We start from the raw sequence: 115,343 nt of genomic DNA, 5'->3' as shown, positions 1-115,343 counted from the left end.
TTCGAGGTCACGGCGACCGAGGGAACCGAGGGGGAGGCCGAGGACGCGCTGCCCGGTGGATCCGAGCCGCTGCCCGGGGAGTTCGCCCAGATACCGGTGCTGCCCAAGTGGCTGCTGATCGTGCTGGCGGCGTTGCTGGCCCTGCTGCTCGCGTGGTTCGCGCTGGTGCGGCCCGCGGTGCAGAGCACGGCCAAGCAGGCCGGGACCAAGGCCGCGCAGGAGGAGACCGAGCGCGGTAAGGAACAGGGGTCGACCCCGCCGGGCGGTGCGGACAACCCGGCCGGTGGTCAGGGCCAGGGCACCGGTCCGGACGGAACGGGCCCCGGTACGGGCGGCACCGGACCGGGCGGCTCCGGCGGAGGTGGCGGCAACGGCGGTGGCGGGGTCGGCGGCGGTCAGCAGGCCTCCGAGACCATCGACGTGCAGACGCGGGCGGGAGCCACGGAGGAGCGGGCCTACAAGGTTCCGGCCGGGAAGGTGTTCGGCGTCACCGACATCGTGGTGGCGAACTTCCAGGGTGACGAAGGCGTCGTGACGATCTCCTTCGGAGAGCGCAAGATCACGACCATCGCACTGGAAACCTTCCGCAACCAGGACTATCACTGGGTCACCCCCATTCAGGTTCCGGAGAACGCCACCGTCACCGCTTCCGTCACCTGTGCCAAGCCCGGCACCCCGGCTACCGGAACACAAGCTTCCGGATGCCATCAGGTTCTGAATGTCAGTGGCGTGCTGAGCGATCTCGCACGATAGAAACAGCGACGCCGAGCGCTCTGCTTCGCCTGTCAACGAGACAACAGCAGAAACCCGGCCGAGAGGAAACCCGGCGTGCCGGGCGATGGCGGATTCGCCCTCCCGGATACGCCAAAGGCCTCTACCAGTTCGGTCGCCCGCGGCGGCGACAGCACCGGAAGAATATCCGCTTCCGATGGACGGGCGCCCGAACGGGCCTGCTCAGGACCGGTCCTGACGGCTCGGGGGCGGAAGCGGGGTGCCCGTTCGGAGTGTCTCGGCGCCCGCTTCCGCCCTCCGCACCCGGCCGGATTCCCCCGCCTTCCCGGCGCATTCTGGCCGAATCGCGTCACCTCGGCGCGTCTCCCCGGCAGCCCCGGACGTCTGTCGGCCTTCCGGCGTTTACCGAGAAAAAGAGATACCAAACACATAGGCTCCCCGGCGCGCCGTCCTCCCTTTCGCCCAATCCCCCGACAGGGGCGGCCGCTTCGGGCGGTTCCGTAACGCGTTGTTCTCCTTCTCTTCACACGGCCGGCGGAATACGCGTCGGCGTCCGCGAATAGGCGGACCGTTCCGGCCGGCCCGCCAAGGGCAGTTTTCCCGTGGATACGAGGGCCCGGAAAGGCAGCCTCATTGCCCCGCGTCCAGGACTCTGGGGCCTACTCTCCGCCCGGGCGGCCGGTCGAGACTGGACAGTGATCGAGTGACCGTCCAGAAGGAGCGAGCATGCCGTCGTACCTCACCCCCGGTGTTTACGTGGAGGAGGTGCAGTCCGGAGCACGGCCCATCGAAGGAGTCGGCACCGCGGTCGCAGCCTTCGTCGGCTTCGCCGAAGCGGGCCCCTTCCACCAGCCGACGCTGGTGACCAACTGGGACCAGTACGTCCAGACGTTCGGCACCTTCACCGCCGACACCTATCTCACGCACGCCGTGTACGGCTTCTTCGCCAACGGCGGCGGCGCGGCCTACATCGTGCGCATCGGCGGCCCCGCGCAGGGCTCGGAGGGTACGGCGCAGGGCGCGGTCGCCCCGGCCCCCGCAGCCGTCGCGCTCGGCGGCTTCCTGGTCGAGGCCAAGCCCGGCACGGGCGACGGCCTCTCCGTGGAGATCGCCGACGCCGAGGGGGAGAATCCGCCGGAGGACCGCTTCCGGCTGCTGGTGCGCCAGGGCGGCAAGACGGTGGAGACGTACGACGTGTCCACCCGCAAGAACGTCAAGGGCTATCTGGTCACCCAGACCCGCGACTCCAAGTTCGTCCAGGTCACCGAGCAGCCCGGCACGGCCCAGAGCCGCCCCGAGAAGCAGACCGTCGCCCTCGCCGCCGCGGGCGCCCCCGGCACCGGCTCCGGTGTGGCCCGGATCGACGCCTCCGAGTACGTGGGCGACGCCTCCGCGCGGACCGGGTTCGCCGGTCTCGAAGCGATCGACGAGATCACGATGGTCGCCGTCCCGGACCTGATGAGCGCCTTCCAGCGCGGCGACATCGACGCCGAGGGCGTCAAGACCGTGCAGCTCGCGGTCATCTCGCACTGCGAGCAGATGGGCGACCGGGTCGCCGTCCTGGACACCCCGCCGGGCATGAACGCCCAGCGCGTCCGCACCTGGCGCAACGAGGACGCCGGCTACGACTCGCGCTACGCGACCCTCTACTACCCGTGGGTCAAGGTCTTCGACCCGGCGAGCGGCCGCAACTCCCTGGTCCCGCCGAGCGGTCACGTGGCCGGCGTCTGGGCGCGCAGCGACGGCGAGCGCGGAGTGCACAAGGCCCCGGCCAACGAGGTCATCCGCGGCGCGGTGGACCTGGAGATCCGCCTCAGCAAGGGCGAGCAGGACCTCCTCAACCCGATCGGCGTGAACTGTGTCCGCGCCTTCCCCGGCCGCGGCATCCGCATCTGGGGCGCGCGCACCCTCTCCTCCGACCCGGCCTGGCGCTACCTGAACGTGCGCCGCCTCTTCAACTACCTGGAGGAGTCCATCCTCCTGGGCACCCAGTGGGTGGTGTTCGAGCCGAACGACGACCGCCTCTGGTCGAGCATCCGGCGCAATGTCACCGCCTTCCTCACCGAGGAGTGGCGCCGCGGCGCACTGTTCGGCCGTACGGCCGAGGAGGCGTTCTACGTCCGGTGCGACCGGAGCAACAACCCGCAGGAGTCGATCGACCTCGGTCAGGTCGTCTGCGAGATCGGGGTGGCGCCGGTGAAGCCCGCGGAGTTCGTGATCTTCCGTCTCTCGCAGTTCTCGGACAGCACCAGCCTCGTCGACGAGTGACCTTCGCGGTCCTCCCGCACCCCTTCACTTCCCTTCCCGATCAGAACAGGTGACACACAGTCATGGCAGAGGGCGACGCTCTTTCCACCCACGTCTTCGGCGTTCAGCTCGGCGGCTATCTCGTGGAGTCCATCCAGGAGATCAGCGGCATGACCGTCGAGGAAGAAGTCGTCGAGGTCCGTCAGGTGACCGCCGAGGGCAAGCAGATCATCCGCAAGCAGCCGGGCGCCCGCCAGGCGGGCGAGGTGACGATCACCCGCGGCCTCGACAAGAGCAGCGAGTTCACCACCTGGATCAAGGAGACCCTGAACAACGGGGCCGTGGACACCGCGCGGCAGAACCTCACGATCGAGATCAAGGACTCGACCGGAGAGACCGTCCGCCGCATCCAGCTGATGCAGGGCTGGGCCTCCAAGTGGGAGGGCCCCTCCCTCAAGGCCGGCGAGTCCAGCGCGGCGACCGAGACGGTGACCATCACCTTCGAGGAGATCGTGGTCGAATGAGGCGCCGGACCGTTACGCCGGGCGCGGGCCTCGAAGAGGTCCTCGACACCCTCGCCGCCGCGCCCGCCGCACGCGAGGAGGCCGCCGCTCCCGCGCCCGCCCGCCCCCGGGAACGGGAGACGCTGCAGACGGAGTTCGCCTTCGAGCTGCCGCGCGGGTACGTCGACGACGAGGGCCAGGTGCACCGGAACGGCACCATGCGGCTGGCGACGGCCCGGGACGAACTGCGCCCGCAGATCGACCTGCGGGTGAAGGAGAACCCGGCGTATCTGTCCGTGGTGCTGCTCAGCCAGGTGATCACCCAGCTCGGCCCGGTCACCGATGTGCACGCCGGGATCGTCGAGCGGATGTACGCGACCGACGTGGCGTTCCTCCAGGACTTCTACCGGCGGATCAACAGCGAGGGCCACACGCATGCCGCGGTGACCTGCCCGCTGTGCCACGGGTCGTTCGAGGTGGACCTCTCGGGTGGGCGCCTGGGGGAATCGTGACGTACGCGCTTCCCCGGCTGCGGGAGGAGATCGCGTACGTCGCCTACCACTTCCATTGGCAGCGTGAGGACATTCTCGACCTCACCCACGGCGAACGTCAGCAGTGGGTACGGGAGATAGCGCGGATCAACACCCGCGTCAACGAAGGCGGGTGATCGTGTGGGGCTCGGCGACTGGCTGCGCCGGACGGACCGACGGCGGTCCGGCGCACCCGTGCGGGAGAACGGCGAGGGCACGGGCCGGGACGCGGGCGGCACCGCCGTACCCGCTTCCGCCACCGCCCCTGCCTCCGGCGCTGCTTCGGTGTCCACCGCTCCGGCCTCCGGCGAGGGCGACGGCGGTGGCTGGGACGGCGGCTGGCGGCGGGTGGCCCCGCCGTCGGTGACCGTCGCCCGGTCCTCGATCGGCGTGAGCGACGGGCTGCGGTTCCGGTCCCGGCTCGCCTCCTGGCAGAACCCGGCCCTCGGCGGCGAACTCGGCCACTCCGTCCTGCCGTCGGCCCCGGTCGGCCTCATCCACGGCGTCGCCCGCCCGGGCAGCGCCCGGACCGCCTCCCCCGGCGGACCGCTGCTGCTGCGCGCGGTCCGGCCCCAGGAAGCCGACGAGCCCGCCGAGCCCACGCCGAACCTGCCGTCCGCCTCGGTGAACCGGGCTGCGGGCCGGGACAGCCGGGCCGGCGGCCGTACGGGGTCGGGTACGGGTTCGGCTTCTGGTACGGGGGCCGGGAAGCCGGGTCCTGGAGCGCCGTCGGTCCAGCGGTCGGCCGGGGCTGCCCCGTCCGCCGCGCGCGGGTCGTCGTCGGGGCCGGCCGGCCGGTCGGGGGCTTCCGGTTCGTCGAAGTCCTCGGGTCCGTCCGGGGATTCAGGAACTTCGGGGGCTTCAGGGGCTTCAGGGCCGTCGCGTTCTTCCGGTCCGTCCGGCTCATCCGGCTCCGGGGCCTCCTCGCGTGCGGCTCGCGTGAGCGACCCGCACACCACCACGGGCCACGCCCACGGCGACGGACCGGACTCCGGGTACCGGGCCCGGCCCGCGGCCGTGCGTCCGCAGCGGATCGCCCCGCCGCTGATCGTCGCCCGGCGTCCGGTGATGCCGCTGCGGCAGATCGCCGGGCTCCCGCCCGCCGCACCCGTCACGCCCGTCACACCTTCCGGTCCTGCCGCCCCTTCGGCCGCTCCTTCCGCTCCGGCTGCGGCTGCTCCGGCCACCGCCGTCCAGCGGGCCGTGTCCGAGAGGCGGAGCGGTCCGGACCGTACGGCTCCGGAACCCCCGTCCCCCGACCGCGCCTCCGGCCCGCCCGCCGCCGAGGTGGTGCGCCCGGCCCTGGGCAAGCCTCTGCGCGCCCTGCCCGACGGAGCGAGGCCGGCCGGCGACGGCGGTCCGGCGGGCGTCGGCGTCGTACCGTCCGCGCCCGCGTCGCCCCCCCCGGCCGCCGAGCTGCCGGTGCTCCAGCGCCGGGCGACGGACCCGCCGAGCCCTCCGGCCACGCCGCACGCGACGCCCCGGGTGCCCGCACCCGGTTCGGCGCAGGCCCAGGCGAAGGCGTCGGCTCGGCAACAGCCGACGCCCGACTCCCGGCCCCGGACGTCTCAGCCGTCCCAGCAGACCCAGTCGTCCCAGCAGACGCAGTCGTCGCGGTCGGCCCAGCCGTCCCAGTCCGCCCGGACGTCCGGGCCGTCCACGCCTTCGGGACCCGCCCCCTCCGTGCAGCGAGCTCCGGCCCCGGGCGGCGCGACGCCCACCGCCTCCTCCCCGGCATCCCGGCCCGACGCCTCCGGCGGTTCCCGGGCCCGGGTGCGGGGCGGGATCGGCACACCGCTTCCCTCACTGCCGCCGACCGCCCGGCTCGGCGGCGACGCTCCGCTGCTCGGCGACCGTACGTCTCCGGGGACGGGGACACGGCCGGACCCGCTCCGCGCCCCGGGCCACGGACCGGCGACGACCCCGGGTTCCGGGCCCGTCGTTCCGGCGCACGCATCCGCGCCGCAGGGCCCGCCCGCCGCGATGCCGGTGCGATCGGCTTCCGCCGCACCCGCCACTTCCGCCGTGCCCGCCCCGCCCTCTCCCGGAACCGCCGCCGTCCAGCGCGCGGCGGCCCCGGGCCCCGCCCGTACCTCCTCCGACGCTCCCCCGCCCCCGGCACGCATCCGGCCCGTCGCCCGGGACCGGGCGACGCCGCGGGGCTCCGGCGGTACGGCACCGTCACTGTCGCTCTCGCCCACCGTCCAGCGGTCACGGGCCCTGCTCACCGAACGCCGCCTGACGGTGAACACCGGTTCCGCCGAAGGGTTTTCGGCGCCGCCGGCGGCACCTGCGGCAGGCGGCGGCACCGCCCGCCCGGTCGTCGCGGCCACCTGGCGGCGTGACGTACCGCAGCCGGGCCCCGCCGACGCCCGGACCGGGGACCTGCCGAGCGCCCGGCGGGCGACGCCTTCCGGTGCGGTGCCGAGTGACCCGGTCCAGCGTTCCGCGACCACGAACCCCGTTCACCGGGACGGCGGCGGCCCGGTCGCCCCCGGCCACGCCCCGCACCCCACGGCCGACGCCACCACCGACGCTGCCGCCCCGACCCCGCCCGGCGGCGTGCTCCAGCGACTCGTACGACGGCCGGGGCGGGCCACGAACGCCTCGCCCGCATCCCCGAGCGGTCCGCAGCCGGGCCCCGCACACCGCACCGCACCGGCGGCCCCCGTCGTCCAACGCGCCGCCGCCTCTCCGTCCGCTGCATCGGCCCCGTCCGCACCCGCCGCGCCGCTCCCGTACGCCCGGTCCGCCCGGCCGGGCACGCCCTCAGCACCGCCAACGCCTTCCGGGGCATCGGCATCCGCGACCGCCGCCGGTCCGCGCCGCGTTCCGGTCGTACGGCCGCATCCGCCCGGGGCCGCGCGGCCGGGAGCCGACGCCGTACCCGTACAGCGGCTGGCGATGCCGGTGGTGCCCGACGGCGCCGGTCCGCCGGCCGCCGGACCGGCCCCCGTGGACGGTGCCGCGCCCGCCGGGCCGCCGGGTCTCTCCGTACGGGTGCCGCCCCGCACACCGGCACAGACCGCCGGTGCGGGTCGCCCGGAGAGCAGGGCGCAGGCGGTCCAGCGTGCGGCGGCGAACGCCGGGATCACCGGGGTGCCCGTGCAGGCCGCCCCGGCGAAGCCCGCCGTGCAGCGGGCGGGCCCCGCGGCCGGGGCCGAGGACGGGCCCGACGCCTCTCCGGCGAACCGGCTGAGCGGTACGGAGATCGAGGAGCTGGCCCGCCGGCTCCTCGACCCGGTGAGCCGGCTCATCCGCGCGGATCTGCGGCGGGGCCGGGAACGCAGCGGGCGGCTGCACGACGGCCGCCGCTGACGCCACGACGAGCCCGGCGCCGGACCCGCACCCGTAACCGCCCGCCCCCGCACGACCCGTACGACCGACAGCAGAGAAGAAGACGAGAGACGCATGACGGACAACATCTTCGCGACGAGCGTGTTCTTCAAGCTCGCGATCGGCGGCAGCGACCTGGGCGCGTTCCACACCTGCTCCGGTCTGGGCGCCGAGGTGGAGATGGAGACGTACGCCGAGGGCGGCAACAACGGGTTCACCTGGCAGCTGCCGGGGCGGATCACCTGGACGAACATCACGCTGACCCGCCCGGTGACCGCCGACACGATGAAGATCGCGCGCTGGCTGAACGAGACGATCCAGCGGGTCGAGCCCAAGGACGGCGAGATCGTGGCGCTTCGCCCCGATCTCAGCCGGATCATCAGCTGGCAGGTCCACGGCATCGTGCCGGTGCGCTGGCAGGGGCCGTCCTTCGATCCGGCCAACTCCCAGGCGGCGATCGAGACGTTGGAGATCGCGCACGAGGGGCTGGAGCCGTCCTGACCGCCCCCGGCGGGACCGCGACCGAGGCGAAGACCAGGACGAAGGAAGGAGGAACGCCATGTCACCCGCTCTCCGTGCGAGCCGCGCTCGTGCCCAGCTGACCATCATGGAGCCGCCGTCGACCGTCGGCGCCAAGCCGGGCGGCACGCTCGCCCGGCTCACGTTGCAGTTCAACCCGGCGAAGCTGTCGCTGAGCAAGAGCACCGAGTGGCGGCGCACTCCGTCCCGGATGGCCGGGCAGTCCGCGCTGCCCGAGTTCGTCGGCAGCGGGCCCCGGGCCCTGTCGCTGGAGGTCTTCCTCGACGCGACCGCCACCCACGACAACTCCGTGGAGAAGGCGGTGGAGCAGCTGATGACCGCCTGTGTCCCCACGCCCAGCAGTCTGGCCCGCAAGACGCCCGCCAGCCCCTGGGTGCGGTTCGACTGGGGGACGTCGAAGACGACCTCGTTCGACGGGGTGCTCTCCAACCTCTCCGTGTCGTACACGCTGTTCGACGTGGACGGGAAGCCGCTGCGCGCCACCTGCTCCCTGTCGATCGAGGAGGCGAGCGTCGACCCGGCCGGCCAGAACCCCACCTCGGGTTCGAAGGAGGCGCGGCGCACCCACCGGGTCGTGGCCGGGGACAGCCTGCCTCTGCTGGCCTGGCGGGAGTACGGCGACGCCACCGCCTGGCGGACCATCGCGTACGCCAACGACATCGACGACCCGATGCAGTTGACGCCCGGCCGGGAACTCCTGGTGCCCGGGCGGGAGGACCACCTGGCGGAGGAGAGCCGATGAGTGGAAAGGACGCCCCCGGCCGTTCCTTCGCCGCCGACCCGATCGTCGAGGCGCCGGCCGAGCTGCCCGCCGTCTGGGCCACCCAGCTGGTGAGCTGTGTGGTCGACGAGAACGTGGGCCTGCCGGACACCGCCGTCCTGACGTACCGGGACCCCGACCACACCTTCCTCGCCAAGACCGGCATCGGCATGGGCACCCCGCTGAAGATCTCGGTGGTCACCGTGCAGGACCGGGCGCGCGAGCGGCTGTTCACCGGTGAGGTCACCGCGATCGAGCTGGACACCGACACCACCGGCTCGTTCACCGTCGTGCGGGCGTTCTCCAAGGCGCACCGGCTCCAGCGCGGCCGGAAGGTCGTGGCGTACCGGAACATGAAGACGGCGGACATCGTCCGCAAGGTCGCCACCGGAGCCGGTCTGGCCTGCGGGCGGATCGAGGCCGCGTCGATCACGTACAAGCAGCTGACCCAGCCGAACGTGTCGGACTGGGAGTTCCTCCAGCATCTGGCGGCCGAGAGCGGCGCGACCGTACGGGTCGACGACAAGGGCCTGTTGCAGTTCACCAAGCCGGACCCGGCCTCCTCGGCCCCCGCGCCCTCGACGTCCGCCACGCGCAACCCGATGGTTCTGGAGTACGGGAACAATCTGCTGGCCCTGCGTGCGGTGCTGACGGGTGCGGACGGGGCGGACAGTGTCGAGGTGCGCGGCTGGAACGTCGACACCAAGACCCGGCTGGTGGCCCGGCAGCAGTCCATCCGCAGCGACACCGTCGTGCCGGGGATGAGCCCGTCGACGGCGGCGCGGATCTTCGGCTCCGGCGGCTCCCGTACGACGATCGCCGACACTCCGTACCGCACCCAGGCGGAGACCCGGGCCGTGGCGGGTGCGCTCGCGGCCTCGGTCAGCTCCGGCTTCGGTGAGGTCGAGGCCGTCGCGTACGGGAACCCCCAGCTGCGGGCGGGTCTGCCGGTGGCCCTCGGCAACGTGGGGCCCGCGTTCTCCGGCCGCTACACCGCCACCGCCGCCCACCACGTCCTCGAACCGGACACCGGCTACCGCACGACGGTGATCGTCAGCGCCTCGCCGGACCGTTCGCTGTCCGGGCTGACCGCCGGCGGCAACGCCCCCTCGCGCGGACCGCGGATGCCCGGTCTGGCGATCGGGGTGGTCACCGACATCCGCGAGGAGGGCAAGGGCCAACGCGGCTGGGTGCGGCTGAAGTTCCCGTGGCTCGACGACACGTACGTCACCGACTGGGTCCGCACCGTGCAGTGGGGCGGCCAGGGCGGCGGCGGGGTGTTCAGCCCCGAGGTCAACGACGAGGTGCTGGTCGGGTTCGAGCAGGGGCTGCTGGACAGCCCGTATGTGCTCGGCGGCCTCTACAACGGGGTCGACAAGCCGTCGCCGCACGACGTCCCGCTGGTCGACCCGACGAGCGGCAAGGTCAACCGCCGCTCCCTGGTGTCCCGTTCGGGCAACCGGCTGGAGCTGCTGGACGCCCCGCGCGGGCCGTCGGGCGTACGGATCGCCACCGGCGACAAGCGGCTCGACGTCGTCCTCGACGAGAAGAAGGGCGAGATCACCCTGACCGTGAAAGCCCGTGGCGGAACGCGGGAGTTGAGCTCGGTGACGCTGTCCGCCTCGGGCATCACGCTCGACGCGGGCGCCACCGGCGACGTGAACATCAAGGGCCGCTCGGTGACCGTCAACGGCAAGACGGGGGTCACGGTCGACGGCGGACTGCTCGCGGTCCTCAAGGCCAAACTCATCAGGATCAACTGACCGACCACCGACCCGCTTTCCCCCGAAGCCCCCGTCCACCACTCACTCGCACCCCTGAAATCCCTTTCGCAGCAAGGAGAACCCCGGCCATGCCCCCCGCAGCCCGCACGGGCGACAGCACCGCCCACGGCGGTCTCATCGCCACCCCGCCCCCGGGTGCGGTGGCCGTGGCCACCGTGCTCATCGGCGGCCGGCCCGCAGCCGTCACCGGGAGCCTGCACGGGTGCGTCATCCCCCCGCACGCGGCGCTCGGGCCCGGCAACGTGATCATGCCCAACCCCGCCGCCGCGATCGGCGGGGCGGTGCTCATCGGCGGACTGCCCGCGGCCCGGATGGGCGACAAGACCACCTGCGGCGCGCCCATCATCAGCGGTGCGTTCAACGTCCTGATCGGGGGCCCGATGTGAGCGGCGGCGGATTCATCGGACGCGGCTGGGGCTTCCCGCTGCGGGTCGGGCCGACGGGCGGGATCGCGCTGGTCGAGCGGGACCGGGAGATCGAGGAGGCGATCGGGCTGATCCTCGGCACCGCGCCGGGCGAGCGGCCGATGCGACCGGAGTTCGGCTGCGGTATCCACGAGTACGTCTTCGCGCCCGGCGACGGGGCGACGGCCGGGCGGATCGCGCAGGAGGTGCGCACCTCGCTGGAGCGGTGGGAGCCGCGCATCGAGGTGACGGACGTGGTGATCGCGTTCGACGCCATCGAGGAGGGCACGCTCTACATCGACGTGCACTACACCGTGCGGGCCACCAACGACCTGCGCAACCTGGTCTTTCCCTTCTACACGATCCCGTCGTCTCAGGGTCCGGCCGCGGAGACCTCTCAGGAAGCGGGGATGCGCTGATGGCCCTGCCTTCGCCCAATCTGGACGACCGGCGCTTCCAGCAGCTCGTCGACGAGGCCAAGCGGTACGTCCAGCAGCGCTCTCCCGAGTGGACCGACCACAATGTGTCGGACCCCGGGGTCACGCTGATCGAGACGTTCGCGTACCTGGTCGACCAGTTGCTGTACCGGCTCAACCGGGTGCCGGACAAGAACTACGCGGCCTTCCTCGACCTGCTCGGCGTGACGCTGTTCCCGCCGACCGTGGCCCGGGCCGAGATCGACTTCTGGCTGTCCGCGCCGCAGCCGGAAACCGTGCATCTGCCCGCCGGTACGGAGGTGGCGACGGCGCGCGGGGAGGCCGAGGAGCCGGTGGTGTTCTCCACCGCCGACGACCTGCCGATCGTGCCGAGTTCGCTGGTCCGGCTCGTCACCGCGCCGGTGTCGGGCGAGCAGACGGACCGGACCGCGCCGCTCGGCGCGGGCAAGGACATCCCGTGCTTCCAGAGCCGTCCCGAGCCCGGTGACGCCCTGCTGTTCGGGCTGCCGACGGCCGTGCCGCGCTGCATCGTCGCCGTCCGCCTGGACAGCCGGGTGGAGGGCGTGGGCGTCGACCCGCGTCAGCCGCCGCTGGTGTGGGAGGCGTGGGACGGGGCGCGCTGGGTGATGTGCGCGACCGGCACCGACAGCACCGGCGGGCTCAACAGGCCCGGCGAGGTCGTCGTGTTCGTCCCGGCCGGGCACACCGCGTCCGTGGTGGCGGGCACCCGCGCGGGGTGGCTGCGCTGCCGGGTCACCGCCCCGGAGCCGGGCCAGCCGTTCTACTCGGAGTCGCCGACGATCCGGGAGGCCGAGGTGTTCACGGTCGGCGGCACGACGGCGGCCGAGCACGCGGAGACCGTCATCGACGTGCCGCTCGGGGTGTCGGAGGGCGTCGCCGGGCAGCGGTTCACGGTGAGCCGGGCGCCGCTGCTGCTGGACGGGGAGCCGCCGGTCGTCCAGGTGTCGGCGGACGAGGGCTGGCAGATCTGGACGCCGGTCGAGCACTTCGGCGCGTCCGGGCCCGGTGACCGGCATGTGCGGATCGACGCGGTCTCCGGGGAGTTCGCGTTCCCGCCGGAGGTGCGCGAGCCGGACGGCACGATGCGCGCGTACGGTGCGGTGCCGGAGAAGGGCGCCCAGCTCCGCGTTCCGCGCTACCGCACGGGCGGCGGGGCGGCGGGGAACGTCGCCCGGGGCGCGATCTCCGTGCTGCGCAGCTCGGTGCCGTACGTCGCGGACGTGAACAACCGCGAGGCGGCGACCGGCGGGGTCGACGGCGAGACCGTGGAGAACGCGAAGGTGCGCGCGCCCAACATCCTGCGGGTGCAGGAGCGGGCGGTGACGGCCGAGGACTACGAGCTCATCGCCCGGGAGGCCGCGCCGTCGCTGCGCCGGGTGCGCTGTGTGCCGGCGGTGGCGGGCGAGGCCGGCGCGGTACGGGTGCTGGTGGTGCCCGACGCGGTCGCCGACGAGGACGGCCATCTCCGCTTCGAGCAGCTGATCCCCTCCGACCAGGTGCTGGCCGCGGTCACCGAACGGCTCGACGAACGGCGTCTGGTGGGCACCCGGCTGATCGTGGAGCCGCCCGCCTACCAGGGCGTCACGGTCGTCGCCCGGCTGGTGGCCGCGCCGGGCGACGTGGACCGGGTGCGGGCGCAGGCGCTGGAGGCGCTGTTCCGGCACATCGACCCGTTGCGCGGCGGGGCGGACGGCCGGGGGTGGCCGTTCGGGAGGCCCGTGCAGTACGGAGAGGTCTTCGCCGTGCTCCAGAGTGTGGAGGGGGCCGGTCTGGTGGAGGACGTCCGGCTGTTCCCGGCGGACCCGATCACCGGCCGGCGCGGGGCGGCGGTGGACCGGGTCGACGTCGCGCCGGGCGCCCTGGTCTTCTCGCACCAGCACCAGGTGGTGGTCACCGCGAGCGGGGCCGGTGAGGACGTATGACACGGGCCGCGATACCCGGTCTGCCGAGCCGCTACCCGATCGGCGAACTGCTGCCCGCCCTGTACGCGGACGACGACCTGGCCCAGCGGTTCACGGCGGGCCTGGACACGGTGCTGGCGCCGGTCCTGTCCACACTGGACAACCTGCCCGCCTACGTCGACCCGGCGCTGGCCCCGGCCGACTTCCTGCCCTGGCTGGCCTCGTGGGTGGGCGTCGAGACCGATCCGGCGTGGCCGGTCGAGCTGCGCCGGGCGGTCGTCGCGCGCGCCGTCGAGCTGCACCGGTGGCGCGGCACCCGGCGGGGTCTCGTCGAGCGGCTGCGGCTGGTCTGCGGGGTGCACGCGGACGTCCGGGACGGCGGGGGCGCCACCTGGTCGGCCGAGCCCGGCGGGGCGCTCCCGCCGCCGCCGACCGGTGAACTGCTCGTCCGGGTCTGGCCGGTGCGCGCGGACGTCCCGGTGGACGCCCACCGCGTCCTGGACGTCGCCACGGCCTCGTGCCCCGTCCACCTCACCTGCCGGGTGGAGGTCCTGCCGGGCCCGCCCGAAGAGCCCGAACAGACAGGAGGCTGACGCGATGCGTTCGTGCCCGGCGTGCGGTACGGCCAACGGCGAGACCGACGACTTCTGCGGCAACTGCGGCAGCTACCTGGGCTGGTCCTCCCAGCCGGTACGGCGGACGCAGGCTGCGGCTCCGGAGCCCGAGCCGGAGCCTTCTGTAACGGAGCCGGAACTCGGGCCGGAGCCGGAGCCTTCCGTGGCGCGGCCGCCCCTGACGGAGCCGGAGACGCCGGTGGCGCAGCCGCGCGCCGTGGCGGCGGAGCCGGAGCGCCCGGTGGCGCAGCCGCGCTCGGCGGAGCCGCAGGGTTCGGACGCGGTGCCGCCCGTCCCGGTGGCGCAGCGGGAAACCCCGGAGGCGCAGGCGCCCTTGGCCGAGCCGGACGCCTCGGTCCCGGTGCCGCCTTCGGCCGAGGTGCGTGCCCCGGAGCCGGAGGCCGCGCCCACGCCGGAGCCGGCACCGGAACCTGCCGGTCCGCCGACGCCCACGCCCGCGCCCGGGTCGGCGCCCGCATCCGCACCTCCGCCCACGCCCACACCTGCTCCCACGCCCGCGACGCCGACCGCGCCGGACGCCGACCGGCCCCCGCGCCCGGCCCCGCCCGCCCCCGCGCAGCCCGCACCGCCCGCACCGCCCGCACCGGCGGCACCCTCCGAGCGCCCCGAGCCGCCCGCGCGCCCCGAGTCACCGCCACGCACCGCGCCCGCGCGCCCCGAACCGCCGCCGGAGCCGCCCCGGACGGCGGCCCCCGCACGGCCCGCCGCACCCACCCCCGTACCACCGCAGCCGACCGCGCCCCCGGCGGCGTCGGCACCCGTACCGGCGAGGCCGTCCACACCGCCTGTGCCACCCGTGCGGCCCGCGCAGCCCGCTCCCGTACGCCCCGGAATCCCGGCGTCCGCGCCGGTGCCCAGGCCGACCGCGCCCGGGTCCGCGTCCGGAGCTGCCTCGGACGCGGACGAGCCGATCGGCGCGGTGCAGCCGGCCAGGCCCGTGACCCGGCGGCCCGTCGTGCGGCCGGTGGCGGAGGAGGAGACTCCGGACGGCCCGCCCTGCCCGGCCTGCGGTACGCCGAACCTGCCGGGGCGGAAGTTCTGCCGCCGGTGCGCCGCGCCCCTGGAGGCCAAGGAGGCACCGGCCGCCCTGCCGTGGTGGCGCACGGTGTGGCCGTTCCGCCGCCGGGTGCGCGGCGGTTCGGGCCGGGCGCTGCGGCGGACGCTGCTGGTCCTGGCCGTGGCCGGGCTGCTGGTCGCGGGCTTCCTGTTCTTCCCGCTGGGCCGCTACGTCTACGAGGACGTCCGGGACAAGCTCGGCGGCACGGCGGAGATCAGTCCCACCGGGGTGACCGCGAGCGCGGCGGCTCCCGGGCACCCGGCGAGCGCGGCGATCGACGGCCTGACGAACAAGTACTGGGGCGCGCCCGAGCTGGGCGCGTCGCTGACCTGTTCGTTCGGGACGCCGTTCCGGCTGGTCGGCGTCGTGGTGCACACCGGTGTGTCGAAGGAGCCGCAGGAGTTCCGGCAGGGCGCGCGGCCCACCCGGGCGGATCTGATCGTGGAGACGAAGGACGGCACGGTCCACGAGAAGGCGGTGACCTTCAACGACAAGCCCGGCAAGCAGACCGTACGGACGGGCATCAGCGATGTCGTCTCCGTCCGGCTGGTGCTGCGGGAGGCGGCCGGACAGGGCGGGGGGCGGCCGATCGCGCTCGGCGAGGTCGAGTTCTTCCGGCGCACATGAGCCACTGCCGTCGCGAGGAGCCCCACGACTTCACCAACTACCCAGTAGTGGTCAGAGAGTTCCTGCCGATCAGACAATTTCGGTCACAAATGGCTTCCCTCGGCACCCCCACAGGGGGTTGACTGGGCATTACACATGGTGACGCGCCCGCCCACCGGCTCACCGACCCTGCCCCGGCCGCCCCGGCACCCGGCGGAGGAAGGAGGACAGCTGTGGCCCTCCCACCTCGCACGGTCGCCCCGTCGCCCGCCCCCCGGGCTCCCGGCCGCCGCTTTCCGGTGGGCCTGTCCTTTTGCTCGATCACCCGGAATGCGTCGTTCACATCGTCCGCCCGTATTCATCAGACGAGGGGCAGCAATGAGCCAGATCACGTTACCGGCGTTTCACATGCCGTTCCAGAGCACCGGGTGTAATCCAGGCCTCGCGGAAACTCGTGGGGCCGCCTGGGAATGGGCCGAATCCGAAGGTCTCGATCTTTCCGTACCGGCCCGGAAGAAGATGATCCGGACCCGTCCGGAACTGTGGATATCCCTCATCTTCCCGAAGGCCACCCAGGAGCATCTCGACCTGTTCTGTCAATGGCTCTTCTGGGCCTTCCTGGTCGACGACGAGTTCGACGACGGCCCGGCCGGACGTGATCCGCTGATGTGCGAGCGGGCGATCACCCGTCTGGTGGACGTCTTCGACGGGGCCGCGCCGAACGGACCGATGGAGCGGGCGCTCGCCGGGCTGCGGGAGCGGACCTGCCACGGGCGGTCGCCGCAGTGGAACCGGCAGTTCCGACGGGACACCGCCGCCTGGCTGTGGACGTACTACGCCGAGGCCGTCGAACGGGCCGCCGGACAGGTGCCGAGCCGGGCCGAATTCGCCAAGCACCGGCGGGATTCGGTCGCCATGCAGCCCTTTCTCTGTCTGCATGAGATCACCGCCGGAATCGATCTCCCGGATTCCGCCCGGAGCCTGCCCGCGTATATCGCCCTGCGGAACGCGGTCACCGATCATTCGGGGCTCTGCAACGACATCTGCTCCTTCGAGAAGGAAGCCGCTCTCGGCTACGAGCACAACGCCGTACGGCTGATTCAGCGCGACCGGGGTTCGACTCTCCAGGAAGCCGTCGACGAGGCCGGAATCCAGCTGGCCCGGATAGCGGAACGGGTGGTGCGGGCGGAAAAGGAACTGATCGAGGAGATCGAGGCGGCGGGCATCACCGGGCCGACCCGCGCGGCCCTGGAGCGCTGCGTCCAGGACTACCGGGGACTGGTCCGGGGCGACTTCGACTACCACGCGCGCGCCGAGCGCTACACCCGTCCGGACCTGGTGGAGCTGGACGAACGGGACTCGCTGTCCCAGTACTTCGCCGCCTGAGACGCGGCGCACCCCTGCGGCAGGGCCCGGAATCACTCCCCGGGCCCTGCCGGACGCCGCTCCGGGCGCCGGCCGGTCCACCCCGTCCGGGTGGTGTCAGGGACCGCCCCTCACGGGCAGGGATGGCTCTGCCCGGGTCACCGCACCGCGAGAGGGGTTGGCACGCACCATGTCCGACATCGTGGCGGGCGCCGCCCCGCGGGTGACGACCGTGCACGGCACCGTGCGCGGTGCGGTGGAGCGGGGCGTCGCGGTCTTTCGCGGTGTCCCGTACGCGGCCGCGCCGGTGGGCGTACGGAGGTTCCGCGCGCCCGGACCGCCGGAGCCGTGGACCGGCGTGCGCGAGGCCGTGACGTACGGGCCCACCGCCCCCAAGCGGCCCTACGCCCCGCCGCTGGACCGGCTGCTGCCGGATCCGGCGGTGGCGGGCGACGACTGGCTGAACCTCAATGTGTGGACGCCCGCGCCGGGTGCCGCCGGGCTGCCCGTCCTGGTGTGGATCCACGGCGGTTCGCTGGTGCACGGCTCATCGGCGGTGCCGGTGTACGACGGGGCCGCGTTCGCCCGGGACGGGGTGGTCCTCGTCTCCGTCAACTACCGCCTGGGCGTCGAGGGCTTCGGCGTCCTCCCGGACGCGCCCGCCAACCGGGGGCTGCTGGACCAGCTGGCCGCCCTGGAGTGGGTGCGCGACAACATCGCGGCGTTCGGCGGCGACCCGGACCGGGTGACGGTGGCCGGGGAGTCGGCGGGGGCGGTCTCCGTCGCCGCCCTGCTGGCCGCACCCCGGTCGGCGGGGCTGCTGCGGCGGGCGGTGCTCCAGAGCGGGGTGCCCACCGCCCTTCCCCCGGACGCCGCGCGCGGGACGACCGAGCTGATCGCGAAGCGGCTCGGGGTGCCCGCGACGGCGGCCGCGCTGGCCGCCGTGGACCCGGAGGCCCTGCTGACCGCGCAGACCGGGGTGACCAGCGGCGGAAACCCGCTGACCGGCCGCAACTCCTTCCAGCTGGTCGTGGACGGCGAACTGCTGCCCCAGGACCCCGTGGCGGCGCTGCACGCGGGCGCGGCCGCCGGGGTCGATCTGCTGATGGGGACGAACAGCGAGGAGTACCGGCTCTGGTTCGTGCCCGGCGGCCTGACCGAGCGGATCGGCCGGCTGCGGCTCCGGCTGGCGCTGCTGAAGTTCGGGGTGCCGAACGCCACCGCCCGGGTCTACCGGGCCAACCGGCCGGACGCCACCCCCGGCGAACTGCTCGGCACGCTCGCGACGGACCTGCTGCTGCGGGTCCCGCTCAACCGGCTGGCGGACGCCCGGACGGACGCGCCCGGCTCCACGTACGTGTACGAGTTCGGCTGGCCCACCCCCGTACAGCGGCTCGGCGCCTGTCACGCGCTGGAGCTGGGCTTCGTCTTCGACACGCTCGCCCACCCCGACACGCAGGCCCTGACCGGCCCCGACGCCCCGCAGGATCTGGCGGACGCGATGCACCGGGCGTGGGTGGACTTCGCGACGGGCGGGGACCCGGGGTGGCCGTCCTGGGACGCGCGGCGCCCCGTGACGGTCTTCGGACCGGGCGCCCCGGAGCTGGTCCTGGCCCCGCGCGAGGACGAGTTGCGCGGCTGGAAGCCGTACAGGCACCCGGGCACACCCTGAGAAGTCATCTCCGTCGGCTCGGCACGCTCCACACCGACAAGGGCTACGAATACCGGTGCCGGCGCATCATGAGCACACGACGGCTCGGCTCGCCGGATGCCGTCGCCTCCACCGAGATGGATGGCCGATGCCGTATGGCGATCTGTGGAAAGTTCATGCCCCCTATACAGTGCCGAGATGGTTTCGGAGCTGCAGCGACTTGTCGACGCGTTCGGTGCCCGCCTTGGCCGGTCGATCGCCGTCGACGACGCGCGGCTCAGGCTGCTCGCGTACAACGCGCACACCGGCGACGTGGACGATGCCCGGATCGAATCGGTCATGCACCGTGGTGTGTCGACCGCGCTGGTCGCGCACGTCAGCGAGCAGGGCGCTGCCCAGGCTTCCGATGTCTTCACTCTTCCGCCGTGCCCCCGGCTCGGCATCACGATGGAACGGGTCGGTATACCGATCCGCTACGACGATGCCCTGCTCGGCTACGTATGGCTGATCGGCTCCGATGGCCCGGTCGGCGACCGGGACGTCGAGTTGCTGCGCGAGGCGGCTGCGCAAGCCGCCGTGGTCCTGCACCGCGGCCACCTCGGCGTCGACGTGACTCGCAGCCATGCCAGGGAGCTGGTCCGCGACCTGATCGCCCCGGACCAGGCGCTCCGGACGGAGGCGGGTGTCGCGCTCGTCGAGGAGGAACACGCCGTGGCCGGCCCGGTCGCCGTCCTGGTAGCCATGATGGGGGGCGAAGAGGGCGAGCCCCTGGCTGAAGAACGCCGTCTGGCCCTGGAGCTCGTGGTCGACCGCTGTCGACGGCGGCTTCCTCCCTCGCGCGGATTGGCCCTGACGCGTCCGGATCACGCGCTTCTGCTGACGATCTGGCCCGGGGCACGTTCCCAGGTCATCGAGCGCAATGCCGCCGAGCTTGCCGAGGTACTGCGCGAAAAGCTGGAAGCGGAACTCGGCTTGGGACGGGCCGCCTGCTGGGTGGGCGTAGGCGGGCCACGCCCACGCCTCACGGAGGCCCTCTCTTCCTACGAGGAAGCTCGCCGCGCTGCCGAGGTCGCCCGCATCACGGGCACCCTGGGTCACGTGGTGGCTCATAAACAGCTGGGGGTGTACGCGCTCTTGGGCAAACTCACCCCCGACCAGCTTGCCGAGGGCATCCACCCGGGGCTGCGACCCCTGCTTGCGAACCCCGCGCACCGTGGGCTGGTGGAAACTCTGCGGGTGTATCTCGATCACGCCGGCGATGCCCAGCGTGCCGCCACCGCCCTACATGTCCACCGCTCCACACTCTACAAACGGCTGCATCGCGTTGAGCAGCTCACCGGACTGCGACTGGACGTCGGCGATGACCGGCTGGCCGTGCATCTCGGCCTGAAGACGGCAGAGCTGCACCCTCGCTCGCCGGCATCGACGCATGCGCCGGACGTGGTGTTCTGACTCGCCCGTCAGGCGGCCGATGCGCTTCCGGACGGCGCGAGCGCGCCTGCCCCCCGGGGGCAGGCGACACCCCGCGTCAACCGAGCACTGTGCCCGTGGACGGGGCCGGCCGACGTCGGCGTGAGAACGCACCGAGGTCGATGGTTCGGCCGGTGTGTTCGCAGGTGTGCGTGAGCGCACTCCGGTCGTGGTCGTGCCCGCCTTCGACACCATGGATCAGGGTGGTCATGAGGCGGCCTACCAGAGGGGCGTTCTTGAACTGATTACCGCTGGTGCCTATGGCCACGTAGAAGCCGGCAAGCTCGGTTCGGTCGTACACGGGGGTCCAGTCGTCGGTCACGTCGTATACGCCTGCCACACCACGGGGCTTGTTGGGAACGCGCAGGCCGGGCAGTCGGCGGGCCGCCCGCGTCACCTGCGTCCTGAACTGCGACACGGTCGGGGTGGGACTCCCGTCGTCCGGATCGTCGAGCCATTCCAGCGGGTCGCACTCGGGTTCCGTGCCGCCGACGAGCAGGAACTCCCTGCCATCGGGCCGTATGTACGTGCCGAGGTCCATATCGGCCAGCACCGGTGCGTGCCCGTCGTCGGCGGCCTCGTGGTAGCCGGCGGGCGCCGCTACGTGGTGTACCTCCTGGCGCAGCGGCCGCAGACCGACGGTGAAGTCGCCGCCCACTTCGGCGAGCCGGTTGAGCTGCCCCGACCATGGGCCGGCCGCGTTGACGACCACCCCGGCGGACAGTTCGGTTCCATCCTGGAGGCGCACCCCGCGCACACGTCCTCCGCGCCGCGTCACCGCGGTGACGGGGGTCTTCCACCGAAAGACGGCGCCGTGCCGTCGGGCCGCCGTGGCAAGGTTGTGAGCGGCGAGTTGCGGGTCGTCGATGAAGCCCCCGTCAGGCGTGTGGAGAGCACCGAGCCGGGCGGACGCGTCGGCGAAGAACTCGTCGTCATCCACGAGGCGGGGCGGGAAGTACCGGCCGGTGTCCACGGCGGGCAACCGCTCGGACAGCTCTCGCGCATCCCATTTCTCGTACGGGACACCGACCGTGTCGAAGTGTCGCGTGAACATGCCGCAGGGCGCGAAGTCCACGTCCAGCAGGGTGACACCGCAGCGGTTGAACGCTGCGAGGGGTTCACTGGCGGGTGCCTGGAGATGGTCGCGCCACGCTTCCCAGCAGTGACGGGACTCCCAAGCCGCATTGACGCCCGCGATCGTGGGATAGGTGAAGCGGACCACGGCGCTCGATGCGCTGGTGGAGCCGTTGCCTGCACCGCCGAACTTGTCGACCACGACGACCCGCAGCCCGCTCCGCACCAGTTCGAGGGCGATGGAGGACCCGATCACCCCGGCCCCGACGACGACTGCGTCTGTGCTCTCAGCCATGTTCCAACCCACCTTCTCGTTGCCGGACCAGACAGTTGCTCTGGCGGCGCGGGGGGGCGCCGCTCTGCCCGTTGTCGGCACATTACGCAGGTCAGAGACCATGTTGCGGCGACGGTTGTCGCCACTTGCCGTGCTCCTACCCGACAGTTGTCGCGCGCGCGTGCGCCGACGCTCAGCTGTCAGGACCCACTCATGCGCAGGATCAAGGCGACCGCGTCCTCGGGCCGGGTTCCGGGAGCCAGGACTTCCTGCAGGAGGAGGCCGCGAATCGCGGCAACGGTGACGGCGGCCGTATCCCGCGCCTCCGTCGCGTCGAGCCCTTCGCGTTCCGCGAGTGAGGACAGCATCTCGGTCAGGTCGCCGATCGACTCCACGAACGCACGGAAGTCCTCGGGGCCGTACGCGGCCAGTCCGGCGACGTAGAAGAAGCCGCGGGCGCGCGACAGCTGCTCCGGCCGGGTGTAAGTACGCCAGATCGCCACGACGAAGTCGTCGAAGGTGCCCTGCTGGGCGGCCTCCAACAGCGCCTCGTTGTCACGGGATCGCTGCGCCGTGAGCATGGCGGCCAAGACACCCGGGAGTGACCCGAAGTGGTAGCGCAACAGGGCGTGGCTGGTCTCGATCCGGGCGGCGACCTCGCGGAGCGACATCTCCGGCGGGGGAAGGGCCTCGCCGAAGGCGTCGAGAAGCCGTGCCAGGAGTCGCTCGCGCGCGCTGCCCTTACGTTCCGAGGTTGACAGGATCACTCCCACAGTTTATCCATTGGAAAAGACAGTTCGGCGGTTCCGTGTTGCTTCGCACATGGTCGCAGCCGGCTCGCAACGACGATCGGCCATCGACGGATCGGGGCGGCGACGGATGCGAGAACCTCGACTCGGCGACGGTGAGCGGCGCCGACTGACGATGACTGATCGACGACGTCCACCTGGGCCTGGGCCCGTCAGCCGCGCAGCGCCGCCGAGATAGCGGCGGACATCTTCGCCACGGCCGGCGCGACGCTCGACGCCGGCTTCACCACCGTTCGCGACACCGGCGGGATCGACGGCGGTGTCGTCAACGCGATCGCGAAAGGCAAGGTCAGAGGGCCACGCACCCTGTCGTGCGGACCGGTTCAATGCCAGATCGGCGGGCATGGCTACTACGGAGCCGAATGGGAACCCACCGAGCTGTGGAGCAGCCACCACATCCCGGGCCTGTGCGCCCTCTCCATGATGGCGGGCAACGCGGACGAACTGCGACACAACGTCCGCGAAGCCTTCCGTCGCGGAGCCTCCTTCCTGAAGCTCTGCGTCACCGGCGGAGTGGTGGGCGCACATGATCGACTGTCCGACACCCAGTTCACCGCGGAAGAGATCGCTGTCGCGGTTCAAGAAGCTGCGGCACGGAACACCTATGTGACCGTTCACGCCCACAACAACGAGGGCATACGCAATGCGGTCGAGGCCGGCGTGCGCTGTGTCGAGCACGGCACCAGCCTCGACGAATCCACAGCGGCCCTGATGGCCGCTCGCGAGGTCGCCCTCGTGCCCACGTTCGCTGTCGTCGAGCAACTGCTGAACGACACCGCCGGAGCCGGTCTCGCCGAGTCGACCCGCGACCGGGTCGAGGGCGTACGCGAGCAGATGACGAAGGCGCTCGCTGTCGCCAAGCACGCAGGAGTACTGATCGGGCTGGGTTCCGACCTCATCGGTCCGGCCCAGGGCCGTCGCGGCAAAGAACTCAGCCTGCGCGCAGCCCTCGAGACGCCGATGGAAGCGATCGTGGCGGCGACCCGGACCAACGCGGAGATCCTCGGCCTGTCCGGCCAGGTGGGGGTCATCGCTCCCGGCGCGCAGGCAGACCTCGTGCTGTGGAACGGCAACCCGCTCGAAGACCCGGAACTGCTCTCCGACCCCAACAACGCCGTCCTCGTCATCCAGGCCGGCCACATCGTGAAGGACCTCAGATGAGCACCATATGGCAGGGCTGCCTCGCCCACACCGACTACTTCGAGATGCGCTCCAGCGGTGGACACGACTACGGCATCTGGGTCACCACGCCACCGAACTACGACCCTGCCGTGGCGCAAGCACCTGTCGTGTACGTGCTCGACGGCAACTGGGCCGTGGGCATGACGGCTCCACTCATCGTCACGCAACTGGACCCCATGCAGTCCATTCAGCCCTACGTCCAGGTCAGCGTGGGCTACGCAGGCGAGGAAGCAGAGCAGTGGGAGCGGCTGCGCAACCGCGACCTCGTGCCCCCCGGCGAACCCATCGCGAAGGAGTACGTCGATGCGGTGGAGATGGGGATCGAAGCGGGCACGATGACGCGCGAGCAGGCCGACGCCTACCTCGCTGAATTGAGCGACTCCCGCGGGGACATGTTCCTGAACTTCCTCACCGACGACCTGCACCCGCGGATCGAACGCGACTACGGCACGGCCCCGAGCGGTCACGGCCTCTTCGGCTACTCCTACGGCGGACTCTTCAGCCTCTACGCCTGGCTCACCAACAGCACCTTCTTCGAGAGCATCGGCGCGGGCAGCCCCGGCATCATCAACGGGGACAGCCAGGCCTTCGCCCTTCTACAAGCCATGGGTGACACCCTGCCCGAAACCAAGCTCCACGTGACCTTCAACGACCGGGAGATCCTCGGAAACATTGCGGTCTACCAGAACCTCGCGAAGAACGCGGCCACGTTCCTCCACCACCTCACCGCACGCAACGGCTCCGTCACCAGCGCACTCATGCACGAAACGCACGTGACCGGGTTGCAGGCGTCATTCCTCAGCTACCTCAGGACCTGCCGCGCCCAGTAGGCCTGGACCCGGCGGCACTGCCTGACCGCCGTGCGGGCCTGTCGCGCCGGGAAGCGCGCCACCCGGGGGAGGACCGAACGGAGCAAGGGGCGCGCCAAGGCTTCCACCGGTCTTTCGCGCACGTCGTCCACGAACCGGCTGCCCGGCAGCGCGGGTGCCATCCATGGTGCAGTCATAGGTGAGACAACTTCTCTGGAGGTGTGCGGGTGTCCGAGCGGGACCTCGTCAGCACGACGACCCCTGCCGTGGGTATCGCCGAAGTACTCGGGCGACGGCTGCCCGCCGGCCGGGTGGTGACTGATCCGGACATCGTCGCCGGTCTCTCCCACGACCAGGCGATATGGGCGCCTGTTGGCCGAGCGGTGGCCGTCGTACGCGCCAAGAGCACCGCCGAGGTCCGGACCGTGGTTCGTGTGTGCCTGGAGCAAGGAGTCCCGTTGGTCGCACGCGGCGCCGGTACTGGATTGTCGGGGGGCGCCAATGCCGTCGAAGGATGCGTGATCCTCGCGCTGGACGGCATGGATCGGGTGCTGGAGGTCGATGAGTTGGAGCGCCTCGCCGTCGTGCAGCCCGGCGTGGTCAACGACGACCTGCGCGCCCATGTAGCGACGCTCGGCCTGTGGTACCCGCCTGACCCCGCCAGTTCGCCCTGGTCGACCCTAGGAGGAAATGTCGCGACGAACGCCGGCGGAGTGTGCTGCCTCAAGTACGGCGTCACCCGCGACTATGTCCTCGGTCTGGAGGTCGTGACCGGGACGGGCGAGGTGGTCCGGCTCGGACGCCGTACGTCGAAGGGGGTCGCCGGCTACGACCTCGTGGGCCTCATGGTGGGTGCCGAGGGCACTCTTGGTGTCGTCACCGAGATCACGGTCCGACTGCGACGCCTGCCTCCGGTCGGCGTGACCGCCGTCGGCTACTTCGACAGCATCGGGCAGGCCGGCGCGGCGGTACGGGCGACCGCTGCCGCCGGGCTGCGGCCGGCCGCGCTGGAACTCGTCGACCGGCACTGTCTGCGCGCGGTCGACGCCTGGAAGAACATGGGGCTCTCGGCCGAGGCGGACGTGGTTCTCCTGGCCCGTTTCGACGATGACGGCCGCGCCGCCGAGGACGGCGCCCGCCGGATCGTCGACTGCTTCCGCGGGGCCGGCTCCACCTGGGCGGACCGGTCGGAGACGGACGAAGAGGCCGAGATGCTCTTCGCGGCCCGTCGGCTGGCCTTCCCCGCGCTCGAGCGGCTGGGGCCGGTACTCACGGAGGACGTCTGTGTGCCCATCGGGGCAGTGGCGGAGATGCTGACCCGCATCGACCGGACGGCGGAGAAGCACCGGATCACCATCGCCAACATCGCGCACGTCGGCGACGGCAACCTGCATCCGCTGCTGGTGACGGAACACGGTGACACGGCGGCTCGGATCCGGGCCCGCGCGGCGTTCGACGACATCATCGCGGACGCCCTTGAACTGGGTGGGACGGTGACGGGTGAGCACGGCGTGGGACTGCTCAAGCGGCACGGCCTCACCCGTGAACTCGGCCCGACCGTTCTGGAGATGCATCGGGCGGTGAAGCGTGCTCTCGACCCGGCCGGAATCCTCAACCCCGGCAAAATATTCGGGCCGGCATGACCCCTTGGCCAGCAGGTAGGGCCACAGGCCCCCCGCCAGGGCAAAACGCTCTTCAGGGCCGTAGGGAGATCCAGTGCGGGTCGGGGACCACGGTGAGGATCGCCGAGACCACCACGACCAGACCCAGCACGACCTGTTCGCGGCGGGCCAGCAGATGCGCGACCGACGGATCGGCGTCCCGGAGCATCCGCCGCCGGGCCGCCACCGCCAGCGCGCTGACCAGGGCCATCAGCGCCAGCTTGACCAGCAGGGTGCGCCCGTAGGCGGAGGTGAACACCACGTCCAGCGGCAGCCGGCGCAGGGCCGAGACCGTACCGGTGGCGGCGAGGGCGACGTACAGCCAGATCGCCAGACGCGCGTACCGGCCGAGGAGCGCGCGGGCCGCGACGGGTGAGCCGCGCCAGAGCCGCATGGTGCGCAGGACGTACAGCAGGCCGCCGGTCCACAGCGAAGCGGCGGTCAGATGGACGACGGTGAGCGCGGCACCGAACTCGGGGCTGTACGCCTCCGGGTGGGCGCGCAGGGCCTCCGCGCCGATGACGACGGCGAGCGGGGCGAGGGCGAGTGCCGGGCGTTTGCTCGCGGCGCAGAGGGCGGCGAGGACCAGGCCGTTGGCGATGAGGAGGAGCAGGCCGCCTTCGCGGGTGCCGTACGTCTCGGTGATCCCGAGGTCGCTGACGGCGGCGAGCCGGACGATCTGCCCGGCCGCGGCGGCCGCCCCGGCGAGCGAGGCGAGCACCGCCCAGCTCCGTACGGCGGTACGGGGGCGGCCCCGGACGGGCCGGACGAGCTGCGGGCCGAGGAGTTCGCCCAGGTGGAGGGCGAGCGCGGTGAACAGGACGGTGCGGAGCACGGTGGTGAGCCCCGCGCCGGGTATCCGGAGCTCCCCGGTGCCACGGGCCGCGATGCCGGGGCCGAGCAGGGCCACGAGGAGCGCGAGGGCGCCCGCGGCGCAGAGCAGGAGCGGGGTCGTCCAGGAACGCCCGGCGGGACGGACGGTCGGCCCGTCGGATATCTCGCCGCTGAACGACGCGTCGGATATCCGGTCGGCGAACGGCGCGTCGGCCGCCGGCGCCGGTGCGGCCACGGCGGGAGGCGAGCCGGGCGGCGCGGTCGGCCCGGGAGCCGTGCCGGGCGCGGCCGGGTCGGCAGGGGGTCCGGAGTACATCACGGCCCGATCCTCGCCGGTGGACAAAGACACAGCAAGCCGCGCACGGCGGGCGCGGGGGCCCGAAGGCACCCGGATGGGGCCCTTGGGACACCGGGCCGTGCGGTGGCCGGCACCCGACGGCGCGGGGCCGGCCGCCGCACGGAGGCTCAGGCCTTGTTCTGCGCGGCCCAGAACTCGTCGAAGGTGAGCAGTCCGTCACCGTTGGCGTCGTGGGCGTTGATGATCGCCTGCGCCACCGTCTCGGTGACGAAGGGGTCGCCCAGCTGGGCCATGGCGCTCTTGTACTCGTTGGCCGTGATGAGGCCGTCGCCGTTCTGGTCGAACCGCTCGAATGCCGTCCGCGCCGACTCGATGTCCGCCACTGTTCCGCCCCTTCGTGATGCCGAATGTCAGGGGTCAGATTATCGGGCCGTCCGGGTGACGCCGGTGGCCGGTCGGCCCATCAACTCCGTGGCCGTCACCGCACGCAGTCCGCGCCGGCCGATCTCGGCGAGGAGCAGCGGCAGCGCGTCGACGGTGACCGGGCGGCCGAGGCTCAGCTCCACCACCGATCCGTTGCGGAGCTCCCCGGCGACCTTCCGGGTGACGGTGGCGACGCGGGTGGCCGCGTGGTCGAGCGATTCCACGTCGCAGCCGAGGACATGGGGGTAGCCGGCCCGCTGGGCGAGGCGCTGGACGAGCGGGGAGGCGTACGCGGTGGGCGAGGGGCGGAACCAGGCGCCGATGGACCCGGTGAGCCGCCGCAGCCGCCGGGCACAGGCGTCGATCTCCTCGTACGCCGCGCGCTCGTCCAGGGCCGCGAGGTCGAGGTGGTGCTCGGTGTGGTTGCCGATCTCATGACCCCCGTCGAGGATCCGGCGGGCCAGGCCGGGGTGTTCGGCGAGCCAGGCGCCGACCGCGAACACCGTGACGCGCGCCCCGGCCTGTTCGCACCGGGCGAGTGCGGTACGGGCGAGGCCGGGGTCGCCCCGCCCGTCGAAGGTGAGGGCGACACGGGGCAGGTCGCGGGGGCCGTGGGCGATGCGGAAGGGCAGACCGGGGAAGCGGCGCGGGGCGGGGGCCGCGGCCGGACCCGCTTCCGACACGGCGGGTCCACCAGGTCCACCGGGTCCGCCCGCCGCCCGGTCGCTCCGGGCGCATCCGACGGCGAGGGCGGCGGCCAGCACCCCGGCCCCCGCGCCCAGTGCGTCACGGCGGCCCATCGGAGCCCTGCGTCCGTCCATGCCCGACCACCTCACGTTCCACGGGTTCCACCGATTCCCGGGGACACAGTAGGGGCGCATTGGGCGAAATGAGCTGATTGTGCAGTTCAGCAGATGATCAATGAATCATTCAAGCGCTGCCATAAAAATGCATGGAAAACCAGGCAAGTGACCGAGCACACCTGCGATTCAACCAGGAGCTGCCCGTTTGTTCCTTAAATATTCCGACAAGTCGCTTTGGCACCAGGGTCGCCCATCTGCCATAGTCGGATCCACGACCCCCATTGACCCGGGCAAGGTCGTCATGAGCGGCCGTGAACACACCCCCCATGTCACGGCCCCCGCCAGAAACCCCCGCAGCGCCGCACCACGGCCGACCGGGGGTTTCTGCCTGACCGGGGGTTTCCGCCGGTCAGCGCGACGCGCGCGTATCAGCGGTCGGAGATCCGCATCTCGAACCAGGTGGTCTTGCCGCGCGGCAGCAGATCCACACCCCAGCGGTCGGAGAGCTTGTCGACGAGGAAGAGCCCCCGGCCACTGATGTCCATCTCGCGCACCGGCATCAGACACGGCAGTCCACGCGAGGGATCACGCACCTCGATGCGGATCCACCCCCGCCGGCGCACCATGCGTAACCCGAACACCCGGGCCCCGGTGTGGCGCACCGCGTTGCCGACCAGCTCGGAGACGAGGAGCACCGCGTACTCGGCGGTCTGCGGCGAAAGGGCCCACTGCCGGAGCACGACACAGGAGGTGAGCCGACGGGCCGTCGCCGCCGACTCCGGACGGGACGGCAGCCGGACTTCCCCCTCGGTCGGATTTCCGAACAACTCCAGCGCCTTGAACGCCTGTTCGTCATCCATGATCGACGAACTGCGTGCCGCCGTCGCGCTGCTGCGCGGTCGCGGCTGATCCACACCCTCCAGGCCCGCCATGCCCACCATCATGGCCGCACGCATCGGCCTCCGGGGCCGTTCCGCAGGAATCCGTACCCCGGAACGACTCATTCCGCAGAAGGCTATAGGCATATGCCAATGACAAAAGAGAACCCCGAAGGGCCCCGCTGACCTGCGGCGATACACCACCCCACGAGGGTTGCCCGGCAGGCGAGGGCACCGGGCCTTAAGGTTGCCTTAAGGCCCGGATAATCCGCCCTGACGGATGAACTCCCGAAACGGGGCCGTCCGACCCGACTACCGGCCGCCCCGATCCGACTATGGACAGTCGGCCATCTGACTACGGATCAGATGGAACCGGCTCAGAGGAACGTGGCCTTCCCCGGCCCCTCCTCCACGAAGCTGCGCATCCCCCGCTCGCGGTCCTCCGTGGCGAAGAGTCCGGAGAACCAGTTCCGCTCGATGGTGAGCCCGGTGTCGAGGTCCGTCTCCAGTCCGGCGTCGATCGACTCCTTGGCCGCGCGCAGCGCCAGCGCGGGGCCCTTGGCCAGCTTGGCGGCCCAGGCGTGTGCCTGGTCGTAGACCTCGGCGGCCGGGACCACCCGGTCGACCAGGCCCAGCGTCAGGGCCTCCTCCGCCTTGACCATGCGGCCGGTGAAGATGAGGTCCTTGGCGCGGGAGGGGCCGATCAGGCGGGCCAGGCGCTGGGTGCCGCCCGCGCCGGGGATCAGGCCGAGGAGGATCTCCGGCTGGCCGAGCCTGGCGTTGTCCGCGGCGATCCGGTAGTCGGCGCAGAGCGTCAGTTCGCAGCCGCCGCCGAGCGCGTAACCGGTGACGGCGGCGACGACCGGCTTGGGGATGCGGGCGACGGCGGTGAAGGCGTCCTGGAGGCCCTTGGACCGGAGCACCATCGCCGTGTGGTCCATCGCCTGCATCTCCTTGATGTCCGCGCCCGCCGCGAACACCTTCTCGCCGCCGTAGAGGATCACGGCGCGCACGTCCTCGCGCCGGGTCGCCTCCTCGGCCAGCTCCCGCAGCCGGTCCTGGATCGCGACGTCCAGGGCGTTCATGGGCGGCCGGTCGAGCTGGATGGTGCCGACGCCGTCGCGTACTTCGAGAGTCACAGTCATGCCAAGAGGTTAACCACCGCTAACGCGGGCGGGCCCGGTGCCGTTGGTCACAGCACCGGGCCCGCCCGGGTCGTTCAGGAGAGGAAGAGGGTTACTTCTTCCACTCCTCCCAGTCCATGTTCCAGCCGTTGAGGCCGTTGTCCGGGGCGATCTGCTTGTCCTTCGAGTTCTTCACGATGACCACGTCGCCGATCATCGACTTGTTGTAGAACCACGCCGCCGGCGTCTGGTTGTCGTAGCCGCCGCGCACATCGCGCAGACCGACACAGCCGTGGCTGGTGTTGGTGTTGCCGAAGATGGAGGACGCGCCCCAGTAGTTGCCGTGCAGGAAGGTGCCCGAGGTGGACAGCCGCATGGCGTGCGGCACGTCCTTGATGTCGTACTCGCCGCCGAAGCCGACGGTGTCGCCGTTCATCCGGGTCACCTTGAGCTTCTCGCTGATGACCATCTGACCGTTGTACGTGGTCGTCGCCGGGGCGCCCGCGGAGATCGGGATGTCCTTGATCTGCTTGCCGTCGCGGACCACCTTCATCCGCTTGGCGTCCGCGTCGACGGTGGAGACCTGGCTGCGGCCGATGGTGAACTTCACCGTCTTGGCCTGCTTGCCGTAGACGCCCGGCCGGCCCTCGACGCCGTCGAGGTTGAGCTCGACGGTCACCTTGGTGCCCGCGGCCCAGTAGTTCTCCGGGCGGAAGTCGAGGCGGTCGTTGCCGAACCAGTGACCCTCGATCTCGACGGCCGGCTCGGCCGTCACCTTGATCGCCCGCTCCACCGCGTCCGGGTCGGTGATGCCCCGGGTGAAGTTGATGGAGACCGGCATGCCGACGCCGACGGTCGAGCCGTCCTCCGGGGTGTACTGCCCGATGAAGGTGTTCGCCGGGACGAGTGTGGTGAAGGTGGTGTCCTTCGCCGACTCACGGCCCTCGGCGTCCTTGGCGACCGCGTGCACCGTGTACTTGGTGGCGGCGGCGAGGTGCCGCTCCGGCGCCCAGCTCGCGCCGTCGGCCGCGATCTCGCCCGCGACCTCGTTGCCCTTGGGGTCGGCGACCTTCACCGTGGTCAGCTTGCCCTGCGTGGCGCCGATCTTCAGCGCGCCGCTGGTCGCCACGGACTCCGCGCCGTCCTTCGGCGCGATGGTCACGACCGCCTGCGAGGCGGTCGTGTCCTCCTTCTTCGTACCGCCCGCAGGGCTCTTCTTGTCCCCCGCGTCGGCACTGCCGCCGCACGCCGTCACCAGCAACAGCAGTGCGCCCAGAACCAGGGCCAGAAGCCCCGGCCCGCCGCGCCGCTTCCCGCTCGCCCCGGCCGATGCCCCCGATATCGGCTGCCCGTTCACTGTGGTCGTCTCCCCTCGCACGGCCTGGCCCCGCCATGGCCCGCACCCCCGCGCGCAGAAAAAGCGCGCCGCCGCAAGATAATCACATCGCGACCGGGATGAACTCCCTCCGGAATGTCACCGTTCCGTCCCAACTGCTCGGGGAGCTGCGCAGGTGGCGCGGGGTGCCGGGGCCGACCGGAGGGGGCGGCCGGAGGAGTCGGCCGGAGGAGTCGGCCGGAGGAGCTGCCCCGGACGCCCGGATGCCCGGGCGCGGGGAGCGGTCGCGGGCTCGGCGGGGCCTCAGCGCAGGGCGGAACCGGCCTTCCACTTCTTCCAGCCGAGGTTCCAGCCGCTGAGCCCGTTGTCGGGTGCGACCTTCTTGTCCTTGGAGTTGACCACCTCGACCACGTCGCCGATCAGGGTCCGGTCGAAGAACCAGCCGCCGGGGGCGGAGCCGCTGCCGCCCTTGGCGTCGCGCAGCCCGATGCAGCCGTGGCTGACGTTCTCCTCGCCGAAGACGGACTCGTCGGCCCAGTAGTTGCCGTGCAGGAAGGTGCCGGACTCGGTGAGCCGGATCGCGTGCGGTACGTCCTTGATGTCGTACTCGCCCTTGCCCTTCTTGTCCGTGAAGCCGACGGTCGCCCCGTTCATCCGGGTCACCTCGTGCATCTCGGTGACCACCATCTTCCCGTTGTACGTGGTCGTCTTCGGGGCCCCCGCGGTGATCGGGACCGTCTCCACGAGCTCTCCGTCGCGGCGCACCTCCATCGTCTTCTCCTCCGCGTCGACCCGGGAGATCTGGGAGCGGCCGACGGTGAAGACGACGGTCTTGTCCTGGCTGCCGTAGACCCCTGGGGCGCCCTCGACGTCCCGCAGCCCGATGTCGACGGTGACCTCGGTGCCGGGTTTCCAGTACGTCTTCGGGCGGAAGTCGAGCCGGTCCTTGCCGAACCAGTGGCCGGCGACCTCCACCACCGGATCGGACGTCACCCGGATGGCCTTCTCGACCGCCGCCCGGTCGGCGACGGGCCGGTTGAAGGAGAAGGAGACGATCATGCCGGTGCCGACGGTGGACCGGTTCTCCGGCTTGAAGTAGCCGATGAAGCGGTGCTCGGGCACGAGCGTGGTGAAGGTGGCGTGCCGGGCGGAGCGCCGGCCCTGTCCGTCCACGGCCACCGCGTCGATGCTGTACTTCGCGGCCAGGGCGAGACGGGCCACCCTGGGCTCCGGGGCCCAGGAGCGCCCGTCCTCGGCGATGCGCCCGGCCACCGTCTGCTGCTGCGCGTCCTCGATCCGCATGACCTTCACGCTCTCCAGCCGCCCGTCGGGGACCTTCACCGCGATCCGGGTCTCCTCGTCGACGTCCTCGGCGCCGTTCTCGGGGAAGACGCTGATCGCGTCGCCGGAGGATCGCGCCTTGCCGTTGAGCAGGGCCTCCCGGGTGTCGGTGCAGCCGGTCAGAAGGGCCAGCACGGTCAGCAGTCCTGCCCATGTCAGCACGGCGGCCGAGCCGGCCCGTGCGCTCTTCGCTGTGTGGTTCACGCTCCCCCAACGACCAGGGCCGGTCGGGGGAAACGTGAGTGCGGGCCGCCCGGTGGGCAGAACAGAGGGGAGGACTACCGAGAAGGGGCCGCGGCCGGGACGCCGCGCGCCCCCTCGCAGGTGCCCGTCCCACGAGCCGCGGGAGGCCGCACGGTGTCGAGCGCAGCCGAGCAGGAGGCAGTACAGGACCAGGAGCCGGTGCGGGGTCAGGAGCCGGTGCCGGTGCCGGTGGCTGATCCGGACGCGGTGGCCGCCGTGCGGGCGGAGGTCGCCCAGGCGCAGCGCGCCGACGCCGTACGGTCGGGGGCGGCCGCGCCCGCCGTGTGGCCCGGGGCCCCGATGCCGCTGGGGGCCCGCTTCCGGGTCGGTCCGGACGGGGTGGCGGGGACGAACTTCGCGCTGTGGGCGGGCGGGGCCGAGGCGGTCGAGCTGTGCCTGTTCGACGAGCGGGGCGTTGAGACGCGGTGCCCGCTGAGCGAGCTGACGCATGAGATCTGGCACGGCTTCGTCCCCGGCGTACGGCCCGGTCAGCGGTACGGCTACCGGGTGCACGGCCGCTGGGACCCGTGGACAGGGGCCCGCTGGAACGCGGCGAAGCTGCTGCTCGACCCGTACGCCCGTGCCGTCGACGGGACCTTCGCCCTGCCGCCCGAGGTGTACGGGCACGTCCGGGACTGGCCGGACCAGCATGTCGCCGACACCGTGCGCGACGACCGGGACTCGGCCCCGTACGTCCCCAAGGGGGTGGTCGTCCACGATGACGACGACTGGGTGGAGGACCGCCGGCCCAAAACGCCGTGGGCCGACTCCGTCATCTACGAGCTGCACGTACGCGGCTTCACCAAGCTCCACCCGGACATCCCGCCCGAGCTGCGCGGCACCTACGCCGGCCTCGCGCACCCGGCCGCGATCGAGCACCTCACCCGGCTCGGGGTGACCGCCGTCGAACTGCTGCCGGTGCACCAGTTCGCCCACGAGGACCACCTGCTGCGGCGCGGGCTGCACAACCACTGGGGCTACAACTCCATCGGCTACTTCGCCCCGCACGCCGACTACTCCGCCTCCGGCACCGCGGGACAGCAGGTCGGCGAGTTCAAGCGGATGGTGCGCGCGCTGCACGACGCCGGGATCGAGGTGATCCTCGACGTCGTCTACAACCACACCGCGGAGGCGGGCGAGCTGGGCCCGATGCTGTCGCTGCGCGGCATCGACAACCGCGGCTACTACCGTCTGGAGGGCGATCCGCGCCGCTACGCCGACTACACCGGCTGCGGCAACACCCTGCACGTGGTGCAGCCCCAGGTGCTGCGGCTCATCACCGACTCGCTGCGCTACTGGGTCACCGAGATGGGCGTCGACGGCTTCCGTTTCGACCTGGCGGCGGCGCTGGCCCGCTCGATGCACGACGTCGACATGCTCTCGCCGTTCCTCGCGGTGATCGCCCAGGACCCGGTGCTGCGCCGGGTCAAGCTGATCGCCGAACCGTGGGACGTCGGCAACGGCGGCTACCAGGTCGGGGCCTTCCCACCGCTGTGGACCGAGTGGAACGACCGCTACCGCGACGCCGTACGGGACTTCTGGCGCGGCGCGCTCCCCGACGTACGGGATCTCGGCTACCGGCTGACCGGCTCCAGCGACCTGTACGCCTGGGGCGGCCGCCGCCCGTACGCCTCGGTCAACTTCGTCACCGCGCACGACGGCTTCACCCTGCGCGACCTGGTCTCCTACGAGCAGAAGCACAACGAGGAGAACGGCGAGGGCAACCGGGACGGGACGAACGACAACCGGGCGTGGAACTGCGGGGCCGAGGGCGAGAGCGACGATCCGGAGATCAACGCGCTGCGCCGCCGCCAGCTCCGTAACCTGCTGACCACGCTGCTGCTCTCCACCGGGGTGCCGATGCTGGTGGCGGGCGACGAGATGGGCCGGACGCAGGGCGGCAACAACAACGCCTACTGCCAGGACAACGCGACCGGCTGGGTCGACTGGTCGCTGCTGGACCAGCCGCACTGGCGGGAGCTGACCGCACTGACGGCCCGGGTGCTGACGCTGCGCCGGACCCATCCGGTGCTGCGGCGCCGCGCGTTCTTCTCCGGCCGGGCGCAGGCCCCGGACGGGCTGCGGGATCTGGCGTGGTTCGCCCGGGACGGCCGGGAGATGACGGAGGGCGACTGGTACGCACCGGCGGCCACGCTCGGGCTGTATCTCTCGGGCCGGGACATTCCGGGGCGGGACGCGCGGGGCGAACCGGTGAGCGACGACAGTTTCCTGGCGGTGCTGCACGCGGGCGCGGAGCCGGTCACCTTCGAACTGCCGGGCGCGCCGTGGGCGGACGCCTACGAACTGGTCCTGGACACCTCGCGGGAGGACCAGGCGGAGGCCCCGGGCACGGTCATCGACGGCGGTACGGAGGTGACGGTGCCGGCCCGTTCGGTGCTGCTGCTGCGCGTGGCGGAGTAGCCGGGGCCTCAGCCGAGGATGCCCCGGTCGTAGCCGACGGCGACGGCCGCGGCCCGGTCCTTGGCGCCCAGCTTGGCGAAGACGTGGGTGAGGTGGGTCTTCACGGTCGCCTCGCTGATGAACAGCTCGGCGGCGATCTCCCGGTTCGTCGTGCCCCGCGCCACCAGGACCAGCACCTCGCGCTCGCGGGCCGACAGCGCGGTTTCGGCGGGACCGGCGGCGGGGGTGCGGACGCGGGTCATCAGCCGGGAGGCGACGGCGGGCGACAGGACGCTGCGCCCGTCGGCGGCGGCCCGGACGGCGGCGAACAGCTCCTCGCGCGGGGCGTCCTTGAGGAGGTAGCCGGTCGCGCCCGCCTCGATCGCGGGCAGGGTGTCGGAGTCGGTGTCGTACGTCGTCAGCACCAGGACCTTCGAGCGCGCGCCCCGCCGGGTCAGCTCCGCGATGGCCGCCACTCCCCCGCCGCCGGGCATCCGCAGGTCCATCAGGACGACGTCCGGGTCGAGGCGCTCGGTGACCGCGAGGGCGTCCACGCCGTCCGCCGCCTCGCCGAGCACCTCGAAGCCGGGGGCCGCGGCGAACATGCCGCGCAGTCCGTCGCGGACGACCGGGTGGTCGTCGACGACGACGAGGCTGATGGTGCGGGCGGGGGTCTCGGTCATGACGGCACCGTACGGGGGCTCACGCCTGTCTGACCAGCGGCACCCGGGCGGACACCGCTGTGCCGCCGCCCGGTTCCGACTCCACCTCGACCGCTCCCGCGATGCGTTCCGCGCGGGCCCGCATGCCGCCGAGGCCGAAGCCTCCGGTGCGGCTCGCCGGGGCGGCCGCCGCCGGGTCGAAGCCGCGGCCGTCGTCCCGTACGTCCAGGGTCAGTTCGTCGTCCATGAAGGACAGCGTCACCCCGACCCGCGAGGCCCCGGCGTACCGCCCGGCGTTGGCCAGGGCCTCGCCCGCGATGCGCAGCAGGGTGGCGGCGATCTCGTCGTGGACCGGTTCGACGGTGCCGGTGACGGTGAAGTCGGCGCGGACGCGGTGCTGTTCGGCCCAGTCGGCGACGGTCTTCTCCAACGCCCCGGCCAGCTCGTCGTGTTCCAGGGCGACGGGCGCCAGATTGTGCACGGAGCGGCGGGCCTCGCCGAGGCTGTGGCGGGCGAGCGCGGCGGCCCGTTCCAGGTGGAGGCGGGCGGTGGCCGGATCGCGCTCCGTGACGGAGGTGACGACCTGGAGCTGGGCGATGATCCCGGTGAGGCCCTGGGCGAGGGTGTCGTGGATCTCGGCGGCGAGCCGGCGCCGCTCGTCGTCGACCCCGGCCTCCCGGGCCTGGACGAGGAGCTGGGCGTGCAGGGCCGCGTTCTCCGCCATGGCCTCCTCCAGCCGGAGGTTGGTGCGCTCCAGCTCGGCGATGGTCTCGACCTGGATCCGGGCCTTCTCCTCCTCCCGCATCCCGATGTGCCAGAAGAAGAGGGCGAGGGCGGAGTTGATGAGGTAGAGCGCGCCGAAGGCGACCCAGTTCATCAGGGTGGCGGGCGGCAGTCCGCCGCTCTGCGAACCGGCCAGGGTGACGGCGGTGGCGAGCAGCCCGCCGCGCACGGCCCGCTGGGGCAGCAGGGGTTCGACGTCGAAGTAGCCGAGGGCCGCGTAGATCGCGAAGAACGGGTTGAGCCAGGACAGGGCGAAGGCGAGGACGGTCCGGGCGGCGTAGTAGAACACCCCGGCCGCGGCGCGCGGCGCGGTACGCGGTCGGGTCCGGCCCCACCAGACCTGGAGCCCCAGCGCCGCCGCGACCAGGACCCCGGCGGCGTACATCTCGGTACGGGTCATGATCAGGTCGGCGGCGACGCCCCCGACGAGGGCGGACAGGGCGAGGACGGCGTAGGGCCCGTACCGGTGGAACTGCTCCCAGCGGTCCTCGATCGTGCGGGGCCCGGTCGCGCCGGACGGGTACGCGGAGCAGGGCGGCTGCGTCATGCGGGCAGTCTCCGTCACTGCCACCGGAAGAGTCGACCGGCCGCGATGCCCAGGATCACGGTCCACAGCGCGACGACACCGAGGTACGCCCAGCTCGGCCAGTGGCCGGATGCGGCCTGGTCCAGGGCCTGCGACGCGGCGCCGAACGGGGTCAGCTGCACGACGCGGCGCAGGGTGTCGGGCATCGCCTGGACGGGCACCCAGACCCCGGCGGTGAACATCATCGCGAGGTAGGCGACCGAGCCGACCGCGGTGGCCGCCTTCGTCGTACGGGACAGGGCGCAGATCGTCGCGCCCAGGGCGAGCACTGCGGCGACCGCGAGCAGCAGCGCCAGCGCGTAGCCGAGGAGCTGTCCGGGCAGCGCGACCCCGTAGCCGACGCGGCCGACGGCGACGACCAGCAGCGCCGAGCCGAGGGCGGCCGCGCCGTGCAGGGTGATCTGGGCGGTGAGAAGGGCCGAGGGCCGCACCGGGGTGGTGGACATCCGGCGCAGGATGCCGCGTTCGCGGTACGCGGTGAGGACCGGCGGCATCGCCTGGAGTCCGGCCATGATCATGGCGAGCAGGACGGAGACGGGGACGTAGAGGTCGATGACCCGGCGTCCGCCGAGATTCTCGTCGGCCTCCTTGAAGGCCGGGACGAAGCCGAGGATCACCAGGAGGACGGTCGGGAAGGCGAGGATCCAGAAGAGGCTGCCCGGTTCGCGCAGGAAGAGCCGGGTCTCGGTGAGCAGCACGGCCGCCATGGGGCCGCGCCGTCGGACGGGCGCGGCGCTCTGCGGCGTACGGGGCGGGGTCGGGACCGGGGTCTGGGTTGAGGTCGGGGTTGGGGTCGGGGTCGATGCGGGGTTCATGTCAGGCGTCCTGTCCGGTGAGGTCATGTCCCGTGAGGTCGTGCTCGGCGAGGTCGTGCTCGGTGAGGTCGAGGAAGGCGTCGTCGAGGCTGGTCTCGGTGATCCGCAGCCGCTGGGCGGTGACGCCGAGTTCGGCGAGCAGGGCGATGAGCGGGGTGACGGTGTCGTCGGTGGCGTGCAGAACGAGCACGCCGGCGGCGTCGGGCGGGGTCACCGAGGCGACGCCGGGCAGCGCGGCGAGCCGGTCCAGTTCGGGTCCGGCCGGGGTGCGGGAGGGGACGAAGGAGACAACGGTGGAGCCGGTGGCCCGCCGGATCAGCCCGGAAGGGGTGTCCAGGGCGACGACCCGGCCCCGGTCGATGACGGCGATCCGGTCGCAGAGGCGCTGGGCCTCCTCCATGAAGTGGGTGACGAGCAGCACGGTCACCCCGCTGTCGCGGACCTCCTCGATGAGCTTCCAGGTGTCGCGGCGGGCGCGCGGGTCCAGGCCGGTGGTCAGCTCGTCGAGCACGACGACCTTCGGGTCGCCGATCAGGGCGAGGGCGATGAACAGCCGCTGTTTCTGGCCACCGGAGAGCTTCGCGAACCGGGTGGAGAGCCGGTCGGTCAGGCCGAGCCGGTCGGCGAGCGGCCGCCAGTCGACGGGGGCCGGGTAGAGGGCGGCGTAAAGCTCCAGCGCCTCCCGTACGGTCAGCTTGGCCTGGAGCTCGCTCTCCTGGAGCTGGGCGCCGAGCAGGTGCGTCACCCGGTCGTGGTCGGCGACGGGGTCGAGCCCGGCGACCCTGACCGTGCCCGCGTCGGGGATGCGCAGGCCCTCCACGCACTCGACGGTGGTGGTCTTGCCCGCCCCGTTGGAACCGAGGATGCCGAAGATCTCGCCCTCCTCGACGGAGAAGGAGACGCCGTCGACCACGGCACGGCCCGCGTAGGTCTTGCGTACCTCGTTGACTTCGATGATGGCCATGTCCACCAGGGTTCCGGCGGACGGTCCCGGGCGGTATCCGCCGTCACGCTCGACGGCGCATCGGCCGATCGGTTGATCGAGGGGTACGACCCGGGGTGCGGCCCGAGGTGCGTTCCGGTGTGCGGTCGGGGGTGCGTTCCGCCGGACCGGGCGGGGAGGAGGGCTCGGTCCGGCCGAAATTGGGAGGACCGATGTCAGTGGTGAAACGTATGGTCGGCCCTGATGCCCGAAAAGCCTGCAGAGCGCACGGACCGGTCCGCCGTGCGCTCCCTCCTGCGCCTGTGGCCCTATGTCCGCCCCGTGCGGGTCCGCCTGTTCACGGCCGCCTTCGTGGCGATCGTGGCGTCCTCTCTGGGGCTGGTGATCCCCCTGGTCCTGAAGTGGATGGTGGACGGTCCCGTCGCCGACCGCGATCCGGGCGGGGTGTGGCTGGGGGCGCTGTATCTGCTGTTGCTGGGCATCGCGGAGGCGCTGCTGTTCGGGTTCCGGCGATGGCTGGTGGCACGTCCGCTGGCCGGGGTCGAGGCGTCGATGCGGGCGGACCTCTTCCGCCATCTGCAACGGCTTCCGGTCGCCTTCCACGACCGCTGGGCCTCGGGTCAGCTGCTGTCGCGCGGGACGACGGACCTGATGCTGCTGCGGATGTTCCTGGCGTTCCCGCTGACCTTCCTGATCGTCAACACGACGACGATCCTCCTCGGGTTCGTTCTTCTGTTCGCCCAGGACTGGACGCTCGGTCTGGTGCTGCTGGCGCCCGCGGTGCCGCTGATGATCCTGTGCTCGCTGTTCGAGACGAAGTACTCGGTGGTCGCGCGCCGGGCCCAGGACCAGGTCGGCGACCTCACCACGGTGGTCGAGGAGAGCGTGCTGGGCATCCGCATCGTCAAGGGCTTCGGCCGGCACCGCAGCCAGGCGCAGGCCTTCCGGGCGCTGTCGCACCGGCTGCGCACCACGGAGCTGGGCAAGGCCCGGCTGCTCGCCGGGATCTGGGCGCTGATCACCGCCATCCCGGAGCTGGCGATCGGCGCCGCGCTGGTCCTCGGCACGATCCAGGTGGCGGACGGATCGCTGTCGGCCGGCACGCTGGTGGCCTTCCTCTCCACCGCGCTCGCGCTGCGCTGGCCGGTGGAGTCGATCGGCTTCCTGCTGGCGATGAGCCAGGAGTCGGCGACCGCCACCGACCGGTACTTCGAGGTGATGGACGTCCCGGAGGAGCCCGGGGCCGTCGCCGTGCGCGAGGACGCGCCGGCCACCGCCGCCGGGATGGTGTTCGAGGGCGTCGAGTTCCGCTACCCGGACGCGGATCCGGGCTCGCCGCCGGTCCTCGCCGGGATCGATCTGCACATCCGGCCGGGCGAGACGCTGGCCCTCGTCGGGGGTACGGGGTCGGGCAAGACGACGCTGACCGCTCTGGTGCCCCGGCTGCACGAGGCGACCGGCGGGCGGATCACGCTGGACGGCGAGGACATCGCCACGATGGAGCGCTCGCGGCTGCGGGAGCTGGTGTCGGTGGCGTTCGAGGAGCCGACGCTGTTCTCCGCGACGGTCGGCGAGAACGTGACGATGGGCGCGGCGGGCGCGGACGAGGCGCAGGTGCGCCGGGCGCTGTCGGTGGCCCAGGCCGACTTCGTGCACGAGCTGCCGCACGGGCTGGACACCGAGGTCGGCGAGCAGGGCCTGAGCCTGTCCGGCGGCCAGCGCCAGCGTCTGGCGCTGGCCCGCGCCGTGGTCGGTGAGCCGCGCTTCCTGGTGCTGGACGACCCGCTCTCCGCGCTGGACGTGCACACGGAGACGCTGGTGGAGGCCGCGCTGCGGCAGGTCCTGGAGCGGACGACGGCGGTGGTCGTGGCGCACCGCCCGTCCACCGTGATGCTGGCCGACCGGGTGGCGCTGCTGTCGGGCGGCCGGATCGCCGCGGTCGGCACCCATCAGGAGCTGCTGCGCGACAACGCGGAGTACGCCTGGCTGATGTCGGGCGCCGAGCCCGGCGATCCGGCCCGTCCGCACGAGGGCGCCGGGCCCACCGGCACCGGGCACGAGGACCACCGGGGCACCGGCCACGAGGCCGGGCACGAGGACCGCCGGGGCGCCGGCGACGAGAATCACCGGGCCGCCGTCGGGCAGGTCCCCGCCGAGGAGGGCAGTGCCCGATGACCACGACCACCGACGACGCCTCACGTCCCGCGGCCGAGGACGACGGCCCGCGGAAGAAGAGCCCGCCCGCCCCCGAACGGCCCCTCTCCGACGACCCGTTCGACCAGGACGACCTGCCCGCTCCGCCCGGGGCCACGCGGTCGCTGCTGCTCTCGCTGCTGGCCCCGATGCGCGGCCGGGTCGCCGTGGCGGCCCTGCTCCTGCTGGTTCAGCAGGGTGCGATGCAGGCGGGCCCGCTGCTGGTGGCGTACGCGATCGACAGCGGGGTTCCGGCGTTCCGGGACCACGACTACGGCCCGCTGATCGCGGTCGCCGTCGGCTACGCGCTCTGCTCCGTCGGCGCGGGCGTCCTCCAGTACGGCTTCATCCGGGCCGCCGCACGGATCAACCAGGACGTGCTGCTCGATCTGCGCGGCCGGATCTTCCGGCACGCGCAGGCGCTCAGCGTCGACTTCCACGAGCGCTACACCTCGGGCCGGCTGATCTCGCGCTCCACGACCGATGTGGAGTCGTTGCGGGAGCTGCTGAGCGAGGGGCTCCAGGAACTGATCGGCGTGGTCCTGTCGTTCGTGTCGATCTCGCTGGTGCTGCTCTGGCTGGACCTGGGCATCGGCGCGATCGCCACGCTCTCCTTCGTACCGCTGTATCTGATGGTCCGGATGTACCGGCGGCGGGCGTCCGTCGCGTTCATGGCACGGTCGACGGCGATCGCGGCGGTGATCGTGAAGTTCGCGGAGACGATGAACGGCATCCGCCCGGTCCAGGCGTTCCGCCGGGAGCGGAGCAACGACGCCGCCTTCACCGAGCTGAACACCCGCCACGAGCGGTCGAACGGCGACGCGATCCTGGAGATGGCGCGCTATGTCGTCGGCTCGCGGCTGATCGCGAACACGGCGGTGGCCGGCATGGTGCTGTGGGGCGCCTACCGGGTGGCGGACGGCACGCTGGCGCTCGGTGTGCTGGCGGCGGCGGTGCTGTATCTGCGCCGGCTGTACGACCCGATCGACCGGCTGGGCATGTTCCTCAACTCCTACGAGTCGGCCGCGGCCTCACTGGCGAAGATCGCCGGTCTGCTGGCCCAGACGCCGAACGTCCCGGAGACCGACCACCCCAGGGAACTGCCGCCGCGCTCCGGCGACCTCCCGGGCCGGGAGGTCACGTTCGACGGGGTGCGGTTCGCCTACCGGACGGGCGGCGAGGTGCTGCCCACCTTCGACCTGCACATCCCGGCGGGCCGGACGGTGGCGGTCGTCGGCTCCACGGGCGCGGGCAAGTCGACGCTGGCCAAGCTGCTGGCCCGGTTCTACGACCCGACCGAAGGCCGGGTCCTGCTGGACGGCACGGACCTGCGCGACCTGGACACCGCCGAGCTGCGCCGGGGCGTGGTGATGGTGACGCAGGAGGCGTTCCTGTTCTCCGGAACGGTCGCGGAGAACATCGCGATCGGCCGCCCGGACGCCACCCGCGAGGAGATCGAGCACGCCGCGAAGGCGATCGGCGCGCACAACTTCATCGCCGCCCTGCCGGACGGCTACGACACCGACGTACGCAAGCGGGGCGGCCGGATCTCGGCGGGCCAGCGCCAGTTGGTGGCCTTCGCCCGTGCCCTGCTGGCGAACCCGTCGGTGCTGATCCTGGACGAGGCGACCAGCTCCCTGGACATCCCCGGCGAGCGGGCCGTGCAACGGGCCATGGACACGGTGCTGCACGGCCGCACGGCGGTGGTGATCGCCCACCGGCTCTCCACGGTGGAGATCGCGGACCGGGTGCTGGTGATGGAGCACGGCCGGATCGTGGAGGACGGCGCGCCGTCCGAACTGATCGGCGGTACGGGGCGGTTCGCGGGACTGCACCGGACGTGGAAGGACAGTCTGGCCTGAGCGGACCCGGCTGCGGGTTCGTGCTTCGGTGCGCACCGTTCCGGCGCGGCGAGACGGTCAGGACCTTCGTTTCCCTGGCCCGGAGCATGCCCGGAGGCCCCGTCGACGCCCCCTCTCCCGCCCCACCCGTTCTGGCATGATGCGCGCTGTCAAGTGCCCGGGAGGGCTGCGCCGTTGGCAGAGGAGGGGCCGTGTTCGACGGACTGGAGCCGGAGGACCCGCGACAGGTGGGGCGGTACCGGATCGTGGCGCGGATCGGCGCGGGCGGCATGGGGCAGGTGTACCTGGGACGTTCGCCCGGCGGCCGCCCGGTCGCGCTGAAGGTGGTACGTCCGGAGCTGGCCCGGGACATGGACTTCCGGCGCCGCTTCGTTCGTGAGGTGACGGCGGCCCGCAGGGTGAACGGGGCCTTCACCGCCGGGGTCGTCGACGCCGACCCCGACGGTTCCCCGGCCTGGCTGGCGACCGTCTACGTATCCGGTGTGTCGCTGGGCGAGGCGGTTGCCCAGCACGGGCCGTGGCAGGCCGAGCACGTGCTGGCACTCGGCGCCGGTCTGGCGGAGGCCCTGGAGGCGATCCACGCCGCCGGCGTCGTGCACCGCGATCTGAAACCCTCCAATGTCCTGCTGGCCCCCGACGGCCCCCGAGTGATCGACTTCGGCATTTCGACAGCGAGCGAGGCCAGCGCGCTGACCCACACCGGCACGACGATCGGCACGCCCGGATTCATGTCGCCGGAACAGCTCACCGGCAGGCCCGTCGGGCCCCCCAGCGACGTCTTCGCGCTCGGCGCGGTACTCGCCTACACCGCTGTCGGCGTCGGCCCGTTCGGCACGGGCACTCCTCACGCCCTGCACTTCCGGGCCGTGTACGAGGAGCCCGACCTCGACGCTCTTCCCCCGGAACTGCGCCGGACCGTGGCAGCCTGCTTGGCCAAGGAGCCCGACCAGCGGCCGACCCTGGCCGACCTGCTGCACCGCATGACCACCGCGGGCGAGCGGGCTACGGCCGAAGCGACGACCCTGCTCACGGAGCCCGGCTGGATGCCCGACGAGGTCGACCGGCTGGTCCGGGCGAAGGCCTCCACTCCGCTGCCCCGCAGTCCCGCCTTGCCGACCGCCCCTGCCGCAGCACCGACCCCCACCGCGCCGGATCTGCCCGCCGCACCGCACGGAGCCGCGCCCGAACCGCTGCAGACGCCTGCCGCGCCCGACACCCCTCCGGTCACCGCCCCGGCCCTGCACGACGAGCCCACCCGGACCGCCGGGCAGGCCGTGCACAGCCCCGTGTCCCCGCCGCCTCCCCTCTCCCGGCGCGGCGCCCTGTTCGCCCTGACGGGTACGGCAGCCGCCGCCGGGCTCGCCGTCGCGGTCTGGAAGACCGCCGACGGGCGTTCCGGCTCCGCCGGCTCGCCCTCCACCCTTCAGCCATCCGCACGGAAGCCGACCCGTACCGCCTCTCCGCCGGCCCCCCGCAAGCCCGGCGAGCAGCTCTGGTCCTTTCGGACCGACGCCGAGGTGAAGTCGCAGCCGACCGTCGCGAACGGCGTGGTCTACTTCGGCAGCAACGACAACCACGTGTACGCGCTGGACGCTGCCACGGGCAAGAAGCGCTGGTCCCTCGACACCGGCAATGTGGTCTACTCGGCATCGGTTGTCGTGGGCGGTCTCCTCTACGTGGGCACCTACCTCAACGGCCTGTACGCGGTGGACGCCGCCACCGGCAAGAAGCGCTGGGTCTTCGGCGACGGATCAGTATTCTGGTCGCCGGTCGTGGTCGACAACATCGTCTACGCCGGAAGCGGCGACGGGATCCTCTACGCGGTGGACGCGATAACAGGCAAGAAAAGATGGGACTTTCGCTGCCGCGAGAACGGCGATGTGACAAAGGCGCCGGTCGTGGTGCACGGCGTCGTGTACTTCGCCAGCGACGACAACCATCTCTACGCGCTGGACGCCAGGACGGGAAAACGACGTTGGGCCTTCCCCGTCCTCGACGGCGTGAACTCCGCCCCGGTCGTGGCCGACGGCCTGGTGTACGTCACCAGTGGTCGCTTGTACGCGGTGAATGCCGTGACCGGGAAGCAGCAGTGGTCCCGCACCGGTGCCAGATACAAGAAGGTAGGAGCCGGCAACCGCGCTCTCCTGGCGCCGACCGTGGCCGATGGCGTGGTGTACGTCGGCGACAGCATCGAGTACCTGTTCGCTCTGGACGCCGCGACAGGCAAGCAGCGCTGGGCTTTCGAAACCGAAAGCAGTATCTTCTCCGCCTCGGTCGTGGCGGACGGGGTGGTCTACGTGTGCAGTGAGGACAGTCATCTGTACGCGGTGGACGCGCGAACAGGGAAGAAGCGCTGGGCCTTTCGCACGGGCGCCGGCCTGGAGTCCTCTCCGACGGTGGCAGGCGATGCGATCTACGTGGGCAGCAAGGACCACGCTCTCTACGCCGTCCAGACATGACGCCGCCTCCTGATGCATGACCCGAGGAGCACTGCCCAGGGCCTGTCGTCACACTGCCGTCGTCGCCCGGCAGGCGGCAGGCGGCAGACGGCAGACGGCAGACGGCAGACGGCAGACGGCAGACGGCAGGCGACGACACGCCCTAGGCCGCGAGCAGTTGCGGGGCGAGGTCGCGCCATGCCTGGCGGGCGAAGGCGCCGAAGGTGTCGGTGACCACCTGGACGGCGATGTGATCGGCTCCGGCCCGGTGGTGCTCGGTGAGCCGATCGGCGATCTCGTCCGGTCCGCCCCAGGCGAACAGCTCGTCGATCAGCCGGTCGCTGCCGCCGCCGGACAGGTCCTCGACCGCGAAACCCCCGCGCAGCCACGCCGACCGGTAGTTGCGCAGCCCGAGGTAGGGGGCGAGCATGGTCCGGGCCGTGGCGCGGGCCTTCTCGGCGTCGAGGTGCGGGATGACGGTCTGTTCCAGCGCCGGCAAGGGCCCTTCTCCCAGCATCGACCTGGCCCAGGCGGTATGGGCGGGGCCGACGAGGTAGGGGTGCACTCCCGTGGTCCTGGCTGCTGCCAGCCGGGTCATCTGCGGCCCGTGCGCACCGATGATGCGCGCGGTCGACGGCAGTGGCGGATCCGCCGCGTCCAGTGCCTCCAGGTAGGAGCGCAGCGCGTGGTACGGCTCGTGGTACCGGCCGGCGATCTCGGCATGGCTGACGCCCAGGCCCACCAAGAGCCGGTTCCGTTGCCGTTCCGGCAAGGCGTGGTAGGCGGCGGCGAGTTGGCCGGGGGGCCTGTCCCAGATGGACACGCACCCGGTCGCGACGGTGATCCGGCTCGTCGCCGACAGGACCGCCGAAGCCGTGAGCAGGTCCGCGCGCGGGTTGCCGCCCGGGCTGCCGCCGAGCCAGATGGCGCCGTATCCGAGCTCTTCCAGCTCGGTCGCGGCGTCCCGCGCCTCGGCGCGGTCCCCGTGCGTGAACGCCAGGCTCCAGATACCGATCGTCCCGAGCTGCACGGCGAAGCCTTCCTGAGGGTGGAAGCTCCGTTGTAGCGGTGCGGGCGGGACCTGTCGCCCGGAAGGCTCCGTCCTGTCCGGAAGCCGGTCGTCGGCGTCCGGTCACTCCGCCTTGACAGCCGGGTGCGATGCCGACGGGATTCGAACCCGCGGACGAGACGGGACAGGTCCGCCCCTGCCTCATCGAGTCGCCGCGCGGAGGACCTTCCCCGCGGCGATCGCCTTGGACCGCTCGGCCACGGCACCGCACCCTGCGGGACCGCGCGGTCCCGGTCCGCCGATCGTAGGGTGCGCGCCCGCGCTCGGGCGACCGTATTCGCGCCCGCCTCACCCCGGCAGCAGCCGCACCGCCCCATCGCGCAGCCGGGTGCGTTCCGTGCTCATGAAACGGTGCAGGGTCCGGGAGGCGAAGGCGGTCCGCTGGGCGCTGCGGCGGCGTTCACGGTCGTAGGCGCGCAGGGCTCCGGTGACGCCCGCCGGGCCCGGGGGTGCGGCGGCGAGCGCGCGGGTCAGGGCGTCCGCGTCCAGGATCGCGGTGCAGGCGCCCTGGCCCAGGTTGGGCGTCATGGCGTGGGCCGCGTCGCCGACCAGGGCGACGGGGGCCGCCGATGAGTCGGGCCCGGCGGCGGAGGGCCCGGCGGCGGAGGGCCCGGCGGCGGAGGGCCCGGCGGCGGAGGGCCCGGCGGCGGACGGGGCGTGGCGGGCGTCCACAGATACGAAAGTCGGCAGTGCCGGGTACAGGTGGCGCATCTCGTAGCGGATCCAGGCCGCCGGATCGGTGGCGTCCAGGATGCGCGGGATCGGGTCGTGCCAGCCGGCGAAGAGGCCGCGCAGTTCCTCGGCGGTGGTGGCCTCGGGGGCGGTGGCGTACCAGTTGGTGCGGGCCCTGCGGCGCCGACCGGGTCAGCGCGAAGAAGCGGCTCGCCGCCGGCGCACGGCGTGCTCGCCGCCGCAGCCGGGTCGGTGCCGAAGGTCGCGCGAATGCCGCAGTCCAGCAGGGCGACGGCCCGCCTTGCGTTCGATGCGTTCCAGCGGGAGGCGGGCGATCGGCGTTCCGTCCGGGGTGCGGATGTGCGCGTCGCGGTAGGGGACGGCGTGGTCGCGCAGCGCGTCGCCGACGCCGAGCCGGTCGAGCGCGGACTGTGCGGTGGGGTGGATGCCGAAGGCCGCACCGTACCGCTCCAGTTCGGTGCGCCGCTCCAGCACGGTCACGCTCCAGCCCGCGCGGCGGAGTCCGATCGCGGTCGCCAGTCCGCCGATGCCCGCGCCGACCACGGTCGCCGTTCCCGTCATGTCGCACTCCCGAAGCTCGTCCGGCCGGTGCAGAAAAACCACCACATCCGTGGTACCACGCTTGGGGTAACATCGGCAAGGGCGGAGGCCGGGGGCGACAGCGGTCCGGGAATGACGGCAGCGGTACGGGAGTGAGGGAGCGCGCGTGAATCCGGACCGGCGGGACCGGCTGCGGGACGCGGCGATCGAGGTGCTGGCCCGGGACGGCGGGCGCGGCCTGACCCACCGGGCCGTGGACCGGGCCGCCGAGGTGCCGCCCGGCACCACCAAGAACTACTTCCCGACCCGCGACGCGGTGCTCCGCGCGGTGGCGGAGCGCTGCCTGGAGCAGTACGTCGCACTCACCGCGCAGCTGGCCGCCCACCCGGGGCCGGCGGACCGCGAGGGCCTGACCGCCCTCTTCCGCTCGCTCCTGGAGAACGTCGCGGGGCCCGGCCGCGCCCGTCTCCTCGCGGTGCTGGAGCTCCAGGCCGAGGCGACCCGGCGGCCCTGGCTCTCCGGCATCCTCGACCCGATGGCCACCGGCGACTTCGCGGGCTTCGAGGCGGCCCAGCGCGCCGCCGGGCTGCCCGTCACCCCGCAGCGGGCCGCCGTCGTCACCCTCGCCCTGCACGCGGCGGTCCCGCATCTGCTGACGAACGGCCCCGGCACCCTCGCGGCGGCGGGACTCGACGACCTCGACCGCTTCGTGCGCGACCTCCTGGACGCGGTCTACCCGCCGGACGCGACCGCCTGAGCTCCGCCCCGCGCCGGGCCGCATCCTGACGGACCGGCGCATTCCGGCGTGCGGATCTGGCCAGAATCCGACGTCGTCTCATCAGGCGGTCATCACGCCACTTCCCGCCCGCGCCCGCGCGGTGCCCGTCGCGCGCGAAACCTGTGACCACCCTGTGAATACCGGTCTCCACAACGCCCGGTAACACTGCGGCAATGATCGGCGAAACGTCCGCTTAACGAACATGACCTTTCCGGCAACGAACGAAAACCGGCCAAGTTATTGACGCGCTCCTGACAGACACGGTCATCTGCTGACACTCTTCACCCCGTTCTGCGCACCGCCTGCACCGTCCGGACGGCCCGTCCAGCGCCGCCGGTACCCCCCTCGCAGAAGGAGTCCGCGTGAGATCCACGCCCAGCCGTCGCGCCACCGCGACCGGCGCTCTGATAGCCGCAGCAGCCCTCATAGCCGTCGCCGTTCCGTCCGGCGCCGCCACCGCCACCTCCGCGCCCGCCTCGGCCCCGCTCGGCGGCATCACCGCCGGCACCAAGGCCGACCCGGGCGCCCTGCCCGCCAAGCTCTCGCCCGCCCAGCGCGCCGAGCTGCTCAGCGAGGCGAACGCCACCAAGGCGGCCACCGCCAAGGAACTCGGCCTCGGGTCCACCGAGAAGCTCGTGGTCCGCGATGTCGTCCAGGACCGCGACGGCACGACGCACACCCGCTACGAGCGCACGCTGGACGGCCTCCCCGTCCTCGGCGGCGACCTCGTGGTCAAGGAGTCCGCGGCCGGGCGGACCGAGGGCGTCAGCAAGGCGTCGAAGGCGACCAGCGCGCAGCTGAAGGCCGTCGGCCTCACCGCCGACGTGGCCCCGGCAGCGGCCGAGAAGCAGGCGCTCGGCGCGGCCAAGGCCGAGGGGTCGAAGGCCGAGAAGGCGGAGAACGCCCCGCGCAAGGTGGTGTGGCTGGGCAGCGGCGCGCCGCAGCTCGCGTACGAGACCGTGGTCGGCGGGCTCCAGCACGACGGCACCCCGAACGAGCTGCACGTGCTCACGGACGCCACCACGGGCGAGAAGCTCTACGAGTGGCAGGCCGTCCACAACGGCACCGGCAACACGCAGTACAACGGCCAGGTCACCCTGGGCACCGCGCCCTCGTACACCCTGACCGACACCACGCGCGGCAACCACAAGACGTACAACCTGAACCGGGGCAGCTCGGGCACCGGCACCCTGTTCTCCGGCCCGGACGACATCTGGGGCGACGGCACTCCGCAGAACGCCGAGACGGCCGGCGCGGACGCCCACTACGGCGCCGCCGAGACCTGGGACTACTACAAGAACGTGCACGGCCGCTCCGGCATCCGCGGTGACGGCGTCGGCGCGTACTCCCGCGTCCACTACGGCAACAACTACGTCAACGCGTTCTGGCAGGACAGCTGCTTCTGCATGACGTACGGCGACGGTAGCGGCAACGTCAAGCCGCTGACCTCCCTGGACGTGGCCGCCCACGAGATGACGCACGGTCTGACCTCGGTCACGGCCAAGCTCGTCTACAGCGGCGAGTCCGGCGGTCTCAACGAGGCCACCTCCGACATCTTCGCCGCGGGCGTGGAGTTCTACTCCAACACCAGCGAGGACCCGGGCGACTACCTGGTCGGCGAGAAGATCGACATCAACGGCGACGGCACGCCGCTGCGCTACATGGACAAGCCCTCCAAGGACGGCGCGTCCAAGGACTACTGGTACTCGGGCATCGGCAACGTCGACGTCCACTACTCCTCGGGCCCGGCGAACCACTGGTTCTACCTGCTCTCCGAGGGCAGCGGCGCCAAGACCGTCAACGGCGTGAACTACGACTCGCCGACCTCCGACGGCCTCCCGGTGACCGGCATCGGCCGGGACAAGGCGCTGCAGATCTGGTTCAAGGCGCTCACCACCAAGTTCACCTCGACGACGAACTACGCCGCCGCTCGCACCGGCACGCTCGCGGTCGCCAGTGAGCTGTACGGGGCCACCAGCCCCGAGTACGCGGCCGTGGCCCACGCCTGGGCCGGCATCAACGTGGGCGCCCGCCCCGGCGGCGGCGACCCCGACCCGGGCGGCAAGGTGTTCGAGAACACCACCGTGGTGAACATCCCGGACGCCGGTGCGGCCGTCACCAGCTCGGTCACCGTCTCCGGCGTGGCCGGCAACGCGCCGAGCGCCCTCAAGGTCGGCGTGGACATCACGCACACCTGGCGCGGTGACCTGGTCGTCGACCTGGTGGCCCCGGACGGCACCAACTACCGGCTGAAGAACCGCTCCTCCGGCGACTCCGCGGACAACGTGGTGGAGACCTACACGGTCAACGCCTCGTCCGAGGTGGCCAACGGGGTCTGGAAGCTGAAGGTCCAGGACCTCGCACGGCAGGACACCGGGCGGATCAACAGCTTCAAGCTCACCTTCTGATCCACGCGCACCGCACCGAACGGCCCGGGAGGGGTTCCGCCCCCTCCCGGGCCGTTCGTCATGACACCCCCCGGGTCAGGCGGGGTTGTTCGCGTGGGTCAGGGTCTCCCAGGCGACGAAGAGGTTGTTGGATCCGGCGGGCCGCTGCCGCTCGGTCAGCGTCTGCGTGTTGGTCATCGCGTAGCCGAGCCGGTTGGCGAGCGCGTTGAAGCCGACCTCGGTGACCGGCCCGAGGTGGTCCTTGAGCGAGCCGCCGCACAGCGAGGACGGCACGGGCGTGCCCAGCTGGTGCTTGGAGTGCAGCCCCATCGCGTGCCGCAGCCGGTCGGCGACCTCCGGGTAGAGGTCCTGGCCCTGGATGCGGCTGGTCTCGGCGATGTGGGAGATGGCGGAGATGCCGTAGCCGGTGTGGGTCAGATCGCGGCAGGTCTCCTGGGAGAGCCCGTCCATGAAGGTGGACTGGCCCTGCCAGTAGTTGATGACTTTGGCCCGGGTGTCGAGACCGCTGCCCGGTGCGACCTTGGGCAGTGAGCCGTCGGCGGTCACATAGATGTACGCGGGGACACGTCCGCGGAACTTGCCCACGGCCCTGTCGTACGCGGCGCGGTCCTCCAGGAAGACCGCGATGCCGATCGCCGCCTCGGTCATCGACAGCTCCCAGTTGCCGTTGGAGTGGGAGCCGCCCGCGACCTTCGGCAGGTAGACGTTACGGAGCATGGTGCCGAAGCGGCCGGAGTTCGGCCAGCTGCTGTAGGTGTACTTGATGATCTCGGCGGCCCTCGGCCAGGAGGAGCCGGCCCAGCCGGTCTGGAGCGGGGCGTTGCTGTTGGTGTGGTCCTTGATCACGGCCGACCAGGCGTCCATGATCTCGATGGCCTTCTGCGCGTACCGGCTGTCCTGGGTGAGGTACCAGGCGAGCGAGAGCGTGTACGCGGCGATGGCGTCCTCGCGCTCGTCCGTGCAGCCGTAGTTGGGGTTGGAGTACGAGCCGCACTCGACGATCGCGCGGGGTTTGGCGGTGCGGGTCAGCGAGGCGTACTTGCTGCCCATCATCTGGTCGTAGGCGCTCTTCCAGGGCTGCGCGCCCGCCTGCACCCGGCCCCGGACGAAGTCCAGTTGGGGGCGGCTGACGAGTACGCCGGGGTGGGTGAAGTCCGCCGGGGCGGCGGCCGTGACGGGGGCCGCCGCGGGCGCCTTCGCCGGGGATCTCTCCGCGAGGGCCGGTGCGGCGAGGGCCGTGGTGAGCAGCGCGGCCAGGGCGGCGGCGGTGCCGAGGACGCGGGGGATGGTGCCGGTGCGCATGTGGGGTGCCTTCCGGTGCGGTGACGGTTCGACGGCCCGACCCGACAAGGGTGGTGATGGGAGGTCACCGGAGTTCACGAGGTTCAAGGATGTGAACTCTGGGCCGCATGGTGAACCCTGCGATGAGTCAGGAACGTAAAGCCATTCCATGGACACGTCAAGGTTCTGCGTTCACTGCACGAAGGGAACCGCTCGCCGCACACACAGGGGCCCGGCACCGCACGGGTGCCGGGCCCCTCGGGTCGGCCGGGGCGCGCGCTCAGCGCAGCAGCACGCCCGCGCCCTCCCCCGCCGCCTCGGCCGGCAGCGCGACCAGGCCCATCTCGGCGCTCGTGGCCAGCAGCGGATGGGCGGGCAGTACGCGCACGGTGTAGCCGTACGGTCCCGTCCGGTCCAGGGCGAGCGGACCCTCGTAGAGCCAGCGGTCCTCCAGGTCCTGACCGCCCGCCGGCTTCAGCGGGAAGGTCTGGGCGTCGGCGATGGCGTCACCGGAGTCGACCCGGCCCGCGACCACCTGGACCTCCACGTCGTCCGGCTCCAGACCGCCGAGCGCGATCCGCGCCCGCAGCGCCAGGGTGGCGCCGAGCTCCGCCGAGCCGCCCGCCGCGGTGTCGGTGACCGACTCCACATGGTCGACGGCGACATCCGGCCAGGCCGCCCGGACCCCGGCCTTCCACCGGGCGAGCTCCCGCGCGGCCCCGGGCTCCAGGGCCCGGCGGGCCCGCGCGGCGGGGGCGTACAGGCGCTCGGTGTACTCGCGCACCATCCGCCCCGCCAGCACCCGCGGACCGAGATTGACCAGGGTGGAGCGGACCATCTCGATCCAGCGGTCCGGCAGCCCCTGCGCACCCCGGTCGTAGAAGCGCGGGGCCACCCGGTCCTCGATCAGGGCGTACAGGGCGTTGGACTCCAGCTCGTCGCGGCGGTCCTCGTCGACCGCGGAGCCGTCGGCGGTGGGAATCTCCCAGCCGAAGTCCGGGTCGAACCACTCGTCCCACCAGCCGTCGCGCACCGACAGGTTGAGGCAGCCGTTCAGGGCCGCCTTCATCCCGCTCGTGCCGCACGCCTCCAGCGGGCGCAGCGGGTTGTTGAGCCAGACGTCGCAGCCCGGGTAGAGCTTCTGCGCCATGCCCATGCCATAGTCCGAGAGGAAGACGATGCGGTGGCGCACCCGCGGGTCGTCCGCGAACCGGACCAGCTCCTGGACCAGCCGCTTGCCGCCGTCGTCGGCCGGGTGGGCCTTGCCCGCGACGACGATCTGGATCGGGTGCGTCGGGTGGAGCAGCAGCTCCCGCAGCCGGTCGCGGTCGCGCAGCATCAGCGTGAGCCGCTTGTACGAGGGGACGCGCCGGGCGAAGCCGATGGTCAGGACGTCCGGGTCGAGGACGCCGTCGATCCAGCCCAGCTCGGCGGTGCCCGCGCCGCGCCTGCGCCAGGAGGCGTAGAGCCGGCGGCGGACCTCGGTGACCAGCTGGCCGCGCAGATCCCGGCGCAGGTCCCAGATCTCCTGGTCGCCGATGCCGGTCACCGCGTCCCAGCGGCGGGGTGTGCCGGTGTGCGAGGAGGTCTCGTCGGCCACCGGGCCGCCCGCCAGCACCTGGTGGGCGCGGCCCTCGCCGACCTGGCCCGCGCCGAGCCGGAACACCTCGGGAGCGACCCAGGTCGGGGCGTGGACGCCGTTGGTGACGGAGGTGATCGGCACCTCGGCGGGGTCGAAGCCCGGCCAGAGCCCGGAGAACATCTCCCGGCTGACGGCCCCGTGCAGGGTGGAGACGCCGTTGGCGCGCTGGGCGAGCCGGAGGCCCATCACCGCCATGTTGAACAGCTCCGGCTCACCGCCGGGGTAGGTCTCGGTGCCGAGCCGCAGGATCTTCTCGACGGGTACGCCGGACAGCTCGCCGTCGTCGCCGAAGTGGCGGGCGATCAGCTGCCGGTCGAAACGGTCTATCCCGGCGGGCACCGGGGTGTGGGTGGTGAAGACGGTCCCGGCCCGCACCACTTCGAGGGCGGCGTCGAAGTCGAGCCCGGTGGGGATGAGTTCGCGGATGCGCTCCAGTCCGAGGAAGCCGGCGTGGCCCTCGTTGGTGTGGAACACCTCCGGCTCCGGGGTGCCGGTCAGCCGGCACCAGGTGCGCACCGCGCGCACCCCGCCGATGCCGAGCAGCATCTCCTGGAGGAGGCGGTGGTCGCTGCCGCCGCCGTAGAGCCGGTCGGTGACGTCGCGTTCGCCCGGCGCGTTCTCCTCGACGTCGGAGTCGAGCAGGAGCAGCGGTACGCGGCCGACCCGGGCCAGCCAGATGCACGCGTGCAGCGAGCGTCCGCCGGGCAGGGCGAGCACCACCCGGGCGGGGGTGCCGTCGGTCTCGCGGACCAGGTCGAGCGGGAGTTCGTTGGGGTCGAGGACGGGATAGTGCTCCTGCTGCCAGCCGTCGCGCGAGAGGGTCTGGCGGAAGTAGCCGTGGCGGTAGAGCAGCCCGACGCCGATGAGCGGGACGCCGAGGTCGCTGGCGGCCTTGAGGTGGTCGCCGGCCAGGATGCCGAGACCGCCGCTGTACTGGGGCAGGGCGGCGGTGACGCCGAATTCGGGTGAGAAGTAGGCGACGGCGGAGGGGAGTTCGGCTCCGGCGGCCCGCTGTTCCTGGTACCAGCGGGGGCCCTGGAGATACTCGGCCAGGTCGGCGGAGGCCTCGGCGAGGCGGGTGAGGTACGCCTCGTCCCCGGCCAGTTCGGTGAGCCGCCCGGCGGACAGCGCCCCGAGCAGCCGTACGGGGTCGGCGTCCGCGGGCCGCCAGCCCTCGGGGTCGGCGGACCGGAAGAGCTCACGGGTCTCGGTGTGCCACGACCAGCGCAGGTTGCGCGCGAGGTCGTGGAGGGGTCGGAGGGGTTCGGGGAGGACAGGACGCACGGTGAATCGACGAATGGCCTTCACGTACTCCACCTTTACAGGGGACTTGCGCATCCGAGCGGACGCACCACGGTGTGCGTCCCTTCCGTCACCCCTGACGGTAGCGGCCGTCCGTGGCGGGCTGCCACGGCGCGCGGACGGCGCACCAGGTCCGCGGATGATCGCCGCGCGCCGCCCCGTGAGCACTCCGCGGGCGCTTCACAGACACCTCATCCACCTCGCCCGTGATCCCCCGCCACACCGCTCACCTGGTGGTTTGGCCGATTTCTCCCCCGTACGCAGCCTTGTGGACCTCACCGGCACAGGGAAGGCTGCCGTGTGGCGCCGCAGAACGGGTATCCGGAACCTGTGGGGGCGCCTCGGGTTCCCGCGCCCACCGGGGCGTGCGCGCCGCGCGCGGCGGTTCCCGAGCGGTTGGCTACGACCGAGTAGTTAACACAGCGCCGGATTTCCCCCCGGCGGACGCGGGGAAGGCTTCCCCGGTACGCGGCACGACCCGGCCCGCAGACGTTCTCCGTGCATTCCGAAACATGCACGAAACCCCCGCGACCCACCCATTCGAGTGCCATTCGAGTGAACGCGGACAGGAGCGGCCATGCCCACAGCCCGTCAGCAGACAGCTGAGCAGCTACAAAGGACAGATCCCCGTCTTCGCGGCACACGCGGTCGGTCCTCCGCGCCCGTGCCGTCCCCCGTGCACGCCGAGCTCCTCCAGCCCTCAGGTGATTCCATGATCGGTCGTATTCCCGTCCTGGACGTCCGTCCTCTCGTCGACTGCGGCAGACGGGCGGCGAAGGCCGTCGCCGGTGAGACCTTCCAGGTCACCGCCACCGTCTTCCGCGAAGGCCATGACGCGGTGGCCGCCAATGTCGTGCTGCGCGATCCCAGCGGACGGGTCGGACCGTGGACCCCGATGCGCGAGCTGGCGCCGGGCACGGACCGGTGGGGCGCGGAGATCACCCCGACCTCCGAGGGCCGCTGGACGTACACGGTGGAGGCCTGGAGCGATCCGGTCGCCACCTGGCGGCACCATGCCGCGATCAAGATCCCGGCGGGCATCGACACGGACCTGGTGCTGGCCGAGGGCGCGGCGCTGCTGGAGCGGGCCGCCGCCGGCGTACCGAAGAAGCACGGCCGCGAGGCGGTGCTCGCCGCGGTGGACGCGCTGCGCGACACCGCCCACCCGGCGGCCGCCCGGCTGGCCGCCGCCCTGACCCCGGCCGCCGACGCGGTCCTCGCCCGTTATCCGCTGCGCGAACTGGTCACCCGCTCCAAGCCGCTGGCGGTCCGGGTGGAGCGCGAGCGGGCGCTGTTCGGGTCGTGGTACGAGCTGTTCCCGCGCTCCGAGGGGGCGAAGCGGGTGCCGGTGGATCCGGCGGACACCTCGCCGGACGCGGCGACCCGACTGGTCAGCGGCACCTTCCGGACGGCCGCCGAGCGACTGCCCGCGGTCGCCGCCATGGGGTTCGACGTGGTGTACCTGCCGCCGATCCACCCGATCGGGACGACCCACCGCAAGGGTCCGGACAACAGCCTGACGCCCGGGGAGCACGACCCGGGCGTGCCGTGGGCGATCGGTTCGGCCGACGGCGGGCACGACGCGGTCCATCCGGAGCTGGGCACGCTGGAGGACTTCGACCACTTCGTTTCGGTGGCCCGCAATCTGCGGATGGAGATCGCGCTGGACTTCGCGCTCCAGTGCTCGCCGGACCACCCGTGGGTCAAGGAGCACCCGGACTGGTTCCACCACCGCCCCGACGGTTCGATCGCGTACGCCGAGAACCCGCCGAAGAAGTACCAGGACATCTATCCGATCGCCTTCGACAAGGACATGCGCGGTCTGGTGGCGGAGACCGTACGCATCCTGCGCTTCTGGATGGACCACGGCGTGCGTATCTTCCGGGTCGACAACCCGCACACCAAGCCGGTGGTGTTCTGGGAGAAGGTCATCGAGGAGATCAACGGCGCCGATCCGGACGTGGTCTTCCTGGCGGAGGCGTTCACCCGCCCGGCGATGATGCACACCCTGGGCGCGGTCGGCTTCCAGCAGTCGTACACCTACTTCACCTGGCGCAACACCAAGCACGAACTGACGGAGTACGTCACGGAGCTGGCCGGCGAGGCCGCCTCCTACATGCGGCCCAACTTCTTCGTGAACACCCCCGACATCCTTCCCGGCTACCTCCAGGAGGGTGGCCGCCCGGCCTTCGAGGCACGGGCGGTCCTGGCCGCGACGCTCGCCCCGTCCTGGGGCGTGTACGCGGGATTCGAGCTGTGCGAGAACACTCCGGCCAAGCCGGGGAGCGAGGAGTACCTGCACTCGGAGAAGTACGAACTGCGCCCGAGGGACTGGGAGTCGGCGGAACGCGAGGGCCGCACGCTGACGCCCCTGATCACCTCGCTGAACCGGATCCGCCGGCGTAACCCCGCTCTGCGGCAGCTGCGCGACGTCCACTTCCACCACACCGACAACGAAGCGCTGATCGCCTACAGCAAGCGCTCCGGAACGAACACCGTTCTGGTGGTCGTGAACCTCGACCCGCACCACACCCAGGAGGCCACGGTCTCGTTGGACATGGAGCGGCTCGGCCTCTCATGGCACGAGCGCGTACCGGTGCGCGACGAGCTCACCGGCGATACCTACCACTGGGGCAGGGCCTTCTATGTGCGCCTAGAGCCGGGCACCACGCCCGCGCACATCGCCGTCCTGCGACCGTCCCCGCCGACCGGAGGGTCACCCACACCATGATCGTCAATGAGCCTGTCCACGACACGTTCGAGGACACTCCCGCCAAGGACCGCGATCCCGACTGGTTCAAGCGCGCCGTCTTCTACGAGGTGCTCGTCCGGTCCTTCCAGGACTCCAACGGCGACGGAATCGGCGACCTCAAGGGCATCACCGCCAAGCTGGACTATCTCCAGTGGCTCGGCGTCGACTGCCTCTGGCTGCCGCCGTTCTTCAAGTCGCCGCTGCGCGACGGGGGTTACGACGTCTCCGACTACACCGCCGTGCTGCCGGAGTTCGGCGATCTCGCCGACTTCGTGGAGTTCGTGGACGCCGCGCACCAGCGCGGCATGCGCGTCATCATCGACTTCGTCATGAACCACACGAGCGATCAGCACGAGTGGTTCCAGCAGTCCCGCACCGACCCCGACGGGCCGTACGGCGACTACTACGTCTGGGCGGACGACGACAAGCAGTTCCAGGACGCCCGGATCATCTTCGTCGACACCGAGACGTCCAACTGGACCTTCGACCCGGTCCGCAAGCAGTACTACTGGCACCGCTTCTTCTCGCACCAGCCGGACCTCAACTACGAGAACCCGGCCGTGCAGGAGGAGATCCTCGCGGCCCTGCGCTTCTGGCTGGACCTGGGCATCGACGGCTTCCGGGTCGACGCGGTGCCCTACCTCTACCAGCGCGAGGGCACCAACTGCGAGAACCTCCCCGAGACCCACCACTTCCTCAAGCGGGTCCGCAAGGAGATCGACGCCAACTACCCGGACACCGTGCTCCTCGCCGAGGCCAACCAGTGGCCGGAGGACGTCGTCGACTACTTCGGCGACTACGAGCAGGGCGGCGACGAATGCCACATGGCGTTCCACTTCCCCGTCATGCCGCGGATCTTCATGGCGGTGCGCCGCGAGAGCCGCTACCCGGTCTCCGAGATCCTCGCCAAGACCCCGGCGATCCCGAAGAACTGCCAGTGGGGCATCTTCCTGCGCAACCACGACGAGCTGACCCTCGAAATGGTCACGGACGAAGAGCGCGACTACATGTACGCGGAGTACGCCAAGGACCCGCGGATGCGCGCCAACATCGGCATCCGCAGGCGGCTCGCCCCGCTGCTGGACAACGACCGCAACCAGATCGAGCTGTTCACCGCGCTGCTGCTGTCGCTGCCCGGCTCCCCGATCCTCTACTACGGGGACGAGATCGGGATGGGCGACAACATCTGGCTGGGCGACCGGGACGCGGTGCGCACCCCGATGCAGTGGACGCCCGACCGCAACGCCGGGTTCTCCTCCAGCGATCCGGGGCGGCTCTACCTCCCCACGATCATGGACCCGGTCTACGGCTACCAGGTCACCAACGTGGAGGCGTCGATGGCCTCGCCGTCCTCGCTGCTGCACTGGACCCGCCGGATGATCGAGATCCGTAAGCAGAATCCGGCCTTCGGTCTCGGCGAGTACACCGAACTCCCGTCCTCCAACCCGGCGGTGCTGGCGTTCACCCGCGAGTACAAGGACGACCTCGTCCTGTGCGTGCACAACTTCTCGCGGTTCGCGCAGCCGACGGAACTGGACCTGCGATCGTTCAACGGACGTCATCCGGTGGAATTGATCGGCGGGGTACGCTTCCCGGCCATCGGTCAGTGGCCCTACCTGCTGACCCTCGCGGGACACGGCTTCTACTGGTTCCGGCTGCGCAAGGACGCGCCGCCGGCCTGATGCCCCCTCCGCCCGGTGCGGGACGGTTTCCGCCGTCCCGCACCGGGCACCCTGACCCCAACACCAGGCCGCGGGCTCTCACGGATCCGCCGCCCCCGGCCTTCACGGTTCCGCCGTTCGAGTCCGTAAGCACCTTCCTCTCCCGACACGTCCCGCACAGCCGGACAGCCATTGCCGCAATCCGGGACACTCTTCGCATCCTGTGTGCCCGGGGAAAGGACGCGATGCCATGTCGGAGGCTGCATCCACTCACGTCGCCCTGGCGAAGAGCACGAGGATCGGCGCAACCCCCAGCAGTACGACGGACGGGGCCCTGCTCCCGTCCCTCGCCCCCCTGCTCCACGCGTGGCTGCCCCGGCAGCGGTGGTTCGCCGGCAAGGGCCGGCCGGTCACCGGCTTCTCCCTGGTCTCGGCCACCGAGATGCTGCCGCTGGACGGCACGGCCGGCCCGGGGCTCCTGCATCTGCTGCTCCGGGTCGAGCAGCCCTCCCAGCAGTCCCGCCCCGCCGAGGACTGCTACCAACTGCTCCTGGGCGCAAGAACGTCACTGCCGCCGCTGCTCTCGGGCGCCCTGATCGGCCGGGTGGAGCGGGGCCCGCTCGCCGGCCGGACCGTCTACGACGCGCTGCACGACCCGCGCCTGGCCGATCTGCTGCTGGAACGCTTCCGCCGCCCGGGGCACCTCGGCTCGCTGCGCTTCGAGCGGACCGCCGCGATCCCGGCCGGTCTCGCGCCCCGGGTGCTGGACGCCGAGCAGTCCAACTCCTCGCTCGTCTACGGGGACGCGTTCATCCTCAAGATCTTCCGGCGCGTCTTCCCGGGCACCAACCCGGACCTGGAGCTGCCCCTCGCGCTCAGCGGCGAGGGGTGCGAGCGGGTGCCCGCGCCGGTCGCCTGGTTCGAGGCCCCGGGCCCCGAACCGCTCACCCTCGGCGTACTCCAGCCCTTCCTGCACGGAGCGCGCGACGGCTGGCAGCTCGCGCTGGCCGCGCTCGCCGCGGGCCGCGACTTCCTGCCCGAGGCGCGGGCGCTGGGCCGGGCCACCGCCGAGGTGCACACCTCGCTCGCCGCCGCGCTGCCGACCCCGGCGCTGCGCGGCACCCAGACCCGGCAGCTCGTCTCGCAGATGACCCAGCGGCTGGAGGCCGCCGCCCAGGCGGTCCCGGCGCTCGTGCCGTACGTCCCCGGGCTGCGCGCCACGTTCGAGGCGGTGACGGACCTGGGGGCGCGGGGCAGCGGCTGGGCCCAGCAGCGGGTGCACGGCGATCTCCACCTCGGGCAGACGCTGCGCTCGGCCGACGGCTTCTGGTCGCTGATCGACTTCGAGGGCGAGCCGGCCCGCCCGCTGCCCGAGCGCCGCAGGCCCGCGCCCCCGGTGCGCGATGTCGCGGGGATGCTGCGGTCCTTCGACTACGCGGCCCGCTCGCACCGTCCGTGGAACCCGGAGTGGGCGGCCCGCTGCCGTGCCGCCTACTGCGAGGGCTACGCACAGGGTTCGGGCAGCGATCCGCGCGGCGAGCCGGAGCTGCTGCGCGCCCATGAGACCGACAAGGCCGTGTACGAGGTGCTGTACGAGGCCCGGCACCGCCCCGACTGGCTGCCGGTCCCGATGGCGGCCATCCAACGGCTGGCCCGGTCCGCCGCGGCCTGAGCCTTCCCCTCGCCCCGCTCCGTCGCTCCCTCACCTCCGCCCGCGCTTCTCCCCCTTCACCCCCCGAGGAGGCCGTCCCTGTGACCGCCCGCAAGCCGTCCCGCAAGGCATCCCGCAAGACCGTCGACGTGCCGGTGGACGTCCCGCCCGTCGAGGCCGCCGCCGAACCCGCCGTCGAGATCGCCGCCGCCGAGACCTCCGCCGACGCGGCGGCCACCCCCGCACCGGCGCCCGCCGCCACCGCCACCAAGGCCGCGCCCGCCAAGCGCGCCCGGCCCCGGCGCGCCGACGCGGGCCCGCCGCGCCCCCGGCAGGCCGGTGACGGCCAGGGCGCGCGCCCCGCACCGGCCCTGGGCGGCGCGGACCGCGGCCGGCTGCTGGCCGGCGACCATCACGCGCCGCACGATGTGCTCGGCGCGCACCCGGTTCCCGGCGGGGTGCTCGTCCGGGCGCTGCGGCCGTTCGCACGGTCGGTCACGGTGCTGGCGACCGGACTCCGGGCCGAACTGCACGACGACGGCGACGGCTTCTTCTCCGGCGTGCTGCCGGTGCCGGAGGCGCCCGCGTACCGGCTGGAAGTGGCGTACGACGACACCACCGTCGAGGTGGAGGACCCGTACCGCTTCTGGCCCGCGATCGGCGAGCTCGATCTGCATCTGATCGGCGAGGGCCGGCACGAGGAGCTGTGGCGGGCGCTCGGCGCGGAGCCGATGGTCCACCAGGGGGTGGCCGGGACCCGGTTCACCCTGTGGGCGCCGAACGCGCGCGGTGTGCGGGTCACCGGTGACTTCACCTACTGGGACGGCACGGGCACGCCGATGCGTTCGCTCGGCTCGACCGGGGTGTGGGAGCTGTTCCTGCCCGGGGTCGGCGAGGGCGCGCTGTACAAGTACGACATCTGCCGCCCGGACGGTTCGCACACGGTGCGGGCCGACCCGATGGCCCGGCGCACCGAGGTGCCGCCCGCGACCGCGTCGATCGTCACCGCCTCGCACCACGAGTGGCAGGACGCGGACTGGATGGCGCACCGGGGCGACCGGCCGGTCCACGAGGCCCCCTTCTCGGTGTACGAGGTCCATCTCGGTTCCTGGCGGCCGGGGCTGACGTACCGTCAACTCGCTAAGCAGCTGCCCGCGTACGTCAAGGACCTGGGCTTCACGCATGTCGAGCTGATGCCGGTCTCCGAGCACCCCTTCGGCGGCTCCTGGGGCTATCAGGTCACCGGCTTCTACGCGCCGACCTCGCGGATGGGCACCCCGGACGACTTCCGCTTCCTGGTGGACGCCCTGCACCGGGCGGGCATCGGCGTCATCATGGACTGGGTTCCGGCCCATTTCCCGCGCGACGACTGGGCGTTGGCCGAGTTCGACGGACGTCCGCTGTACGAGCACGCCGATCCGCAGCGTGCGGCGCACCCGGACTGGGGGACGCTGGAGTTCGACTACGGCCGCACCGAGGTGCGCAACTTCCTGGTCGCCAACGCCACGTACTGGTGCGAGGAGTTCCACATCGACGGGCTGCGGGTCGACGCGGTGGCCTCGATGCTCTACCTCGACTACTCCCGCGAGGACGGCCAGTGGTCGCCCAACGAGTTCGGCGGCCGGGAGAACCTGGACGCGGTCGCCTTCCTCCAGGAGATGAACGCGACCGTCTACCGCCGCAATCCGGGCGTCGTCACCATCGCCGAGGAGTCCACCGCCTGGGACGGCGTCACCCGGCCCACCGACAGCGGCGGCCTGGGCTTCGGGCTGAAGTGGAACATGGGCTGGATGCACGACTCGCTGGTCTACATGTCCAAGGAGCCGATCCACCGCAAGTACCACCACAACGAGATGACGTTCTCGATGGTGTACGCCTACAGCGAGAACTACGTGCTGCCGATCTCGCACGACGAGGTGGTGCACGGCAAGCAGGCGCTGGTGTCGAAGATGCCCGGCGACTGGTGGCAGCAGCGCGCCAACCACCGCGCCTACCTGGGCTTCATGTGGGCCCACCCGGGCAAGCAACTCCTCTTCATGGGCCAGGAGTTCGCCCAGGGTGCGGAGTGGTCCGAGGGGCACGGCCCGGACTGGTGGCTGCTGGACCCGGCGTACGACGCGTCCGGCGACCACCGCGGGGTGCGGACCCTGGTCGGCGATCTGAACGCGGTGTACGGGGCGGTGCCCGCGCTGTGGCAGCGCGACACCGTGCCGGAGGGGTTCAGCTGGGTGGACGGCGGGGCGGCCGAGGACAACGTGTTCGCGTTCCTGCGGTACGACGCGGACGGCTCGCCGCTGCTCGCGGTCTCGCACTTCTCCCCGGCGGTCCGCAGCGACTACCGCCTCGGGGTGCCGGAGACCGGTACGGAGGGCTGGGTGGAGGTCCTGAACACCGACGCGGCCCGGTACGGCGGTGGCGACGTGCGCAACGAGGAGCCGCTGAAGGCGGAGGCGGTGCCGGCGCACGGCCGGCCGGCCAGCATCTCGCTGACGCTGCCGCCGCTGGCGACGGTGTGGTTCCGCCCGGCGTAACCGCCACGGCGGGACGATCCGGGGCCCGTACCGCGTCGACGGTGGACGCGGTACGGGCCCCTCCCCCGTTCCCGGCGGGTCAGCGCCCGGCGGCGATCACCTCGACGATGCTCGACCAGGACGAGGAGCCGTGGCCCTCGGCGACGGCCCGGTCGGTGACGGACTTCAGCCCCGCCAGCTGCGAGACGTCCAGGCCGTGGTCCTTCGAGGTGTGCAGGATGTGGTCGACGCTGGCCGCCATCATGGCGAGGTTCCCGCCCTCGCCCACGTAGGTACGCGAGTCGATGTCGGTCGCCGTGTAGGCCGCGATCGGCGGCAGGATGCCCGCGATGGTGTTGAGGTACGGGGCGAGCGACGCGCCGTCGATGCCCTCCGCGCGGGCCAGCGCGAAGGCGTGGACCAGGCCGCCCATGGCTCCGTAGAAGAAGTCCAGCATCGCCATGTCGTAGGCGGCGGCGAGCCCGTGGTCCTCGCCGAGGAAGGTGGCGGGCGCGCCGAGCGCCTTGAGGGCGGTCTCGTGCGCCTCGAACGCGGCCCGGTCGCCGGAGTGGAAGATCAGCGCGTCCGCCGAGCCGACCACGTCGACCGGCACCATGATCGCGCCGTCGAGGTAGGACAGGGCGTGCTTCTCGGCCCAGGCGGCGGTCCGCCGCGAACGGGCCGGGGTGTCCGAGGTGAGGTTGACCAGGACCCGCCCCCGCAGCGCTTCGGCCAGTGGTTCCAGGACCGCGTCGGAGGCGTCGTAGTCGACGAGGCAGACCACGACGAGTCCGCTCGCCCGCACGGCCTCCTCGGCGGACGCGGCCCGCACCGCGCCGAGGCCGACGACGTCCTCGCCCTTCCCGGGCGAGCGGTTCCAGACGGTGGTGGGGTGACCGGCCGCCAGGAAGGCGCGGGCCAGGGAGCGGCCCATGTCGCCGAGGCCGAGGACGGTGACGGGGGCGGGATCGGTGGTCGTGTTCGCTTGCTTCATGGGGACCATGCTGGGCGCGCGAACAGGGCCTGACCAGAACCCACTTGACTGTCAGATACGCACTTCGGGGAAAGGATCCAGGTCAGCGGCCGGCGGGGTCGAGTACGTCCGCCAGCTCCTGGAGCAGTCTGCGCTTCGGCCGGGCGCCGACGAGCGACTTCACCGGTTCGCCCGCCCGGAAGACCATCAGGGTCGGCGTCGCCAGTACGCCGTACCGGACGCTGATCCCGGGCGCACGGTCGACGTCGAGCTGGACGATCCTGATCCGGTCGGCCTCCTCGCGGGCGATCTCGCCCAGCACCGGGGCGAGCTGGCGGCAGGGGCCGCACCAGTCGGCGGTGAACTGGACCAGCACGGGCAGCGCGGATTCCAGCACCTCCGCGTCGAAGGTCTCCTCGGTGGCCTCGGTGAGGCCTTCGGTCCTGATCATGGGTGTCCTCCCAGTTCGCAGCGGGGCGCCGGACCGCCGGGCAGGTCGGCCGACGCCTCCAGTTCGGCTCGGGCGAGCTGGGCGCCGACCTCGGCGCGCACCGACGTGAGCTGGCCGATCAGCGCGTCCAGCTCGGCCAGCTTGCGCCGGTAGACGGCGAGCGAGGCGGGACAGGAGTCGCCGGCCGGGTGGCCGGCGCGCAGGCAGTCGACGAAGGGCCTGGTCTCCTCCAGGTCGAACCCGAAGTCCTGCAGGGTCCGGATCTGCTGGAGGAGACGCAGGTCGCCTTCGTCGTAGCTGCGGTAGCCGTTCTCCGCGCGCCGGGCGGGCAGCAGCCCGCGCGTCTCGTAGTAGCGGAGTGTCCGCGTCGTCGTCCCGGCCCGTTCGGCCAGCTCCCCGATTCGCATGGGAAGAACGTATTCCTTGACGCCGACGTCAACGCAAGCACGGCCGGCGTCGACGCGGGCGAGGGGCCGGGGTGGGTGTCAGTTCCCCCGGGCCGCGGACCGCCGGCGCACGGCCCAGACGATGCCGCCGCCCGCGGCCACCGCGGCGGCCGCCATGCCGGCGAGCGGGGCGGTGGAGTCCGAGCCGGTCGCCGCGAGGTTGCCGCCGGTCTGCGGGGTGGCGCCGCCGGTCGTCGTGCCGCCCGTGCCGGCGGAGCCGCCGGAGGAGCCCGAACCGCCGGTGCCGCTCGTGCCGCCGGTGGTGTCGGAGCCGCCGGTGGACGAGGAGCTGCCCGTACCGCCGGTGGAACCGGACGAGCCGGAGGAGCCCGAGGTGTCCGAGCCCTTGCCGGTGTCGATCACGATCTGCGCGGTGTCGTTGGCGGCGTTGCGGTCGAAGGGCCGCTCCGGGCCGCCGAAGGAGACCTCGCCCGTGGTGCGGCCCACCGCCTTGTCGATGCGCAGGACGAAGTCGTAGCTCTCGCCGCCGTTCACGTCGACCCAGGACTGCGAGGTCCCGCAGCGGTAGTGCGTCTTGGTGACCGCGTCGCAGTAGCCGTGCGCCTTGACGACGGACGTGCCCTTCGGGATGTGGACGTCGACGGTGGCCACGCTCTGGTCGCGGGCGCCCTGCACGCGGGCGGGGCCCGCGTTGGTGAACTTCACCGTGGCGGTGACCTTCTCACCGGGCTCGCCCTTCAGCTCGGCGCCGGTCAGGCCGAAGTCGGCGGTGTTGGCCGCGGTGACGTCGGCCGAGGCAGCCGACTCGGGGTGGTTCGCCCGGTCGGCGTCGGTGGCCGGACCCTTCTCGACCAGCGTGAACTCGCCGCCGGTGCCCGGCACCGGCTCGTCGGCGCCGGTGTCGCCCGAGTCCGGGTCCGGCTCGGTGACGCCGATCGTCACCCGCAGGTCGTCGTTGAGCGCGGAGTCGAGCGCCTTGAGGGAGAGAGGCTTCTCCGTGCCGTAGACGACGCCCGGCTTCAGCGGCTGGTCGATCTTGCAGGCGGCGACCTGCTCATCGGGGATCTCGTCGTGGGACGGGATCGTGTAGTAGCTGCAGTTCTTGTACGTCTCGTCCGCCTTCAGGCCGGGCGACACCGCGTACGTCACATAGGAGACGGGCACCTCCTCCGTCCCCTTGTTGAGGAAGGTCAGCGGGGTGGAGAACGCGGCCCCGGCCTGGACCCCCTTGATCGGTGCGATCGTTCCGACGCCGAGGTCCGGCTCCGGTTCGTCGGCGAGCGCCGGCGCGGCGCCCAACGCCACCAGCGCGGTGGCGGCTACGGCGGCGGTGGAGCCACGGAGGGTCCGGCGGCGGGATGGCGTGATGCGCATGGAAGTCCTTCGGTCGTGGGGCGCGTGGGGCGGACTGCGGTCCTTCACCTCTCAAGACCGGTGCCGGACAAGGGGGGTTGTGCTCGCCGAAACGGTCGTGACAGAACACGGACATAAGGACACCCGCGCCGGGGGAGGCGCGGGTGTCCTTGTGTGGGGGGTACCGCAGCGGCCCGGGGGCGCCGCTGCGGCGTCGGGGGGTGATACGGCGGTGGGGGTGGGTGCGGGGTGGTGCGGGTTCAGACCTTGGCGGGCTGCTCGGGGGCAGTGTCCCGCTGCTCGGGCAGCTCGTCGGAGCCGCCGGACGGGGCGTGGTCGTCCACGAGGGTCTTCTCGTCGAACGGGACCCGGCCGGCCAGCACCTCGTTCACCCGGTCCTTGTCGATCTCCTTGGTCCAGTGGCCGACCAGCACCGTGGCGACCGCGTTGCCCGCGAAGTTGGTCAGGGCGCGGGCCTCGCTCATGAAGCGGTCGATGCCGACGATCAGGCCGACGCCGTCGACGAGTTCGGGGCGGTGCGACTGGAGTCCGCCGGCCAGGGTCGCGAGGCCGGCGCCGGTCACGCCCGCCGCGCCCTTCGAGGCGATGATCATGAAGACCAGCAGCGAGATCTGCTCGCTCGCGCTCAGCGGGTCGCCCATCGCGTTGGCGATGAAGAGCGAGGACATCGTGAGGTAGATCGCGGTGCCGTCGAGGTTGAAGGAGTAGCCGGTCGGCACGGTGATGCCGACGACGGGCTTGCTGACGCCCAGGTGCTCCATCTTCGCGATCAGCCGCGGCAGGGCCGACTCGGAGGAGGAGGTGGACAGGATGAGCAGGAACTCGCGGCCCAGGTACTTCAGCAGCGCGAACAGGTTCACCCCGGCGACCAGCCGCAGGATCGCGCCGAGCACCACGAAGACGAACAGCGCACAGGTGACGTAGAAGCCGATCATGATGATCGCCAGCGACTTCAGGGCGTCGAGGCCGGTCTCGCCGACCACCGCGGCGATCGCGCCGAACGCGCCGACCGGGGCGGCCCACATGATCATGGCGAGGATGCGGAAGACGAGGCGCTGGATGTGGGTGATGCCACGGATGATCGGCTCGCCGGCCGAGCCCATCGCCTGGAGCGCGAAGCCCGCGAGCAGCGCGACGAGCAGGGTCTGGAGGACCTCGCCCGCGGTGAAGGCGGAGACGATCGTGGTCGGGATGATGCCGAGCAGGAAGTCCACGGTGGACTCGCTCGCGCCCGCCGCCTGCGCCTCGCCCGCGGCCCGCGCCTGGTCGGTGATGTGCAGGGTGGAGCCGGGCTCCAGGACGTTGCCGACCAGCAGGCCGATGGCGAGGGCCACGGTCGACATGACCAGGAAGTAGCCGAGCGCCAGACCGCCGACCGCGCCGACCTTGGCGGCCTTGCGGACCGAGCCGACGCCCAGGACGATCGTGCAGAAGATGATCGGCGAGATCATCATCTTGATCAGGTTCACGAATCCGGCGCCGATGGGCTTCAGCTCGACGGCCACCCCGGGGGCCGCGAAGCCCACCAGGATGCCGAGCGCCACGGCGGCGATCACGGCGATGTACAGGTAGTGGGTGCGGTCCCGTTGTTTGGCTGCCACAGCCATGGTGGGGCTCCTCGGCTCGGTGGGCTTGCGCCCCCGTCCCTGGGGGCTTCGGTGACTATCCACCGCCCTGTGACCCCGGTCACCCTTGCGTTCATATCGTTCACGGTCGTTTTCCGGCCAACCGGGAGATCTCTGGGAGCCTCCGGCCGGGCCAGGCAGACTGTGGGGTATGCGTCTCCCCCGTACCCTCCCGCGCAGCCTGGCGGGCCAGCTCTTCGCCATGCAGGTCGTGCTCATCGCCGCGGTGGTGGCCGGGTGCGCCGTCTTCGCGTACGTGTCGGGCAGCGCGCAGGCCGAGGAGACGGCCGCCCGGCAGGTGCGGGTGGCGGCCCTCGCCGTGGCCGATTCCCCCTCCGTACGGGAGGCCATCCGTACCCCGGACCCGTCCGCCGTACTCCAGCCGTACGCGGAGCGGGTGCGCGAGGACACCGGGATCGCCTTCGTCACGATCATGGACACCGAGCGGGTGCGCTGGACGCATCCGGACACGACGCAGATCGGCGACACCTTCCTCGGGAACACCGCGAAGGCGCTGCGCGGGCAGACCTTCACCGAGACGTACACGGGCACGCTGGGCCCCTCGATACGGGTGGTCACCCCGATCCGCGACGAGGGGAGGATCGTCGGCCTGGTGAGCGCGGGCATCACGGTGGACCGGGTCTCCTCGCAGGTACGGGAGCAGCTCGGCGCCCTCGCGCTCGCGGCGGGCGGGGCGCTGGCCCTCGGCGGGATCGGTACGTACGTGGTCAACGCCCGGCTGCGGCGGCACACCCACGGGATGAACGCGGCCGAGCTGAGCCGGCTGCACGACTACCACCAGGCCACCCTGCACGCGGTGCGCGAGGGGCTGCTGATGCTGGACGGGCGGCGGCGCATCGCGCTGATCAACGACGCCGGACGGGAGCTGCTGGGCCTGGGGCCGGACGCGCGGGCGGTCGGGCGTACGGTCGACGAGCTGGCCCTGCCCGCACCGCTGACCGGGGCGCTGCTGGCGTCGGAGGCGCGGGTGGACGAGCTGCATCTGACGGCGGAGCGGGTGATCGTGGTCAACACCCGTCCGGTGGTGGGCGGTGAGCAGCGCGGCACGGTGGTGACCCTGCGCGACCACACCGAGCTCCAGGCGCTCTCCGGCGAGCTGGACTCCGAGCGCGGCTTCACGCAGGCGCTGCGCTCGCAGGCCCATGAGGCGGCGAACCGGCTGCACACGGTGGTGTCGCTGATCGAGCTGGGCCGGGTGGAGGAGGCGGTGGACTTCGCGACGGCGGAGCTGGAGCTGGCCCAGGTGCTGACCGACCGGGTGGTGGGGGCGGTGGAGGAGCCGGTGCTGGCGGCGCTGCTGCTCGGCAAGGCGGCCCAGGCGAACGAGCGGGGCGTGGAGCTGGTGCTCGCGGAGGACAGCCTGATCGACGACGGGGCGCTGCCGCCCTCGCTGGCCCAGCGCGATCTGGTGACGATCCTCGGCAATCTGATCGACAACGCGGTGGAGGCCGCGTCGGAGGGCCCGGACGGTGCGGAGGAGTCCGGGGCTGCCGTGCCCGCGCCCCGGGCGGCCGGGGCTGCGGCGGGGCGGGCCCGGGTCACGGTGACCGCGCTGGCGGACGAGCGGGAACTGTTGCTGCGGGTCGCGGACACGGGCGCGGGCATCGGCCCGGAGGCTGCGGACGAGGTGTTCCGGCGCGGCTGGTCGACGCACGGGGCGGGGCGCGGCCTCGGCCTGGCGCTGGTCCGGCAGGCGGCGTACCGCAACGGGGGCACTGTGGAGCTGGACGCGGGGCCGGACGGCGGCGCGCGGTTCACCGTACGGCTGCCGCTCGGGGACCGTACGGCGGCGGGGGCCGCCGCGAAGGAGGTCACGGCATGATCCGGGTGCTGGTGGTGGAGGACGATCCGGTGGCCGCCGACGCCCACCAGATGTACGTGGAGCGGGTCGAGGGCTTCACGGTGACGGCGGTGGCGCACACCCGGGCGGCGGCGGTGCGGGCGCTGGAGCGGACGCCGGTGGATCTGCTGCTGCTCGACCTCTATCTGCCCGACGGGCACGGGCTCGGGCTGCTGCGCTCGCTGCGGGCCTCCGGCCATGGGGCGGATGTGATCGCGGTGACCTCGGCCCGGGATCTCGCGGTGGTGCGGGAAGGGGTGTCGCTCGGCGTCGTGCAGTACGTGCTGAAGCCGTTCACGTACCCCACGCTGCGGGACCGGCTGGTGCGGTACGCGGAGTTCCGGGGGGCCGCCGGGGAGGCGAGCGGTCAGGAGGAGGTGGACCGGGCGCTGGGCGCGCTGCGGGTCGCGCATCCGGCCGCGCTGCCCAAGGGGCTCAGCGGTCCGACGCTGGAGGCGGTGACCCGGGTGCTGAAGGAGTCGCCCGAGGGGGTGACGGCGGCCGCCGCCGGGGAGCGGCTGGGGATCTCGCGGATCACCGCCCGGCGGTACCTGGAGCATCTGGTGACCGTCGGCAGCGCCGCGAGGCGTCCGCATTATGGGCAGGTCGGCCGACCGGAGCTGCACTACAGCTGGCTGGCGGCGGGGCGCTGACCCGGTAGCGGGCGGTCGGCCGGAAAACGCTTACCGGTCGGTTTCTCGCCCCTGGCGGCTCTCTGCCGGAGCGGAAAAGAAAGCGCTGGTCGGGAGGTGTTCGCGTACCGCCCGCCCGGTTCGTGGCTGGAGGTTCCTACGAAGCGTGTTCTGTGGGGAACGTACCGTAGCCAAAGCAAAAATGGACTTCTACGGTGGGCCCGTGCACCCCACCCCGCCGTTCAACGCCCCCGCCGCGCGCCGTCTCCGCGAGGCACTGGGGATGGCTCCCGGCCATGTCGCCTACGGGCTCGCCGCCCAGTACGGACTCCGGATCAGCGCAGAGACCGTCATCGCCTGGGAGCGCGGCATCGCGACCCCCGGGGAACGTGAGCTGACCGCCCTCGCCGGCGTCCTCTGGTGCGCCCCCGGCGAGCTGCTGGCGGCCGCCGCCACCCTGCGCGAACACCGTATGACCCGGGAACTGACCGTGGACGACCTGGCCCGGCAGCTGGGCATGACCGGCGCCTCGTACCTGCGGATGGAGGAGTCGGGGCGCTGGCGGGGCAACGAGAAGCAGTCGGCGGCGCTGTGCCGGGCGCTGGGTCTGTCGGCGGCGCAGTTCCTGACGGCGACCGGCCGCGACGAGGAGCTGGCGGAGCTGCTGAACAGCGCGGTCACCACGCGCTGGCAGGCGTACGTCCGGCCGGTGGCCAAGATCGTGCCGCTGGACCGGGTGCTGATCCAGGACGTGCTGGAACAGCTGCACACCGACTACCAGGCGCTGATGGTCTCCACGCTGAGCTGGAGCAGCACGGGCCAGGAACGCTCCGGGTCGACGGGCGACGCGGGCCGGGCGTTCCTGGCCCGGGTGGTGGAGCAGTTCTGGCGGACCGCCGGAGTGTGACTCCGCACGGGCCGCCCGTGCGGCCCGTGCGGTTCGCATCAGAAGGACGGCCAGGAGGCCCCGGGCGGCGCCTAGAAGACCGACTCGGCCTCGTACATCCGCTCGGTGGGTACCCGCTTCAGCTGGGTGACGGCGTCGGCGAGCGGGACCATGGCGATGTCGTTGCCGCGCAGGGCGGTCATCCGGCCGAAGTCGCCGCGGTGCACGGCCTCCACGGCGTTCCAGCCGAAGCGGGTGGCGAGCACCCGGTCGTACGCGGTCGGCGTGCCGCCGCGCTGGACATGGCCGAGAATGACCGGCCGGGCCTCCTTGCCGAGGCGGGTCTCCAGCTCGATGGCGAGGCGGTTGCCGATGCCCTGGAAGCGCTCGTGGCCGTACTGGTCGATCTCGCCCTTGGCGTACGGCATGGAGCCCTCGGCCGGGTGCGCGCCCTCGGCGACGCAGATGACGGCGAACTTCTTGCCGCGCGCGAACCGTTCCTCGACCATCTTGACCAGGTCGTCGACCTGGAAGGGCCGCTCGGGCAGGCAGATGCCGTGGGCGCCGCCGGCCATCCCGGACTCCAGGGCGATCCAGCCCGCGTGCCGGCCCATCACCTCGACGACCATCACCCGCTGGTGGGACTCCGCGGTGGTCTTGAGACGGTCTATGGCCTCGGTCGCGACGCCCACCGCCGTGTCGAACCCGAAGGTGCGGTCGGTGGCGGAGATGTCGTTGTCGATGGTCTTCGGGACGCCGACGACCGGCATGCCCGCGTCGGAGAGCATCCGGGCCGCTGTGAGCGTGCCCTCGCCGCCGATCGGGATGAGCGCGTCGATGCCGTAACGGCGGGCCAGCTCCTCGCAGTTCTCGGCGGCCTCGCGGAGCCGGTCGCGCTCCAGGCGGGCCGAGCCGAGGATGGTGCCGCCGCGGGCGAGGATGCCGCTGACCGCGTTGAGGTCGAGGGGGCGGAAGTGGCCGTCGAGCAGCCCCTTGAAGCCGTCCTCGAAGCCGATGACCTCGTCGCCGTGGCCGACGACGGCCCGGTGGACGACCGACCGGATCACTGCGTTCAGGCCGGGGCAGTCGCCGCCCGCGGTGAGAATGCCGATGCGCATCGAGGTATTTCTCCTGCTCGTTCTCGTTGGTGCCGCGCTTTTCCGGGAGGCCGGCCGCACTGGCCCCCGTGCCCTGAACCACCACGAGTCTCCCACGCCCGGCACGGACCCGGCGCTTTCGGCCGGGCCGGTACCTCCGGCGGGCGGCATAGCGGCCCCCGCAGGTATCGTCAAGAGGCAATGCAGGCCATGCCGCACCCGGCGGACCCCGGGCGGGCACGGGGGCATCACCGTACGTCCGGACGCCCCGCGGGTCGCGGCACCGAACATGGACGGGAGACCACGCGTGGCGCGCAGCGTGTACGTGACCGGGATCGACCGGGGGGACGGCCGGCAGGTCGTCGAGCTGGGAGTCATGGAGCTTCTGACGCGTCAGGTGGACCGGGTCGGCGTCTTCCGCCCGCTGGTCCATGACGGACCCGACCGGCTCTACGAGCTGCTGCGGGCCCGCTACCGGCTCTCGCAGAGCCCGGACTCCGTCTACGGCCTGGACTACCACGACGCCTCCACCGTGCAGGCGGAGAAGGGTACCGACGAGCTGGTCTCGCGGCTCGTCGAGCGCTTCCACCAGGTGGCCCGGGAGTACGAGGTGGTCCTCGTCCTCGGCAGCGACTTCGCCGCCACCCAGCTCCCGGACGAGCTGGCGCTCAACGCCCGGCTGGCCAACGAGTTCGGCGCCTCGGTGATCGCGGTCGTCGGCGGCAAGGGGCAGACCGCGGAGTCCGTCCGCGCCGAGACCCGCAACGCCTACCGCGCCTACGCCGGCCTCGGCTGCGATGTGCTGGCGATGGTGGTGAACCGCGTCGCTCCCGAGGACCGGGCGGTGATAGCGGAGCGGCTCACGGCCCGGCTGCCCGTGCCCGTCTCCGTGCTGCCGGACGACCCGGCGCTCTCCGCGCCCACGGTCGCCCAGATCACCGCCGCACTGGGCGGCACCGTGCTGCTCGGCGACGACTCGGGCCTCGCGCGGGACGCGCTGGACTTCGTCTTCGGCGGGGCGATGCTGCCGAATCTGCTGAACGCGCTGACGCCCGGCTGCATGGTCGTCACCCCCGGGGACCGGGCCGACCTGGTGGTGGGTTCGCTGGCCGCGCACAGCGCCGGCACCCCGCCCATCGCGGGCGTCCTGCTGACCCTGAACGAGCGCCCCGGCGAGGAGATACTCACGCTGGCCGCCCGGCTCGCACCGGGTACCCCGGTCGTCTCGGTGGCCGGCGGCTCCTTCCCCACGGCAGCGGAACTCTTCACCCTCGAAGGCAAGTTGAACGCGGCGACGCCCCGCAAGGCGGAGACCGCGCTGGGCCTGTTCGAGCGCCATGTCGACACCGGCGCCCTCCTGGACCGGATCTCGGTGGCCCGCAGCGGACGGGTCACGCCGATGATGTTCGAGCACGAGCTGCTGGAGCAGGCCCGCTCCGACCGCAAGCGCGTGGTGCTGCCGGAGGGCGCCGAGGAGCGGGTGCTGCGCGCCGCCGACGTGCTGCTGCGCCGGGACGTCTGCGATCTGACGCTGCTCGGCGACGTCGACGTGATCCGCAAGAAGGCCGCCGACCTCGGCATCGACCTCGCGGACACCCAGCTGATCGACCCGCAGACCTCGGAGCTGCGTGGGGCGTTCGCCGAGCGGTACGCCGAACTGCGCGCGCACCGCGGGGTGACGGTGGAGCTGGCGCACGACGTGGTGGCGGACGTGAACTACTTCGGCACGCTGATGGTGCAGGAGGGCCTGGCCGACGGGATGGTGTCCGGGTCGGTGCACTCCACGGCGGCCACGATCCGCCCGGCGTTCGAGATCATCAAGACAAAGCCGGACGCGTCGATCGTCTCCTCGGTCTTCTTCATGTGCCTGGCCGACAAGGTCCTCGTGTACGGCGACTGCGCGGTCAACCCGGACCCGAACGCCGAGCAGCTCGCGGACATCGCGGTGCAGTCGGCGGTGACGGCGGCCCGCTTCGGCGTGGAGCCCCGGATCGCGATGCTGTCGTACTCCACCGGGACCTCGGGCTCCGGCGCGGACGTCGACAAGGTGCGCGAGGCCACCGAGCGGGTGCGGGCGGAGCGGCCGGAGCTGCGGGTGGAGGGGCCGATCCAGTACGACGCGGCGGTCGAGCCGTCCGTCGCGGCGACGAAGCTGCCGGACTCGGAGGTGGCCGGGCAGGCCACCGTGCTGATCTTCCCGGACCTGAACACCGGCAACAACACCTACAAGGCCGTGCAGCGCTCGGCGGGTGCGGTGGCGGTCGGTCCGGTGCTCCAGGGGCTGCGCAAGCCGGTCAACGACCTGTCGCGCGGCGCGCTCGTCCAGGACATCGTCAACACCGTCGCGATCACGGCGATCCAGGCGCAGAGCGAGGAGCGTCCCGCATGACGACCCCCACGCCCCCGGCCACTCCCTCCGGCAACGAAAGCACGGCAGCTTCTGTGGAACCGCATCGCGTCCTCGTCCTCAACTCGGGCTCCTCGTCGGTGAAGTACCAGCTCCTCGACATGCGCGACCGCTCCCGGCTCGCCTCGGGCCTGGTCGAGCGGATCGGCGAGGAGACCTCGCGGCTGGCGCACACGCCGCTGGCCGGCGGCGGCGCCGAGCCCCGGGAGCGTACGGGCCGGATCGCGGACCACGACGAGGCGCTGAAGGCGGCGGCCGAGGAGCTGGCGGCGGACGGCCTCGGTCTCGACTCCCCCGAACTCGCCGCGATCGGGCACCGCGTGGTGCACGGCGGGCTGAGGTTCAGCGCGCCGACGGTGATCACCGACGAGGTGCTGAAGGAGATCGAGCGCCTCGTGCCGGTCGCGCCGCTGCACAACCCGGCCAACATCACGGGCATCCGTACGGCACAGGCGCTGCGGCCGGACCTGCCGCAGGTGGCGGTGTTCGACACGGCGTTCCACACGACGATGCCGGAGGCCGCCGCGCGGTACGCGATCGACGTGGAGACCGCCGACGCGCACCGCATCCGCCGCTACGGCTTCCACGGCACCTCGCACGCGTACGTCTCGCGGAAGACGGCCGAGCTGCTGGGCAGGGCCCCGGAGGAGGTGAACGTCATCGTGCTGCACCTGGGCAACGGGGCGTCGGCCTCGGCGGTCGCGGGCGGGCGGTGCGTGGAGACCTCGATGGGGCTGACGCCTTTGGAAGGGCTCGTGATGGGTACCCGCTCCGGGGACATCGATCCGGCGGTCACCTTCCACCTGAAGCGGGTGGCGGGCATGTCGGCCGACGAGATCGATGCCCTGCTGAACAAGAGGAGCGGGCTGGTCGGGCTCTGCGGCGACAACGACATGCGGGTGATCCGCCGCCGGATCGACGAGGGCGACGAGCGGGCCGCGCTGGCCTTCGACATCTACATCCACCGGCTGAAGAAGTACATCGGCGCCTATACGGCGGTGCTCGGCCGGGTGGACGCGGTGGCGTTCACGGCGGGGGTCGGGGAGAACGCGGCTCCGGTGCGGGAAGCTGCCATCGCCGGCCTGGAGGAGCTGGGCATGGCGGTGGACGCCTCGCTCAACTCCGTACGGTCCGGTGAACCGCGGCTGATCTCGCCGGAGTACGCCCGGGTGGCGGTCGCCGTGGTGCCGACGGACGAGGAGCTGGAGATCGCCGACCAGACGTTCGCGCTCGTCGGGAGGCCGTAGTCCACGGTTCGGACAGGTCGACAACTGAGCGGCCCCGCGCCCCTTTGTATCTTCCACCAGACGGAATATTCCGCAGCGAAACAAACCGATAGGATCCGCCTCATGCGCCGTTCCAAAATCGTCTGCACCCTCGGTCCCGCCGTCGACTCCCATGAGCAGCTCGTCGCTCTGATCGAGGCCGGCATGAGCGTGGCCCGTTTCAACTTCAGTCACGGCACCCACGAGGAACACCAGGGCCGTTACGACCGTGTCCGCAAGGCGGCCGCCGAGACCGGCCGCGCGGTGGGCGTGCTCGCCGACCTCCAGGGCCCCAAGATCCGGCTGGCGAAGTTCGCCGAGGGCCCGGTCGAGCTGGTCCGCGGGGACGAGTTCACCATCACCTCCGAGGACGTCCCCGGCGACAAGTCGATCTGCGGCACGACCTACAAGGGTCTGCCCGGCGACGTCACCAAGGGCGACCCGATCCTGATCAACGACGGCAACGTCGAGCTGAAGGTCGTCGCGGTCGAGGGCCCCCGGGTGAAGACCATCGTCATCGAGGGCGGTGTCATCTCCGACCACAAGGGCATCAACCTGCCCGGCGCGGCGGTCAACGTCCCGGCCCTGTCCGAGAAGGACGTCGAGGACCTGCGCTTCGCGCTGCGGATGGGCTGCGACCTGGTCGCCCTCTCCTTCGTCCGGGACGCCGAAGACGTCAAGGACGTCCACAAGGTGATGGACGAGGAGGGCCGCCGGGTCCCCGTCATCGCCAAGGTGGAGAAGCCGCAGGCCGTCGAGCACATGGAGGGCGTCGTCGCGGCGTTCGACGGTGTGATGGTGGCCCGCGGCGACCTCGCCGTGGAGTACCCGCTGGAGAAGGTCCCGATGGTGCAGAAGCGCCTGGTGGAGCTCTGCCGGCGCAACGCCAAGCCGGTGATCGTGGCGACCCAGATGATGGAGTCGATGATCACCAACTCGCGGCCGACCCGCGCCGAGGCGTCCGACGTCGCCAACGCGATCCTGGACGGCGCAGACGCGGTCATGCTGTCCGCCGAGTCCTCGGTGGGCGCGTATCCGATCGAGACGGTCAAGACGATGTCGAAGATCGTCTGCGCCGCCGAGGAGGAGCTGCTCTCCAAGGGCCTCCAGCCGCTGGTCCAGGGCAAGAAGCCCCGTACGCAGGGTGGTTCGGTGGCCCGCGCCGCCTGCGAGATCGCCGACTTCCTCGACGGCAAGGCCCTGGTCGCCTTCACCCAGTCCGGCGACACCGCCCGCCGCCTCTCCCGCTACCGCACGGCCCAGCCGATCCTGGCCTTCACCACGGACGAGAACACCCGCAACCAGCTCGCGCTGAGCTGGGGCGTCGAGTCGTACGTCGTCCCGCACGTGGACAACACCGACGCGATGGTCGACCTGGTCGACGCGGAGCTGCTGAAGCTGAACCGCTACAGCGACGGCGACACGATGGTCATCACCGCCGGCTCGCCCCCCGGCGTCCCGGGCACCACCAACATGGTCCGGGTGCACCACCTGGGCGGCGGCGAGCGGAACTGACCCGCACCCGCTCCACCGCATGACCGTGGGCCGTACTCCTGGTGAGGAGTACGGCCCACGGTGTTGTGCGGCTCCCGGACGGGTTCGGGGGCGGCGCGGCTGCTAGCCCTTGCCGCCTTCCAGGTAGTTGTTCAGTCCCGGAACGGTGAGCGTGCCGCCGAACTGGCCGGCCTGGACCACCTTCACCTTGGTGAAGAAGGCGAAGGGGACGTTCAGCGGCGGCGGGGTCTCCGGGCTGAAGGTGATCGGGATGAGGCCGAAGAGATTGCCCTTCAGCTCCTCCGTGTACATCGTCACCTCGCCGTTGCGGATCGTCGACGTGGAGCCGGGCCGCGACTTCACATGACCGGTGGTGCCCGCGGGGCCGACGGTCAGCTGGTGCAGGTCCTTGATGTCGATGGAGCTGGCAGTGAACTTCAGCACCTTCTTGATGCTGCCGTCCGCCTTCTTCACCTCGACGATGCCGTGGTAGTCCAGCCCGTTGAGGGTGAGCAGCGTCGACTCCAGGGTCCACGGGTCGGACGGGAGCAGCGGGATGCCGGGCTCCAGTTCGGCCGCGGCGAGCGCGTCCGGGTCGGCCTCGGGGCACGGGAAGCGCGGCTTGGCGCCGTCCGGGATGTTCTCGTCCTTCTTGGGGTCGAGTCCCTTGACGTCCTCGTCGAGCTCCTCGACGTCCTTGCCGGCCTTCCCGGCCGCCTCGCGGATGGCGTCGGCCGTCTTGTCGGACGTCTCCTTCGCCTGGTCGGCGGCGTCCTTGACCGGGCCCTTCGCCTCGTCCTCGGGCTCGTCGGACGCCTTCGGGGCCTCGGTCGTCGGGCTCGGGGACGGGCTCGCCGGCTTCTCGTCCCCGGCCTCCTGCCCGGCCTCGTCGTCCGTCTTGTCCGGGCCGTCGAAGAGGTCCTTCAGCGCGTCGCCGAGCCCGAGCGGGTCCAGCGGGTTCTTCGACCTGGTGGGCGTCGGGGTCGCGGAGGGCGTCTCGGCGGGCTTCTCCTGCGCGGCCTGGGCCGACTTGTCCTCGGTGCCGGGCTTCGCGCCGTCCGCCGTGTCCTCGTCCGCGTCGGAGGCCGAACCGCTCGCCGAGGGCTTCGGGGTCGCGGTGTCGTCCTTGCCGGACGCGCCGTCCTTCGTGTCGTCCTTCGCGGTGGCCGACGGGGACGGGGTGGCCTTCGGCGACTCGCTCTCGCTCGGCTCGTCGGACCGGGTGACGCACGGTCCCGGCGCGAACGGGATCTCGGCGCGGTCGTCGGCCAGGGCGAGCTTGGGGGTCAGCCCCATGCCCACGAAGACCGCCGTCGGCATCGCCGCGAGCGCCAGCGCCTTCTTGCCGCTGGGCAGGTGAAGCTTGGTCAGGAGGGACTTCTTGGGGGCCGCGTGACGGGGGCCCCTGCGCTCGCGGAAGTCGTCGCCGGGGTAGGCGTCCGTCCGCTGTCCGTCGTCACCCCGCACGATGCCTCCCGGCGTCGGCGTCGGCTGCCAGGTCGGGCCCGGCGGCCTGCTGCTGGGGCACGGCCGCGGCGTGGAGCGCGTCCTCGTACGGCAGGTCCTTCTCCGACGACGTGCGCCGGGGGTCCTGCTCGTCGAGCTGCTCCTCGTCGCTCCCGGTTTCGCCGGGGGCCCAGGAAACGGACAGGGCTCCGCCGATGAGGGCGAGGACGAACCCGATCACGAAGCCGCCGATGTTGGCGACGGGTATGGAGATCAGCGCGAGCAGGATGGCCGCGACGCCGGCGAACACCCGGACGATGTGGTGGAACCACATCGTCAGACCCAGCGTGATCAGCAGAACCCCGATGATCAGGGAGCCGGCGCCGGCGGTGGTGGACATCGTCAGCGTCATGTTGCCGAGATGCAGGTCGGCGTACGGGAAGTAGGCGATGGGCGCACCGCCGAGGATGGTGAACAGACCCGCCCAGAACGGCCGGTCACCCCGCCAGGCGCGGAAGCGTCGCCGGGCGACGCGAAGGTAGTGCTCGTTCTGCCCTGTGGACTCGGGGCTCATGGAAAACAGCTCCCTGGAACCGGTACTGCCGTGAGAGGAGGAGGGGGGTGGCCGGAAAACCCGCCGAGGGGTGTTCCGGCCACCCGGGCGAGTGCTTAGAAGCACTCCTTGACGCCCGTGTGCAGCCTCAGCTTCAGGTCGCTGAGCTTGAAGGTGCCGGCCGTGGTCGCCCACGCCGTCTGCTTCACGTTGGTCAGCGTCGCCTTGTCGGCGCGCTGCGAGAAGCCTTCCTCCTTCGCCTGGGTGCCCGGCTGGATGCCGATGCTTCCCGGCTTGTTCGGCTTCTTCAGCGAGCCGGCCGCGACACCGATGTCGATGTTCTCGAACTCGGCGTCGGCGTCGAGCTGCGCGACGTCCAGGTAGAGGTTGGTCGCCTTGACCGGCTTCTTCGGGTTCGTACCGGCGTTCAGCATGAGGCTGACGTTGCCGATGAAGGGAACCTTCGGCGTGACCACCGACTGGCACATGTTGGTGATCGTGGCGTCGCTGAAGCCCGACACCGCGACCGCGTGGGCCGCTTCCTTGCCCTCAAGGTCCTTGCCGACGGCGACGCTGCCGTACTGGACGAAGTTCTCGCCCTCCAGCTTGTCGGTGCTGACCTTGAAGCTCTGCCCGGACACACTGAACGACGCCGCCAGCGCGCCCTGTGCGAGGCCGACGCCCACCGCCGCCGTGGCGACGACGCTCGGCACCATGACCAGAGCGAACCGCTTCCATCTCGTCCCACCGCGAACCTGGGAACTCATACTTGCTCCTTCTTCTCGGACGTACATCTCCGGCCGGGCATCGTGCCCGTCTGGGATGGGAGAAGTGCTACGTCCTCGGGGAAGGAGAGCGCCCGTATCGGAGACGTGTCCCGCATCCGATCCACCGGCGTTCACCCCCGAGCGACAACCACTGGCCGCGCGTTCAGCACAGCCGGCCGGACAGGCCCCGCCCGTGAGCGGGAACCCCCCTGTCCGCGGTCGGCGCCACTGCCGCCGACCCACCCGGTGGGGACCCAACAGACCCTCAGGCACCGGCTGGAGACCGGGCTGGAGGTATTGGACCGAGCGTGGCCGATCGTGGTGCATTCACGCCCGCGACACAAGAGGGATCGTTACTGGCTAGTAACGGCCCGATAACCGCAGTGCGACAGGGCGGCATCGCGCGGCGACGCAGGGTGGCACGAAAGGGACATCGGAATGGCGGGAAACTTCCTGGAAACGGGACAGAATCACCAGCCTGCTTTACTGCGAGTAACAGCTCGCATCTTTGTCAAGATTTGGTAAAGCGAGGGCGTCCCGGACCCGCCTTTGGCGTCAGGACGGCAAAACGGCCGCACCGCCGGGGAGGCGGTACGGCCGTCTTGTCACATCGGAACAATCGGACTCGTCCGGAGCGGACGGCGGGCGGGTCTCAGAACAGGACGCGGGCCAGCGCGGTGCGCGCGGCGGTGACCCTGGGGTCCTCCGGGCCGATCACCTCGAACAGTTCCAGCAGCCGCAGCCGGGCGGTGTTCCGGTCGTCGCCGACGGTGCGGCGGACCGCCTCGACGAGCCGGCCGAAGGCGTCCTCCACATGACCGCCGACCAGGTCGAGATCGGCGGCGGCGATCTGGGCGTTCACGTCGTCCGGGTGGTCCGCCGCCTCCTTGCGGACCGCCTGCGGGTCCATGCTCTGCACCCGGCCGAGCAGCTCCGCCTGGGCCAGCCCGAGCTTGGCCTCCGGGTTGCCCGGGTCGTCCGCGAGGACGTTCTTGTACGCCTGGACCGCGCCGCCGAAGTCATTGGCGTCGAGCGCCGACGCGGCGGCCTCCAGCACGGCGTCGTACGGGCCGGCCGGCACCTCGGCCGGGGCCGCGCCCGGCGCCCCGGCGTCCGGGTCGACGACGATCCCGGTCAGCCCGAAGCGCTCCTCGCCGACCTGGATCAGCTGGTCCAGCGTCTCGCGGATCTGGGCCTCGGGGGCCGCGCCCTGGAAGAGCGGGAGGGCCTGTCCGGCGACGACGGCGAAAACGGCCGGAATACCCTGGATGCCGAACTGCTGCATCAGCATCTGGTTGGCGTCGACATCGACCTTGGCCAGCAGGAAGCGGCCGTTGTACTCGACCGCCAGGCGCTCCAGCAGAGGGCCCAGCTGCTTGCACGGCTCACACCACTCGGCCCAGAAGTCGATGACGACGGGCACCTCGGCGGAGCGCTGGAGGACATCGCGCTCGAAGCCTGCTTCATCGACGTCGATCACCAGGGCGGCGGGCGCGACGGCGCCGGTGCCGCCGCTACGGGCGGCGTCCGCGCGGGCCTGCTCCGCCTTGGCCTTGGCCTCACCGGCGGCCTTGACAGCGGCGAGGTCGACAACGCCGCTCATGGACATGTTCCTAGGCTGCATACGTACATCCTCCCCCCTGAGCACACCGTTCCGGAAAGCGAGTGCGAGAACCGGCCCGGTCCGGGCCCCCACCGGCGTGCGGGGGCGGACGGACCGGAGCGGCCGAGGGCCCCTGAAAGGCCCGGGTGGACCTTCCGGATCCCCATCCGGCCGGTCCGAGCGGCTCCGGGTCCCCACCCGGCGCCTGGGCCTCCATGAGACCCGGTGGCTGTCGCTCGTTCGTTCCGTGGCGTACGGGGGCGGGCGAGCCGCCTTCCTTACGCTACGACCCGTAGCGTAACTGCCGATCACCCTGCTGGGACAGGTGATCCCGGTGATCTGTCTCACGGGCACCAAGGCACAACAGTTCTCCCTACCGGCCGGTATGGTCGCCGCATCATGAGCGACAGCGACCCCAAAGCCACCCGAACAGGACGTCCGCGGAGCACCGCGGCCGATGCCGCGATCCTCGAAGCGACGCGGGCGTCCCTGGTCGATCTCGGCTGGTCGAAGCTGACGATGGGCGATGTGGCGACCCGCGCCGGGGTCGCCAAGACGACCCTCTACCGGCGGTGGGCGGGCAAGAACGAACTGGTCGTGGACGCGGTCGCGGTGCTCTTCGACGAGCTGGAGCTGCCCGACCGGGGCAGCCTGGCGGCCGATGTGCAGGGCGTCGTGCTCCAGTTCGCCTCGCTGCTGGAGCTACCGGAGGCCCGGACCGCGCTGATGGCGGTGGTCGCCGAGTCCACCCGCGACGACTCGCTGCGCCGGCGGATCCGCTCGGCGATCGTGGACCGGCAGAAGCGGCTGGTGCTGCTGGGCCGGGAGCGCGCTCAGGCCCGCGGCGAGCTGCGGTACGAGGACGACGCCTCGACGGCCGCCCGCAACGCGGACCTGATCTTCGACGTGATCGCCGGCGCGGTGGTGCACCGCACCCTGGTGAGCGCGGAGCCGGTGGACGCCGAGTGGGCGAGCGGCTTCACCTCGCTGCTGCTGCTGGGGCTGGCGGGCGCTCAGACGGCCTGAGACTCTCCGCACGCGGTCCGGCGCGCAGATGCGCGCCGAGCGGGAGGCAGAGGAGGACGAGCCCCGCCCACATGGCGAAGGCGAAGCTCCACAGCCCCATCATCAGCGCGATGGAGAGATGGAAGAGGAAGCCGGCCGCCAGCAGGTACAGGCGGTGGCGCTGCGGCAGCAGGAGGGCCAGGGCGAGGCCCAGTTCGATGAACAGGGGCACCCAGGTCAGAGCCGCGACCCCCAGAGGCTGCCGGACGACGAGGTCCACCACCGGGTGGAGCCAGCCGGGAGCGCCGAAGGCGAGGTTGTTGGTCCAGTACCACATCGCGGTTCCGTCCGCCCACTCCGCGTGGGGGAGCTTCGCGACGCAGGCCTGGAAGTACAGGAACGACATCTGCAACTGGGCCATGAACAGGGTGGAGCAGCAGGCGAAGGCCGTGACCTGCGAGCGTACCGAGTCTGTCCGCTCCTCCGGCGGATCGTCCCAGTGCCGGCGCCGGGGATCACCGAGGGCCGCGAGGGCGAGGAGGACGGCGAGGTTGCACGCGATCTGATCGCCGCCGTCCGGGATGGCGATGTTGGCCCAGACGCTGTAGGTGATCCACAGGTGCGGCAGCGCCGTCCACCTGGGCCGCCAGCCGGACGCGACGACGAGCAGGACCGCCACGCACACCAGGCGCGCCACGTCCAGCCGTTGCTCGGGAACGTGGCAGAACAGGCCGATCGACCGCAGGCCCTCGCAGCCCACGATGTCGTCGCGGCCCGCGGACGGGCGGAAGAGCGTGTCGGAACCGCTCCACAGCAGGGTGCCCGCTGTGGCCAGGGCCACCAGCGTGCGTGCCAGTCCGTAGACGTTGGTCCACGGCGACGGGAAGGATCTCATCCGCACGTCACCTCCAGGACCCGCACGCTCTTCGGCGTGTGGGTGTCCGCGTAGAAGTCGCGCCAGGCGTACGGAACGGGCAGCTGGTCGACCAGCGCGACCCGGCCGCACAGGGTGGGCGACGGTGACGGGTTGCCGACCGGGGTGATGTCCGCGCTCGCGCGGTCGAGACAGTCCGTCAGCGCACGGCGTTCGCAGGCGAAGGGTTTGCTGTCCTGGACCTGGTAGAACAGCAGGCCGATCTCCAGGCCCTGGGCTCGCGACTCCCTGTTGAAGCCGTACTCGGCGTGCCGGCCCGACCGCAGGCTGCGCCAGGCGCCGTCGACCGGGCCGTAGGGGTCCATGTCCGTCTCCCGCGGGGACTTGGTGAAGAACGCCCACCCTTGGGGGACCACGGTCCGCGTCGTGGATTCCACCGAGGCCTGTCCCGGCAACTTCACCGCGTTGTCCGGCAGTTGTGTCTGCACCACATACAGGAGGAGCACCGCCCACACAGCGGTGACTCCTGCCGCCATGGACCGTGGGACGCGACGGGTACGGGGCGGGGAGAGTGACGGTCGGGCCCACCGGCGGCCGCTCGCTGGCCAGTTCATACGAGGTCTTCCTTCGCTCGTCGCTCGACGCGGTCACCGTTCTCCCCGGGCACCGGGGTGCCGGGGAAGAACGGTGCGGGGTGTCCGGGCCGGGGGACCGGCTCCGGACACCCCGCCGCCGTCAGGCGTCCTTCAGAAGCGTCGTCAGGAGGGCGATGCTCTCCTCCGCCGACAGCATCGGCCGCTGCTCCATCCAGAAGTGCTGGACGTCCCACGCCACCTCGGCGTTGTAGACGGCGACGACGTTGCCGACCACCGCGACGTTCACCGCGACGACGACGGCGACACACGCCCCGGTGCTGCCGTCCCCGCTCTTCTCGATGACCTTGACGTGGTTCTTGAGCAGCGCCGAGGTGTGGTCCAGCGCCGCTTCGACCCGTCGGGGGTCGCCGCTGCGGAGATCGGCGGAGAGCCCGGCGAAGAAGCCCGGCTCGGTCTTCTCCATGACGTCCATCAGCTTGCCGACCGCGGCCACGGACTTGACGCCGCGGTTCTCCTTGAGCGTCTCCTTCGAACTCCGGTAGTAGCCGCCCGCGATGAGGCTGTCGGCCACCCGCCCCTGAGTGAAGACCAGGCCGCCGAACAGGGCGCGGCCGTCCTCCTCCGCCGATGCGGCCTTCTTGACCGCCACGGCGGCCGGCGGGGCCGTCTGTGCCGCGGACGCCTGAGCGGTGCCGACGACACCGGCCCCCAGGGCGACTGCCGCCGCAAGGCCGGTGGCGATCACCTTCGGTGAGAACTGCACAGGAATGCCTCCCATTTCCGTTCCGTGCCCACCGCCGCACCGTGCCGCGACCACGTCCGGGACCACTGGGCCGGCGTGGCTCCGCGTCGAGCGGAAGTCAGGCGGAAGACGGCGGGTGAGCGACCAATGGAGGCAACCAAAGCAGCCGGTCGGAGGCCGGGGTACCCGCCAGAAAGGGGGGTACCCCGCGCGCCCCGGCCTTCGTACGCTCACGGCAGCCGGACGCGCCGGTCCGGGCGCGACCGCCGCGCACGACGAAGCGCTCGACCGGGAACCCCCGGCCGAGCGCTTGCTCTCCTGAACCGACGCTCAGAAGCCCGGCGGCTCCGTGTAGACGCCCCACTCGTCACGCAGCACTCCGCAGATCTCGCCGAGCGTGGCCTCGGCCCGTACGGCGTCGAGCATCGGCGCGATCATGTTGGAGCCGTCGCGGGCGGCGGCGAGCATCGCGTCGAGGGCGGCGGTGACCTTGGCGTCGTCGCGGGCGGCCTTGCGGTCGGCGAGCTGGCTGACCTGGTCGCGCTCGACCTCGTGGCTGACCCGCAGGATCTCCAGGTCGCCGGTGACCGAGCCGTGGTGGACGTTGACGCCGACGACCCGCTTGTCGCCCTTCTCCAGGGCCCGCTGGTACTGGAAGGCGGACTCGGCGATCTCGCCGGTGAACCAGCCGTCCTCGATGCCGCGCAGGATGCCGGAGGTGATCGGCCCGATGGGGTGCTGCCCGTCGGGGTGGGCCCGGGTGCCGCGCTCCCTGATCTGGTCGAAGATCTTCTCGGCCTCGGCCTCGATCCGGTCGGTGAGCTGCTCCACGTACCAGGAGCCGCCCAGCGGGTCGGCCACATTGGCGACGCCGGTCTCCTCCATCAGCACCTGCTGGGTGCGCAGGGCGATCTCGGCGGCCTGCTCGGAGGGGAGCGCGAGGGTCTCGTCGAGGGCGTTGGTGTGCAGCGAGTTCGTGCCGCCCAGGACGGCGGAGAGGGCTTCGACGGCGGTGCGGACGACGTTGTTGTACGGCTGCTGCGCGGTGAGCGAGACCCCGGCGGTCTGGGTGTGGAAGCGCAGCCACTGGGCCTTGTCGGTCTTCGCGCCGTACGTCTCCTTCATCCAGCGGGCCCAGATGCGGCGGGCGGCGCGGAACTTGGCGATCTCCTCGAAGAAGTCGAGGTGCGCGTCGAAGAAGAAGGAGAGCCCGGGGGCGAAGGTGTCGACGTCCAGGCCGCGCGAGAGGCCCAGCTCCACATAGCCGAAGCCGTCCGCGAGCGTGTACGCCAGCTCCTGCGCGGCCGTGGCTCCGGCCTCGCGGATGTGGTAGCCGGAGACGGAGAGCGGCTTGTAGGCGGGGATGGCGGCGGCGCAGTGCTCCATCAGGTCGCCGATGAGGCGCAGATGGGGCTCGGGCTGGAAGAGCCACTCCTTCTGCGCGATGTACTCCTTGAAGATGTCGGTCTGGAGCGTGCCGTTGAGCACGCCCGGGTCGACGCCCTGGCGCTCGGCGGCGACCAGGTACATGCAGAAGACCGGGACGGCCGGGCCGCTGATGGTCATCGAGGTGGTGACATCGCCGAGCGGGATGTCTCCGAAGAGGATCTCCATGTCGGCGGCGGAGTCGATGGCCACCCCGCAGTGGCCGACCTCGCCGAGCGAGCGCGGGTCGTCGGAGTCGCGGCCCATCAGCGTCGGCATGTCGAAGGCGACGCTGAGTCCGCCGCCGCCCGCCGCGAGGATCATCTTGTAGCGCTCGTTGGTCTGCTGGGCGTTGCCGAAGCCGGCGAACTGGCGGATCGTCCACGTACGGCCCCGGTAGCCGGTGGGGTGCAGCCCGCGGGTGAAGGGGTACTCCCCCGGCCAGCCGATCCGCTCGAATCCCTCGTACGTGTCGCCGGGGCGGGGCCCGTACGCGGGCTCGACCGGATCTCCGGAGAGCGTGGTGAAGTCCGCGTCACGCTTGCGGGCCTTGTCGTAACGGGCCTGCCAGCGGAGGCGGCCTTCCTCGATCGCGTCAGCGTCCATACCCTCGAATTTACTAGGACGTCCTAGTAAATGTCGATGGCAAACCGCCCGGCGCTTTGCACGCGGGGCGGTTCGGGTGGTCCGGAAGCCCGGGCCTCAGGCCTTGGCGGGGGCCGGCGCCGGGTCGGTGACCAGGGCGCGGGCCTCGCGGCTGACCTTCGGTTCGACGAAGAACGAGGCGAAGGGGATGCAGCCCGCGGCCAGCACCCACAGGAGCTTGCCGAAGGGCCACTTCGCCTTGGAGCCGAGATCGAAGGCGAAGACGACGTAGACGATGAACAGCACGCCGTGGATCTGGGAGATCAGCATGGTGTCGCCGGTCTCGAAGCCGTACTTCGCGATGATCGCCGCGGTGAAGACGAGCAGCCAGACGGCGGTGACGTAGGCCATCACCCGATAGCGGGTGAGCACGTTCTGTTTCATGGCATCGAGCGTAACCGGGCGTCCGGGGCGATCTTCGCGCGGCCCCTCCGAGCACAAGCGCCTCCCCCGCGCGGGAAACCCGCGCTCACTCCTCCGAGAAGTCCTGGGCCGCCACCCGCAGCGGACGCAGCATGGCGAAGATCTCGGCGCACTCCTCGGAGTCGTACACCCCGAGGCCGAAGTCGACCGCGACCAGGTCCCGGGTGGCCGCCTCGACGACCTCACGGCCCTTGTCGGTGATGGCCGCCAGCGTGCCGCGGCCGTCGTTCGGGTTGGGCCGCTTGCCGACCAGACCCGACTTGACCAGCCGGTCCACGGTGTTGGTGACCGAGGTCGGGTGCACCATCAGCCGCTCGCCGATCTTGGACATCGGCAGTTCACCGGCCTTGGAGAAGGTGAGCAGCACCAGCGCCTCGTACCGGGCGAAGGTCAGCCCGTACGGCTTGACGACGGCGTCGACCTCGGCGAGCAGGATCTGCTGGGCCCGCATGATCGAGGTGATCGCCCCCATCGAGGGCACGGGCCCCCAGCGCTGCTGCCAGAGCTCGTCGGCGCGGGCGATGGGATCGAAGGGAAGGCTGAGCGGCTTCGGCACGGCACCGACCTTACCGACTGGTCACATGCCGGTCAGCCCCGTCTCGTCCTTCGGTATCGGACATCCGTCCGGGGGCTGTCCGGCGGACCTCGGCGACGAGCAGCAGCGTGCAGACGGTACCGATGATTCCGGATCCGGCGACCACCTGGTGCACGGGGAAGAACTCGGCCGCGAGCCCCGCCAGCGCCATTCCGAGGCCCTGGACGGTCATCAGTCCGGCGGTGAGCAGGGTCATGGCCCGGCCGCGCAGTTCCTGGGGCACGGCGTCGACGAACCACTGGTCGAGCCCGATGACGTACGCCGCTCCCGCCCCGGCCAGCGCGAGGGCGGCCAGAGCGAGCGGCAGCCCGGGCCGGACCACGTACACGAGGAGCGGGAGCAGGCCGGCGGCGGCGACCGGCAGGACGATCCGGGAGCGGTTACGGGGGCTGAGCGCGGAGCCCACGAACAGCTCGGCCCCGATGTGCCCGACGGCCATCGCGCAGAGCAGCAGCCCGAGCGCGGCGGGCGACGCCCCGATCGCGTCGGCGTACGGGGCGGCGAGCGCCTCCGGGGCCACCACGAACATCGCGGGCAGCCAGAACAGCAGCATCAGGGCGCGGATCCGGCGGTCGCCCAGGACCAGGCGGGCCCCGGAGAGCGACTCCTTGAGCAGGGTTCCGCCCCCGTCGCCGGTGGTGGCGCGGGCCGGGCGGTCGCGGGTGCCGAAGCGGAGGAGAGCGGCCGAGCAGAGGAAGGTCACCACGGTGACGGTGATCGCGCCGCGCGGGGAGAGCACGGTGAGCAGCACCCCTCCGGCGCCGAACCCGATGAGCATCGCGCTCTGCGAGACGATCCGCAGCAGCGAACGGCCCAGGACGTAGAGGTCGCCCTCGCCGAGGATGTCGGTGAGCGCCGCCATCCGCGTTCCGGTGAAGACGGGCGCGATCGCGGCGACCAGGCAGCGCAGGGCGAGAAGTCCGGCGACCGGGGTGGCGGGCACCAGCATCACCGCGACGCAGGCCGCGCAGAGCAGATCGCAGACGACCAGGACGCGGCGGGCCGGGTAGCGGTCGGCGACCCCGGCGAAGAGCGTGCCGCCGACGATGTACGGGAGCAGCCCCAGCGCGAAGGTCAGGGCGCTGAGCAGCGGGGAGCCGGTGAGGTCGTAGACGAGGACGGTGAGCGCCAGCTCGCTGACGACGACGCCGAGCAGCGAGAGCAGATGCGCGGCGAAGACGGCCCGGAACTCGACGACGGCGAAGACCGCGCGGTAGCCGCGCGGGGCGTCGGGGGCCGGGGCGTCGGAGTCCCGGAGCGTGGGCCCGGGGCCCGGGTCACGGTGGGCGGCACGCTCCGGGGCGGGAGCCGGGACCTGCTCCGCCGGGGCGGGCGGGGTACGGGGTGTGTCCGCCGGGGCGGGGCTGTCGGTCGGCATGGGACGAGCCTGGGGTCGGGGCGGCCCTCCTCCGTAGACTTTCGGCTCAGGACGAATGTCGACGATGCCGGGGCCCGGCGACGGAGGGAGAGGCGTGCCGTTCCAGCTGCACTTCGGCGAGAGCGATCTGCTGCGCTGCCGGTTCGCGCTGTCACCGCTGTTCGAGACCCAGGAGGCGGTGCGCACCCTCTCCCGCCCCTACCGCCACGGCTACCACCTGCCGTGGCTCCGCCGGACCCGGGAGGCGGCCGCGGCCCTGGACCTGGAGCCGCTGTGGCTGCTGATGCCGGACGCCGGCCACAACCCGGACTTCATCTGCCCGCCGCCGATCGGCCCGCTCGCCACCTTCGAGGAGGAGATAACGGCCGTCCGGGCGACCGATCCGGAGGTGGCGCGGGCCGACATGGCGCTGGCCCTGGCGGACCGGCCCGGCGGGACCGCGTCGGCGACGGGGCGACGGCTGCTGGCCGATCCGGCGCGGGCGGTCCGCGAGCTCGCCGATCTGCTGGAGCGGGCCTGGCAGGTGCTGATCGAGCCGTACTGGCCCCGACTGCGGGCCCTGCTGGAGGCGGACATCGCCCACCACTCCCGGCGGCTCGCGGACAGCGGGCTGGAGCGGCTGCTGGGTGAGCTGAGCCCCCGGCTGAGCTGGAACGGCTCGACGCTGACTCTGGCGGAGACCCGGGGCGACCACGAACGGGTGCTGGGCGGGCAGGGACTGGTGCTGATGCCGAGCGTCTTCGTCTGGCCCGAGGTGGTGGGCGGCCACGAGGAGCCGTGGCGGCCGGGGCTGATCTATCCGGCGCGGGGCATCGGCGGGCTCTGGACCCACGACGGCGACCGGACGCCCGAGGCGCTCGCCCGGCTGCTGGGCCGGGTCCGGGCCGATGTGCTGTGCGCGCTGGACGAACCGGCCGGGACCAGCGCACTGGCGCACCGGCTGGGCCTCGCCGCCTCGTCCGTGTCGGCCCATCTCTCCGTGCTGCGCGGGGCGGGGCTGCTGACCTCGCGGCGGTACGGGCACCAGGTGCTGTACGAGCGCACCCCGCTGGGGATCGCGCTGGCCGGCTCGGACTGAGGGCGCGGCCGGCGGCATCCGGCGTACGGGCGCGTCACGGACGGTGTCGCGCCACCACTCCCCGTAACCGTTATGTCACGATTGCCCTGTTTCCCGTGTCCGTGAGCCACCGCCGTCCGAGGGGTCTGGATGTCCGGCCGCAGAATCGTCCCCCGCGCTCTCCCCCGTACCGTCCGCGCCCTGGCGGTCCTCGCCCTGGCGGGCGCCCTCACCGCGGGGTGCTCGACACCGGAGCCGCGGGTCACCGGGGCCGCCGACGAGGGGAACGAACTCGTCCGGGGCGAGCCCGCCCCGAGCGCCGCCTCCCCGTACTGGGTCGACCCGAACAGCGACGCGGCCCGCCAGGTGCGCACCTGGGAGAAGCAGGGGCGCGAGGCGGAGGCGAAGATCCTGCGGCGGATCTCCGGCCGGCCGGTGGCCGACTGGCCCGCGTGGGACGACCCGGCCCCGGGGATCCGGGCCGCCGCGCGGTCCGCCGCCCGGACGAAGAAGACCATCCTGCTCGTGGCGTACAACATCCCGCACCGCGACTGCGGGCTCTACTCCGCGGGCGGCGCGAAGGACGCGGACGCCTACCGGACCTGGATCGGGGAGTTCGCCGACGCCATCGGGGACGCGCCCGCGACCGTGATCCTGGAACCGGACGCCCTCCCCCACATCACGGACGGCTGCACCCCGCCCGAGCACCACGCCGAGCGCTACCAGCTCCTCTCCGAGGCGGTGGACACGCTCAAGGCCCGGCCCGGCACCAAGGTCTACCTGGACGCCGGGAACCCGGACTGGATCGACGAGCCGGCCAAGATGGCGCAGCCGCTGCGGCAGGCGGGCATCGACCGGGCCGACGGCTTCTCGCTGAACGTCTCCAACTTCCAGTCGAACGACAGCGTGAAGACGTACGCGGCACAGCTCTCCGACGCGGTCGGCGGCGCGCACTTCGTGATCGACACCAGCCGCAACGGCAACGGCCCCCTGTCCGGGGGCCGTGAGGAGGCCTGGTGCAATCCGCCGGGCCGGGGGCTCGGCACGCCCCCGACCACCGACACCGGCGACGACCGGCTCGACGCCTATCTGTGGATCAAGCGGCCGGGCGACTCCGACGGCACCTGCCGGGGCGGCCCGCCGGCCGGCGACTGGTGGCCGGAGTACGCACTCGGCCTCGCCCGGCGCGCCGCCACCTGAGTCCTGGTCTCCGGATGACGCTCTCTCAGCTCCGGGCGAAGATCGGCTCCCAGCGCTTGGACGAGTGGTCCTTGGGCGTACGGGCGCCGCTGAGGGAGATCGTCTTCCGGCTGCCGATGCCGACCAGCACCAGCCGGTTCTCGTACTCCCCGCCGCCCGGTGCGATGTCCCAGGCGATCAGCCGCTCGTCGTCGACCCACGCCAGGAGTTCCTGGCCCCGCAGCTTGGCGACGCGCTCGCCCGTGCGGGGGTCGAGGACCTGGGTGGCGGTGGTCTTCACCCCGCCCGCGAAGCCCCCGGCGACGAGCCTGCCGTCCGGGGAGAGACCGGCCGGCGCGGACCAGAGGTCGATGTGGGCCTCCCCGGCCGGTGCGGTCACCTTCCGGCCGTCGAAGTCGCGGTAGATGACACCGGGGTCCATGTTGATGGGCTCGTACAACAGGGTGCCGTCGTGGTTGAAGCGCAGGTTCTCGCCGGAGCCGTAGCCGCCGCCCCCGCCCGCGTACGCGGGCAGCGCGTGCCACTCCGAGGCCCCCGTCGCCACGTCCACGACGGCGAACCCGGTCCGGCAGGGCACCCGCCACGGCTCGAAGTCGTCGTTCACCTGGACCTTGTGGGACCAGTAGGCGCGGTCCGGGTTCTTGTCGTACGTGGTGGCCACCAGCTTGCTGCCGTCGGGCGAGAAGTACAGGCCGCCGGCGCCCCGGTCCAGCGGGATCCAGCGGGTCACCTTCCCGGTACGGAGGTCGAGCAGCCCGATGCGGGGGGCCGGCAGTTCGCGTTCCAGGACGGCGGCGGTCCGCAGGCCGGGCGCGACGGCGAGGAAGGACCAGCGCTCGTCCGCCTCGTAGCGGCCGGTCTCCTGGTTCAGCACCGAGTAGGTGCGCTCGACGATCTCGTCGCGGTTGGGCTGGCGGACCTTCTTCGAGGTGAAGTACGCGGCGAGGACCTGGTCGCCGACGGCGATCCGGTCGCGCGGCGGGGACTGGTCGACATGGCTCTGGACGCCCCGGCCGGAGACCTCGCCGCCGGTCACCCGGATCCCCTTCGGCCCCTCGGTGTCGAGCAGCGTGGGTACGCCCACGGCCGCGGCGACGACGAGGGCCGTGGTGGCCGCGGCCGCGGCGAGGGTACGGCCCCGGCGGCGGCGCCGCTCGGCGAGCACCCGGCCGGCCAGACCGGGGCTCGGGGCCGGGACGTCGGCCGCCTGGTCGCGCAGGGAGTCACGAACAAGTTCCTCGACGTTCACGGTCGTACCTCCACGGCAGCGAGATTGCGGGACGACGGCTGCTCCGCGCCGGACCCGCCGAGGGCGGTGAGTTCGGGCGCGTGGGCGCGCAGTCGGGCCAGGGAGCGGTGGGTGGTGGACCGTACGGTGCCCACCGAGCAGCCGAGGAGGCGGGCCACGTCGGCCTCGGGCAGGTCCTCGAAGAAGCGCAGCACGAGGACGGTGCGCTGCCGGGCCGTGAGCCGGGACAGCGCCTCCCGCATCACCAGACGCAGTTCGGCGGCGCCCGGACCGTCCGTGCCGCTGCCGCGGTCGGGCGGCTCGGCGACCGTCAGCTCCCGTCTGCGCCCCTTCAGCCGCCAGCGGCTGACCTGCTGCCGGTAGAGGATCCGGCGTACGTACGCCTCGGGTTCGTCGATCCGCCCCCACCGTCCGGCGGCCTTGATCAGCGCGTTCTGCAACAGGTCCTCGCCCGCGTGGCGGTCCCCTCCGCTGAGCAGGACGGCCGTCTTCAGCAGCGCCGCCGAACGGTTGTTCACGAAATCGACGAAGCTCTCCTGGCCTGCCGCGTCCACGGTCACCTTCACTTCCCGGGCGGGCCCCCTGCCCTCCCTGACCGTACTGACGCGCGCGGGCCTCTCCCGCTATGCCTGCTCAGGCGACCTTGACCCACTTCGCCTCGGAGGGGATGCCGTCGGTGTCCGTGACGAAGAGCATGTACCAGCCGGGCGGCACCAGCGTGGGGTCGTCCGGCACGGTCACGCTCAGCTTGCCGCCGGCCTTCTTCAGGCCCAGCTCGATGGAGCGCTGCTCCACGTCGGTGGTGTGGGTGACGGCGCTCGGCCGCATCAGCCGGGCGGTGGCGATCCGGTCGGCGTCGGCGCTCTCGTACGTCACCGTCGCGCCGCGCTCGGCGTTCTCCGGGCCGTTCCCGATCACCGGGCGCTTGTCCTTGCCGCGGTGCAGGGCGGGCGGGGTGTAGACCTCCATCCGCTGCTCGAACTTGCCGAGCTTGGTGTTGTCCTTGTCGCCGTAGAGCGAGTCGGAGCCGAAGGTCGCCACCCGTCCGTCGGGCAGCAGCAGCGCCTCGGAGTGGTAGTTGCGCCCCACCGTCGGCTCGGCCGCCTCCTTGAAGGTGTTGGTCTTGGGGTCGTAGGACTGCGCCTTGAGGATGTTGCTGTCGCCGCGGCCCCGGTAGTCCTCGGATCCGCCGCTGGTGAAGACGGTGTCGTCGGGCATGATCACGCTGTTGAGGTAGCGCGTGCCCTGCGGCAGGTCGGGGCCCGCCTCGAAGGCCGGGCTGTCCTCCTTGAGGTCGATGACCGCCGTGCGGGCCGTGGACTTCTTGGACTCGCCGACCCCGCCGCCGCCCAGCACCATCACCTTCTGGTCCTGCACGGGCGGCAGCATCAGCGAGGCCGCCGTCTCCAGCTCGTCGGTGTCGGTCAGCCCGGGCACCTTGGTGAAGGTGTTCTTCTTCAGGTCCCAGATGCCGGGCTCGCGGCCCTTGTCCGCCGGGCCGTAACCGGCGTTGGCGCCCGGGTAGAAGAGCTTGCCGCCCTTGGTCAGGAAGAGCGCCGGATAGGTCGGGAAGTAGTGGAAGGGGCCCTTGGCCCACTTCTTGGTCTTCGGGTCGTAGATCTCGTTGTCGCCCGGCAGGATCGCGCCGACGTCGTCGAGGCCGGAGACGGCGAGCACCTTGCCGTCCTCCAGGCCGACGAGCGTCGGGTACCAGCGGGCCTCCTTCATCGGGTCGACCTTGATGTACTTCTCCGCCGTCGGGTCGAACTCGTAGGCGGCGCGGATCCCCTGGAAGTCCTGCTTGTCCATGGTGATCTTCTCGGCGAGGCCGTAGGAGTTGTCGGCCTCTTTGCCCTTGAGCCCGACGATCTCGTACTGGGCGGCGTCCGTCGCCACCGCCTCGGGGCCGTCCTCCACCGCCTCGACGAAGACGCGCTGCTCAGCGGCGGTCACCTTGGTCTTCCACGGCTTCATCTGGCCGCTCTTGAAGTAGTCGACCTCGAACTCGCGCTTGGCCTTGGGCACGGTGACGTCGAACTTGGCCCGGTACTCCACGCCGGAGGGCGAGCGGAAGACCGTGCCCTTCTTGAGCTTCAGCGGCTTGTCCGGGTTCTCGTTCTTGACCCGCATCCCGCCGCCGGCCCGCTTCACCTTGTCGTCGAGCACCTCGTAGCGGGCGGTGCCGCCCGCCACGAGGAGCCGCCCGTCGGGGAGCTGGGCGTGGCCGCCGCAGAAGAAGTCCTCGGGGGTGGGGATCTTCTGGAAGGTGTTCTCGGCCGGGTCCCACAGGACGGTGTCGAAGGTGCCCTCGTCGAAGTGCTTCTCGTCGTTGCCGGAGCCCGCGACGATCAGCACCTTCCCGGTGTGCAGGAGCGCCGCGTGGATGGCGTTGGTGCGGTACTCCTTCGGGATGTTCACCTGCTCCCAGGAGCCGTACTCCGCCTTGTACGCCGGCTGGTCGATCTTGTACGCGTGGTACCTGTCCTCGGCGAAGGACAGGGCCGCGGGCGCGTTCAGCCCGGCGAGCAGCACCACCGCGCCGCCGCCCAGGAGCGTCTTCCTCATCTTCTTCGAGGGCCGGTAGGCCATGGCTCAGTTCCCTCCTGCGGTGGTGGTGGCGGTGGTGCCGGCGCTCGCCGTGGTGGTAGCCGACGGGGCGGGGGCCGTGGTGGTGGTGACGTACGCGGGTTCGGGCGGCGGGGGCGCCGGTACGGGGACGGCGCGCGCGGCCTCGGCGCGCTTGTCCTGCCGGACGGTCCAGGCCCAGACGACGACCGGGGAGAGGGATATCGCCAGGCCCAGCGTCGCCCAGGTCCGCATCGCGACATGGGTGTGGTCGAGGTGGACGGACGCGGCGAGCGAGGAGAGCAGGACCGCCGCCCAGAAGAGGTGGATCCGGAAGGTGAGCAGCCGGTCCGGGGAGGCCTGGCCGCCCTTGGGGGTGACGACGAACCGGCCGTCGGTGCGCAGCACGGCCGAGCCGAGCGACTTCAGGTAGATCGGCGCGGAGAGCGCGGACATGGCCATGCCGGCGAGTCCGCCGGAGCCCTCGGGCTCGTGCGGGGAGACGTTGTGCCGGCGGTTCCAGAGGTAGAGCCCGATCTGGAGGGCGGCGGCGTCGCTGTAGAGCATCAGCCAGATGGAGGCGGCGACCTGGGTGCCGGACGCCCCGAACCAGAGGAACAGCACACAGCTCAGGACGCCGAGCAGCCAGTTGACCGCGGTCATCGGGTAGTAGACGAGCATCAGCGTGTAGCTGAGGAGCCGGCCGGGCGGCACCCGGAACAGCGCCTTGCCGTACTGCCTGAACAGCGTCTCGTACGTGCCCCGGGACCAGCGCAGCTGCTGGGTGAAGAAGTCCGTCCAGGAGGCGGGGCCCTCGCCGACGGCGAGCACGTCGGGGGTGTAGACGGAGCGCCAGTAGTGCCCGGTGCGCGGGTTGCGGCGGCGGTGGATCTCGAAGCCGGTGGCCATGTCCTCGGTGATCGAGTCGTACAGACCGCCGACCTGCCGCAGTGCGGCGATGCGCACGACGTTGTTGGTGCCGACGAACATCGGGGCGCCGTAGCGGTTGCCCGCGCGCTGGATGAGGGCGTGGAAGAGGAACTGCTGCGACTCGGCGGCCTTGGTGACGGCCGAGTCGTAGTTCCCGTAGACCTGCGGCCCGACGACGAAGGCGACGTCCGGGTCGCGGAAGTAGCCCATCATCCGTTCCAGGAAGTTGGGCATCGGTACGTGGTCGGTGTCGACGGAGGCGAAGAAGTCGTAGTCGCCGCCGTGCAGGGCGATCCAGGCGTTGTAGTTGCCGTGCTTGGTCTTCGCCTTGTGGACGCCCTTGTCGCGGTTCCACTCGGGCACCCCGCGCCGGGTGAAGTGGTGGACGCCCAGTTCGGCGCAGAGCATCCGGGCCCCGGGGTCGTCGCCCTCGTCGAGCAGCCAGACGTCCAGCGGACCGGGGTGGTTCAGCTGCACGGCGCCCTTGAGGGTGGCGCGGACCATGGAGAGCGGTTCCTTGCCGGGGACGTACGTGGTCAGGAAGGCGACCCGGGTGCCGGGTTCGGCCGTCACCGGCACGGGGTCGCGCGCGACGAGCGTGGCGTGCGCGATGGAGACCACGTTGACCAGCATGAACAGCTCGATGAGAGCGATCGACACCAGCATCACGGTGTCGGCGACGACCAGCCAGCGCTCGCCGTTCTCCCGCTCGGTCCAGTGCGTGGGCCAGACCAGGTAGAGCAGCAGGATGCCCGTGAGCACCGGGGCGAGCGTCATCAGCAGGACGGCTCTTATTCGGTGCTTCTCCGTCGAGAGCAGGCTCTTGTACCGCACCCGGTACCCCGTCGGATCCGGCTCAGTGAGCGGACCCGCGAGCCGGCTGTAGGTGTCGTAGTCGTAGCCCTCCGACCGCACCGTGCCTCCCACTGTCGAACGGGTTGATATCCCCACAGAAGGGGACAGCTAACGGCGTGTCGACTTGGCAGGTCCGAGTGAGCGGTTTTCGGTCCGGGACCGGAAAAGCCCCCGGCCGTGTGGTGCCGGGGGCTTTTCGGGTGAACGCGGGCCGGGCCCGCGCGACGGTGCGTCAGGAGGCGAGATGGCGCTCCACGGTCTCGACCTTGGAGGTCAGACCGTCGGTGACACCGGGCCGGATGTCGGCCTTCAGTACCAGGGAGACGCGGCCCGCGCGGGCCTCGACGGCGGCCACGGCGCGCTTGACGACGTCCATGACCTCGTCCCACTCCCCCTCGATGGAGGTGAACATGGCGTCGGTGCGGTTGGGGAGCCCGGATTCGCGGACGACGCGCACGGCGTCGGCGACGTACTCCCCGACGTCCTCGCCGACACCGAGCGGGGAGACCGAGAACGCGACGATCATGCGCTGACCGTGCCCTCGCGGCGGGCGCGGGCGGCGATGACGCCGTCGGCCTCGTACTGCTTGAGGAGCTTGTCGCCGTAGAGCCCGCCGAAGGGGATGACCGCGAGGAGGAAGAACAGGGCCACGCGCTTGAGGGGCCACTTGGCCTTGACCCAGACATCCAGCAGGAACAGCACGTAGATCGTGAAGAGAAGGCCGTGCAGCGCGCCGAGGGGCGGCATCAGGAAGTCGATGTCCGAGACCCGCATGAGCAGCGAGCCGAAAATGAGCAGCGCCGGGAAGGAGAGCGCCTCGGGAAGCGAGATGAGGCGCAGCCGGTGCAGGGCGGAAGCGGTCTTGATGTCCACAGGGGCACCTTCGGTGGGAGGGTCGCGAGGGCTTGTGAACCCGGGCACAAGCCGCCCCCATTGTGGCATCGCGCCGGTACGCCCCCGCCGCCGGGTTCCGCCCCGGCCGCGGGCGGGCGTATCGCCGCATATCAGGGCCGGTCCGGGTGTGCATCAGGGGAGCATCAGGGGCGTAACGGTTCCGGAGCATCTGGCCGGGGTGCGGCACGGAGGGCTAACGTCGTCGCGTGGCGATGTTCCGACTCCAAGGCAGCAAGACGCTCGCCGTCGATCTGGCCGGCGATTCCGTCAAGGCGAAGAACGGCTCGATGGTCGCGTACGACGGCCGGATGACCTTCAAGAAGATGACCGGCGGCGGTGAGGGGCTCCGCGGCATGGTGACCCGCCGGCTGACCGGCGAACAGATGACCGTGATGGAGGTGTCCGGGCAGGGCACCTGCTACTTCGCCGACCGGGCGAGCGAGATCAACCTGGTCGCGCTGCACGGCGACAAGCTGTACGTGGAGGCGAGCAATCTGCTGGCCACCGACGCCGGACTGCGCACGGGCACCACCTTCACCGGGCTGCGCGGCGGGGCGAGCGGCAACGGCCTGTTCACCACCACGGTGGAGGGCACCGGGCAGGCGGCGATCATGTCGGACGGCACGGCGGTGCTGCTGCGGGTGTCGCCGCAGTATCCGCTGACGGTGGACCCCGGCGCGTACATCGCCCACCAGGGGCGGCTCCAGCAGAGCTTCCAGTCGGGCGTGAACTTCCGGACGCTGATGGGCGAGGGCTCCGGCGAGGCGTTCCAGATCCGCTTCGAGGGCGATGGACTGGTCTACGTACAGCCGAGCGAGCGCAACACCGTCGGAGGCGATGTCTGATGCCGTTCCGGGAGATCAACTCCAAGATGGTCGAGGCCACGCTCGCCCCGGGCCAGAAGCTGTTCAGCCAGCGCGGCGCGATGCTGGCGTACCGGGGCGAGGTGTCCTTCACCCCGAACATCCAGGGCGGCCAGGGCGGCTTCGCGTCGATGATCGGCCGCCGGGTGGCGGGCGAGGCGACACCGCTGATGACGGTCGAGGGCTCGGGCACGGTGATGTTCGGCCACGGCGGCCACCACATCCAGGTGATCAACCTCTCCGGCGACACCCTGTACGTGGAGGCCGACCGGCTCCTCGCCTTCGACGGGACGCTCCAGCAGGGCACGATGTTCATGGGCTCCCAGGGCGGGGTGATGGGCATGGTGCGCGGCCAGGTGACCGGCCAGGGCCTGTTCACCACCACCCTCAAGGGACACGGCGCGGTCGCGGTGATGGCGCACGGCGGGGTGATCGAACTGCCGATCACCCCGGGCCGGGACGTCCATGTGGACCCGCAGGCCTATGTGGCCCACCACGGGGAGGTCCGGAACAAGCTGTCCACGGCGGTCGGCTGGCGGGACATGGTGGGACGGGGCTCCGGCGAGGCGTTCCAGCTGGAGCTGAGCGGCAGTGGTGCGGTGTACGTCCAGGCGTCGGAGGAGAAGCTGTGAGCACGCCCGTGGTCTTCGATCCGATGACGCTGCCGTCGGACGACAACGTCAACTCCTACACCTTCTGCGTGGAGCTCAAGGGGAGCCAGTGGTTCCTGCAGAAGGGCAAGATGATCGCCTATTACGGGCAGATCAACTTCGACGGCATCGGGCACGGCCGGTTCGAGCGGCTGGTGCGTTCCAGCTTCCATTCGCCGCTGCACGCGAGCGACTGGGTGGTGGCCGAGGGCAGCGGGAAGATGCTGCTGGCGGACCGGGCGTTCGATGTGAACTCCTTCGACCTGGACGACGGCAACCTCACCATCCGGTCCGGGAACCTGCTGGCGTACCAGCCGTCGCTGGCGCTGAAGCAGTCGATCGTGCCGGGGTTCGTGACGCTGATCGGTACGGGGAAGTTCGTGGCCGCGTCGAACGGGCCGGTGGTCTTCATGGAGCCGCCGCTGCGGGTGGATCCGCAGGCACTGGTGGGCTGGGCCGACTGCCCCTCGCCGTGCCACCACTACGACCACGGGTACATGACGGGCGTGATGGGCGGGATCCGGTCGCTCACGGGGATCGGCGGGACGTCGGGCGAGGAGCACCAGTTCGAGTTCGTCGGGGCGGGCACGGTGCTGATGCAGTCGAGCGAGGCGCTGATGGCGGAGCGGACGACGGGTGCGGTGCCCAACGAGCCGGGCGTTCCGGGCGGCGGCCACCCCGGATCCGGCCCGCGCATGCCCGGCCAGCTGGGGGACCTCCAGCGTCGCTTCGGGTTGTGAGCGGTAGTCTGCGGAGTGTGACGTCGAACGTGTGCGCCGATGGTCACACTCCCCAGATCTCCCCGATTTCGTCCGGCTTTCAACTTCTTAGGTAGAATCCATATATGGAGACCGAGACGGCCACCCGCTGGCTGAGCGACACGGAGCAGTGCGCCTGGCGCACCCACCTGGACGTCAGCAGGCTGCTGATGCACCAGCTGGAGAAAGACCTCCAGCCGTTCGGCCTGACCATGAACGACTACGAGATCCTGGTCAACCTCTCCGAGTCGGACGACCAGCGGATGCGGATGAGCGACCTCGCCGCCGCCACCCTGCAGTCCAAGAGCCGGCTCTCGCACCAGATCACCCGCATGGAGACCGCCGGTCTCGTGCGGCGTACGCACTGCGAGTCGGACCGGCGCGGACTGTTCGCGGTCCTCACCGAGCACGGCGCGGAGACTATGCGGAAGGTCGCCCCGCACCACGTCGGCTCGGTGCGGCAGCACTTCATGGACCTGCTGTCCCCCGAGGCGCTGGCCGAGCTGCACGCGGCGTTGACCCCGATCGCGGAACACCTGCGCGGCAAGCGCGGCAAGCCGTAGCGGCCGGGGCGTGTCGGGCGGATCAGGACGGGCGGGGCAGCCACAGCCGGAAGGCCGCACCGCCCTCGGCCGCCCGGTGCACCGTCAGCGTGCCGCCGTGGCGCGAGGCGACGTCCCGGGCGATGGCGAGGCCCAGACCGGCCCCGCCGTCGTCCCGGCTGCGGGCGTCGTCGAGCCGGACGAACCGCTCGAAGATCCGCTCCCGCTCCTCCTCGGGCACACCGGCCCCGTCGTCCCGGACCTCCACCCGCACACCGTGCCCGTCGGCCGCCACCGACACCGCGACACTCCCCTCGGCGTGCCGCTGGGCGTTGTCCAGCAGATTGCCGATCACCCGGGACAGCTGCCCGCGCGACCCGTTCACCTCGAACGCGCCGCCCTCCGGCACCTCCACCCGCACCGCGATCCGGTCCCCGGCCCGCTGCGACACCTCCTCCCGGACCAGTGCGCCCAGCTCCACCGTCGCGCTCCCGGGCTTCTCCCCCGCGTCCAGCCGGGCGAGCAGCAGCAGGTCCGCCGCCAGCACCTGGAGCCGTACGGTGTCGGCGACCGCGCCCGGCAGGTCCAGCAGCTCCGGGTGGGCCTCGGCCACCTCCAGCTGGGTGCGCAGCGAGGCGATCGGGGAACGCAGCTCGTGCGAGGCGTCCGCGACGAACCTCCGCTGCCGCTCCACCGACGCCTCCAGGACCGTCAGCGTCTCGTTCGTCGTCCGGGCCAGCGCCGCGATCTCGTCCCGCGAACCGGGCTCCGGCACCCGGCGGGCCAGGTCCTCGGACGCGGTGATCGCCGCCATCTCGCGGCGGATGCCCTCGACCGGCCGCAGGGCCCGACGGGTCACCAGCCAGGTCACCCCGGCGACGACGACCAGGAGCAGCGGCAGCCCGGTGAGCATGGCCCCGCGCACGGTGTTCACCGCCTCCTGCTCGGCGGCGAGCGGCGCGCCCGCGTACACGGTGAGAGTGACGCCGTCGGGGGTGGTCGCCTCGACGGCGGCGAAGCGGTAGTCGGCGGTGGTGCGGCCCACGGTGGCCGTGCCGTCGGTGAAGTCCGGGTCGTCGGAGGAGACCTCGCCCCGGCCCGGCCGGCCGCGGTCCTCGTCCCCGTCGTCGTCGGCGTCGTCGTCCCCGTCGTCATCGTCGCCCGGTGACGGGGTGGCCCCCGCCGAGGCCGAGGGCGCCGGGGTGACGCCGCTCGCGCCGGTGCCGGTGACGGCCTTCAGGTCCTTGGAGACGATGACGACCCGGTCCTCCTCGTCGGTCACCTGGACCGGGTGGTCCTCCTCGTCGTCCAGCTCCACGTCCTCGTACGGCGTGCCCGTGGCGAGCTGTCCGGCCGCCTCGCGGGCCGCCACCTCGGCCTGGAGGTCCGCCTGGTCGATCAGGTTGGCCCGCAGGACGAGGAGGACGGCGAGCCCGGCCGCGACCAGGGCGACGGCGACGACCAGGGTGGCGCCGATGGCGGCCCTGGCCCGGACGGACCTCATGCCGCCTCCAGCCGGTAGCCGGCGCCGCGCACCGTACGAATGACGGCGGCGCCCAACTTGCGGCGCAGGGTGGAGATGTAGACCTCGACGATGTTCGGGTCGCCGTCGTAGGCGAAGTCCCAGACGTGCTCCAGGATCTCCGCCTTGCTGACCACCTGCCCGGCGCGCAGGGCGAGTTGCTCCAGCACGGCGAACTCCTTGGCGGTGAGGGCGTATTCGTCCTCGCCTCGGTGGACCCGGCGGGCGGCGGTGTCGATGCGCAGGGAGCCGACGGTCAGGACGGGCGCGGCGCTTCCGGCCCCGCGCCGGCGCAGCAGGGCGCGCACCCGGGCGACGAGGACGACGTAGCTGAAGGGCTTGGTCAGATAGTCGTCGGCGCCGGTGTCCAGGCCCTCGGCCTCGTCGTACTCGCCGTCCTTGGCGGTCAGCATGAGGATCGGCACCTCGTGTCCGGCGGCGCGCAGGTTCGAGCAGACCCGGTAGCCGTTCATGCCGGGCAGCATGATGTCGAGGATCACCAGGTCGTAGCCGCCCTCGCTCGCCCGGTGCAGCCCTTCGAGCCCGTCGTGCACGACATCCACGGCGAAGCCCTCGGCGGTGAGTCCCCTGGCCAGGGACACCGCGAGGCGCTTCTCGTCCTCCACGATCAACAGGCGCATGCGCACAGCCTCGCAAACTCCACCTGAAGAAGGCTTCAGGTGGCTTCAGGTTGCGTTCAGCATCGCCCCGGCAGTGTGGAACCCGTCAACCAGCACAGCGCAGCACAGCAGCTCTCGGGGAGGAACCTCATGAAGCGCAACGTCACCATCGCAGCGATCACCGCGGCCGTTCTCATCGGCGGCACCACCGCCGCCACCGTCGCCCTCGCGGACAGCGGCGACGGCGAGCGCACGTCCACCAGGAGCGCGGGCACCGTGAGCCTCGCCGACGACGACACGTCCGGCGACCGCACGGAAGCCGCTTCCGGCGACCGGGCCCCGGCCGCCGCGAAGAGCACCCGGATCACCCTCGACCAGGCCGTCGCCGCCGCCCTGAAGAGCGTCCCCGGCACGGTCACCGAGGCCGAGCTGGACGATGACGACGACGACCACGACGGCCGGGCCGTCTGGGAGCTGGACGTCCGCGGCTCCGGCGGCACCTGGCACGACGTGACGGTGGACGCCACCACCGGCAAGGTCCTGAAGACCCGCGACGACGACAACGACGACCGCGACCGCCACGCGCCCCGCTCCGCCGCCGTCACCCTGAACCAGGCGGCGGCCGCGGCCCTGAAGACCGCGCCCGGCACGATCACGTCGATCGACCTGGACGACGATGACGATGACGACGACAACGGCGGCCGGGGCGACGTCCTGCGCTGGGACGTCGACATCACGGGCAAGGACGGCAGGCAGCACGAACTGCGCGTCGACGCGAAGACCGGCAAGGTCACCGTGGACCGCGACGACGACGGCGACGACCAGGACGACCGCGCGGACGACCGGAACGACGACCGGGACGACCGCGGCGACGACCGGGACGGCGACGACGACTGACCCAGCGCCCGTGAGCGCGGCAGGGGCCCCGTACCGCAGCTGCGGTACGGGGCTACCGCGCCGCCGACGCCCGACCGTTGCGCACCGTTTCCCGGCCCGTCCGGGAGGGTTCACGCACGGCGTTCCTCACCCGAGAGCGTGTTCACGCCAATCACGAATCAGGCATGACCCCTCTTCTCGCGCCACCAGCGCACCTGTGCCCGAGCCCGACCGGCCCACCGTCGCGATCAAGCCGTAGCCCGCGTTCCGCGTTAGTCCGATCCGCTCTCGGACCAAGCATCACCTCGAACATATTCATGATCTACACACAGGTGATGCACCATGCGCACACAAGCGCGAAGACTTGTCACAACCGTCCTCACTCTGGCGCTGCTGGCCGTTTCGGGCACCGCCCCCTCCTGGGCCTCCCCACGGGACCGACCGCCCTCCGCCTCCTCGGCCGTCACACCGCCCGCGGCGAGAACCGCCGCCGACCTCCCGAAGCCACCCGAGGCGATGACGCTCGCGGAGCGACGCCGGCAGGTGGAGCGGGAGCGGGACGAGCTGTCACCCCTGAGGGCCTATGCCGATGCCCCCTCGATCGAGAAGCCGGCCGGCCCGCCGCACGCCCGGCCGTCGAAGCCCGCCGAGCGCGGCCCTGCGTCCGCCGCACCCGAGGACAGAGCTGCCGCACCACCCGGCGCACAGGCGACGGGGAACCCGACCTGGATCACCTCGCGGGCCATCGCCTACCCGGGCAAGCTATCGATCGGCGGTCAGCTCAAGCTGCCCACGGCGACGGCGTCCTCGTACTCCGGCATGTGGTTCTACGTCGTCGACGAGGCGGGCAACTTCGTCCACCAGCAGGAGATCAAGCGGTCCACCGACGATCCGGTGGGCCGTTACGTGGACAACGGGGTCTGGTGCTACGGGTGGTGGGCCGGCAACTCCTACCCGGCCGACCAGTGCTTCTGGTGGAGCGGAAGCGACCTGAGCGGTCATCTGAAGGACGGCACGAAGTACTACACCTGGGTCTTCCTCACCGGCGCGGACGGAACGTCGAGCCCGAGCGGCACCACCTCTCCACTGGTGGAGGCGTTCTACACCCCCGACATCCCCGGGGCGCAGGCCGGCATCTGCACCTGCTACGCGCAGGCCCACCGCGCCGACCCCGTCAACACCGCGACCGGGATGTTCTTCGAGCAGCTCACCGATGCCTCGCTGGTCGGCCCCGGTGTACCGCTGATCCTGGAGCGCACCTACCGCTCCGACTCGGCGGCCGCCGGCCTGCTGGGGCGCGGCTGGGCGACGCCGTTCGACTCGAAGCTGACGGTCGCGACGGGGAAGGTGACCTACCGCGCGGACGACGGGGCGTCGTTCGTCTTCACGCAGAAGAGCGACGGGACGTACACCGCTCCGGCCGGATCAGCGGTCAAACTGGCCCGGGGCACCAGTGACTTCACCCTCACCGCCCCCGACCACACCCGGCACACCTTCTCGGGCACCGGACAGCTCACCTCGCTGGTCGACCGGGCCGGAGAAGGACTGACCTTGACCTACGCCTCCGGCAGGCTCGCCTCCGTCAAGGACGCCGCCGGCCGCACCACCACGTTCACCGTCGGCACCGACGGCCTGCTGGCCAAGGTGGCCCTGCCGGACGCGACAACCGTGACGTACGACTACACCGGCGGTCTGCTGACCTCGGTGACGGACCCGGCGGGCAAGGTCTCCTCGTACGCGTACGACTCCGGGAAGCGGCTGTCCTCGTACACCGACCCTGCAGGCGGGACGGTCCGCAACGTCTACGACGCCTCCGGCCGGATCACGTCCCAGACCGACCAGAGGGGCAAGATCACCACCTTCACCCGGGACGGCAGCCGCGAGTCGCACACCACGGCCCCCGACGGGGGCGTCTGGACGGACGTCTACTCCGGTAACGTCCTGATGTCTTCCATCGATCCCTACGGCAAGAGCGTCACCTACGACTACGACCGCGAGCTGCGGCCCGTCGCGATCACCGACCAGCGCGGCAACACCACGACAATGACGTACGACAGCGCCGGCCGGATGCTCACCCGGAAGGCCCCGTCGGCCCTCGGATACGAGGAGAGCTGGACCTACGACAGCGCGGGCAACGTCACCGGCCATACCGACGGCCGCCGCAACCGGACGGCGTACGCGTACAACGCGTCGAACCAGCTGAAGTCCACGACGGACCCGATGGGCGGCGTCACCCACTACACCCACACCGCACTCGGCGCCCTCGCGACCGTCACCACCCCGCGCGGGAAGACCACGGCCTACGGCTACGACGCGGCGGGCAACCGAACCTCGGTCACCACCCCTCTGGGCAACAGGACGACGTTCACGTACGACGCGGCCGGGCGGGTTGTGTCCCGGACGGACCCGCGCGGCAACGTCACAGGCGCCACCCCGGCCGCTTACACCACGGCGTACGCCTACGACGGGCGCGGGCTGCTCAGCTCGGCGACCGACCCGCTGGGCCACACCACACGCTACGAGTACAACGGCGCCGAGCAGTTGACTTCGGCGAAGGACCCGGCGGGCCACACCACCGCCTACGTCTACGACGACGCCGGGAACCTGACCCGGACGACCGACGCGACGGGCAAGTCCGTCACCCGGACCTACGACACCGGCGGACGCCTCGCCTCGGAGACCGACGCCCTCGGCAACAAGGCCACCTACACCTACGACAAGGTGGGCCGATTGCTCACGGCCGTCGCGCCACGCGGAAACGCCCCCGGGGCCGATCCGGCCGCCTACACGACGAGTTACGGCTACGACGCGGCGGGCAACCGCACCCGGGTCACCGACCCCGCCGGCAAGACCACCACGACCACCTACGACGCGGTCAACCGGGCGCTGGTGGTCACCGACCCACTGAAGCACACCACCGGGTACGCCTACGACGCCAACGACAACGTCACCAGGGTCACCGACGCACTCGGCAAGGCGGTCACCTCCGCGTATGACGAGAACAACCGGCTGTCCAGCACCACCGACCAACTGACGAAGACCACCACGTACGCCTACGACGACGACGGCAACCTGCTCAGCCGCACCTCGCCCCTGGGCAACAAGGAGAGCTGGACCTACGACGACGACGGCCGCCGGGCCACCGCCATTGACCCGCGCGGCAACGCCGCCGGGGCCACTCCCACCCAATACGCCACTTCCTACGGCTACGACCCGGCGGGCAACCCGACCACCGTCGAGGATCCGCTCGGCGGTAAGGGCAGCACGACGTTCGACGCGGTCGGCAACGTCACCGGACGCAGCGACGCCGACGGGCGCCGGACCTCGTACGGCTACGACGACCTCGACCGGCTCACCACCGTCACCGCACCCGGCGGAGCGGTCACGGCCTACGCCTACGACACGGTCGGCAACCTCACCAGCCGGACCGACGCCAACGACCACGTGACCGTCTACGGCTACGACGACGCCCGCCGCCTCACCACGGTCACCGACCCACTGGAGCGGGTGACGCGTTACGCGTACGACGCCGACTCGCACCTGACCGGGAAGACCACCCCGCGCGGCTCGACCGGCTACACCTTCGACCAGCGCGGTCTGCCCACGAAGATCGACTACTCGGACACGACACCGGACGTCACCTTCGGATACGACGACGCCGGGCGGATGACCGCACGGGCCAACGCGACGATCTCCGAGGACTTCGGCTACGACGCGGTCGGCAACCTCACCAAGACCCGTGGCTTCGCCTACACCTACGACGCCGCCGGGCAGATACTCACCCGTAAGTACTCCGACGGCAACACCATCGCGTACACCTACGACCCCGACGGCCGCACGGCCACCATGAAGGCCGACGGCACGACCACCACGTACAGCTGGGACCAGGCGGGCCGCCTCACCGGATCGGCGCTGCCCAACACCGAGACCGAGAACCGCACGTACGACCGGGCCGGCCGCCTGACGGCGGTCACCACCATCAAGGCGGGCACAACGATCACCCGGACCGCGCAGACCCTGTCGGCGGCGGGCCTGCCCACCCGCACGGACGTCACCCGGGCCGGAGTCGGCACAGGCGGCTGGGACCTGACGTACGACGTGGCGGGGCGCCTTGCCTCCGGCTGCTACCCGCAGCCCTGGATCGCGGGCTGTGCGGCGAGCCGCACTACGTCCTACACATACGACGAGGTCGGAAACCGCCTGACCTCCACGCTCGGCACCACGTCGACCTCGTACGCGTACGATGCGGCCGACCAGCTCACCTCGACCACGACGGGCGCCACGACGACCCCGCACACGTACGACGCGGAGGGCAACCGGGCCAAGGCGGGTGCGAACACCTACACCTACGACCTGGCCGGACGAATGTCCGCCGCCAGCATCGCGGGTTCCGGCTACGCCTACGACCACGACGCGACCGGGAACCAGGTCGCCGTGTCCAAGGGCGGCACGGTCACCAACCGCACCCAGTGGGACCCCAACGGTCCGTTGCCGGTCCTGGCGACCGAGTACGACAGCGCCTGGACGGCCAAACAGTCCTACCGGTACGACCCCCTGGGCCAGCCCGCCTCCACAAGGAACGGTGCGGGCGCGGTCTTCTACTACCACCACGACTCCCAGGGCTCGCCGGTCGGCGTCACCAGCGCCAACGGGGCCCTGCATCAGCGCTGGGCCTACGACCCGTACGGCACCCGCGTCCTGGGGACCACCGTCGGCGGGGCCCCGGCGAGCACCCCGTCCTACACCGGTGCCCGCTACGAGGCGAGCACCGGCGACCTCGACCTCCACGCCCGCCAGTACACCCCGTCCACCGGCCGCTTCGACCGTCCCGATCCGGCCACGAGGAGTCTGACCACCCCGTACGTCTCCGGCTACGCGTACGCCGACAACCAGCCCACCGTTCTCACCGACCCGAGCGGGCTGACCCCTGTGCCGGGCGACGACGGCAACGGCCATGTCGACAGCCTCGGCGAGGGGCTGAAGATCTTCGGCAACGGCTTCGTGCAAGGGCTAAAGTTGCCCTTCGAATTCGTCGGAGACCTCCATGGCGCCTTCACCGGCCAAAACGGCGGCGCTGGCGCCTTCGTCGACAAGTACCTCCCCGTTCGCCCGGCCTACCGCCTCTACCGCGCGGAGTACATGCTCCGCCAGCAGGGCTGCGACGCGCTCGCGGACCTGTACGGGGAGGCCGCGGAGGAACTGACTCAGCAGATCGCCGTGACCGGGATCGGGGGACTCACGGGATGGCGGCGGACCGCCGTGACTCCCGAACTGCGCGGGCACGACATACCCACACACGGCAAGGGTGTGGGCCCCGCCGCGGAACGGCTCCCCGGCGGACGCCCCGACGGGCAGGCCGTCGTCGCCGGCCACGGTTGGTACGTCCGCGGCACCGGGGACACCGACATGCCCAGTGGCACCTGGGGATACTTCTACGTGGCGGATGGCGTTGGCCTTCGCCAGTCCGTCGGTCTCGCGATAGAGCAGGGGAAGAAGATCAAACCCACGGAGATCGTCGGCCCGGGCAAGTCGCTCCCGGACTACACCGTGGCGCCCGGGTCCGACCTGAGAATGCTGAGCGGCTCCATCACGGTGAGCAAGGAGACCTTGCTCAGTGAGATCCTCAAACCCCATATGGGCCCGGTCCATCTGGCGATCTGCCGGAAACACTGCGACCCGCGACGCTGAGGGACAGCACATGAGCCACTACCCCGATCTGTCACCGTACTCCTACGACGAGTCACCCCGCGCCATGCTCAACGTCGGATGGCTGCATCCCCAACACGGATACGCCACCGGCGTCGTGGACGAACGGGTGGTGCAGGCGTTGGTGATCCTCAGCTCCACCTACGAGAACCAGATGCGCGGCTTTCACAGGTGCGAGTTCTGCGACACGGACCGGGTCTCCGTCTCCGGCGGGCCGAACGGGGACACCCGGGTATGGCTCGGCTCGGCGGAGATCCGGGTGACGGGGGAGGACGGAACCATCTACGCCGCTCCGAACCTGGTCATCCACTACATCACCGCGCACCGCTACCGCCCGCCCGAGGGATTCTGCCGTGCGGCGGTCGGAGCGGCGGGAATCGATGCGCCCGGACCGTTGAGTCTGGTCGACTAGCACTCTCGGCCGTGCCCGGCCACCTCACGACGGCCGGGCACGGCCCCGGGCACCGCCTCTGCCCTGAGGACGGGGGCGGCGCCCACGCCGCACCGGGGCCGTCAACACGTGCTCAGGAGCTCAGGCGCTCCCCGTCAGCCCCGCCACCAGCTCGTCCGCCGCCGCGTACGGGTCCAGGCTCCCGGCCACGATGCGCTCGGCCAGGGCCTGCAGGCGGCGGTCGCCGCGCAGGTCGGCGATCTTCTCGCGGAGTGCGGTGACGGCGATCGTCTCGACCTCGTGGGCGGCGCGGGCGGTGCGGCGCTCGGCGAGGACGCCGTGCTCCTCCATCCAGGCCCGGTGCTTCTCCAGCGCCTCGACGACCTCGTCGGTGCCCTGGCCCCGGGCCGCGACCGTCTTCACGATCGGGGGGCGCCAGTCGCCGGGGCCCCGGGACTCGCCCAGGCCCAGCATGTGGTTCAGCTCGCGGGCCGTGGCGTCCGCGCCGTCGCGGTCCGCCTTGTTGACCACGTAGACGTCGCCGATCTCCAGGATTCCGGCCTTGGCCGCCTGGATGCCGTCGCCCATGCCCGGGGCGAGCAGCACCACGGAGGTGTCGGCCTGGGACGCGATCTCCACCTCGGACTGGCCGACGCCGACCGTCTCGACGAGGACCACGTCGCAGCCCGCCGCGTCCAGCACCCGGATAGCCTGCGGGGCGGACCAGGCGAGGCCGCCGAGGTGGCCCCGGGTCGCCATGGAGCGGATGTAGACGCCCGGGTCGGAGACATGGTCCGCCATCCGGATCCGGTCGCCCAGCAGCGCGCCGCCGGAGAACGGCGAGGACGGGTCGACGGCGAGGACGCCGACCCGCTTGCCCGCCCGGCGGTAGGCGGTGACCAGGGCCGAGGTGGAGGTGGACTTGCCGACGCCGGGCGAGCCCGTGAGCCCGACGACGTAGGCGTGGCCGGCCAGCGGCGCCAGCGCGGCCATCACCTCCCGCAGCTGCGGGGACGCCCCCTCCACCAGCGAGATCAGCCGGGCCACCGCACGCGGCCTGCCTGCTCGCGCCTGTTCGACCAGCGTGGGGACGTCCACGTCCACGTTCACCGCTCCGTATCTCTCGATCTCTCGCCCTCGTGACCGTTACGGGTGTTACTTGCCCGGAACACGGATGATCAGCGCGTCGCCCTGGCCGCCGCCACCGCACAGCGCCGCGGCGCCCGTGCCGCCGCCGCGCCGCTTCAGCTCCAGCGCCAGGTGCAGGACGACCCGGGCGCCGGACATCCCGATGGGGTGGCCGAGCGCGATGGCGCCGCCGTTGACGTTGACCTTGTCCGAGGTGACGCCCAGGTCCTTCATGGACTGGACGGCGACCGCGGCGAACGCCTCGTTGATCTCGATCAGGTCGAGGTCGTCGACGGTCAGGCCGTCCTTCTTCAGGGCGTGCTTGATGGCGTTGGACGGCTGCGACTGGAGGGAGTTGTCGGGGCCGGCGACGTTTCCGTGGGCGCCGATCTCGGCGATCCAGTCGAGGCCCAGCTCCTCGGCCCTGGCCTTGCTCATCACGACGACGGCGGCGGCGCCGTCGGAGATCTGCGAGGAGGTGCCGGCGGTGATCGTGCCGTCCTTGGCGAAGGCGGGGCGCAGCTTGCCGAGGGTCTCCACGGTCGTCTCGGCGCGGATGCCCTCGTCCTTGGCGAACAGGACCGGGTCGCCCTTGCGCTGCGGGATCTCGACCGGGGTGATCTCCGCCTCGAAGAGGCCGTTCTTCTGGGCGGCGGCGGCCCGCTGGTGGGACAGCGCGCCGATCTCGTCCTGGGCGGCGCGGTCGAGCCCGAGACGCCCGTTGTGCTTCTCGGTGGACTCTCCCATCGGGATGTTCTCGTACGCGTCGGTGAGACCGTCGTACGCCATCGAGTCCAGCATCTCGATCGCGCCGTACTTGTAGCCCTCGCGGGACTTCGGCAGCAGGTGCGGGGCGTTGGTCATCGACTCCTGGCCGCCCGCGACCACCACGTCGAACTCCCCGGCGCGGATGAGCTGGTCGGCCAGCGCGATGGCGTCGAGGCCGGAGAGACACACCTTGTTGACGGTGAGCGCGGGGACGTTCATCGGGATGCCGGCCTTGATCGCGGCCTGCCGGGCGGGAATCTGGCCCGCGCCGGCCGTGAGCACCTGGCCCATGATCACGTACTGGACCTGGTCGCCGCCGATGCCGGCCCGGTCCAGGGCGGCCTTGATCGCGACGCCGCCGAGCTCGGCGGCGGAGAAGCTCTTCAGGGAGCCGAGGAGACGGCCCATGGGCGTCCGGGCGCCCGCGACGATCACTGAGGTGGTGGTACCGGTCGTTGCTGGCATGGGCACGGCCCCTTGGGATCGGATGTGAACGAGGGTTTACCTGAATGTACTGAGCCCTCCCGCGCCCGTCATCCGGCTACCGGTGTGACGGCGCGCACGTTGCGTAACCATGGCGGGAGCAGGGCGCTCGATCCATGCTGAATCCATGCTGACGCGAATCGACCACATCGGGATCGCCTGTTTCGACCTGGACAAGACGGTTGAGTTCTACCGTGCCACGTACGGTTTCGAGGTGTTCCACTCCGAGATCAACGAGGAGCAGGGCGTCCGGGAGGCGATGCTCAAGATCAACGAGACCTCGGACGGCGGTGCTTCGTACCTCCAGCTGCTGGAGCCGACCCGGGAGGACTCGGCCGTGGGCAAGTGGCTGGCGAAGAACGGGGAGGGCGTGCACCACATCGCCTTCGGTACGGAGGATGTGGACGGGGACGCCGCGGACATCCGCGAGAAGGGCGTCCGGGTGCTGTACGACGAGCCCAGGACGGGGTCCATGGGGTCCCGGATCACCTTCCTGCACCCCAAGGACTGCCACGGCGTCCTCACCGAACTGGTCACGAGCAGGGCGGACCACTGACCCCCGCATACCCGGCCCGGTAGAGTGGGCGGTTCCGGGCCGGGGCCGGGTCGGGGCCGTACCGCGTCCTCGTCGTTTGTCTGTCACCATTCCCCGGGGGACCGCTCGTCGGCGGGCCCCCGTGTGCAGAGTTGCGACCAGGGTTGGGGTCTCCCCTGCTCGAAGAGTGTGAGAGCTCGGGGAAGGATGGGACCGCGCAGTGCGGGGCTACGAACGCCAGGAGAGCCACCGAGCTGAAGACGACCATCTCTCGCGGTTCGAAGCCGAGATGGACCGGCTGAAGACCGACCGGGAGAAGGCCGTCCAGCACGCCGAGGACCTCGGTTACCAGGTCGAGGTCTTGCGTGCCAAGCTGCACGAGGCCCGGCGCAATCTCGCGACCCGTCCCGCCTACGACAGCGCGGACATCGGCTACCAGGCCGAGCAGATGCTGCGGAACGCGCAGATCCAGGCCGAGCAGATGCGCACCGACGCCGAGCGCGAGCTGCGCGAGGCCCGGGCCCAGACGCAGCGGATCCTGCAGGAGCACGCCGAGCACCAGGCGCGTCTCCAGGCCGAGTTGCACACCGAGGCCGTCCAGCGCAGGCAGCGGCTCGACCAGGAGCTGGCGGAGCGTCGCCAGACCGTCGAGTCGCACGTCAACGAGAACGTCGCCTGGGCCGAACAGCTGCGCGCCCGCACCGAGTCGCAGGCCCGCCGGCTGCTGGAGGAGTCCCGCGCCGAGGCCGAGCAGGCGCTGGCCGCCGCCCGCGACGAGGCCGCCCGGCTGGCCGAGGAGACCCGTCGGCGGACCGGCTCGGAGACCGAGACCGCCCGGGCCGAAGCCGAAGCGATCCTGCTGCGCGCCCGCAAGGACGCCGAGCGTCTGCTCGGGGCCGCCTCCGCCCAGGCGCAGGAGGCCACCAGCCACGCGGAGCAGCTGCGCTCCAGCACCACCGCGGAGACCGACCAGGCCCGCCAGCAGACCGCCGAGCTGAACCGCACCGCCGAGCAGCGCCTCTCGGAGGCCGAGACCCGGCTGCGCGAGTCCCGCCTGGAGGCCGAGAAGGTCCTCGCCGAGGCGAAGGAGGCCGCCGCCAAGCAGTTGGCCGCCGCCGAGTCGCAGAACGAACAGCGCACCCGTACGGCCAAGTCGGAGATCGCCCGGCTGGTCGGCGAGGCCACCCAGA

Annotated in this window: 92 protein-coding genes, 1 tRNA gene and 1 pseudogene (2 of these 94 cut by a window edge); 48 read left to right on the top strand and 46 right to left on the bottom strand. The window is 71.8% G+C overall.

All coding sequences use genetic code 11. From position 1 onward, the window contains the following. The 13 genes from KV381_RS26755 to KV381_RS26695 all read left to right on the top strand — a co-directional run. A protein-coding gene (locus tag KV381_RS26755; RefSeq protein ID WP_218787304.1) for a hydrolytic protein crosses the window boundary here: on the top strand, positions 1–753 show its 3' portion. The gene continues 543 nt to the left of window position 1, outside the view; the window shows 753 of its 1,296 coding nt (coding positions 544–1,296); its start codon lies off the left edge, out of view; the stop codon is at positions 751–753. A 705-nt stretch (positions 754–1,458) separates the two neighbouring features. Next, the gene (locus KV381_RS26750) at positions 1,459–3,000 is read left to right on the top strand and encodes a phage tail sheath family protein (protein ID WP_030079072.1); all 1,542 of its coding nucleotides are present in this window, start codon (positions 1,459–1,461) and stop codon (positions 2,998–3,000) included. Positions 3,001–3,062: 62 nt separating this feature from the next. Then, positions 3,063–3,503 carry a phage tail protein gene (locus KV381_RS26745; RefSeq protein WP_007457189.1) on the top strand — a complete coding sequence of 147 codons (441 nt, stop codon included), beginning with the start codon at positions 3,063–3,065 and terminating at the stop codon, positions 3,501–3,503. Then, positions 3,500–3,994, top strand: a complete 495-nt coding sequence (locus KV381_RS26740; protein WP_030079078.1) for a hypothetical protein — start codon at positions 3,500–3,502, stop codon at positions 3,992–3,994. Before KV381_RS26745 ends, KV381_RS26740 begins: the two co-directional genes overlap by 4 nt. Continuing rightward, positions 3,991–4,149, top strand: coding sequence for a DUF6760 family protein (locus tag KV381_RS26735; protein ID WP_003966147.1), 159 nt, complete (start codon positions 3,991–3,993; stop codon positions 4,147–4,149). Before KV381_RS26740 ends, KV381_RS26735 begins: the two co-directional genes overlap by 4 nt. Before the next feature lie 4 nt (positions 4,150–4,153). Beyond that, positions 4,154–7,330 (top strand): hypothetical protein, encoded by a 3,177-nt coding sequence (locus KV381_RS26730; RefSeq protein ID WP_218786580.1) that lies wholly within the window; start codon positions 4,154–4,156, stop codon positions 7,328–7,330. A gap of 93 nt (positions 7,331–7,423) precedes the next feature. Beyond that, positions 7,424–7,849 carry a phage tail protein gene (locus tag KV381_RS26725; RefSeq protein WP_030079082.1) on the top strand — a complete coding sequence of 142 codons (426 nt, stop codon included), beginning with the start codon at positions 7,424–7,426 and terminating at the stop codon, positions 7,847–7,849. A gap of 58 nt (positions 7,850–7,907) precedes the next feature. After that, a complete protein-coding gene (locus KV381_RS26720) occupies positions 7,908–8,630 on the top strand; it encodes a LysM peptidoglycan-binding domain-containing protein (RefSeq protein WP_030079084.1) in 723 nt (240 codons plus the stop codon). Then, positions 8,627–10,411 (top strand): VgrG-related protein, encoded by a 1,785-nt coding sequence (locus KV381_RS26715; protein ID WP_218786579.1) that lies wholly within the window; start codon positions 8,627–8,629, stop codon positions 10,409–10,411. The genes KV381_RS26720 and KV381_RS26715 overlap by 4 nt, the downstream gene beginning before the upstream one ends. An 89-nt stretch (positions 10,412–10,500) precedes the next feature. Then, positions 10,501–10,818 carry a PAAR domain-containing protein gene (locus KV381_RS26710; protein WP_030079088.1) on the top strand — a complete coding sequence of 106 codons (318 nt, stop codon included), beginning with the start codon at positions 10,501–10,503 and terminating at the stop codon, positions 10,816–10,818. After that, on the top strand, positions 10,815–11,255 hold the full coding sequence (locus KV381_RS26705) for a GPW/gp25 family protein (protein WP_030626464.1): 441 nt from the start codon (positions 10,815–10,817) through the stop codon (positions 11,253–11,255). Before KV381_RS26710 ends, KV381_RS26705 begins: the two co-directional genes overlap by 4 nt. After that, positions 11,255–13,216: a putative baseplate assembly protein gene (locus tag KV381_RS26700; RefSeq protein WP_218786578.1), complete on the top strand. Its 1,962-nt coding sequence runs from the start codon at positions 11,255–11,257 to the stop codon at positions 13,214–13,216. The genes KV381_RS26705 and KV381_RS26700 overlap by 1 nt, the downstream gene beginning before the upstream one ends. Next, positions 13,213–13,788, top strand: coding sequence for a phage tail protein (locus KV381_RS26695; RefSeq protein ID WP_030079094.1), 576 nt, complete (start codon positions 13,213–13,215; stop codon positions 13,786–13,788). Before KV381_RS26700 ends, KV381_RS26695 begins: the two co-directional genes overlap by 4 nt. 72 nt (positions 13,789–13,860) lie before the next feature. Here KV381_RS26695 and KV381_RS26690 read toward each other — a convergent pair whose 3' ends face one another. After that, entirely contained in the window at positions 13,861–14,901 is a 1,041-nt protein-coding gene (locus KV381_RS26690) for a hypothetical protein (RefSeq protein WP_256995157.1), read from the bottom strand. Positions 14,902–14,935: 34 nt separating this feature from the next. Here KV381_RS26690 and KV381_RS26685 point away from each other — a divergent pair, with 34 nt between their 5' ends. The 4 genes from KV381_RS26685 (at position 14,936) to KV381_RS26670 (ending at position 19,961) form a co-directional block, all read left to right on the top strand. Beyond that, positions 14,936–15,514: a zinc ribbon domain-containing protein gene (locus KV381_RS26685; protein WP_256995156.1), complete on the top strand. Its 579-nt coding sequence runs from the start codon at positions 14,936–14,938 to the stop codon at positions 15,512–15,514. Between the two features lie 387 nt (positions 15,515–15,901). After that, a complete protein-coding gene (locus KV381_RS26680; protein ID WP_032786422.1) occupies positions 15,902–16,879 on the top strand; it encodes a terpene synthase family protein in 978 nt (325 codons plus the stop codon). A 169-nt stretch (positions 16,880–17,048) separates the two neighbouring features. Further along, positions 17,049–18,530, top strand: coding sequence for a carboxylesterase/lipase family protein (locus tag KV381_RS26675; protein WP_218786576.1), 1,482 nt, complete (start codon positions 17,049–17,051; stop codon positions 18,528–18,530). Positions 18,531–18,707: 177 nt separating this feature from the next. Further along, positions 18,708–19,961, top strand: a complete 1,254-nt coding sequence (locus KV381_RS26670; RefSeq protein WP_218786575.1) for a CdaR family transcriptional regulator — start codon at positions 18,708–18,710, stop codon at positions 19,959–19,961. Between the two features lie 76 nt (positions 19,962–20,037). On the opposite strand, the gene KV381_RS26665 is transcribed toward KV381_RS26670, so the two are convergent. Next, the gene (locus KV381_RS26665; RefSeq protein ID WP_256995155.1) at positions 20,038–21,450 is read right to left on the bottom strand and encodes an FAD-binding oxidoreductase; all 1,413 of its coding nucleotides are present in this window, start codon (positions 21,448–21,450) and stop codon (positions 20,038–20,040) included. Between the two features lie 77 nt (positions 21,451–21,527). Then, entirely contained in the window at positions 21,528–22,100 is a 573-nt protein-coding gene (locus KV381_RS26660) for a TetR/AcrR family transcriptional regulator (protein ID WP_199786645.1), read from the bottom strand. A gap of 210 nt (positions 22,101–22,310) precedes the next feature. On the opposite strand from KV381_RS26660, the gene KV381_RS26655 reads away from it, so the two are divergent. The 3 genes from KV381_RS26655 to KV381_RS26645 all read left to right on the top strand — a co-directional run bounded on the left by KV381_RS26655 (position 22,311) and on the right by KV381_RS26645 (position 25,770). Then, positions 22,311–23,297: an amidohydrolase family protein gene (locus KV381_RS26655; protein WP_218787302.1), complete on the top strand. Its 987-nt coding sequence runs from the start codon at positions 22,311–22,313 to the stop codon at positions 23,295–23,297. After that, a complete protein-coding gene (locus KV381_RS26650; RefSeq protein WP_030079126.1) occupies positions 23,294–24,148 on the top strand; it encodes an alpha/beta hydrolase in 855 nt (284 codons plus the stop codon). Before KV381_RS26655 ends, KV381_RS26650 begins: the two co-directional genes overlap by 4 nt. Before the next feature lie 251 nt (positions 24,149–24,399). Continuing rightward, positions 24,400–25,770 carry an FAD-binding oxidoreductase gene (locus tag KV381_RS26645; protein ID WP_030079128.1) on the top strand — a complete coding sequence of 457 codons (1,371 nt, stop codon included), beginning with the start codon at positions 24,400–24,402 and terminating at the stop codon, positions 25,768–25,770. A gap of 52 nt (positions 25,771–25,822) precedes the next feature. On the opposite strand, the gene KV381_RS26640 is transcribed toward KV381_RS26645, so the two are convergent. The 7 genes from KV381_RS26640 to KV381_RS26610 all read right to left on the bottom strand — a co-directional run bounded on the left by KV381_RS26640 (position 25,823) and on the right by KV381_RS26610 (position 33,029). Beyond that, positions 25,823–26,938, bottom strand: a complete 1,116-nt coding sequence (locus tag KV381_RS26640; RefSeq protein WP_218786574.1) for a CopD family protein — start codon at positions 26,936–26,938, stop codon at positions 25,823–25,825. Positions 26,939–27,087: 149 nt separating this feature from the next. Then, complete coding sequence (locus KV381_RS26635; RefSeq protein ID WP_030079131.1) at positions 27,088–27,303, bottom strand: EF-hand domain-containing protein; 216 nt, start codon at positions 27,301–27,303, stop codon at positions 27,088–27,090. Positions 27,304–27,342: 39 nt separating this feature from the next. Beyond that, on the bottom strand, positions 27,343–28,164 hold the full coding sequence (locus KV381_RS26630; RefSeq protein ID WP_218786573.1) for a polysaccharide deacetylase family protein: 822 nt from the start codon (positions 28,162–28,164) through the stop codon (positions 27,343–27,345). Between the two features lie 410 nt (positions 28,165–28,574). Beyond that, a complete protein-coding gene (locus KV381_RS26625; RefSeq protein ID WP_086779195.1) occupies positions 28,575–29,090 on the bottom strand; it encodes an ATP-binding protein in 516 nt (171 codons plus the stop codon). Positions 29,091–29,401: 311 nt separating this feature from the next. Beyond that, positions 29,402–30,169: an enoyl-CoA hydratase/isomerase family protein gene (locus tag KV381_RS26620; RefSeq protein WP_086779191.1), complete on the bottom strand. Its 768-nt coding sequence runs from the start codon at positions 30,167–30,169 to the stop codon at positions 29,402–29,404. A 91-nt stretch (positions 30,170–30,260) separates the two neighbouring features. Next, positions 30,261–31,505, bottom strand: a complete 1,245-nt coding sequence (locus KV381_RS26615; protein ID WP_030626439.1) for an Ig-like domain-containing protein — start codon at positions 31,503–31,505, stop codon at positions 30,261–30,263. Positions 31,506–31,787: 282 nt separating this feature from the next. Next, positions 31,788–33,029, bottom strand: coding sequence for an Ig-like domain-containing protein (locus KV381_RS26610; protein ID WP_030079144.1), 1,242 nt, complete (start codon positions 33,027–33,029; stop codon positions 31,788–31,790). 153 nt (positions 33,030–33,182) lie between these two features. Here KV381_RS26610 and glgX point away from each other — a divergent pair, with 153 nt between their 5' ends. Beyond that, a complete protein-coding gene (gene glgX / locus KV381_RS26605) occupies positions 33,183–35,489 on the top strand; it encodes a glycogen debranching protein GlgX (protein ID WP_218786572.1) in 2,307 nt (768 codons plus the stop codon). An 8-nt stretch (positions 35,490–35,497) separates the two neighbouring features. Here glgX and KV381_RS26600 read toward each other — a convergent pair whose 3' ends face one another. The 4 genes from KV381_RS26600 to KV381_RS26585 form a co-directional block, all read right to left on the bottom strand. Next, on the bottom strand, positions 35,498–36,151 hold the full coding sequence (locus KV381_RS26600; RefSeq protein ID WP_030079149.1) for a response regulator transcription factor: 654 nt from the start codon (positions 36,149–36,151) through the stop codon (positions 35,498–35,500). A gap of 19 nt (positions 36,152–36,170) precedes the next feature. Beyond that, the gene (locus tag KV381_RS26595) at positions 36,171–37,460 is read right to left on the bottom strand and encodes a sensor histidine kinase (protein ID WP_218786571.1); all 1,290 of its coding nucleotides are present in this window, start codon (positions 37,458–37,460) and stop codon (positions 36,171–36,173) included. 14 nt (positions 37,461–37,474) lie between these two features. Further along, complete coding sequence (locus KV381_RS26590) at positions 37,475–38,206, bottom strand: ABC transporter permease (protein WP_256995250.1); 732 nt, start codon at positions 38,204–38,206, stop codon at positions 37,475–37,477. Between the two features lie 109 nt (positions 38,207–38,315). Further along, positions 38,316–39,278: an ABC transporter ATP-binding protein gene (locus tag KV381_RS26585; protein ID WP_193462470.1), complete on the bottom strand. Its 963-nt coding sequence runs from the start codon at positions 39,276–39,278 to the stop codon at positions 38,316–38,318. 222 nt (positions 39,279–39,500) lie between these two features. On the opposite strand from KV381_RS26585, the gene KV381_RS26580 reads away from it, so the two are divergent. The 3 genes from KV381_RS26580 to KV381_RS26570 all read left to right on the top strand — a co-directional run bounded on the left by KV381_RS26580 (position 39,501) and on the right by KV381_RS26570 (position 45,771). Continuing rightward, positions 39,501–41,432 (top strand): ABC transporter ATP-binding protein, encoded by a 1,932-nt coding sequence (locus KV381_RS26580; protein WP_218786569.1) that lies wholly within the window; start codon positions 39,501–39,503, stop codon positions 41,430–41,432. Next, entirely contained in the window at positions 41,429–43,312 is a 1,884-nt protein-coding gene (locus tag KV381_RS26575) for an ABC transporter ATP-binding protein (protein ID WP_218786568.1), read from the top strand. The genes KV381_RS26580 and KV381_RS26575 overlap by 4 nt, the downstream gene beginning before the upstream one ends. A 191-nt stretch (positions 43,313–43,503) precedes the next feature. Continuing rightward, positions 43,504–45,771: a serine/threonine-protein kinase gene (locus KV381_RS26570; protein ID WP_218786567.1), complete on the top strand. Its 2,268-nt coding sequence runs from the start codon at positions 43,504–43,506 to the stop codon at positions 45,769–45,771. A 142-nt stretch (positions 45,772–45,913) separates the two neighbouring features. On the opposite strand, the gene KV381_RS26565 is transcribed toward KV381_RS26570, so the two are convergent. The 3 genes and pseudogenes from KV381_RS26565 to KV381_RS37125 form a co-directional block, all read right to left on the bottom strand. After that, positions 45,914–46,780, bottom strand: a complete 867-nt coding sequence (locus tag KV381_RS26565; protein ID WP_218786566.1) for a TIGR03620 family F420-dependent LLM class oxidoreductase — start codon at positions 46,778–46,780, stop codon at positions 45,914–45,916. A gap of 126 nt (positions 46,781–46,906) precedes the next feature. After that, positions 46,907–47,026: transfer RNA gene (locus tag KV381_RS26560), tRNA-OTHER, on the bottom strand. Positions 47,027–47,107: 81 nt separating this feature from the next. Then, positions 47,108–48,055 (bottom strand): annotated as a pseudogene (locus KV381_RS37125) (FAD-dependent oxidoreductase). Positions 48,056–48,218: 163 nt separating this feature from the next. Here KV381_RS37125 and KV381_RS26545 point away from each other — a divergent pair. Next, positions 48,219–48,809: a TetR/AcrR family transcriptional regulator gene (locus KV381_RS26545; protein ID WP_218786565.1), complete on the top strand. Its 591-nt coding sequence runs from the start codon at positions 48,219–48,221 to the stop codon at positions 48,807–48,809. Positions 48,810–49,192: 383 nt separating this feature from the next. Further along, positions 49,193–51,238 carry a M4 family metallopeptidase gene (locus tag KV381_RS26540; protein WP_030626413.1) on the top strand — a complete coding sequence of 682 codons (2,046 nt, stop codon included), beginning with the start codon at positions 49,193–49,195 and terminating at the stop codon, positions 51,236–51,238. 75 nt (positions 51,239–51,313) lie between these two features. Here the strand turns inward: KV381_RS26540 and KV381_RS26535 are convergent, their stop codons facing one another. Both KV381_RS26535 and glgP read right to left on the bottom strand, forming a co-directional pair. Continuing rightward, positions 51,314–52,540, bottom strand: a complete 1,227-nt coding sequence (locus KV381_RS26535; RefSeq protein ID WP_030626411.1) for an alginate lyase family protein — start codon at positions 52,538–52,540, stop codon at positions 51,314–51,316. Between the two features lie 259 nt (positions 52,541–52,799). Continuing rightward, positions 52,800–55,469 carry an alpha-glucan family phosphorylase gene (gene glgP / locus KV381_RS26530; protein WP_218786564.1) on the bottom strand — a complete coding sequence of 890 codons (2,670 nt, stop codon included), beginning with the start codon at positions 55,467–55,469 and terminating at the stop codon, positions 52,800–52,802. 706 nt (positions 55,470–56,175) lie between these two features. On the opposite strand from glgP, the gene KV381_RS26525 reads away from it, so the two are divergent. The 4 genes from KV381_RS26525 to glgB all read left to right on the top strand — a co-directional run bounded on the left by KV381_RS26525 (position 56,176) and on the right by glgB (position 64,058). Continuing rightward, entirely contained in the window at positions 56,176–58,194 is a 2,019-nt protein-coding gene (locus KV381_RS26525; RefSeq protein ID WP_103538768.1) for an alpha-1,4-glucan--maltose-1-phosphate maltosyltransferase, read from the top strand. Further along, positions 58,191–59,897, top strand: a complete 1,707-nt coding sequence (treS, locus tag KV381_RS26520) for a maltose alpha-D-glucosyltransferase (protein WP_030079176.1) — start codon at positions 58,191–58,193, stop codon at positions 59,895–59,897. The genes KV381_RS26525 and treS overlap by 4 nt, the downstream gene beginning before the upstream one ends. Before the next feature lie 229 nt (positions 59,898–60,126). Continuing rightward, a complete protein-coding gene (locus KV381_RS26515) occupies positions 60,127–61,548 on the top strand; it encodes a phosphotransferase (protein ID WP_086779414.1) in 1,422 nt (473 codons plus the stop codon). 80 nt (positions 61,549–61,628) lie between these two features. Next, a complete protein-coding gene (gene glgB, locus KV381_RS26510) occupies positions 61,629–64,058 on the top strand; it encodes a 1,4-alpha-glucan branching enzyme (RefSeq protein WP_218786563.1) in 2,430 nt (809 codons plus the stop codon). A 79-nt stretch (positions 64,059–64,137) separates the two neighbouring features. Here the strand turns inward: glgB and KV381_RS26505 are convergent, their stop codons facing one another. The 5 genes from KV381_RS26505 to KV381_RS26485 form a co-directional block, all read right to left on the bottom strand. Then, complete coding sequence (locus tag KV381_RS26505) at positions 64,138–65,031, bottom strand: NAD(P)-dependent oxidoreductase (RefSeq protein ID WP_030079183.1); 894 nt, start codon at positions 65,029–65,031, stop codon at positions 64,138–64,140. 82 nt (positions 65,032–65,113) lie between these two features. After that, a complete protein-coding gene (gene trxA, locus KV381_RS26500) occupies positions 65,114–65,461 on the bottom strand; it encodes a thioredoxin (RefSeq protein WP_030079185.1) in 348 nt (115 codons plus the stop codon). Further along, on the bottom strand, positions 65,458–65,868 hold the full coding sequence (locus tag KV381_RS26495; RefSeq protein WP_103538613.1) for a MerR family transcriptional regulator: 411 nt from the start codon (positions 65,866–65,868) through the stop codon (positions 65,458–65,460). The genes trxA and KV381_RS26495 overlap by 4 nt, the downstream gene beginning before the upstream one ends. Positions 65,869–65,946: 78 nt before the next feature. Beyond that, a complete protein-coding gene (locus KV381_RS26490; RefSeq protein WP_103538614.1) occupies positions 65,947–67,242 on the bottom strand; it encodes an LAETG motif-containing sortase-dependent surface protein in 1,296 nt (431 codons plus the stop codon). 239 nt (positions 67,243–67,481) lie between these two features. After that, complete coding sequence (locus KV381_RS26485) at positions 67,482–68,849, bottom strand: cation:dicarboxylate symporter family transporter (protein ID WP_030079196.1); 1,368 nt, start codon at positions 68,847–68,849, stop codon at positions 67,482–67,484. Positions 68,850–69,018: 169 nt separating this feature from the next. On the opposite strand from KV381_RS26485, the gene KV381_RS26480 reads away from it, so the two are divergent. The 3 genes from KV381_RS26480 to KV381_RS26470 all read left to right on the top strand — a co-directional run bounded on the left by KV381_RS26480 (position 69,019) and on the right by KV381_RS26470 (position 72,267). Beyond that, positions 69,019–70,710 carry a sensor histidine kinase gene (locus KV381_RS26480; protein WP_218786562.1) on the top strand — a complete coding sequence of 564 codons (1,692 nt, stop codon included), beginning with the start codon at positions 69,019–69,021 and terminating at the stop codon, positions 70,708–70,710. After that, positions 70,707–71,381, top strand: a complete 675-nt coding sequence (locus KV381_RS26475; RefSeq protein WP_030079200.1) for a response regulator — start codon at positions 70,707–70,709, stop codon at positions 71,379–71,381. Before KV381_RS26480 ends, KV381_RS26475 begins: the two co-directional genes overlap by 4 nt. Before the next feature lie 181 nt (positions 71,382–71,562). Next, the gene (locus tag KV381_RS26470; protein WP_030079202.1) at positions 71,563–72,267 is read left to right on the top strand and encodes a helix-turn-helix transcriptional regulator; all 705 of its coding nucleotides are present in this window, start codon (positions 71,563–71,565) and stop codon (positions 72,265–72,267) included. A gap of 71 nt (positions 72,268–72,338) precedes the next feature. Here the strand turns inward: KV381_RS26470 and KV381_RS26465 are convergent, their stop codons facing one another. Further along, entirely contained in the window at positions 72,339–73,364 is a 1,026-nt protein-coding gene (locus KV381_RS26465; protein WP_030079204.1) for an ATP-dependent 6-phosphofructokinase, read from the bottom strand. Positions 73,365–73,650: 286 nt separating this feature from the next. Here KV381_RS26465 and pta point away from each other — a divergent pair, with 286 nt between their 5' ends. The 3 genes from pta to pyk all read left to right on the top strand — a co-directional run bounded on the left by pta (position 73,651) and on the right by pyk (position 78,530). Next, a complete protein-coding gene (gene pta / locus KV381_RS26460; RefSeq protein ID WP_030079206.1) occupies positions 73,651–75,732 on the top strand; it encodes a phosphate acetyltransferase in 2,082 nt (693 codons plus the stop codon). Between the two features lie 53 nt (positions 75,733–75,785). Continuing rightward, positions 75,786–76,997 (top strand): acetate kinase, encoded by a 1,212-nt coding sequence (locus tag KV381_RS26455; RefSeq protein ID WP_103538618.1) that lies wholly within the window; start codon positions 75,786–75,788, stop codon positions 76,995–76,997. Positions 76,998–77,099: 102 nt separating this feature from the next. Next, complete coding sequence (gene pyk / locus KV381_RS26450) at positions 77,100–78,530, top strand: pyruvate kinase (protein WP_030626365.1); 1,431 nt, start codon at positions 77,100–77,102, stop codon at positions 78,528–78,530. A 102-nt stretch (positions 78,531–78,632) separates the two neighbouring features. On the opposite strand, the gene KV381_RS26445 is transcribed toward pyk, so the two are convergent. From KV381_RS26445 to KV381_RS26430, 4 genes are all read right to left on the bottom strand, one after another. Continuing rightward, positions 78,633–79,976, bottom strand: coding sequence for a hypothetical protein (locus KV381_RS26445; RefSeq protein WP_218786561.1), 1,344 nt, complete (start codon positions 79,974–79,976; stop codon positions 78,633–78,635). Then, entirely contained in the window at positions 79,966–80,529 is a 564-nt protein-coding gene (locus KV381_RS26440) for a DUF6114 domain-containing protein (RefSeq protein WP_030626360.1), read from the bottom strand. The genes KV381_RS26445 and KV381_RS26440 overlap by 11 nt, the downstream gene beginning before the upstream one ends. 95 nt (positions 80,530–80,624) lie before the next feature. Further along, entirely contained in the window at positions 80,625–81,275 is a 651-nt protein-coding gene (locus tag KV381_RS26435; RefSeq protein ID WP_030079216.1) for a DUF6230 family protein, read from the bottom strand. A 652-nt stretch (positions 81,276–81,927) separates the two neighbouring features. Then, the gene (locus KV381_RS26430; RefSeq protein ID WP_179889495.1) at positions 81,928–82,899 is read right to left on the bottom strand and encodes a tetratricopeptide repeat protein; all 972 of its coding nucleotides are present in this window, start codon (positions 82,897–82,899) and stop codon (positions 81,928–81,930) included. Between the two features lie 378 nt (positions 82,900–83,277). Between KV381_RS26430 and KV381_RS26425 the strand changes: the two genes are divergently transcribed. After that, entirely contained in the window at positions 83,278–83,904 is a 627-nt protein-coding gene (locus KV381_RS26425) for a TetR/AcrR family transcriptional regulator (RefSeq protein WP_030079220.1), read from the top strand. On the opposite strand, the gene KV381_RS26420 is transcribed toward KV381_RS26425, so the two are convergent. From KV381_RS26420 to KV381_RS26390, 7 genes are all read right to left on the bottom strand, one after another. Continuing rightward, a complete protein-coding gene (locus KV381_RS26420) occupies positions 83,858–84,778 on the bottom strand; it encodes a sporulation-delaying protein SdpB family protein (RefSeq protein WP_218786560.1) in 921 nt (306 codons plus the stop codon). The genes KV381_RS26425 and KV381_RS26420 overlap by 47 nt on opposite strands. Beyond that, entirely contained in the window at positions 84,775–85,293 is a 519-nt protein-coding gene (locus KV381_RS26415) for an SdpA family antimicrobial peptide system protein (protein ID WP_158101236.1), read from the bottom strand. Before KV381_RS26415 ends, KV381_RS26420 begins: the two co-directional genes overlap by 4 nt. 199 nt (positions 85,294–85,492) lie before the next feature. Beyond that, the gene (locus tag KV381_RS26410) at positions 85,493–86,116 is read right to left on the bottom strand and encodes a hypothetical protein (RefSeq protein WP_098025710.1); all 624 of its coding nucleotides are present in this window, start codon (positions 86,114–86,116) and stop codon (positions 85,493–85,495) included. 309 nt (positions 86,117–86,425) lie between these two features. Further along, on the bottom strand, positions 86,426–88,126 hold the full coding sequence (locus KV381_RS26405; RefSeq protein WP_030626351.1) for a methylmalonyl-CoA mutase: 1,701 nt from the start codon (positions 88,124–88,126) through the stop codon (positions 86,426–86,428). Positions 88,127–88,222: 96 nt separating this feature from the next. After that, on the bottom strand, positions 88,223–88,549 hold the full coding sequence (locus KV381_RS26400; protein ID WP_030079230.1) for a DUF3817 domain-containing protein: 327 nt from the start codon (positions 88,547–88,549) through the stop codon (positions 88,223–88,225). Between the two features lie 85 nt (positions 88,550–88,634). Continuing rightward, positions 88,635–89,144, bottom strand: a complete 510-nt coding sequence (locus KV381_RS26395) for a MarR family winged helix-turn-helix transcriptional regulator (RefSeq protein ID WP_030079231.1) — start codon at positions 89,142–89,144, stop codon at positions 88,635–88,637. A gap of 10 nt (positions 89,145–89,154) precedes the next feature. Next, on the bottom strand, positions 89,155–90,561 hold the full coding sequence (locus tag KV381_RS26390) for an MFS transporter (RefSeq protein WP_098025709.1): 1,407 nt from the start codon (positions 90,559–90,561) through the stop codon (positions 89,155–89,157). Positions 90,562–90,655: 94 nt separating this feature from the next. Here KV381_RS26390 and KV381_RS26385 point away from each other — a divergent pair, with 94 nt between their 5' ends. Both KV381_RS26385 and KV381_RS26380 read left to right on the top strand, forming a co-directional pair. Further along, positions 90,656–91,639, top strand: coding sequence for a DUF5937 family protein (locus tag KV381_RS26385; RefSeq protein ID WP_098025708.1), 984 nt, complete (start codon positions 90,656–90,658; stop codon positions 91,637–91,639). Positions 91,640–91,768: 129 nt separating this feature from the next. Beyond that, on the top strand, positions 91,769–92,818 hold the full coding sequence (locus tag KV381_RS26380) for a glycoside hydrolase family 6 protein (RefSeq protein WP_030626339.1): 1,050 nt from the start codon (positions 91,769–91,771) through the stop codon (positions 92,816–92,818). A 25-nt stretch (positions 92,819–92,843) separates the two neighbouring features. Here the strand turns inward: KV381_RS26380 and KV381_RS26375 are convergent, their stop codons facing one another. The 6 genes from KV381_RS26375 to KV381_RS26350 form a co-directional block, all read right to left on the bottom strand. Then, entirely contained in the window at positions 92,844–94,067 is a 1,224-nt protein-coding gene (locus KV381_RS26375) for a hypothetical protein (protein WP_218786559.1), read from the bottom strand. Continuing rightward, the gene (locus tag KV381_RS26370) at positions 94,064–94,621 is read right to left on the bottom strand and encodes a SigE family RNA polymerase sigma factor (protein ID WP_030079242.1); all 558 of its coding nucleotides are present in this window, start codon (positions 94,619–94,621) and stop codon (positions 94,064–94,066) included. The genes KV381_RS26375 and KV381_RS26370 overlap by 4 nt, the downstream gene beginning before the upstream one ends. Before the next feature lie 79 nt (positions 94,622–94,700). Continuing rightward, a complete protein-coding gene (locus KV381_RS26365; protein ID WP_030079244.1) occupies positions 94,701–96,656 on the bottom strand; it encodes a galactose oxidase-like domain-containing protein in 1,956 nt (651 codons plus the stop codon). Between the two features lie 3 nt (positions 96,657–96,659). Beyond that, positions 96,660–98,477: a glycosyltransferase family 2 protein gene (locus KV381_RS26360; protein ID WP_181008074.1), complete on the bottom strand. Its 1,818-nt coding sequence runs from the start codon at positions 98,475–98,477 to the stop codon at positions 96,660–96,662. 172 nt (positions 98,478–98,649) lie between these two features. Continuing rightward, on the bottom strand, positions 98,650–98,943 hold the full coding sequence (locus KV381_RS26355) for an MTH1187 family thiamine-binding protein (protein ID WP_030079249.1): 294 nt from the start codon (positions 98,941–98,943) through the stop codon (positions 98,650–98,652). Beyond that, on the bottom strand, positions 98,940–99,290 hold the full coding sequence (locus KV381_RS26350; protein ID WP_030079251.1) for a DUF3817 domain-containing protein: 351 nt from the start codon (positions 99,288–99,290) through the stop codon (positions 98,940–98,942). Before KV381_RS26350 ends, KV381_RS26355 begins: the two co-directional genes overlap by 4 nt. 233 nt (positions 99,291–99,523) lie before the next feature. Here KV381_RS26350 and KV381_RS26345 point away from each other — a divergent pair, with 233 nt between their 5' ends. From KV381_RS26345 to KV381_RS26330, 4 genes are all read left to right on the top strand, one after another. Further along, positions 99,524–100,156, top strand: a complete 633-nt coding sequence (locus KV381_RS26345) for an AIM24 family protein (protein ID WP_030626321.1) — start codon at positions 99,524–99,526, stop codon at positions 100,154–100,156. Next, positions 100,156–100,806, top strand: coding sequence for an AIM24 family protein (locus KV381_RS26340; protein WP_030079255.1), 651 nt, complete (start codon positions 100,156–100,158; stop codon positions 100,804–100,806). Before KV381_RS26345 ends, KV381_RS26340 begins: the two co-directional genes overlap by 1 nt. Continuing rightward, on the top strand, positions 100,803–101,564 hold the full coding sequence (locus KV381_RS26335; protein WP_030079256.1) for an AIM24 family protein: 762 nt from the start codon (positions 100,803–100,805) through the stop codon (positions 101,562–101,564). The genes KV381_RS26340 and KV381_RS26335 overlap by 4 nt, the downstream gene beginning before the upstream one ends. Before the next feature lie 104 nt (positions 101,565–101,668). Continuing rightward, complete coding sequence (locus KV381_RS26330; RefSeq protein ID WP_030626319.1) at positions 101,669–102,145, top strand: MarR family winged helix-turn-helix transcriptional regulator; 477 nt, start codon at positions 101,669–101,671, stop codon at positions 102,143–102,145. 22 nt (positions 102,146–102,167) lie between these two features. Here the strand turns inward: KV381_RS26330 and KV381_RS26325 are convergent, their stop codons facing one another. Both KV381_RS26325 and KV381_RS26320 read right to left on the bottom strand, forming a co-directional pair. Beyond that, positions 102,168–103,628, bottom strand: a complete 1,461-nt coding sequence (locus KV381_RS26325; protein ID WP_218786558.1) for a sensor histidine kinase — start codon at positions 103,626–103,628, stop codon at positions 102,168–102,170. Further along, a complete protein-coding gene (locus tag KV381_RS26320; RefSeq protein ID WP_030079262.1) occupies positions 103,625–104,287 on the bottom strand; it encodes a response regulator transcription factor in 663 nt (220 codons plus the stop codon). The genes KV381_RS26325 and KV381_RS26320 overlap by 4 nt, the downstream gene beginning before the upstream one ends. Before the next feature lie 129 nt (positions 104,288–104,416). On the opposite strand from KV381_RS26320, the gene KV381_RS26315 reads away from it, so the two are divergent. From KV381_RS26315 to KV381_RS26305, 3 genes are all read left to right on the top strand, one after another. Continuing rightward, a complete protein-coding gene (locus KV381_RS26315) occupies positions 104,417–105,163 on the top strand; it encodes a PepSY domain-containing protein (protein ID WP_218786557.1) in 747 nt (248 codons plus the stop codon). A gap of 495 nt (positions 105,164–105,658) precedes the next feature. Next, complete coding sequence (locus KV381_RS26310) at positions 105,659–110,830, top strand: DUF6531 domain-containing protein (protein WP_218787301.1); 5,172 nt, start codon at positions 105,659–105,661, stop codon at positions 110,828–110,830. A gap of 10 nt (positions 110,831–110,840) precedes the next feature. Beyond that, positions 110,841–111,260 carry a hypothetical protein gene (locus tag KV381_RS26305; RefSeq protein WP_218786555.1) on the top strand — a complete coding sequence of 140 codons (420 nt, stop codon included), beginning with the start codon at positions 110,841–110,843 and terminating at the stop codon, positions 111,258–111,260. Between the two features lie 120 nt (positions 111,261–111,380). Here KV381_RS26305 and meaB read toward each other — a convergent pair whose 3' ends face one another. After that, positions 111,381–112,349, bottom strand: coding sequence for a methylmalonyl Co-A mutase-associated GTPase MeaB (gene meaB, locus KV381_RS26300; RefSeq protein WP_179889457.1), 969 nt, complete (start codon positions 112,347–112,349; stop codon positions 111,381–111,383). A gap of 45 nt (positions 112,350–112,394) precedes the next feature. Next, complete coding sequence (locus KV381_RS26295; protein WP_181008075.1) at positions 112,395–113,570, bottom strand: acetyl-CoA C-acetyltransferase; 1,176 nt, start codon at positions 113,568–113,570, stop codon at positions 112,395–112,397. A gap of 175 nt (positions 113,571–113,745) precedes the next feature. Between KV381_RS26295 and mce the strand changes: the two genes are divergently transcribed. Both mce and scy read left to right on the top strand, forming a co-directional pair. After that, positions 113,746–114,174 (top strand): methylmalonyl-CoA epimerase, encoded by a 429-nt coding sequence (gene mce, locus KV381_RS26290; RefSeq protein WP_030079275.1) that lies wholly within the window; start codon positions 113,746–113,748, stop codon positions 114,172–114,174. Between the two features lie 199 nt (positions 114,175–114,373). Then, positions 114,374–115,343 carry the 5' end (the start) of a polarized growth protein Scy gene (gene scy, locus KV381_RS26285; protein ID WP_218786553.1) on the top strand. 2,924 nt of this gene lie beyond the right edge of the window, so 970 of the gene's 3,894 nt are visible here — the first part of the coding sequence; the start codon lies at positions 114,374–114,376; the stop codon falls past the right edge of the window.

This window comes from Streptomyces sp. WY228 (genome assembly GCF_019287315.1).
Lineage (GTDB): Bacteria > Actinomycetota > Actinomycetes > Streptomycetales > Streptomycetaceae > Streptomyces > Streptomyces caviscabies.
The sequence above is the reverse complement of the archived record's forward strand: the minus strand, read 5'-3'. Positions and strand labels throughout refer to the sequence as shown.

Excerpts from the sequence above, each read along its gene's own strand:
- pyk (WP_030626365.1), top strand. The coding sequence starts at position 77,100 with ATGCGCCGTTCCAAAATCGTCTGCACCCTCGGTCCCGCCGTCGACTCC.
- KV381_RS26430 (WP_179889495.1), bottom strand. The coding sequence starts at position 82,899 with ATGCAGCCTAGGAACATGTCCATGAGCGGCGTTGTCGACCTCGCCGCT.
- KV381_RS26390 (WP_098025709.1), bottom strand. The coding sequence starts at position 90,561 with ATGCCGACCGACAGCCCCGCCCCGGCGGACACACCCCGTACCCCGCCC.
- KV381_RS26425 (WP_030079220.1), top strand. The coding sequence starts at position 83,278 with ATGAGCGACAGCGACCCCAAAGCCACCCGAACAGGACGTCCGCGGAGC.
- KV381_RS26710 (WP_030079088.1), top strand. The coding sequence starts at position 10,501 with ATGCCCCCCGCAGCCCGCACGGGCGACAGCACCGCCCACGGCGGTCTC.
- KV381_RS26720 (WP_030079084.1), top strand. The coding sequence starts at position 7,908 with ATGTCACCCGCTCTCCGTGCGAGCCGCGCTCGTGCCCAGCTGACCATC.
- KV381_RS26715 (WP_218786579.1), top strand. The coding sequence starts at position 8,627 with ATGAGTGGAAAGGACGCCCCCGGCCGTTCCTTCGCCGCCGACCCGATC.
- KV381_RS26420 (WP_218786560.1), bottom strand. The coding sequence starts at position 84,778 with ATGAGATCCTTCCCGTCGCCGTGGACCAACGTCTACGGACTGGCACGC.
- KV381_RS26595 (WP_218786571.1), bottom strand. The coding sequence starts at position 37,460 with ATGACGCAGCCGCCCTGCTCCGCGTACCCGTCCGGCGCGACCGGGCCC.
- KV381_RS26695 (WP_030079094.1), top strand. The coding sequence starts at position 13,213 with ATGACACGGGCCGCGATACCCGGTCTGCCGAGCCGCTACCCGATCGGC.
- KV381_RS26515 (WP_086779414.1), top strand. The coding sequence starts at position 60,127 with ATGTCGGAGGCTGCATCCACTCACGTCGCCCTGGCGAAGAGCACGAGG.
- KV381_RS26680 (WP_032786422.1), top strand. The coding sequence starts at position 15,902 with ATGCCGTTCCAGAGCACCGGGTGTAATCCAGGCCTCGCGGAAACTCGT.
- KV381_RS26700 (WP_218786578.1), top strand. The coding sequence starts at position 11,255 with ATGGCCCTGCCTTCGCCCAATCTGGACGACCGGCGCTTCCAGCAGCTC.
- KV381_RS26640 (WP_218786574.1), bottom strand. The coding sequence starts at position 26,938 with ATGTACTCCGGACCCCCTGCCGACCCGGCCGCGCCCGGCACGGCTCCC.
- KV381_RS26440 (WP_030626360.1), bottom strand. The coding sequence starts at position 80,529 with ATGAGCCCCGAGTCCACAGGGCAGAACGAGCACTACCTTCGCGTCGCC.
- KV381_RS26355 (WP_030079249.1), bottom strand. The coding sequence starts at position 98,943 with ATGATCGTCGCGTTCTCGGTCTCCCCGCTCGGTGTCGGCGAGGACGTC.
- KV381_RS26365 (WP_030079244.1), bottom strand. The coding sequence starts at position 96,656 with ATGGCCTACCGGCCCTCGAAGAAGATGAGGAAGACGCTCCTGGGCGGC.
- KV381_RS26725 (WP_030079082.1), top strand. The coding sequence starts at position 7,424 with ATGACGGACAACATCTTCGCGACGAGCGTGTTCTTCAAGCTCGCGATC.
- KV381_RS26575 (WP_218786568.1), top strand. The coding sequence starts at position 41,429 with ATGACCACGACCACCGACGACGCCTCACGTCCCGCGGCCGAGGACGAC.
- trxA (WP_030079185.1), bottom strand. The coding sequence starts at position 65,461 with ATGATCAGGACCGAAGGCCTCACCGAGGCCACCGAGGAGACCTTCGAC.
- KV381_RS26750 (WP_030079072.1), top strand. The coding sequence starts at position 1,459 with ATGCCGTCGTACCTCACCCCCGGTGTTTACGTGGAGGAGGTGCAGTCC.
- KV381_RS26600 (WP_030079149.1), bottom strand. The coding sequence starts at position 36,151 with ATGACCGAGACCCCCGCCCGCACCATCAGCCTCGTCGTCGTCGACGAC.
- KV381_RS26325 (WP_218786558.1), bottom strand. The coding sequence starts at position 103,628 with ATGAGGTCCGTCCGGGCCAGGGCCGCCATCGGCGCCACCCTGGTCGTC.
- KV381_RS26585 (WP_193462470.1), bottom strand. The coding sequence starts at position 39,278 with ATGGCCATCATCGAAGTCAACGAGGTACGCAAGACCTACGCGGGCCGT.
- KV381_RS26400 (WP_030079230.1), bottom strand. The coding sequence starts at position 88,549 with ATGAAACAGAACGTGCTCACCCGCTATCGGGTGATGGCCTACGTCACC.
- KV381_RS26620 (WP_086779191.1), bottom strand. The coding sequence starts at position 30,169 with ATGACTGTGACTCTCGAAGTACGCGACGGCGTCGGCACCATCCAGCTC.
- KV381_RS26665 (WP_256995155.1), bottom strand. The coding sequence starts at position 21,450 with ATGGTCTCTGACCTGCGTAATGTGCCGACAACGGGCAGAGCGGCGCCC.
- KV381_RS26340 (WP_030079255.1), top strand. The coding sequence starts at position 100,156 with ATGCCGTTCCGGGAGATCAACTCCAAGATGGTCGAGGCCACGCTCGCC.
- KV381_RS26380 (WP_030626339.1), top strand. The coding sequence starts at position 91,769 with ATGTCCGGCCGCAGAATCGTCCCCCGCGCTCTCCCCCGTACCGTCCGC.
- KV381_RS26675 (WP_218786576.1), top strand. The coding sequence starts at position 17,049 with ATGTCCGACATCGTGGCGGGCGCCGCCCCGCGGGTGACGACCGTGCAC.
- KV381_RS26435 (WP_030079216.1), bottom strand. The coding sequence starts at position 81,275 with ATGAGTTCCCAGGTTCGCGGTGGGACGAGATGGAAGCGGTTCGCTCTG.
- KV381_RS26525 (WP_103538768.1), top strand. The coding sequence starts at position 56,176 with ATGATCGGTCGTATTCCCGTCCTGGACGTCCGTCCTCTCGTCGACTGC.
- KV381_RS26305 (WP_218786555.1), top strand. The coding sequence starts at position 110,841 with ATGAGCCACTACCCCGATCTGTCACCGTACTCCTACGACGAGTCACCC.
- KV381_RS26415 (WP_158101236.1), bottom strand. The coding sequence starts at position 85,293 with ATGGCGGCAGGAGTCACCGCTGTGTGGGCGGTGCTCCTCCTGTATGTG.
- KV381_RS26470 (WP_030079202.1), top strand. The coding sequence starts at position 71,563 with ATGGACTTCTACGGTGGGCCCGTGCACCCCACCCCGCCGTTCAACGCC.
- KV381_RS26505 (WP_030079183.1), bottom strand. The coding sequence starts at position 65,031 with ATGAAGCAAGCGAACACGACCACCGATCCCGCCCCCGTCACCGTCCTC.
- KV381_RS26495 (WP_103538613.1), bottom strand. The coding sequence starts at position 65,868 with ATGCGAATCGGGGAGCTGGCCGAACGGGCCGGGACGACGACGCGGACA.
- KV381_RS26625 (WP_086779195.1), bottom strand. The coding sequence starts at position 29,090 with ATGATGGTGGGCATGGCGGGCCTGGAGGGTGTGGATCAGCCGCGACCG.
- KV381_RS26490 (WP_103538614.1), bottom strand. The coding sequence starts at position 67,242 with ATGCGCATCACGCCATCCCGCCGCCGGACCCTCCGTGGCTCCACCGCC.
- KV381_RS26330 (WP_030626319.1), top strand. The coding sequence starts at position 101,669 with ATGGAGACCGAGACGGCCACCCGCTGGCTGAGCGACACGGAGCAGTGC.
- KV381_RS26405 (WP_030626351.1), bottom strand. The coding sequence starts at position 88,126 with ATGGACGCTGACGCGATCGAGGAAGGCCGCCTCCGCTGGCAGGCCCGT.
- KV381_RS26485 (WP_030079196.1), bottom strand. The coding sequence starts at position 68,849 with ATGGCTGTGGCAGCCAAACAACGGGACCGCACCCACTACCTGTACATC.
- KV381_RS26480 (WP_218786562.1), top strand. The coding sequence starts at position 69,019 with ATGCGTCTCCCCCGTACCCTCCCGCGCAGCCTGGCGGGCCAGCTCTTC.
- KV381_RS26465 (WP_030079204.1), bottom strand. The coding sequence starts at position 73,364 with ATGCGCATCGGCATTCTCACCGCGGGCGGCGACTGCCCCGGCCTGAAC.
- KV381_RS26310 (WP_218787301.1), top strand. The coding sequence starts at position 105,659 with ATGACGCTCGCGGAGCGACGCCGGCAGGTGGAGCGGGAGCGGGACGAG.
- KV381_RS26320 (WP_030079262.1), bottom strand. The coding sequence starts at position 104,287 with ATGCGCCTGTTGATCGTGGAGGACGAGAAGCGCCTCGCGGTGTCCCTG.
- treS (WP_030079176.1), top strand. The coding sequence starts at position 58,191 with ATGATCGTCAATGAGCCTGTCCACGACACGTTCGAGGACACTCCCGCC.
- KV381_RS26535 (WP_030626411.1), bottom strand. The coding sequence starts at position 52,540 with ATGCGCACCGGCACCATCCCCCGCGTCCTCGGCACCGCCGCCGCCCTG.
- KV381_RS26745 (WP_007457189.1), top strand. The coding sequence starts at position 3,063 with ATGGCAGAGGGCGACGCTCTTTCCACCCACGTCTTCGGCGTTCAGCTC.
- KV381_RS26315 (WP_218786557.1), top strand. The coding sequence starts at position 104,417 with ATGAAGCGCAACGTCACCATCGCAGCGATCACCGCGGCCGTTCTCATC.
- KV381_RS26650 (WP_030079126.1), top strand. The coding sequence starts at position 23,294 with ATGAGCACCATATGGCAGGGCTGCCTCGCCCACACCGACTACTTCGAG.
- KV381_RS26590 (WP_256995250.1), bottom strand. The coding sequence starts at position 38,206 with ATGGCGGCCGTGCTGCTCACCGAGACCCGGCTCTTCCTGCGCGAACCG.
- KV381_RS26670 (WP_218786575.1), top strand. The coding sequence starts at position 18,708 with ATGGTTTCGGAGCTGCAGCGACTTGTCGACGCGTTCGGTGCCCGCCTT.
- KV381_RS26630 (WP_218786573.1), bottom strand. The coding sequence starts at position 28,164 with ATGGACGGACGCAGGGCTCCGATGGGCCGCCGTGACGCACTGGGCGCG.
- KV381_RS26580 (WP_218786569.1), top strand. The coding sequence starts at position 39,501 with ATGCCCGAAAAGCCTGCAGAGCGCACGGACCGGTCCGCCGTGCGCTCC.
- KV381_RS26475 (WP_030079200.1), top strand. The coding sequence starts at position 70,707 with ATGATCCGGGTGCTGGTGGTGGAGGACGATCCGGTGGCCGCCGACGCC.
- KV381_RS26740 (WP_030079078.1), top strand. The coding sequence starts at position 3,500 with ATGAGGCGCCGGACCGTTACGCCGGGCGCGGGCCTCGAAGAGGTCCTC.
- KV381_RS26345 (WP_030626321.1), top strand. The coding sequence starts at position 99,524 with ATGTTCCGACTCCAAGGCAGCAAGACGCTCGCCGTCGATCTGGCCGGC.
- mce (WP_030079275.1), top strand. The coding sequence starts at position 113,746 with ATGCTGACGCGAATCGACCACATCGGGATCGCCTGTTTCGACCTGGAC.